General features: G+C 70.4%; 102 protein-coding genes, 7 tRNA genes and 1 pseudogene (1 of these 110 only partly in view). 29 read left to right on the top strand and 81 right to left on the bottom strand.

The window, feature by feature from the left end:
* The 3 genes from ACFY0T_RS14545 to pyrR all read right to left on the bottom strand — a co-directional run.
* On the bottom strand, nt 1–316 hold the 5' portion of the coding sequence (locus ACFY0T_RS14545) for a dihydroorotase (RefSeq protein WP_388869090.1). 971 nt of this gene lie to the left of the window's left edge; only the first 316 of its 1,287 coding nucleotides appear in the window; the start codon lies at nt 314–316; the stop codon falls past the left edge of the window.
* 4 nt (nt 317–320) lie between these two features.
* Nucleotides 321–1,355, bottom strand: coding sequence for an aspartate carbamoyltransferase catalytic subunit (locus tag ACFY0T_RS14540; RefSeq protein WP_388869088.1), 1,035 nt, complete (start codon nt 1,353–1,355; stop codon nt 321–323).
* Between the two features lie 88 nt (nt 1,356–1,443).
* On the bottom strand, nt 1,444–2,034 hold the full coding sequence (gene pyrR, locus ACFY0T_RS14535) for a bifunctional pyr operon transcriptional regulator/uracil phosphoribosyltransferase PyrR (protein ID WP_388869085.1): 591 nt from the start codon (nt 2,032–2,034) through the stop codon (nt 1,444–1,446).
* Between the two features lie 253 nt (nt 2,035–2,287).
* On the opposite strand from pyrR, the gene bldD reads away from it, so the two are divergent.
* Nucleotides 2,288–2,788 carry a transcriptional regulator BldD gene (gene bldD / locus ACFY0T_RS14530; protein WP_067366005.1) on the top strand — a complete coding sequence of 167 codons (501 nt, stop codon included), beginning with the start codon at nt 2,288–2,290 and terminating at the stop codon, nt 2,786–2,788.
* A gap of 182 nt (nt 2,789–2,970) precedes the next feature.
* Here bldD and nusB read toward each other — a convergent pair whose 3' ends face one another.
* The 15 genes from nusB to ACFY0T_RS14455 all read right to left on the bottom strand — a co-directional run bounded on the left by nusB (nt 2,971) and on the right by ACFY0T_RS14455 (nt 18,971).
* On the bottom strand, nt 2,971–3,405 hold the full coding sequence (nusB, locus tag ACFY0T_RS14525) for a transcription antitermination factor NusB (RefSeq protein WP_388869083.1): 435 nt from the start codon (nt 3,403–3,405) through the stop codon (nt 2,971–2,973).
* A 2-nt stretch (nt 3,406–3,407) separates the two neighbouring features.
* Nucleotides 3,408–3,974, bottom strand: coding sequence for an elongation factor P (efp, locus tag ACFY0T_RS14520; RefSeq protein WP_369245219.1), 567 nt, complete (start codon nt 3,972–3,974; stop codon nt 3,408–3,410).
* A gap of 61 nt (nt 3,975–4,035) precedes the next feature.
* A complete protein-coding gene (locus ACFY0T_RS14515; RefSeq protein WP_388869079.1) occupies nt 4,036–5,142 on the bottom strand; it encodes an aminopeptidase P family protein in 1,107 nt (368 codons plus the stop codon).
* 117 nt (nt 5,143–5,259) lie between these two features.
* Nucleotides 5,260–6,162, bottom strand: coding sequence for a Pro-rich N-terminal domain-containing protein (locus ACFY0T_RS14510; RefSeq protein WP_388869076.1), 903 nt, complete (start codon nt 6,160–6,162; stop codon nt 5,260–5,262).
* 317 nt (nt 6,163–6,479) lie between these two features.
* Nucleotides 6,480–7,571 carry a 3-dehydroquinate synthase gene (gene aroB / locus ACFY0T_RS14505; protein WP_388869073.1) on the bottom strand — a complete coding sequence of 364 codons (1,092 nt, stop codon included), beginning with the start codon at nt 7,569–7,571 and terminating at the stop codon, nt 6,480–6,482.
* On the bottom strand, nt 7,568–8,050 hold the full coding sequence (locus tag ACFY0T_RS14500) for a shikimate kinase (RefSeq protein WP_388869407.1): 483 nt from the start codon (nt 8,048–8,050) through the stop codon (nt 7,568–7,570). Before ACFY0T_RS14500 ends, aroB begins: the two co-directional genes overlap by 4 nt.
* A 29-nt stretch (nt 8,051–8,079) precedes the next feature.
* A complete protein-coding gene (gene aroC, locus ACFY0T_RS14495) occupies nt 8,080–9,264 on the bottom strand; it encodes a chorismate synthase (protein WP_388869070.1) in 1,185 nt (394 codons plus the stop codon).
* Nucleotides 9,265–9,478: 214 nt separating this feature from the next.
* Nucleotides 9,479–9,937 (bottom strand): (2Fe-2S)-binding protein, encoded by a 459-nt coding sequence (locus ACFY0T_RS14490; protein ID WP_388869067.1) that lies wholly within the window; start codon nt 9,935–9,937, stop codon nt 9,479–9,481.
* A gap of 14 nt (nt 9,938–9,951) precedes the next feature.
* Nucleotides 9,952–12,159: a molybdopterin cofactor-binding domain-containing protein gene (locus ACFY0T_RS14485; RefSeq protein WP_388869064.1), complete on the bottom strand. Its 2,208-nt coding sequence runs from the start codon at nt 12,157–12,159 to the stop codon at nt 9,952–9,954.
* Between the two features lie 173 nt (nt 12,160–12,332).
* Nucleotides 12,333–13,172, bottom strand: coding sequence for a shikimate dehydrogenase (locus ACFY0T_RS14480; protein WP_388869061.1), 840 nt, complete (start codon nt 13,170–13,172; stop codon nt 12,333–12,335).
* Entirely contained in the window at nt 13,153–14,925 is a 1,773-nt protein-coding gene (gene mltG / locus ACFY0T_RS14475; protein WP_388869058.1) for an endolytic transglycosylase MltG, read from the bottom strand. The genes ACFY0T_RS14480 and mltG overlap by 20 nt, the downstream gene beginning before the upstream one ends.
* A 122-nt stretch (nt 14,926–15,047) precedes the next feature.
* Nucleotides 15,048–15,512 carry a Holliday junction resolvase RuvX gene (gene ruvX / locus ACFY0T_RS14470; RefSeq protein ID WP_388869055.1) on the bottom strand — a complete coding sequence of 155 codons (465 nt, stop codon included), beginning with the start codon at nt 15,510–15,512 and terminating at the stop codon, nt 15,048–15,050.
* 12 nt (nt 15,513–15,524) lie between these two features.
* Nucleotides 15,525–18,197, bottom strand: a complete 2,673-nt coding sequence (gene alaS / locus ACFY0T_RS14465; protein WP_388869052.1) for an alanine--tRNA ligase — start codon at nt 18,195–18,197, stop codon at nt 15,525–15,527.
* Complete coding sequence (locus ACFY0T_RS14460) at nt 18,197–18,529, bottom strand: DUF6167 family protein (RefSeq protein ID WP_388869049.1); 333 nt, start codon at nt 18,527–18,529, stop codon at nt 18,197–18,199. The genes alaS and ACFY0T_RS14460 overlap by 1 nt, the downstream gene beginning before the upstream one ends.
* 7 nt (nt 18,530–18,536) lie before the next feature.
* Entirely contained in the window at nt 18,537–18,971 is a 435-nt protein-coding gene (locus tag ACFY0T_RS14455) for a DUF948 domain-containing protein (RefSeq protein WP_388869046.1), read from the bottom strand.
* Nucleotides 18,972–19,131: 160 nt separating this feature from the next.
* Between ACFY0T_RS14455 and ACFY0T_RS14450 the strand changes: the two genes are divergently transcribed.
* The gene (locus ACFY0T_RS14450; protein ID WP_388869043.1) at nt 19,132–21,291 is read left to right on the top strand and encodes an ATP-binding protein; all 2,160 of its coding nucleotides are present in this window, start codon (nt 19,132–19,134) and stop codon (nt 21,289–21,291) included.
* 30 nt (nt 21,292–21,321) lie between these two features.
* Here the strand turns inward: ACFY0T_RS14450 and rpsD are convergent, their stop codons facing one another.
* The 3 genes from rpsD to ACFY0T_RS14435 form a co-directional block, all read right to left on the bottom strand.
* Complete coding sequence (gene rpsD / locus ACFY0T_RS14445) at nt 21,322–21,936, bottom strand: 30S ribosomal protein S4 (protein ID WP_369245232.1); 615 nt, start codon at nt 21,934–21,936, stop codon at nt 21,322–21,324.
* Between the two features lie 370 nt (nt 21,937–22,306).
* The gene (locus ACFY0T_RS14440; RefSeq protein ID WP_388869039.1) at nt 22,307–23,662 is read right to left on the bottom strand and encodes a replication-associated recombination protein A; all 1,356 of its coding nucleotides are present in this window, start codon (nt 23,660–23,662) and stop codon (nt 22,307–22,309) included.
* 59 nt (nt 23,663–23,721) lie between these two features.
* Nucleotides 23,722–24,357: a vitamin K epoxide reductase family protein gene (locus ACFY0T_RS14435; protein WP_388869036.1), complete on the bottom strand. Its 636-nt coding sequence runs from the start codon at nt 24,355–24,357 to the stop codon at nt 23,722–23,724.
* Between the two features lie 138 nt (nt 24,358–24,495).
* On the opposite strand from ACFY0T_RS14435, the pseudogene ACFY0T_RS14430 reads away from it, so the two are divergent.
* Nucleotides 24,496–25,295 (top strand): annotated as a pseudogene (locus ACFY0T_RS14430) (LuxR C-terminal-related transcriptional regulator).
* A 219-nt stretch (nt 25,296–25,514) separates the two neighbouring features.
* Here ACFY0T_RS14430 and hisS read toward each other — a convergent pair.
* Together hisS and ACFY0T_RS14420 are read right to left on the bottom strand one after the other, a co-directional pair.
* Nucleotides 25,515–26,777, bottom strand: a complete 1,263-nt coding sequence (hisS, locus tag ACFY0T_RS14425) for a histidine--tRNA ligase (RefSeq protein ID WP_388869033.1) — start codon at nt 26,775–26,777, stop codon at nt 25,515–25,517.
* 12 nt (nt 26,778–26,789) lie between these two features.
* On the bottom strand, nt 26,790–27,497 hold the full coding sequence (locus tag ACFY0T_RS14420) for an MBL fold metallo-hydrolase (protein WP_388869030.1): 708 nt from the start codon (nt 27,495–27,497) through the stop codon (nt 26,790–26,792).
* Nucleotides 27,498–27,678: 181 nt separating this feature from the next.
* Here ACFY0T_RS14420 and ACFY0T_RS14415 point away from each other — a divergent pair, with 181 nt between their 5' ends.
* Both ACFY0T_RS14415 and ACFY0T_RS14410 read left to right on the top strand, forming a co-directional pair.
* Nucleotides 27,679–28,500, top strand: coding sequence for a peptidylprolyl isomerase (locus tag ACFY0T_RS14415; protein WP_388869027.1), 822 nt, complete (start codon nt 27,679–27,681; stop codon nt 28,498–28,500).
* A gap of 135 nt (nt 28,501–28,635) precedes the next feature.
* A complete protein-coding gene (locus ACFY0T_RS14410) occupies nt 28,636–29,865 on the top strand; it encodes a DUF349 domain-containing protein (RefSeq protein ID WP_388869025.1) in 1,230 nt (409 codons plus the stop codon).
* Nucleotides 29,866–30,006: 141 nt separating this feature from the next.
* On the opposite strand, the gene ACFY0T_RS14405 is transcribed toward ACFY0T_RS14410, so the two are convergent.
* The 16 genes from ACFY0T_RS14405 to pgsA form a co-directional block, all read right to left on the bottom strand.
* Nucleotides 30,007–32,520 carry a RelA/SpoT family protein gene (locus ACFY0T_RS14405; protein WP_388869023.1) on the bottom strand — a complete coding sequence of 838 codons (2,514 nt, stop codon included), beginning with the start codon at nt 32,518–32,520 and terminating at the stop codon, nt 30,007–30,009.
* Between the two features lie 229 nt (nt 32,521–32,749).
* A complete protein-coding gene (locus ACFY0T_RS14400; RefSeq protein WP_388869020.1) occupies nt 32,750–33,289 on the bottom strand; it encodes an adenine phosphoribosyltransferase in 540 nt (179 codons plus the stop codon).
* Nucleotides 33,286–34,401, bottom strand: coding sequence for a protein translocase subunit SecF (gene secF, locus ACFY0T_RS14395; protein WP_388869017.1), 1,116 nt, complete (start codon nt 34,399–34,401; stop codon nt 33,286–33,288). Before secF ends, ACFY0T_RS14400 begins: the two co-directional genes overlap by 4 nt.
* Before the next feature lies 1 nt (nt 34,402).
* Entirely contained in the window at nt 34,403–36,172 is a 1,770-nt protein-coding gene (secD, locus tag ACFY0T_RS14390) for a protein translocase subunit SecD (RefSeq protein WP_388869014.1), read from the bottom strand.
* Nucleotides 36,173–36,313: 141 nt separating this feature from the next.
* Nucleotides 36,314–36,826, bottom strand: coding sequence for a preprotein translocase subunit YajC (yajC, locus tag ACFY0T_RS14385; RefSeq protein ID WP_388869011.1), 513 nt, complete (start codon nt 36,824–36,826; stop codon nt 36,314–36,316).
* A gap of 164 nt (nt 36,827–36,990) precedes the next feature.
* The gene (gene ruvB / locus ACFY0T_RS14380; RefSeq protein ID WP_388869008.1) at nt 36,991–38,061 is read right to left on the bottom strand and encodes a Holliday junction branch migration DNA helicase RuvB; all 1,071 of its coding nucleotides are present in this window, start codon (nt 38,059–38,061) and stop codon (nt 36,991–36,993) included.
* A 117-nt stretch (nt 38,062–38,178) separates the two neighbouring features.
* On the bottom strand, nt 38,179–38,790 hold the full coding sequence (gene ruvA, locus ACFY0T_RS14375; protein WP_388869005.1) for a Holliday junction branch migration protein RuvA: 612 nt from the start codon (nt 38,788–38,790) through the stop codon (nt 38,179–38,181).
* Nucleotides 38,787–39,356 carry a crossover junction endodeoxyribonuclease RuvC gene (gene ruvC, locus ACFY0T_RS14370; protein ID WP_388869002.1) on the bottom strand — a complete coding sequence of 190 codons (570 nt, stop codon included), beginning with the start codon at nt 39,354–39,356 and terminating at the stop codon, nt 38,787–38,789. The genes ruvA and ruvC overlap by 4 nt, the downstream gene beginning before the upstream one ends.
* Nucleotides 39,357–39,560: 204 nt before the next feature.
* The gene (locus tag ACFY0T_RS14365) at nt 39,561–40,313 is read right to left on the bottom strand and encodes a YebC/PmpR family DNA-binding transcriptional regulator (protein ID WP_388868999.1); all 753 of its coding nucleotides are present in this window, start codon (nt 40,311–40,313) and stop codon (nt 39,561–39,563) included.
* 75 nt (nt 40,314–40,388) lie between these two features.
* Entirely contained in the window at nt 40,389–40,994 is a 606-nt protein-coding gene (pdxT, locus tag ACFY0T_RS14360) for a pyridoxal 5'-phosphate synthase glutaminase subunit PdxT (protein ID WP_388868996.1), read from the bottom strand.
* Nucleotides 40,995–41,000: 6 nt separating this feature from the next.
* Nucleotides 41,001–41,915: a pyridoxal 5'-phosphate synthase lyase subunit PdxS gene (pdxS, locus tag ACFY0T_RS14355; protein WP_388868993.1), complete on the bottom strand. Its 915-nt coding sequence runs from the start codon at nt 41,913–41,915 to the stop codon at nt 41,001–41,003.
* Between the two features lie 138 nt (nt 41,916–42,053).
* Nucleotides 42,054–42,599: a hypothetical protein gene (locus ACFY0T_RS14350; protein WP_388868990.1), complete on the bottom strand. Its 546-nt coding sequence runs from the start codon at nt 42,597–42,599 to the stop codon at nt 42,054–42,056.
* A 25-nt stretch (nt 42,600–42,624) separates the two neighbouring features.
* Nucleotides 42,625–43,506 (bottom strand): formylglycine-generating enzyme family protein, encoded by an 882-nt coding sequence (locus tag ACFY0T_RS14345; protein ID WP_388869404.1) that lies wholly within the window; start codon nt 43,504–43,506, stop codon nt 42,625–42,627.
* A 74-nt stretch (nt 43,507–43,580) separates the two neighbouring features.
* A complete protein-coding gene (locus tag ACFY0T_RS14340; protein WP_388868987.1) occupies nt 43,581–44,741 on the bottom strand; it encodes a glycosyltransferase family 4 protein in 1,161 nt (386 codons plus the stop codon).
* Nucleotides 44,738–45,649: a phosphatidylinositol mannoside acyltransferase gene (locus tag ACFY0T_RS14335; protein ID WP_388868984.1), complete on the bottom strand. Its 912-nt coding sequence runs from the start codon at nt 45,647–45,649 to the stop codon at nt 44,738–44,740. Before ACFY0T_RS14335 ends, ACFY0T_RS14340 begins: the two co-directional genes overlap by 4 nt.
* Nucleotides 45,646–46,368 (bottom strand): phosphatidylinositol phosphate synthase, encoded by a 723-nt coding sequence (gene pgsA / locus ACFY0T_RS14330; protein ID WP_388869402.1) that lies wholly within the window; start codon nt 46,366–46,368, stop codon nt 45,646–45,648. The genes ACFY0T_RS14335 and pgsA overlap by 4 nt, the downstream gene beginning before the upstream one ends.
* Before the next feature lie 218 nt (nt 46,369–46,586).
* On the opposite strand from pgsA, the gene ACFY0T_RS14325 reads away from it, so the two are divergent.
* Nucleotides 46,587–48,782, top strand: coding sequence for an elongation factor G-like protein EF-G2 (locus ACFY0T_RS14325; protein WP_388868981.1), 2,196 nt, complete (start codon nt 46,587–46,589; stop codon nt 48,780–48,782).
* A 213-nt stretch (nt 48,783–48,995) separates the two neighbouring features.
* On the top strand, nt 48,996–50,663 hold the full coding sequence (locus tag ACFY0T_RS14320) for a hypothetical protein (protein ID WP_388868978.1): 1,668 nt from the start codon (nt 48,996–48,998) through the stop codon (nt 50,661–50,663).
* Nucleotides 50,664–51,211: 548 nt separating this feature from the next.
* Here the strand turns inward: ACFY0T_RS14320 and ACFY0T_RS14315 are convergent.
* On the bottom strand, nt 51,212–51,772 hold the full coding sequence (locus ACFY0T_RS14315; RefSeq protein WP_388868975.1) for an HIT family protein: 561 nt from the start codon (nt 51,770–51,772) through the stop codon (nt 51,212–51,214).
* A 67-nt stretch (nt 51,773–51,839) separates the two neighbouring features.
* Between ACFY0T_RS14315 and ACFY0T_RS14310 the strand changes: the two genes are divergently transcribed.
* The gene (locus ACFY0T_RS14310) at nt 51,840–52,496 is read left to right on the top strand and encodes a potassium channel family protein (protein ID WP_388868973.1); all 657 of its coding nucleotides are present in this window, start codon (nt 51,840–51,842) and stop codon (nt 52,494–52,496) included.
* Nucleotides 52,497–52,561: 65 nt separating this feature from the next.
* On the opposite strand, the gene thrS is transcribed toward ACFY0T_RS14310, so the two are convergent.
* From thrS to ACFY0T_RS14295, 3 genes are all read right to left on the bottom strand, one after another.
* Nucleotides 52,562–54,541, bottom strand: coding sequence for a threonine--tRNA ligase (gene thrS, locus ACFY0T_RS14305; RefSeq protein WP_388868970.1), 1,980 nt, complete (start codon nt 54,539–54,541; stop codon nt 52,562–52,564).
* A 109-nt stretch (nt 54,542–54,650) separates the two neighbouring features.
* Nucleotides 54,651–55,868 (bottom strand): hypothetical protein, encoded by a 1,218-nt coding sequence (locus tag ACFY0T_RS14300; RefSeq protein WP_388868968.1) that lies wholly within the window; start codon nt 55,866–55,868, stop codon nt 54,651–54,653.
* Nucleotides 55,865–56,431, bottom strand: a complete 567-nt coding sequence (locus ACFY0T_RS14295; RefSeq protein ID WP_388868966.1) for a DUF4365 domain-containing protein — start codon at nt 56,429–56,431, stop codon at nt 55,865–55,867. The genes ACFY0T_RS14300 and ACFY0T_RS14295 overlap by 4 nt, the downstream gene beginning before the upstream one ends.
* 170 nt (nt 56,432–56,601) lie before the next feature.
* On the opposite strand from ACFY0T_RS14295, the gene ACFY0T_RS14290 reads away from it, so the two are divergent.
* Entirely contained in the window at nt 56,602–57,327 is a 726-nt protein-coding gene (locus ACFY0T_RS14290; RefSeq protein WP_388868963.1) for a 3'-5' exonuclease, read from the top strand.
* A gap of 59 nt (nt 57,328–57,386) precedes the next feature.
* On the opposite strand, the gene ACFY0T_RS14285 is transcribed toward ACFY0T_RS14290, so the two are convergent.
* Nucleotides 57,387–57,458, bottom strand: a tRNA-Val gene (locus ACFY0T_RS14285).
* 39 nt (nt 57,459–57,497) lie between these two features.
* Entirely contained in the window at nt 57,498–57,944 is a 447-nt protein-coding gene (locus tag ACFY0T_RS14280; protein WP_388868960.1) for an SRPBCC family protein, read from the bottom strand.
* A gap of 88 nt (nt 57,945–58,032) precedes the next feature.
* Between ACFY0T_RS14280 and ACFY0T_RS14275 the strand changes: the two genes are divergently transcribed.
* Nucleotides 58,033–60,483 (top strand): SCO7613 C-terminal domain-containing membrane protein, encoded by a 2,451-nt coding sequence (locus ACFY0T_RS14275; RefSeq protein WP_388868957.1) that lies wholly within the window; start codon nt 58,033–58,035, stop codon nt 60,481–60,483.
* Between the two features lie 64 nt (nt 60,484–60,547).
* Here ACFY0T_RS14275 and ACFY0T_RS14270 read toward each other — a convergent pair whose 3' ends face one another.
* The 7 genes from ACFY0T_RS14270 to ACFY0T_RS14240 form a co-directional block, all read right to left on the bottom strand.
* On the bottom strand, nt 60,548–63,283 hold the full coding sequence (locus tag ACFY0T_RS14270) for a Tat pathway signal sequence domain protein (protein ID WP_388868954.1): 2,736 nt from the start codon (nt 63,281–63,283) through the stop codon (nt 60,548–60,550).
* A gap of 87 nt (nt 63,284–63,370) precedes the next feature.
* The gene (locus ACFY0T_RS14265) at nt 63,371–64,009 is read right to left on the bottom strand and encodes a hypothetical protein (protein WP_388868951.1); all 639 of its coding nucleotides are present in this window, start codon (nt 64,007–64,009) and stop codon (nt 63,371–63,373) included.
* An 8-nt stretch (nt 64,010–64,017) separates the two neighbouring features.
* Nucleotides 64,018–64,917, bottom strand: coding sequence for a carbohydrate ABC transporter permease (locus tag ACFY0T_RS14260; protein WP_388868948.1), 900 nt, complete (start codon nt 64,915–64,917; stop codon nt 64,018–64,020).
* Nucleotides 64,914–65,915, bottom strand: coding sequence for a carbohydrate ABC transporter permease (locus ACFY0T_RS14255; RefSeq protein ID WP_388868945.1), 1,002 nt, complete (start codon nt 65,913–65,915; stop codon nt 64,914–64,916). The genes ACFY0T_RS14260 and ACFY0T_RS14255 overlap by 4 nt, the downstream gene beginning before the upstream one ends.
* Nucleotides 65,915–67,237: an ABC transporter substrate-binding protein gene (locus ACFY0T_RS14250; protein ID WP_388869399.1), complete on the bottom strand. Its 1,323-nt coding sequence runs from the start codon at nt 67,235–67,237 to the stop codon at nt 65,915–65,917. Before ACFY0T_RS14250 ends, ACFY0T_RS14255 begins: the two co-directional genes overlap by 1 nt.
* A gap of 839 nt (nt 67,238–68,076) precedes the next feature.
* Nucleotides 68,077–68,148, bottom strand: a tRNA-Val gene (locus ACFY0T_RS14245).
* 83 nt (nt 68,149–68,231) lie between these two features.
* Complete coding sequence (locus ACFY0T_RS14240; RefSeq protein ID WP_388868942.1) at nt 68,232–68,666, bottom strand: TIGR02611 family protein; 435 nt, start codon at nt 68,664–68,666, stop codon at nt 68,232–68,234.
* Nucleotides 68,667–68,857: 191 nt separating this feature from the next.
* On the opposite strand from ACFY0T_RS14240, the gene ACFY0T_RS14235 reads away from it, so the two are divergent.
* Nucleotides 68,858–69,271: an SsgA family sporulation/cell division regulator gene (locus tag ACFY0T_RS14235; protein WP_003959770.1), complete on the top strand. Its 414-nt coding sequence runs from the start codon at nt 68,858–68,860 to the stop codon at nt 69,269–69,271.
* Nucleotides 69,272–69,613: 342 nt separating this feature from the next.
* A complete protein-coding gene (locus tag ACFY0T_RS14230) occupies nt 69,614–70,171 on the top strand; it encodes a CGNR zinc finger domain-containing protein (protein ID WP_388868939.1) in 558 nt (185 codons plus the stop codon).
* Nucleotides 70,172–70,257: 86 nt separating this feature from the next.
* Here ACFY0T_RS14230 and ACFY0T_RS14225 read toward each other — a convergent pair whose 3' ends face one another.
* On the bottom strand, nt 70,258–70,410 hold the full coding sequence (locus ACFY0T_RS14225) for a hypothetical protein (RefSeq protein ID WP_388868936.1): 153 nt from the start codon (nt 70,408–70,410) through the stop codon (nt 70,258–70,260).
* Nucleotides 70,411–70,576: 166 nt separating this feature from the next.
* Complete coding sequence (locus ACFY0T_RS14220) at nt 70,577–71,020, bottom strand: hypothetical protein (RefSeq protein ID WP_388868933.1); 444 nt, start codon at nt 71,018–71,020, stop codon at nt 70,577–70,579.
* A gap of 203 nt (nt 71,021–71,223) precedes the next feature.
* Here ACFY0T_RS14220 and ACFY0T_RS14215 point away from each other — a divergent pair, with 203 nt between their 5' ends.
* Nucleotides 71,224–71,748, top strand: coding sequence for a DsbA family protein (locus tag ACFY0T_RS14215; RefSeq protein WP_388868930.1), 525 nt, complete (start codon nt 71,224–71,226; stop codon nt 71,746–71,748).
* A gap of 3 nt (nt 71,749–71,751) precedes the next feature.
* On the opposite strand, the gene ACFY0T_RS14210 is transcribed toward ACFY0T_RS14215, so the two are convergent.
* The 3 genes from ACFY0T_RS14210 to ACFY0T_RS14200 are packed head-to-tail and all read right to left on the bottom strand — an operon-like array spanning nt 71,752 to nt 74,498.
* The gene (locus ACFY0T_RS14210) at nt 71,752–72,576 is read right to left on the bottom strand and encodes a GNAT family N-acetyltransferase (protein WP_388868927.1); all 825 of its coding nucleotides are present in this window, start codon (nt 72,574–72,576) and stop codon (nt 71,752–71,754) included.
* Nucleotides 72,577–72,636: 60 nt separating this feature from the next.
* Nucleotides 72,637–73,458, bottom strand: a complete 822-nt coding sequence (locus ACFY0T_RS14205; protein WP_388868924.1) for an aminotransferase class IV — start codon at nt 73,456–73,458, stop codon at nt 72,637–72,639.
* Complete coding sequence (locus tag ACFY0T_RS14200) at nt 73,455–74,498, bottom strand: chorismate-binding protein (protein WP_388868921.1); 1,044 nt, start codon at nt 74,496–74,498, stop codon at nt 73,455–73,457. The genes ACFY0T_RS14205 and ACFY0T_RS14200 overlap by 4 nt, the downstream gene beginning before the upstream one ends.
* Before the next feature lie 156 nt (nt 74,499–74,654).
* On the opposite strand from ACFY0T_RS14200, the gene ACFY0T_RS14195 reads away from it, so the two are divergent.
* From ACFY0T_RS14195 to ACFY0T_RS14175, 5 genes are all read left to right on the top strand, one after another.
* Nucleotides 74,655–74,727 (top strand) — tRNA-Gly (locus ACFY0T_RS14195).
* A 39-nt stretch (nt 74,728–74,766) separates the two neighbouring features.
* A tRNA-Cys gene (locus ACFY0T_RS14190) sits at nt 74,767–74,840 on the top strand.
* Between the two features lies 1 nt (nt 74,841).
* A tRNA-Val gene (locus ACFY0T_RS14185) sits at nt 74,842–74,913 on the top strand.
* 37 nt (nt 74,914–74,950) lie between these two features.
* A tRNA-Val gene (locus ACFY0T_RS14180) sits at nt 74,951–75,022 on the top strand.
* A gap of 52 nt (nt 75,023–75,074) precedes the next feature.
* Nucleotides 75,075–75,149 (top strand) — tRNA-Val (locus ACFY0T_RS14175).
* A 128-nt stretch (nt 75,150–75,277) separates the two neighbouring features.
* On the opposite strand, the gene ACFY0T_RS14170 is transcribed toward ACFY0T_RS14175, so the two are convergent.
* From ACFY0T_RS14170 to ACFY0T_RS14155, 4 genes are all read right to left on the bottom strand, one after another.
* Nucleotides 75,278–75,568 (bottom strand): zf-TFIIB domain-containing protein, encoded by a 291-nt coding sequence (locus ACFY0T_RS14170; protein ID WP_388868918.1) that lies wholly within the window; start codon nt 75,566–75,568, stop codon nt 75,278–75,280.
* A 74-nt stretch (nt 75,569–75,642) separates the two neighbouring features.
* On the bottom strand, nt 75,643–76,584 hold the full coding sequence (locus ACFY0T_RS14165; protein ID WP_388868915.1) for a phosphotransferase family protein: 942 nt from the start codon (nt 76,582–76,584) through the stop codon (nt 75,643–75,645).
* A gap of 474 nt (nt 76,585–77,058) precedes the next feature.
* Nucleotides 77,059–77,268, bottom strand: coding sequence for a hypothetical protein (locus ACFY0T_RS14160; protein ID WP_388868913.1), 210 nt, complete (start codon nt 77,266–77,268; stop codon nt 77,059–77,061).
* 199 nt (nt 77,269–77,467) lie between these two features.
* Nucleotides 77,468–77,743: a hypothetical protein gene (locus ACFY0T_RS14155; protein WP_060902353.1), complete on the bottom strand. Its 276-nt coding sequence runs from the start codon at nt 77,741–77,743 to the stop codon at nt 77,468–77,470.
* A gap of 196 nt (nt 77,744–77,939) precedes the next feature.
* Between ACFY0T_RS14155 and ACFY0T_RS14150 the strand changes: the two genes are divergently transcribed.
* Entirely contained in the window at nt 77,940–79,253 is a 1,314-nt protein-coding gene (locus ACFY0T_RS14150) for a serine/threonine-protein kinase (RefSeq protein WP_388869397.1), read from the top strand.
* Here ACFY0T_RS14150 and ACFY0T_RS14145 read toward each other — a convergent pair.
* The 9 genes from ACFY0T_RS14145 to ACFY0T_RS14105 form a co-directional block, all read right to left on the bottom strand.
* Complete coding sequence (locus ACFY0T_RS14145; RefSeq protein ID WP_388868910.1) at nt 79,250–80,068, bottom strand: TrmH family RNA methyltransferase; 819 nt, start codon at nt 80,066–80,068, stop codon at nt 79,250–79,252. The genes ACFY0T_RS14150 and ACFY0T_RS14145 overlap by 4 nt on opposite strands.
* Nucleotides 80,069–80,132: 64 nt before the next feature.
* Entirely contained in the window at nt 80,133–81,377 is a 1,245-nt protein-coding gene (gene cobA / locus ACFY0T_RS14140) for a uroporphyrinogen-III C-methyltransferase (RefSeq protein WP_388868907.1), read from the bottom strand.
* Between the two features lie 304 nt (nt 81,378–81,681).
* Complete coding sequence (gene cobT, locus ACFY0T_RS14135; protein ID WP_388868904.1) at nt 81,682–85,509, bottom strand: nicotinate-nucleotide--dimethylbenzimidazole phosphoribosyltransferase; 3,828 nt, start codon at nt 85,507–85,509, stop codon at nt 81,682–81,684.
* Nucleotides 85,510–85,853: 344 nt separating this feature from the next.
* On the bottom strand, nt 85,854–87,065 hold the full coding sequence (cbiE, locus tag ACFY0T_RS14130) for a precorrin-6y C5,15-methyltransferase (decarboxylating) subunit CbiE (RefSeq protein WP_388868901.1): 1,212 nt from the start codon (nt 87,063–87,065) through the stop codon (nt 85,854–85,856).
* A gap of 172 nt (nt 87,066–87,237) precedes the next feature.
* Complete coding sequence (locus ACFY0T_RS14125) at nt 87,238–87,876, bottom strand: GNAT family N-acetyltransferase (protein WP_388868898.1); 639 nt, start codon at nt 87,874–87,876, stop codon at nt 87,238–87,240.
* 248 nt (nt 87,877–88,124) lie between these two features.
* Nucleotides 88,125–88,955 (bottom strand): MetQ/NlpA family ABC transporter substrate-binding protein, encoded by an 831-nt coding sequence (locus tag ACFY0T_RS14120; protein WP_388868895.1) that lies wholly within the window; start codon nt 88,953–88,955, stop codon nt 88,125–88,127.
* Between the two features lie 75 nt (nt 88,956–89,030).
* Complete coding sequence (locus ACFY0T_RS14115) at nt 89,031–89,756, bottom strand: methionine ABC transporter permease (protein WP_388868892.1); 726 nt, start codon at nt 89,754–89,756, stop codon at nt 89,031–89,033.
* Complete coding sequence (locus ACFY0T_RS14110; RefSeq protein WP_388868889.1) at nt 89,753–90,796, bottom strand: methionine ABC transporter ATP-binding protein; 1,044 nt, start codon at nt 90,794–90,796, stop codon at nt 89,753–89,755. The genes ACFY0T_RS14115 and ACFY0T_RS14110 overlap by 4 nt, the downstream gene beginning before the upstream one ends.
* Nucleotides 90,797–91,162: 366 nt before the next feature.
* Nucleotides 91,163–91,810, bottom strand: a complete 648-nt coding sequence (locus tag ACFY0T_RS14105; protein WP_388868886.1) for an HAD family hydrolase — start codon at nt 91,808–91,810, stop codon at nt 91,163–91,165.
* A gap of 69 nt (nt 91,811–91,879) precedes the next feature.
* Here ACFY0T_RS14105 and ACFY0T_RS14100 point away from each other — a divergent pair, with 69 nt between their 5' ends.
* Together ACFY0T_RS14100 and ACFY0T_RS14095 are read left to right on the top strand one after the other, a co-directional pair.
* On the top strand, nt 91,880–92,239 hold the full coding sequence (locus tag ACFY0T_RS14100; protein ID WP_388868883.1) for a hypothetical protein: 360 nt from the start codon (nt 91,880–91,882) through the stop codon (nt 92,237–92,239).
* A gap of 1 nt (nt 92,240) precedes the next feature.
* Nucleotides 92,241–92,696 (top strand): hypothetical protein, encoded by a 456-nt coding sequence (locus tag ACFY0T_RS14095; protein ID WP_388868881.1) that lies wholly within the window; start codon nt 92,241–92,243, stop codon nt 92,694–92,696.
* A 77-nt stretch (nt 92,697–92,773) separates the two neighbouring features.
* Here the strand turns inward: ACFY0T_RS14095 and ACFY0T_RS14090 are convergent, their stop codons facing one another.
* The 3 genes from ACFY0T_RS14090 to ACFY0T_RS14080 form a co-directional block, all read right to left on the bottom strand.
* On the bottom strand, nt 92,774–93,277 hold the full coding sequence (locus ACFY0T_RS14090; protein ID WP_388868878.1) for a GNAT family N-acetyltransferase: 504 nt from the start codon (nt 93,275–93,277) through the stop codon (nt 92,774–92,776).
* Nucleotides 93,278–93,335: 58 nt separating this feature from the next.
* Entirely contained in the window at nt 93,336–93,830 is a 495-nt protein-coding gene (locus ACFY0T_RS14085; RefSeq protein WP_388868875.1) for a sigma-70 family RNA polymerase sigma factor, read from the bottom strand.
* 158 nt (nt 93,831–93,988) lie between these two features.
* Entirely contained in the window at nt 93,989–95,155 is a 1,167-nt protein-coding gene (locus ACFY0T_RS14080) for a glycerophosphodiester phosphodiesterase (RefSeq protein ID WP_388868872.1), read from the bottom strand.
* Nucleotides 95,156–95,505: 350 nt separating this feature from the next.
* On the opposite strand from ACFY0T_RS14080, the gene ACFY0T_RS14075 reads away from it, so the two are divergent.
* The gene (locus ACFY0T_RS14075) at nt 95,506–96,195 is read left to right on the top strand and encodes a lysophospholipid acyltransferase family protein (RefSeq protein ID WP_388868869.1); all 690 of its coding nucleotides are present in this window, start codon (nt 95,506–95,508) and stop codon (nt 96,193–96,195) included.
* A 108-nt stretch (nt 96,196–96,303) separates the two neighbouring features.
* Here ACFY0T_RS14075 and ACFY0T_RS14070 read toward each other — a convergent pair whose 3' ends face one another.
* From ACFY0T_RS14070 to ACFY0T_RS14050, 5 genes are all read right to left on the bottom strand, one after another.
* Nucleotides 96,304–97,827, bottom strand: a complete 1,524-nt coding sequence (locus ACFY0T_RS14070) for an MFS transporter (protein ID WP_388868866.1) — start codon at nt 97,825–97,827, stop codon at nt 96,304–96,306.
* The gene (locus ACFY0T_RS14065) at nt 97,824–98,375 is read right to left on the bottom strand and encodes a TetR/AcrR family transcriptional regulator (protein WP_388868863.1); all 552 of its coding nucleotides are present in this window, start codon (nt 98,373–98,375) and stop codon (nt 97,824–97,826) included. The genes ACFY0T_RS14070 and ACFY0T_RS14065 overlap by 4 nt, the downstream gene beginning before the upstream one ends.
* 79 nt (nt 98,376–98,454) lie before the next feature.
* Nucleotides 98,455–99,426: an aldo/keto reductase gene (locus tag ACFY0T_RS14060; protein WP_388868859.1), complete on the bottom strand. Its 972-nt coding sequence runs from the start codon at nt 99,424–99,426 to the stop codon at nt 98,455–98,457.
* 97 nt (nt 99,427–99,523) lie between these two features.
* On the bottom strand, nt 99,524–100,954 hold the full coding sequence (argH, locus tag ACFY0T_RS14055) for an argininosuccinate lyase (protein WP_388868856.1): 1,431 nt from the start codon (nt 100,952–100,954) through the stop codon (nt 99,524–99,526).
* A gap of 87 nt (nt 100,955–101,041) precedes the next feature.
* Nucleotides 101,042–102,235, bottom strand: a complete 1,194-nt coding sequence (locus ACFY0T_RS14050; protein ID WP_388868853.1) for an argininosuccinate synthase — start codon at nt 102,233–102,235, stop codon at nt 101,042–101,044.
* A 204-nt stretch (nt 102,236–102,439) separates the two neighbouring features.
* On the opposite strand from ACFY0T_RS14050, the gene ACFY0T_RS14045 reads away from it, so the two are divergent.
* Complete coding sequence (locus tag ACFY0T_RS14045) at nt 102,440–103,342, top strand: hypothetical protein (protein WP_388868851.1); 903 nt, start codon at nt 102,440–102,442, stop codon at nt 103,340–103,342.
* A 135-nt stretch (nt 103,343–103,477) separates the two neighbouring features.
* Nucleotides 103,478–104,089 (top strand): pyridoxamine 5'-phosphate oxidase family protein, encoded by a 612-nt coding sequence (locus tag ACFY0T_RS14040; RefSeq protein WP_388868848.1) that lies wholly within the window; start codon nt 103,478–103,480, stop codon nt 104,087–104,089.
* Between the two features lie 86 nt (nt 104,090–104,175).
* Here ACFY0T_RS14040 and ACFY0T_RS14035 read toward each other — a convergent pair whose 3' ends face one another.
* Complete coding sequence (locus ACFY0T_RS14035; RefSeq protein WP_388868846.1) at nt 104,176–105,720, bottom strand: ATP-binding protein; 1,545 nt, start codon at nt 105,718–105,720, stop codon at nt 104,176–104,178.
* Nucleotides 105,717–106,469 carry a response regulator transcription factor gene (locus tag ACFY0T_RS14030; RefSeq protein ID WP_388868843.1) on the bottom strand — a complete coding sequence of 251 codons (753 nt, stop codon included), beginning with the start codon at nt 106,467–106,469 and terminating at the stop codon, nt 105,717–105,719. The genes ACFY0T_RS14035 and ACFY0T_RS14030 overlap by 4 nt, the downstream gene beginning before the upstream one ends.
* A gap of 259 nt (nt 106,470–106,728) precedes the next feature.
* Here ACFY0T_RS14030 and ACFY0T_RS14025 point away from each other — a divergent pair, with 259 nt between their 5' ends.
* From ACFY0T_RS14025 to ACFY0T_RS14005, 5 genes are all read left to right on the top strand, one after another.
* On the top strand, nt 106,729–108,090 hold the full coding sequence (locus ACFY0T_RS14025; RefSeq protein ID WP_388868840.1) for a ferric reductase-like transmembrane domain-containing protein: 1,362 nt from the start codon (nt 106,729–106,731) through the stop codon (nt 108,088–108,090).
* A gap of 7 nt (nt 108,091–108,097) precedes the next feature.
* Complete coding sequence (locus ACFY0T_RS14020; protein ID WP_388868837.1) at nt 108,098–108,589, top strand: FMN-binding protein; 492 nt, start codon at nt 108,098–108,100, stop codon at nt 108,587–108,589.
* A gap of 124 nt (nt 108,590–108,713) precedes the next feature.
* Nucleotides 108,714–110,051 (top strand): ferric reductase-like transmembrane domain-containing protein, encoded by a 1,338-nt coding sequence (locus ACFY0T_RS14015; RefSeq protein ID WP_388869394.1) that lies wholly within the window; start codon nt 108,714–108,716, stop codon nt 110,049–110,051.
* Between the two features lie 19 nt (nt 110,052–110,070).
* Nucleotides 110,071–110,904 carry an FMN-binding protein gene (locus ACFY0T_RS14010; protein ID WP_388868834.1) on the top strand — a complete coding sequence of 278 codons (834 nt, stop codon included), beginning with the start codon at nt 110,071–110,073 and terminating at the stop codon, nt 110,902–110,904.
* Nucleotides 110,897–111,685, top strand: coding sequence for an FAD:protein FMN transferase (locus ACFY0T_RS14005; protein WP_388868831.1), 789 nt, complete (start codon nt 110,897–110,899; stop codon nt 111,683–111,685). Before ACFY0T_RS14010 ends, ACFY0T_RS14005 begins: the two co-directional genes overlap by 8 nt.
* Nucleotides 111,686–111,784: 99 nt before the next feature.
* Here ACFY0T_RS14005 and ACFY0T_RS14000 read toward each other — a convergent pair whose 3' ends face one another.
* Nucleotides 111,785–112,321: an arginine repressor gene (locus ACFY0T_RS14000; protein ID WP_388868828.1), complete on the bottom strand. Its 537-nt coding sequence runs from the start codon at nt 112,319–112,321 to the stop codon at nt 111,785–111,787.

Below are 112,321 nucleotides of genomic sequence, written 5' to 3'. Positions count from 1 at the left end.
GGTAGACCTGCTCGACCACACCGGCGGTGTCGGCGACCGGGAAGGTGTTGGCCATGGCGAACACGGCCGTGTAGCCACCACTGGCCGCCGCCCGCGTACCGGTCAGCACGGTCTCGGAGTCCTCACGGCCGGGCTCGCGCAGATGGGTGTGCAGGTCGACGAGCCCCGGCAGGAGCACCTTGCCCTCGGCCTCGACGACCTCGGCGCCCTCCGCGCTGAGGCCGACACCGACCTGGGCGATCGTCTGACCGTCGATCAGGACGTCCTGCGGCTCGCCCCCGAGCACCTTCGCACCACGGATCAGGATCTTGCTCATGTTCTTACTTCTCCTCGTCCGCGGAAACGGTGTGCGCGGAGCGCTCGTTGGAAGGCTGGTGGTGGGAGACGGGCGGTCGGGTGTGGGTGACGGCGGGCTCGTTGCCGCCGAGAAGCAGGTAGAGGACCGCCATGCGAATGGAGACACCATTCGCCACCTGCTCGACGACGGTGCAGCGCTCGGAGTCGGCGACCTCGGCGGTGATCTCCATGCCGCGGACCATCGGGCCGGGGTGCATCACGATGGCGTGCTCGGGCATCTTCGCCATGCGGTCGCCGTCGAGGCCGTAGCGCCGCGAGTACTCGCGCTCGGTCGGGAAGAACGCCGCGTTCATCCGCTCGCGCTGCACGCGCAGCATCATCACCGCGTCGGACTTGGAGAGCGTGCTGTCGAGGTCGTACGAGATCTCGCAGGGCCAGGACCCGACGCCGACCGGCACCAGGGTCGGCGGAGCGACGAGGGTGACCTCGGCGCCGAGGGTGTGCAGCAGGTCGACGTTGGAGCGGGCGACCCGGCTGTGCAGGACGTCGCCGACGATCGTGATGCGCTTGCCGGACAGGTCCTGGCCGATCCCGGCGTCCCGGCCGACCAGGCGGCGGCGCATGGTGAAGGCGTCGAGCAGGGCCTGCGTGGGGTGCTGGTGGGTGCCGTCGCCGGCGTTGATGACGGCCGCGTCGATCCAGCCGGAGGTGGCGAGCCGGTACGGGGCTCCGGAGGCGCCGTGCCGGATGACGACGGCGTCGACGCCCATGGCTTCGAGGGTCTGGGCGGTGTCCTTGAGGGACTCGCCCTTGGAGACGCTCGATCCCTTGGCGGTGAAGTTGATGACGTCCGCGGAGAGGCGCTTCTCGGCGGCCTCGAAGGAGATCCGGGTACGGGTCGAGTCCTCGAAGAAGAGGTTGACCACGGTGCGGCCGCGCAGGGTCGGCAGCTTCTTGATCGGCCGGTCGGCGACCCGGGCCATCTCCTCGGCGGTGTCGAGGATCAGGACGGCGTCGTCGCGGGTGAGGTCGGCGGCCGAGATGAGATGACGCTGCATCTGTCAGGCTCCGTAAGGCAGTTCAGGTGGGGAGATTTCGGGCGCGCGGGCGCGCGGAGGGCGTACGACAGTGACGTACGCAGGCGTGCTACTGCTGCGCGCCCGGAGAGGTCCGCTTCGCGCCGAGCAGCACGGTGTCGCGACCGTCCTCCTCGGCGAGCTGGACCTTGACCGTCTCCCGCAACGACGTGGGGAGGTTCTTGCCGACGTAGTCGGCGCGGATGGGCAGTTCGCGGTGGCCGCGGTCGACGAGGACCGCGAGCTGCACGGCGCGCGGGCGGCCCATGTCGTTCAGCGCGTCGAGCGCCGCGCGGATGGTGCGGCCGGAGAAGAGCACGTCGTCGATGAGGACGACCAGGCGGCCGTCGATGCCGTCACCGGGAATCTCGGTGCGGGCCAGCGCACGCGGCGGGTGCATGCGCAGGTCATCGCGGTACATGGTGATGTCGAGGGAGCCGACCGGGATCTTGCGGTCGGTGATCTCTTCGAGCTTGTCGGCCAGTCTGCGGGCCAGGAAGACGCCCCGGGTCGGAATGCCGAGGAGCACCACGTCGTCCGCGCCCTTGGCACGCTCGACGATCTCGTGGGCGATGCGGGTCAGCACCCGCGCGATGTCGGGGGCCTCCAGAACGGGCCGCGCATCGGCTTCGTACTGCTGCTTGTCCTGCTCTGTGTCCATACGAAACGGACCTCCTTCTCCGCCTCACGGGACGGATCATTAAAGGACGTCGGAATTGCGCCATCCACGGTACCAGCCCGGCAACGCGCCTGATCACATCCCTTTGAGCCACCGCCGGTGACTCCCACGGAAGGGTCGGTCAGGACCATTCGGCTTGACGGGGAAGAGTAACGCTGCGTAACCTCACAGTGAGTCACCAGAGTCACCAGCCGCGCGGCGGAGCCGCACGTTGATACAGCGTCCGGGGAGCTATATGTCCAGCGAATACGCCAAACAGCTCGGGGCCAAGCTCCGGGCCATCCGCACCCAGCAGGGCCTTTCCCTCCACGGCGTCGAGGAGAAGTCCCAGGGACGCTGGAAGGCGGTCGTGGTCGGTTCGTACGAGCGCGGCGACCGCGCCGTCACCGTACAGCGCCTCGCGGAGCTGGCGGACTTCTACGGGGTTCCGGTACAGGAGCTGCTGCCGGGCACCACGCCGGGCGGGGCCGCCGAGCCGCCGCCGAAGCTGGTCCTGGACCTGGAGCGGCTGGCCCACGTGCCGGCCGAGAAGGCGGGTCCCCTCCAGCGTTACGCGGCGACGATCCAGTCGCAGCGCGGTGACTACAACGGCAAGGTGCTGTCGATCCGCCAGGACGACCTGCGCACCCTCGCCGTCATCTACGACCAGTCGCCCTCGGTCCTCACCGAGCAGCTGATCAGCTGGGGCGTCCTGGACGCGGACGCGCGCCGCGCCGTCTCCCACGACGAGGGCTGATCCCTTAGGACAGCTGAGCAGAAACGTGCCGCCGGGGTGGCCGGAACCGAGTGGTTCCGGCCACCCCGGCGGCTTTCTGCGGGCCTCGGGAGCCTCCTGGGTACGGGAACGCCGGAGGGCCCGCAGCGGACGTGCTGCGGGCCCTCCGGCGTTCTCGTACGTCGTCTTCGGGCGTCGTACGACTAGGCCTCGTCCCGGCGGAGCGACGGCTTCAGGTCCTTCAGCCGGCCCAGCAGGCCGTTCACGAACGAGGGCGACTCGTCCGTGGAGAACTCCTTCGCCAGCTGCACCGCCTCGTCGAGCACCACGGCGTCCGGGACCTCGTCGACCCAGATCAGCTCGTAGGCGCCGAGGCGCAGGATGTTGCGGTCGACGACCGGCATCCTGTCCAGCGTCCAGCCGACGGCGTACTGCGCGAGCAGCTCGTCGATCCGGGGCGCCTTCTTGGCGTAGCCCTCGACCAGCTGCATCGTGTACTCGCTCACCGGCGGCTGCCGGGTGTCGGTCCGGGAGTGCCGGATCCAGTCCGCGAGGACTGTCAGGACGTCCGCGCCGCGCTGGTCGCCCTCGAAGAGGATCTGGAAGGCGCGCTTGCGGGCCGTGTTGCGGGCAGCCACGGTTAGCTGTTCACCCGGCCGAGGTAGTCGCTGGTGCGGGTGTCGACCTTGATCTTCTCACCGGTGGTGATGAAGAGCGGGACGTTGATCTGGTGACCGGTCTCCAGGATGGCGGGCTTGGTGCCACCGGTGGAGCGGTCGCCCTGGACGCCGGGCTCGGTCTCCTGGACGACCAGCTCGACGGCGGCCGGCAGCTCGACGAAGAGCACCTCGCCCTCGTGCTGCGCGACCGTGGCGGTGAAGCCCTCGATCAGGAAGTTGGCGGCGTCGCCGACGGCCTTGCGGTCGACCATCAGCTGGTCGTAGGTCTCCATGTCCATGAAGACGAAGTACTCGCCGTCCATGTACGAGAACTGCATGTCGCGCTTGTCGACAGTGGCCGTCTCGACCTTGACACCGGCGTTGAACGTCTTGTCGACGACCTTGCCGGAGAGCACGTTCTTGAGCTTGGTGCGCACGAAGGCAGGGCCCTTGCCGGGCTTGACGTGCTGGAACTCGACGACGGACCAGAGCTGGCCGCCTTCGAGCTTGAGCACCAGGCCGTTCTTGAGGTCGTTCGTGGAAGCCACGGTTGCGGAATCTCCTGGACTGACGTGGACGACCCCGGCGCACGCGCGTAGCTCGAGAAAGCTAGAGCGCGAGCAGCTCCTTGGTCGTGATGGTGAGTAGCTCGGGTCCGCCGTCCGCCTCAGGGCGTACGACGAGCGTGTCATCGATCCGGACACCGCCCCGGCCCGGGAGGTGGACCCCCGGTTCGACGGTGACCGGCACACAAGCGTCCAGTTTACCCATGGTCGCGGGGGCCAGCTGCGGGTCCTCGTCGATTTCGAGCCCCACACCGTGCCCGGTCAGCGGTGGAAGACCTTCCGCATATCCCGCGGAGTCCAGCACCTGGCGGGCCGCGCGGTCCACGTCACGGTAGGCGGCGCCGGGTGCCAGCGCCTCCCGTCCGGCACGCTGGGCGGCGAAGACCAGGTCGTACAGCTCGATCTGCCAGTCGGCGGGCGAAGTGCCGATCACGAAGGTACGGCCGATCTCGCAGCGGTAGCCGCGGTAGGTCGCGCCCAGGCAGACGGAGAGGAAGTCGCCCTCCTCGACGCGCCGGTCGGTGGGCCGGTGGCCGCGCCGCCCCGAGTTCGGGCCGGTGCCGACCGAGGTCACGAAGGCCGGGCCGTCGGCGCCGTGGTCGACGAGGCGGCGCTCCAGCTCCAGGGCGAGATGGCGTTCCGTACGGCCGACCAGGATGGATTCGAGGAGCTCGCCCAGGGCCTGGTCGGCGATCTCGGCGCCGATCCGCAGACAGGAGATCTCCTCCTCGTCCTTGATCACCCGCAGCTGTTCCACCGCACCGCCCAGGTCGGCGAGGCGCAGCCGTGGGGCCACCGAACCGATGGCGCGGTGCCGGGCCACGGTCAGGTGGTGCTCCTCGACCGCGAGGGACTCGGCGCCCTGGCCGGCGGCGACATCGGCGGCGGCGACGGCCGGATCACCGCCGGCGCGCGGCAGCACCTGCACGCGCAGCGCGTCGTCGGGGCGCCCTTCGTCGGCCTCGCCGCTCGGCGGGCCGACGCACAGCAGGAGATCCTCGCCCCTGCCGAGCAGGAGCACGGCGTGGCGCGGGGCCGCGCCGGCGAGATACCTCACGTTGGCCGGGCGGGTGACGAGCGCCGTCGCGCTGCCGGCCGCCGTACAGCGCTCCCGGAGCCGCTCTCTGCGGGCTGCGTACACCTCTGACATGAACCGAGCGTACGAGCGGTGGCCGGATGTCGCCGGTTCAGAGGGGCCGGACGTGTGGGCGAGGGGCCGTACAGGCGGAGCGGGGGACGTACTGAAGGTGCACGGCTGCGGCAGGGGTCACCACTGCGGCGGGCTCGCGATCGACCTGGCCAGCACGTCGTCGAGGACGCGGGCCGTGGCCGGTACGTCGAGCTGTGAGTTGTCGATGATGGGCAGCCCCGAGCCGTACCAGCCGGCCATCCGGCCGTGGATGCGGGCGACTTCCTCGTCGGTGAGGCGGCGGTTTCCGGAGCGCTCGGCGTTGCGCTCCAGGACTATCTCCAGGCCGGGGAGGAGGACGACCGGCAGCAGGCCGGGGCCGACATGGCGCTTCCAGCCGCCGAGGCCGACGACCGGGCGGTCCGGGAAGACGGCGTCGTCGAGGATGCAGGAGATGCCGTTGGCCAGGAAGTTCCGTGCGGCGAAGCCGCAGGTGCGGCGGGCGAGACGATACTGCGCCTCCGAATGGTCGTTCCACCCCGACTGCGGGTCCGCGAAGCCCGAGCGCACCCATTCGCGTACGTCGTCGAGGCTGATGTGGGCGGTGGGGACCCGGCGGTGGTCCGCCCAGTACTTGGCGACGCTGGTCTTTCCGGCTCCGGCGGGGCCGATGAGCAGCACCGCGAGCGTGGTGGCCGTGGGGTCGGTCGCGCCCGCGGCGGGCGGCGGCGACGGCATGGCCACGGGGCCGCCCGGGGGCAGCTGCACATGCCCGGTCGTATCCGGTGTGGGCGGGACGGGGGCGTGGTGCGCGGGCTGCGCGGGGGCATGATGCGGAGGCTGCTGCGGAGCGTGGTGCTGGGGCGCGTGATGCGGGACCTGCGTGGGAGGGACCCCGGGAGGCACGGGCGCTCCGGTGAAACCGGGAGCGGGTGCGGGACCCGGGTGTCCCGGGTGCTGTCCGGCCGGTGACCAGTCGGCGGCCGGTCCGTGCCCCGGCTGGTGGGGCGGCGGCAGCGGAGCCCCCACTGCGTGCTGCATCCGGTGCCACTCCATCTCGTGTCTTCTGGCTCATTCGCCTCCGGGACGCCTCAGCCGGTGTCGCGAGCCCGACCGTGCTCAGCCCTTCGGGCCTCCGCGCGCTCGGCCTCTCGGCACCGACGCGTCCCTTCAGCTCACTCGCGGCAGGCAACTGGCGCTGGCGAGCAGGGCCTGGGTCCCGCTCGCTACCGAACGGTACCTTCCCCGGCCGCCGTTGTGTGAACGGCCGGGGAACGAGCGAAGTGCCCGTGAGTGAGAGGCAAAACGGGTCAAGTATGGGCCCGTTGGGTGTTACCCGCCCAGCACGCCGGGGGCCGTCACTCCCCGACTTCGCCGTACGCGGCGAGGAGCACGGCCGGGTCCGGGCCCTCCAGGACCGTCGGCTTGGCGAGCCCGTCGAGAACGATGAAGCGCAGCAGGTCGCCGCGGGACTTCTTGTCGACCTTCATGTTCTCCAGGAGCTTGGGCCACTGGTCGTAGCGGTAGCTCAGCGGGAGACCCACGGATTCGAGGATCGTGCGGTGGCGGTCGGCGGTCGCGTCGTCCAACCGGCCCGCCAGACGGCCGAGTTCGGCGGCGAAGTGCATGCCGACGGAGACGGCCGCGCCGTGCCGCCACTTGTAGCGCTCGTTCTTCTCGATGGCGTGCGCGAGGGTGTGCCCGTAGTTGAGGATCTCGCGCAGCCCCGACTCCTTGAGGTCGCCGGAGACGACCTCGGCCTTGACCTTGATGGAGCGCTCGATGAGCTCGGCGGTGTGCGGGCCGGCCGGGGTGCGGGCTGCCTGCGGGTCCTCCTCGATCAGCTCCAGGATCACCGGGTCGGCGATGAATCCGGCCTTGATGATCTCCGCGAGCCCGGAGACGAAGTCGTTGACCGGCAGCGAGTCGAGCGCGACCAGGTCGCACAGGACGCCGGCGGGCGGATGGAAGGAGCCCACCAGGTTCTTGCCCTCGGCGGTGTTGATCCCGGTCTTGCCGCCGACCGCCGCATCCACCATGGCGAGCACGGTGGTGGGGACGGCGATCCAGCGCACCCCGCGCAGCCAGGTCGCCGCGACGAAACCGGCCAGATCGGTGGTGGCGCCGCCGCCGACCCCGACGATGACGTCGGTGCGGGTGAAGCCGGACTGACCGAGCGCCTTCCAGCAGTAGGCGGCGACCTCGACGGTCTTGGCCTCCTCCGCGTTGGGCACCTGGATGGCGACGGCCTCGTAGCCCTGTCCGGCCAGGTCGGCGCGGAGCGCCTCGCCGGTCTCGGCGAGCGCCTCGGGGTGGACGACCGCGACGCGCTTGGCCTTGTCGCCGATCAACCCGCCGAGCTCACCGAGGAGTTGACGGCCGACCAGGACCTCGTAGGGGTCGGTGCCCGCGGTGCCGCCGACCTGGATACGGGTCACTGCCTCGCTCATGCTTCCTTCAACTCCAGTGCGTCAAGGACCGCCTGGGCGACCTCTTCGGGGGTACGGCCGTCGGTGGGTACCACCGCGCGGGCGACTTCGGTGTACAGGTGGCGGCGCGCCTCCATCAGGTCGCGCCACTGCCGGCGCGGGTTGACGGCGAGCAGCGGCCGGGCCGCGTTGAGGCCGGTGCGCTTGACCGCCTCCTCGACGTCCATCGAGAGGTAGACGACCCGGTGCCCGGCGAGCAGCGCGCGGGTGCCCTCGTCGAGGATCGCGCCGCCGCCGAGCGCCAGGACGCCGTCGTGCTCGGCGAGCGCCTTGTGCACGGCCCTCTTCTCGATCGCGCGGAAGACCGGTTCGCCCTCGTCGACGAAGATGTCGGCGATGGTGCGGCCCTGCTCGGCCACGATGTCGTCGTCCGTGTCCCGGTAGGCGCAGCCGAGCCGCTCCGCGACGAGCGCGCCCACCGTGGATTTGCCGACCCCCATCGGGCCGACGAGGACGACGTGCGGAGCGGTCACCGCACGACCAGGTTGTCGAGGTACGACTGGACGTTGCGGTGGGTCTCCGGGACGCTGTCGCCGCCGAACTTCTCGGCCACCGCGTCCGCCAGGACGAGGGCGACCATGGCCTCGGCGACGATTCCGGCGGCCGGGACCGCGCACACGTCGGAGCGCTGGTGGTGCGCCTTGGCGGCCTCGCCGGTGGCGACGTCGATGGTCGCGAGGGCGCGCGGCACGGTCGCGATCGGCTTCATCGCGGCGCGAACGCGCAGCAGCTCACCGGTGGTCAGACCGCCCTCGGTGCCGCCGGAGCGGCCGGTGGTGCGCCGGATGCCGTCCGCGGTGTGGACGATCTCGTCGTGCGCCTTGGAGCCCGGCACCCGCGCGAGCTCGAAGCCGTCGCCGACCTCGACACCCTTGATGGCCTGGATGCCCATGAGCGCGGCCGCGAGCCGGGCGTCGAGCCGCCGGTCCCAGTGCACATGCGAGCCGAGGCCCACCGGCACGCCGTACGCGAGCACCTCGACCACGCCGCCGAGGGTGTCGCCGTCCTTGTGGGCCTGGTCGATCTCCGCGACCATCGCCTTCGACGCGTCGGCGTCCAGGCAGCGCACCGGGTCGGCGTCGAGCTTCTCGACGTCCGAGGGCTTCGGGTAGACGCCGTAGGGCGCCTTCGCCGCGGCCAGCTCGACGACGTGCGAGACGATCTCGATCCCGGCCGTCTCCTTCAGGTACGAGCGGGCCACCGCGCCGAGCGCCACACGGGCCGCGGTCTCACGGGCGGAGGCGCGCTCCAGGATCGGCCGGGCCTCGTCGAAGCCGTACTTCTGCATGCCGGCGAGGTCGGCGTGGCCGGGCCGGGGCCGGGTCAGCGGGGCGTTACGGGCGAGGTCGGCGAGGATCTCCGGGTCGACCGGGTCGGCCGCCATGACCTGCTCCCACTTGGGCCACTCGGTGTTGCCGACCATGATGGCCACCGGCGAGCCGAGGGTGAGGCCGTGCCGTACGCCGCCGAGGAAGGTGACCTCGTCGCGCTCGAACTTCATCCGGGCACCGCGTCCATAGCCCAGGCGCCGCCGGGCGAGGTGGTCCGCCACCATCTCCGTGGTGATCGGCACGCCGGCGGGAAGGCCCTCCAGCGTCGCGACAAGTGCGGGACCGTGGGACTCCCCCGCGGTCAGCCAGCGCAACCTGCTCAACGGTGCTCCTCATGCTCGCGCCCTCGTACTGCCCTGCGTACGCGCGTCCTCGCGTACGGCGACGGCGCGACCGGGTGCGCGGCCCTGGCCCGCCACCTCCGATCCTCCCACGTCTCGGCCCGGGATCCGGTCGCAGGTCCATCAGGCGGACGGACCTCGTCAGGTAGTACGACGCCGCGTGAGCCCCGGCATCACCTCGTCCGCGCCGCCGCCCTCACGCCATCCGTTCCGCCGCGCTCTTGATCGCCTCGCGGATGCGGAAGTACGTGCCGCAGCGGCAGACGTTCGCGATCTCGTCGATGTCGGCGTCGGTGGGGTTCTTGGTGCGCTTGAGCAGGGCGACGGCGGCCATGATCTGTCCGGGCTGGCAGTAGCCGCACTGGGCCACGTCCTGCTCCAGCCAGGCCTCCTGGACGGGGTGCAGCCTGTCCCCGTCAGCGAGCCCCTCGATGGTGGTGACCTCGCGGCCCGCGGCCTCGGCGACCGGGACCACGCAGGGGCGTACGGCCTCGCCGTCGAGGTGGCTGGTGCAGGCCTTGCAGACGTCGATGCCGCAGCCGTACTTGGGGCCGCGGACGCCGAGCAGATCGCGCAGCGCCCAGAGCAGGGGCAGGTCGTCGGGTGCGTCGACGGTGACGGTCTGCCCGTTGACGGTGAAGGTGTGGGAGGGCATGGGCGCTCGTGCTCCTAGCGCGGGAAGGGGGTGAAGTCGACGTCGAAGTTCACGGGGAAGCTGCGCGGCCTGGTACCGGTGGCCCGCGCGTAGGCGTTGGCGATGGCGCCGACGGCCGCCGGAACGCCCAGCTCACCCGCGCCGCCCGGCTCGTGGTCCGTCGGCAGGACAAAGATCCGTACGTCCTTCGGGGAGTCCTTCTGGCGTGCGTAGTGGAACTGCGAGTAGCTGCCTTCCAGCGGCAGCCCCTTGTCGATGTGGAGTCCTGCCCGCAGCGTGGTGGAGATCGCGTCCGTGAGTCCGCCGAGCAGCTGTGCCTCCAGTCCGCGCGGATTGATCGGCCGCCCCACGTCCGCCGCGATGACGGCCTTGGTCACCCGCGGCTTCCGGGGATCGGTGGCGTCGATCTCGACGAGACAGGCGGTGCAGGACGTGTACTCGTCGTGGAAGCCGATGCCCTGGGCCCAGCCGGACGGCAGGGTCCGCCCCCAGTCGCCTTCGCCTGCGACCTTGTCGAGGACGGCGCGCTGCCGGTCGGTCTTGAGGAAGGAGCGGCGGAACGCGACCGGATCCTGGCCGAGCTTCGCCGCCAGCTCGTCGACGACGATCTCCTCGGCGCCCCGTGTGTTGGCGGAGTACACCGAACGCCAGGAACCGGTGTGCATCTTCACCGGCACCTCGGTGAGCGCCTGGGTCGTGACACCGAAGTTGTACGGGGACTTCACCGTGGTCAGGAACAGGGTCTGCGCGAAGGTCGCGTTGCCGAGGCCGGTGGGCAGCGAGGCCGCGGCGGCGGTGATCGCGTCCCCGAGGCCGTGCCGGAAGTCGGTCTCCACCGCCGCGACCTGGTGGACGAAGGTGAGCACCTGGCCTGCCGCGTAGGTGGCGCGGATCCTGTGATGGGTCGCGGGCCGCATCCGCCCGTGCCGCGTGTCGTCGATCCGCGACCACATCAGCCGCACCGGGCGGCCGCTCTTCTTGGACACCACGGCGGCCTCCAGCGCCGCGTCGTAGAACAGCCGGCGCCCGAAGGAGCCGCCCGACTGCACCACATGGACCTTGACCTTGCTCACCGGCAGTCCGACGGCCTGCGCGATGGCCGCCTGGGCGATGATCGGCGACTTCATGCCCGACCAGATCTCGGCCCGATCGGTTCGTACGTCGGCCACGGCGGAGTTGGTCTCCATCGGCGCGTGGCTGACGAACGAGAAGTCGAACTCGGCGTCGACCTTCTGGACCAGCAGCCCGAGCAGATCCAGGGACGGCGTCGCCGCCTTCAGCTTCGCGCGGATGTCGTCGTCCGAGAGCGCGTCGACCGTGCCGCCGCCCCAGGTGACGTCCAGGGCGTTCTTGCCGTCGAGGGCCTGGCCGAAGGTCTCGGCGACCACGGCGACGCCGGTGTCGATGGTGACCACGTCGAGGACGCCGGGCATGGCGCGTACGGCCGTCTCGTTGTTGACCGACTTCACCGTGCCGTTGATGGTCGGCGGGCGGCGCACCATGCAGGGCTTGGCGCCGGGGACGTCGAGGTCGAGTGTGTACGGGTGCTTGCCGGTGACGAGTGCCCTGGCGTCGATACGGGAGGTGGGGGTGCCGACGAGGGTGTGCTCCGACTCCTTCTTGGGCGTGACGGTCAGCGAGCCCAGGTCGAAGGAGGCGGCCGCGGCCGAGAGGGAGCTGTAGGAGGCGGTGTGGCCGTCCGATGCGGTGACGATTCCCTGACGTACCGTCACGTCACCTGCGCTCAGGCCCCATTGCTTTGCGGCCGCGCCCACCATACGGGCCCGCGCGGCGGCCGCCGTGTGCCGTACGGGGTCGTACAGGGACCGTATGGAGTTGGAGCTCCCGGTCAGCTGGTTGAACAGCAACTCGGGCCGGGCGTCCTCCAGTTGGACATGTATGCGGTCGAGGGGTGTGTCCAGCTCCTCCGCCACCAACATGGCCACCGCGGTGGTCAGGCCCTGCCCGACCTCCTCCCGCGGCAGCCGGAAGTGGACGATGCCGTCCTCGTCGACAGTCAGGACGAGCATGCCCGCGGTGGGCTTGCCCGCCAGGATGAGCAGATCACCGAGGTCGACCAGATCGGCCGGTGCGGGCGGCGTGGGTATCGCCGCCTCCGCGGTGCCGGGTTCGTACGCGTCGAGACCGATCCTGGTCGCCACGGCCAAGGTGGGCGCGGCCACCAGGTAGGTGAGAAACCTGCGCCTGGCATGTCCGGTCATGGGGGGCTCCGTTCACGCGCCCGCCGCCGTCGCCGGGCCGTCCGGAGATCATTACCGAAGGTAAGCCCCCCGTTCAATAGGCGTGCGGCACCGTCCGCCCGCAGAACAGCTCAGCAAGCGGCTAGGGAACGGCGCCCACAGAGCGCCCGTCATCGTCAGGACCGAGGTGATGGCTAGCGAGCCGCCAGCGCGTGCTCGCCCGCCTTGCGCATGGCGTCGAGCGGCGCGGGCGAACGCCCCGTCATCTGCTCGACCTGGAGCACTGCCTGGTGCACGAGCAGGTCGAGACCGCTGACCACGGCACCGCCGTACGCCGACCAGCGCGCCGCGAGAGCGGTCGGCCACGGGTCGTACAGCACGTCGAAGAGCGTGGCGGGCCGCTCCGGGACGGCGCCGGCCAGCGCGTCCGTCGTGCCCGCCGGGGTCGTGGCGATCACCAGCGGCGCCCGCAACGCCTGCTCCGCGTCCGCCCAGTCCGCCGTCCGCACCTCGACGTCGAGCCGCTCACCCCACTGCCGCATCTCGGCGGCGCGCGCCTCGCTGCGGACGTACGCGACGACCTCGCCGGTGCAGACCCGCGCCAGCGCGGCCAGCGCGGAGGACGCGGTGGCGCCCGCACCGAGGATGGCGGCGGAGTCGACCTCCTCGATCCCCCGCTCCCGCAGGGCGGCGACCATTCCGGGGATGTCCGTGTTGTCGCCGAGGCGTCGGCCGTCCTCGGTGAACACCACCGTGTTGACCGCCTCGACCGAGGCCGCCGTGTCGGTGATCTCGTCCAGCAGCGGAATCACCGCGCGCTTGAGCGGCATGGTCAACGACAGCCCCGCCCACTCCGGCCCGAGTTCCCCGAAGAACCCGGGCAGCGCCTCCTCGTCGACCTCGAAACGGTCGTACGACCAGTCACTGAGGCCGAGCTCCCGGTACGCGGCACGGTGCAGCACCGGGGAGAGGGAGTGGGCGATCGGGGAACCGAGTACGGCGGCTCGGCGGGCGTCAGTTGCCCGAGCTGTCATTGAATTTTTCCTTGAGCGTCTGGAATTCGGCGTACGTCTTGGCGAATTCGGTGTTTTCCTGACCGTCCGTCGCCACGAAGTAGATCCAGCCGTCGTCCGTCGGGTTGAGGGCGGCCCTCAACGCGTCATCACCCGGGTTGCCGATCGGACCGGGAGGCAGGCCCTTTCGCGTGTACGTGTTGTACGGGTCCTTGTTGCTGTTGATCTCGGACTCGCTGATGTGGATCTTGCTCTGGCCCTTCAAGTAGTTGAAGGTCGAGTCGAACTGGAGCAGCTGGTTCGTCTCGGTGTTGGTGGACTTCAGCCGGTTGTAGACGACCTCGGCCATCTTGCGGAAGTCATCATGCGTCTTCCCTTCGGCCTGGACGAGGCTCGCGACCGTGACGAGCTGCAGCGGGTTGTCCAGGTTGAGCGCCTTGGCCTTTGTCTTGAGGTCCAACGCGTTGTACTTCTGCGTGGCCTGGGACACCATTTTCTTCAGGACGTCCTCGGGCTTCATACCCTTGGCGGCGGGATATGTGGCCGGGTAGAGGAAACCTTCCAGCGGGTCCTTGATAGAGCTGTCGCTGTTCGCCCAGGACGGAAGTCCCAGACTCTTGTATTCCTTCTTCGCGACGCCTGCGGTGGTGCCCTTGGGAAGTTCGAGTTTTTCGTCGATCTTCGTATAGACGGTCGCGTTTCGCCACCCCGGGGCGACGACCACGTTGGCCTGGCTCTTCGGATCGAGCATCAACTTGACGGCACTCGCCGCCGACATCTGTTCCCTCAGCAGATAGGCGCCCGCCTGGATCATCTGCCCGTTGGGGTTGTTCTGCTGCGCGGACACGAAGGCGTCGACGCTCTTGATGACGTCGGCATCCTTCAGCGCCTTGCCGATCGCGTAGCCGCTGGCGCCCTCGGGAATCTGGACGGTCACCTGGCCGGTGCCGTCCCCCGCGTAGTCCGGCGCTGGGCCGTAACGCTTTTGGTAGAACTGGTACCCGAAATATCCGACTCCGCCGATCCCGCCGCCGAAGACCAGCACGACCACCAGGCAGGCGCAGCCGCTGCGGCGCTTCTTGCCCTTGCTTCCGCCCTTGCCGCGGCGGTCGCCGCGGCGGGCCTTCGGGTCGTCGTCATCGAAGTCGTCGTCATCGTCGCCACCGGCGAAGAAGGCGTGTTCGCCCTGGTCGGGACCGGGATCCCAGTCCGTCTGCGGCTCGGGTTCGGCGCGCCGACGAGCGGGCGGCTCCGGCGGCGGATAGGCGTCGGGAGTGCCGTAGTAGTCGGGCTGCTCACCGTTGTACTGGCCCGCGTACGGGTCGACCGGGTCGGCCGGGTACGGGACATGCGGATGCGTCCCGGTGTTCCAGCTGCCGTCGTTGTACTGCTGCTGCCCCTGGCCGCCGTACTGCTGACCCTGGTCGTGATACTGCTGGTGACCCTGCCCCTGACCCTGACCTTGGCCCTGGCCCTGGCCCTGGTACTGGTGCTGTTCCTGGTCCGCGTACTGCGGGTGCCCCTGACCGGGGAACTGCTGCTGGCCCTGGCCGTGATACTGCTGCTGACCCTGGTCGTACCCGCCCTGCGGGCCCGTGGCCCAGTCGCCGTACTGCGCCTGCTGCTGTTGCTGCGGCTGCTGCGGATAGTGCTGCGGCTGGCCGCCGTAGGGGGACTGGCCGTCGGCGGCCTGCCCTCCCCATCCGACGTCCCCGTACAACGGGTCCTCCGGATGCCACGGTTCGGAGCCTGGGCCCCGGCCATACTCAGTCATCGATCCCCTAGAGCCGCGAGGCGGTGGCTGCTGGCGCTTGTGGCACGCCTCCCGTCCGCCTCTTTGCTGTGCGGCGACTGTTCGAACACCACCGCATCGCGCGGAACGTTACCGTATCGCGATCAGATGACCACTTCGACGCCCTCGCCGGGAGCTTTACCTGACACCCGTTCGGATTCCAAAGCCTGCTGCAGAATGATGACGGCGGCCGCCTGATCGATGACGGACCTGCCCTTTTTGGACTTCACGCCCGAGGCCCGCAGCCCCTGACTGGCCGTCACTGTGGTCATCCTCTCGTCCACAAGTCTCACCGGAACGGGGGCGATCCCCCGGGCGAGCTCCTGGGCGAAGGCGCGGACCTTGACCGCGGCCGGGCCCTCGCCCCCCTTGAGGGAGCGAGGGAGTCCGACGACGACCTCGATCGGCTCGTACTCCTCGACGAGTTGCTTGAGCCGGCGGTGGGCGGCCGGGATGTCACGCCCCGGGACCGTCTCCACCGGGGTCGCGAGGATCCCGTCGGGGTCGCACGAGGCGACCCCGATGCGGGCGTCCCCGACGTCGATGGCGAGACGACGTCCTCTGCGCATGTTCCCGGGGCCTTACTTGGCCGTCTCGGTGACCAGGCGCTCGACCGCGTCGATGGCCTCGCCGATGGCGGCCGGGTTCTGGCCGCCGCCCTGAGCGACGTCCGGCTTGCCGCCACCGCCGCCGCCGAGGGTCTTGGCGGCCGTACGGACCAGGTCACCGGCCTTGAGACCGCGCTCGCGGGCGGCCTCATTGGTGGCGATGACCGTGAGGGGCTTGCCGCCGGCCACGGCGAAGAGGGCGACCACGGCGGCCCGTCCGCCCTGGATACGGCCGCGCACGTCGAGGACCAGCTTGCGCAGGTCGTCGGCGGTGGTGCCGTCCGGGACCTGGCCGGTGACCAGGGCGACCCCGCGGACGTCCTTGGCGGACTCGGCGAGACCGCCGGCGGCCTGCAGGACCTTCTCCGCGCGGAACTTCTCGATCTCCTTCTCGGCGTCCTTCAGCTTGCCGAGCATGGCGGAGACCTTCTCCGGGAGCTCCTCCGGGCGGCCCTTGACCAGCTCCTGGAGCTGGGCGACGACCGTGTGCTCGCGGGCCAGGAAGTTGTACGCGTCGACGCCGACCAGGGCCTCGATACGCCGTACGCCGGAGCCGATCGACGACTCGCCGAGCAGCTTGACCAGGCCGAGCTGGGCGGTGTTGTGAACGTGCGTGCCGCCGCACAGCTCCTTGGAGAAGTCCCCGATCGTCACGACGCGGACGCGCTCGCCGTACTTCTCGCCGAACTCGGCGATGGCGCCCTGCTTCTTGGCCTCGTCGATGCTCATGATCTCGGCCTGGACGTCCAGGTCGCGGGCGAGCACCTCGTTGATCTGCTGCTCGACGTCGGTCATCACGGCCGTGGGCACGGCCGACGGGGAGCCGAAGTCGAAGCGGAAGCGACCGGGCTGGTTCTCGGAACCGGCCTGGGCGGCCGTCGGGCCGAGGGCGTCGCGCAGGGCCTGGTGCGTGAGGTGCGTGGCCGAGTGGGCGCGGGCGATGGCCTTGCGACGCAGGACGTCGATGGAGGCCTGGGCCTTGGCGCCGACGGTGACCTCGCCGACCTGGACGACGCCCTTGTGGACGTACACACCCGGGACCGGCTTCTGGCAGTCGCGGACCTCGATGACGGCACCGGTGTCCACCTTGATGCGCCCGGTGTCGCCGATCTGGCCGCCGCCCTCGGCGTAGAACGGGGTGCGGTCGAGGACGATCTCGACCTCGTCGCCCTCGGTGGCGGCGGGCGACGACACACCGTCGACGAGGATGCCGACGATCGTCGACTCGCCCTCGGTCCGGTCGTAGCCGACGAAGTCGGTCTCACCGGCGGCGTCGGCGATCTGGCGGTAGGCGCCGAGGTCGGCGTGGCCGGTCTTCTTGGCCCGGGCGTCGGCCTTGGCCTTGTCCCGCTGCTCCTTCATCAGGCGGCGGAAGCCGTCCTCGTCCACGGAAAGGCCCTGCTCGGCGGCCATTTCGAGGGTGAGGTCGATCGGGAAGCCCCAGGTGTCGTGGAGCAGGAAGGCCTTGTCGCCGGCGAGGACGCTGCCGCCGGACTCCTTGGTCTCGGTGATGGCCGTGTCGAGGATGTTCGTGCCGGCCTTCAGCGTCTTGAGGAAGGCGGCCTCCTCGGCGAGGGCCACGGTCTCGATGCGCCGGCGGTCGGTGACGAGCTCCGGGTACTGCTGGCCCATCATCTCGATCACGACGTCGATGAGGTCCTTGACGACCGGACCGGTGGCGCCGAGCAGCCGCATGTTGCGGATGGCGCGGCGCATGATGCGGCGCAGCACATAGCCGCGGCCCTCGTTGCCCGGGGTCACGCCGTCGCCGATGAGCATCACGGAGGTGCGCATGTGGTCGGTGACCACGCGCAGCGAGACGTCGGAGTCGTGGGCGGCGCCGTACTCGACGCCCGTCAGCTCGGTGGCCTTGTTGATGACGGCCATGGAGGTGTCGATCTCGTACATGTTCTGCACGCCCTGCAGAATCATGGCGAGGCGTTCCATGCCGAGGCCGGTGTCGATGTTCTTGCTGGGCAGCTCGCCGAGGATCTCGAAGTCGTCCTTCGAGGTGCCCTCGCCGCGCTCGTACTGCATGAAGACCAGGTTCCAGATCTCCACGTACCGCTCGTCGTTGACGGCCGGGCCGCCCTCGACGCCGAACTCGGGGCCGCGGTCGTAGTTGATCTCGGAACACGGGCCGCAGGGGCCGGGGACGCCCATGGACCAGTAGTTGTCCTTCTTGCCCAGGCGCTGGATGCGCTCGGCCGGGACGCCGATCTTGTCGCGCCAGATGGCCTCGGCCTCGTCGTCCTCCAGGTAGACCGTGATCCACAGGCGCTCGGGGTCAAGCCCGTAACCACCCTTGTCCTGGGGCGAGGTGAGCAGCTCCCAGGCGTGGGTGATGGCGCCTTCCTTGAAGTAGTCGCCGAAGGAGAAGTTGCCGCACATCTGGAAGAACGTGCCGTGCCGGGTGGTCTTGCCGACCTCTTCGATGTCGGGTGTGCGCACGCACTTCTGCACGCTGGTGGCGCGGGCGTACGGCGGCTTGACCTCACCCAGGAAGTAGGGCTTGAAGGGCACCATGCCGGCCGGGACGAGGAGCAGAGTCGGGTCGTCCGCGATGAGCGACGCCGAAGGGACGACGGTGTGACCGCGCTCCTCGAAGAAGCTCAACCAGCGGCGGCGAATCTCGGCCGACTCCATTAGTGGTCCTCATTCCGGTTGTACGAGTACGTCGACCTCTCGACGTACTTCGGGTTGTTGCGGTTCTCGATGGCGGCGAAGCGCCGGGGGCCGGGCACTTCGGGGCGGGCGCCCAGCCCGAGCGCCTCGTCGAGTTCGGCCTCCCGCTGGGCCATGCCGTCGCGGACGTCGAGCGCGAAGTCCTTGAGCCGGTGGCCCGCCTCGATCGCCTTGTTCGCGGCCTGTGCCGCGAGGCTCTCGGGGGTCAGCTGCTTGAGCTTGCGGTTGACCTTGGTGGTGGCCCACACGCCCGCGGCTGCGCCGGCGGTGAACCAGAACGTACGGCGGAACATCGCTGCGTCAGTCCTTCTTCCGCTTTCCCCGTCGCGCGGACGGGACGGTGCGGCCCACGATCACGGTACGCCGGGACGCCTTGTCGGGCACATTCTCACGACGGCCTCCGATGGCCCGGCGCACGCCGTAGCCGAACGCCGCGACCTTGACCAGGGGGCCGCCGAAGGTGGAGGCGACGGTGGACGACAGCGCCGACGCGTTCGACGTGACCTCCTGGACGTCCGACGCGATGGCATCGACCCGGTCGATCTGCGTCTGTGCGGAGCGCACCGCCGCGGAGGCGTCGGCGAGGAGCGGGACGGCCTGGTCGGTCACGTCCGCGACGAGCTTGGTGGTCGCCCTGAGCGTCTGGGCCAGCCTCGCCAGCGCGACGGCGAGGAAGGAGACCAGGATCGCCCAGAAGACGGCCACCAGAATCCCGGCCACCTCTCCACCGGACACTGTTGCACCCGCTCCCTGATACCTGCGTGAACATCGAAAAGTCGTCCCCCGAGCCTATCGCGCCGGGGCCGCCGCTCCGTACCGCATTAACGGCCCCCCACAGCGGAGTTGCGCGAAGCGATTGTACGGACCGCATACGGGTCAGTACGCTCCGTATCCCATGCGAGGTTCTCAGCGCTCCGCCCCTGCGGCATCCGGCAATCTGCCTCTGGAACTCGACGCGTTCGTGGGGCGCGCGGCCGAACTCGGGCGGCTGGCCGAGGCGCTGGAGACGGCCCGTCTGGTGACCGTGACGGGCATGGGCGGTGTCGGCAAGTCGCGACTGGCCGCGCATGCCGCGGCGCGGACGCACGCGCGGGACGGCGCGTGGCGGGTGGAACTGTCCGCGGTGCGTGATCCGAACGTCGTCGAGCACGCGATCGTCGAGGCCCTCGGCCTGACGGATCAGACGCCCAGAACCCCGCGCCAGGTGCTGCTCGACCATCTCGCGGAGCGCCAACTCCTCCTCGTTCTCGACGGGTTCGAGCATCTGGTGCAGGTGTGCGCCTCGCTGGTGGGCGAACTGCTGCGGCGCGCGCCGGGGCTGCGGGTGCTGGCCGTGGGGCGCAGACCGCTGGGCATCGGGGGCGAGCGGCTGTTCCCGCTGTCGCCGCTGACCGAGCCGGAGGCGGCGGAGCTGTTCGCGGACCGGGCGGCGGCCCAGGTCCCCGGCTTCGCGCTGGACGACAGCGACCGGTCGGTCGTACGGGAGCTGTGCCGGCGCCTGGACGGGATCCCGCTCGCGGTCGAGCTGGCGGCGGGGCGGCTGAGCGCCCTCTCCCCCGCGCAGCTGCTCTCCCGGCTGGAGGACCGCTTCCGGCTGCTGACCGGCGGATCACGCGACGCCCTGCCCCGGCACCAGACGCTGCGTACGGCGATCGGCTGGAGCCATGAGCTGTGCACGCCCGAGGAGCGACTGCTGTGGTCGCGCCTGTCGGTGTTCGCCGGGCCGTTCGACCTGGAGGCCGCCGAGTACGTGTGCAGCGGCGACGGGCTGCACTCCGACGACGTCCTCGACGTGCTCGGCGCGCTGCTCGCCCAGTCGGTGCTGTCCCGCGAGGAGACGGCGGCGGGCGTGCGCTACCGGATGCTGGACACGGTCCGGGCGTACGGCGCGGACTGGCTGGCGGCGATGGGCGACGCGGACCGGCTGCGCCGCCGGCACCGGGACTGGTACATGGGCCTGGCCACCTGGTGCGAACTGGACTGGTTCTCACCGCGCCAGGGCGAGGTCGCCACGCGCGTCGACACGGAGCTGCCGAATCTGCGCCGCGCCCTGGAGCACTGCCTGACCGAGCCCGGCGCGGCGCATCTGGGCCGGTACCTGGCGGGCACTCTGTGGTTCTACTGGGTCGGCTGCGGCCGGCTGTCGGAGGGCCGGCACTGGCTGGAACGCAGTCTGGATCTCGACGGTGATCGTGATCAGTCGCGGCTGAAGGCCTTGTGGGTGCTCGGCTATGTGGCGGTCCTCCAGGGCGACACGGTGCCCGCGCTGTCCGCACTCCAGGAGTGCCGCGAGGATGCGGACCGTACCGGCAACGCCACCGCGGTGGCGTACGCCGAGCACCTCACCGGCTGTCTGGCGCTGGTCACCGACAACATGGCGCGCGCGGAAACCTTGCTGCGCTCGGCGCTGGACCGCTATCACGAGATCGGTGAGCTCAACAGCAATGTGCTGATGGGCCAGGTCGAGCTGGCGATGGCGCTCGCGTTCCAGGGCGATCTGCCGGGCGCGGTGCGGCTGTGCGAGGACGTCCGCCGGGTCTGCGAGGACCACGGGGAGCGCTGGGCGCTGGCGTACGCGCTGTACGTCCTGGCGTACGAGGCCCTGACCGGGGGCGATGCGGCACGCGCCCGGGGCCTGCTGGTGGAGTGCCTCGGCATCGCGCACACCTTCCACGATCTGCTCGGCACGGTCCTCGCGATCGAGCTGCTCGCGCTGGTCACGGCGGTGGAGGGCGATCCGGCCGAGGCCGCCGTGCTCCAGGGAGCGGCGGCCCGGATGTGGCCGTCGGTGGGTCTGCCGCTGTTCGGCTCTGCCTACTACAACGCACCGCACGAGCGATGCGAGGCCCTGGCCCGGGAGCGGCTGGGCGACGAGCGGTACGCGGAGTGCGTACGGGCAGGGGCGCGGCTCGGGCAGCAGGAGGCGGTCGCCCGGGCGCTGGGGCGCGTCGGTGCCCGGCCCCTCGGGGCGGTGCCGTCGCCGCGCAGGCTGCCCCCGGACATGCGGAAGCCCGCCGTCTCGCCCACCTCGAAGGGCGGGGAGACGACGGGCTGACGCGCGGGTGGTGCTACGTCCGCCGGTGGATCAGCGGGCGTAGTACTCGACGACGAGCTGCTCGTCGCAGATCACCGGGATCTCCTTGCGGTTCGGCTCACGGTCCAGGCGGAAGGCCAGGGCGCGGAGGTTCACCTGGAGGTAGCGCGGGGTCTCGCCGTCGGGGGCGAAGCCGCCCTCGCGGGAAACCTGGAACAGGGTCTTCTCGCGGCTGCGCTCGCGGACCATCACGACGTCGTCGGGCTTGACGCGGAAGGACGGCTTGTCGACCTTCTGACCGTTGACCTCGATGTGGCCGTGAACGACCATCTGGCGGGCCTGGTAGATCGTGCGGGCGATGCCCGAACGCAGGACCAGCGCGTCGAGACGACGCTCCAGCTCGATGATCAGGGCCTCACCGGTCTTGCCCTGAACCTTGGAGGCACGCTCGTAGGCGCGGACGAGCTGACGCTCGGACACGTCGTACTGCGCACGCAGACGCTGCTTCTCGAGCAGACGGACCTTGTAGTCCGAGTTCTGCTTGCGGCCACGGCCGTGCTCACCCGGCGGGTAGGGGCGGGCCTCGAAGTACTTGACGGCCTTCGGGGTCAGCGCGATACCGAGGGCACGCGACTTCTTGACCTTGGGGCGGGACTGGTTCGCCATGAACCAAACACCTCATGTTTCTGATGTGAATACGGCTTCACCAGGGTTAGGGGAGGTCGCAATCCGCAGCCCGGGAAACCCTCCTCGTCCTGACGAACGGGGCGGGCAGCCGCTCCTGGGTCTGGGCACATACGTGCAGCACGCGAGTGGCCCACCGACCGTGCCCGGAAGTGCGGGTGGGTGGTGGGCTGCCCGCGACACCTTCGACGGTGCGCGACGCTCCTGGATCCCCTCGCCTTTCGGTTTCGGGGTTCCGGCTGGATGTCCCGTTCTGGTGGTGCCGACCGGAGCCGGACACGGGACGCAGCGCTGTGGGTCATCTTACAGGGGGATCAGGAGCACTTTCGACCAGAGGTCTCGCACGGTGGCATCAGGACCTTCCTCGGCCCAGGTGCTTCCTGGTCCACTCCACCGCGTCCGCGTACCGCGCCTCGGCGCCGTGCCGGGTCGGCGTGTAGTACTCGCGGTCCTTGAGCTCCTCCGGGGCGTACTGCTGGGCGGCGATGCCCTCGGGCAGGTCGTGCGGATACACGTACCCCTGGGCGTGCCCCAGCTTGGCCGCGCCCTTGTAGTGCCCGTCGCGCAGGTGGAGCGGCACAGGTCCCGCGTGCCCCTTGCGCACGTCCTCCATGGCGGCGCCGATCGCCATCGTCGCGGAGTTGGACTTGGGGGCCAGGGCGAGGGCGATGGTGGCGTGGCTGAGGGTGAGCGCGGCCTCGGGGAAGCCGATCATCGCGACGGCCTGGGCGGCCGCGACGGCTATGGGCAGCGCGTTCGGATCGGCGAGGCCGATGTCCTCGCTGGCGGAGATCATCAGGCGGCGGGCGATGAAGCGGGGGTCCTCACCGGCCTCGATCATCCGGGCCAGGTAGTGCAGCGCGGCGTCCACGTCGGAGCCGCGGATGGACTTGATCAGGGCGCTCGCCACGTCGTAGTGCTGGTCGCCGTCGCGGTCGTACTTCACGGCGGCGCGGTCGACGGTCTCCTCCAGGGTCGTCAGGCCGATCTCCGCCTCGCCCTTGTCGAGCGCGGCGCCGGCCGCGGCCTCCAGGGCGGTCAGCGCGCGGCGGGCGTCACCGCCGGCGATCCGCAGCAGGTGTTCCTCGGTGTCCTCGGGAAGCGTGACGGCGCCCTTGAGGCCGCGCTCGTCGGTGAGCGCGCGCTGGATGAGGCCGCGCAGGTCGTCGTCCGTGAGCGGTTCGAGGGTCAGCAGGAGCGAGCGGGAGAGCAGCGGGGAGATCACCGAGAAGTACGGGTTCTCGGTGGTCGCGGCGATCAGTGTCACCCAGCGGTTCTCGACGGCCGGGAGCAGGGAGTCCTGCTGGGCCTTGCTGAAGCGGTGGATCTCGTCCAGGAAGAGGACGGTCTCCTTGCCGAAGCCGCCGGTGGCGCGGCGGGCGCCGTCGATGACCGCGCGTACTTCCTTGACGCCCGCGGTGATCGCGGAGAGCTCCACGAAGCGCTTGTTGGTGGCCTTGGAGACGACATAGGCGAGGGTCGTCTTGCCGGTGCCGGGCGGGCCCCAGAGGATCACCGAGGACGGTCCGGCCGGGCCGCCGTTGCCCTCGCCGACGAGCCTGCGCAGGGGCGAGCCCGGCTTCAGCAGATGCCGCTGGCCCACGACTTCGTCGAGGGTGCGCGGGCGCATCCGTACGGCCAGGGGACTGCCGGTCGGGTCCTTCTCCTGGCGTTCTTCTGCTGCGGCGGTGAACAGGTCGGGCTCCACGTGGAAAACCCTATGTCACGCCACTGACAACGCTGCCGGGCCTTGGAGATCCGCCCGGCTCAGCTGGTCCAGAAGTCCCACCAGCGGGTCAGGATCAGCATCCCGATGATGCCGATGTGCAGCACCGGCAGGACCCAGGTGAACTCGCCGAAGAACGTCTTCAGCCAGCGCGGCGCGGGCAGGAAGCTGTTGCGGACGTTCAAGGAGGTCACGTACCAGAACATGATGATGGTGGCGACCCAGGCGAGGGAGCACCACAGGCACAGCGAGTTGATCCTGTACAGCGACTGAAACTGCAGCCAGGTGCAGAATCCGACGCCGAAGAGCGTGCCGGCGTTGAAGGTCAGCCAGTACCACCGCGGGAAGGTGGCCCGGGCGAGCAGGCTCACGCCGACGCAGATCACGATGCCGTACGCGACGAGACCCAGCATGGGGTTCGGGAAGCCGAAGGCCGAGGCCTGGTCGCTCTTCATGATGTTGCCGCAGGAGACGACCGGGTTCAGGCTGCACCCGGGCACGAAGTTCGGGTTCTCCAGCAGCTTGAACTTGTCGATCGTGATGACCCACGCGGCGAGGAGACCGGCCGCACCGGTGATCACCAGCATCAGGGCGAAGGCCCGGCTGCCGCCGACCGTCCGGGGAGCGGCGGGGCGTTCCTGGTCGGTGGGGACGTCCTTGACTCTCGTCTTGCTCATCACGCCGTTTCCGTAGCTTCGAAGGGGCCTGCGGGCAGGGCCATTGTGCCGCACGCGCCCCATGTCCACCGTTCGATGGACATAAGGAAGTACGCATGGTCGTCCCGGAGCGTTCGGTTCGGCGGGAGGCTCGTCGGCATGACAGCACACGCGAACCAACTCGCGGTGGACGTACGGGGGCTGCGCAAGCAGTACGGGGACGTGACCGCCGTCGACGGCATCGATCTCGGCATCCAGCAGGGCGAGGTGTTCGGCCTGCTCGGACCCAACGGCGCGGGCAAGAGCACCACGGTGGAGATCCTCCAGGCCAACCGCGCCCGGGACGCCGGCGAGGTCTCCGTACTCGGCGCCGACCCGGCGACGGGCACGCGCGCGTGGCGCCCACGAGTCGGCATCGTCTGGCAGGACGAATCCGCGCCCGCCGAGTTGACGGTGCGCGAGACCGTGCGGCATTTCACCGTTATTACCCGAAACCGCGTGGGAACTGATCCGGAAGCTGGCCGACGAGGGTACGACGATCCTGCTCACCACCCCCTACCTGGAGGAGGCGCAGGCGCTCGCACACCGCCTCGCGGTCATCGCGCGGGGCCAGGTCGTCGCCGAGGGCGCGGGCTATCTGCTGAAGGATCTGCCGCGGGCGGAACTCGCGGACGCGGTGCGGGCCGCTGCGCGGGGTGAGACGGTGTTGGCGCCGTCCGTGGCCGCGCGGCTTGTGGAGCAGTTGCGGACGAAGCCGGAGCGGCCACGGCTCTCCGAGCGCGAGACCGCCGTGCTGCGGCTGGTCGCCGAGGGGTGCACCAAACGCCGAGATCGGTCGTCGGCTCTTCATCGGCGAGTCCACCGTGAAGACCCATCTGCTGCGGGTCTTGGGGAAGTTGGGGGTGGATGACCGGACGGCGGCGGTGACCAGCGCGATGCGCTTCGGGTTGCTGGAGTGAGGTTTCTCGCCTGGGGGCTCCGCCCCCCCAGACCCCCCGTATCGCGCTGACGCGCTCGTCCTCAAACGCCGGACGGGCTGAAAATCTCCAGCCCCGGCCAGCAAAAATTTAGCCCCTCCGGCGTTTGAGGAGCGGGGGGGTTTGGGGGCGGAGCCCCCAAGGGACGGGAATGGGTAGGGGCGGAGGGGGCGAATAAACTCCCCCCGCCCGCCCCCGACCTCAGCCCAGCCTCGAGCCGAGTTCCGCCACGATCCCGTCGACGCGCACCGCGACCTGCTCGCCGGACTCCATGTCCTTGAGCTGGACGACGCCCTCGGCGAGGTCGCGCTCGCCGGCGACGATGGTGTAGCGGGCGCCCGAACGGTTCGCGTTCTTCATCGCGCCCTTGAGCCCCTTGCCGCCGTAGGAGAAGTCCGCCGCGACGCCCGCCTTGCGCAGCTCGGTGACCACACCGAAGAGCACCCGTCGGGCCTCCTCCCCGAGCGGCACCGCGAACACACTGGTGGACGCGGGCAGTTCGAGCGAGACGCCCTCCGCCTCCAGCGCCAGCACCGTCCGGTCGACACCCAGCGCCCAGCCCACCGACGGCAGCGCGGGACCGCCGATCATCTCGGAGAGGCCGTCGTAGCGCCCGCCGCCGCCCACCGCGGACTGGGAACCCAGACCGTCGTGGATGAACTCGAAGGTCGTGCGGGTGTAGTAGTCGAGCCCGCGCACGAGCTTCGGGTCGTCCTCGAAGGAGACACCCGCGGCCGTGATCAGCTCGCGCACCTCCTCGTGGTACGCCTTGCACGCGTCGCACAGGTAGTCGCGGAGCAGAGGCACGCCCACCAACTGCTTCTGGACGTCGTCCCGCTTGTCGTCGAGGATCCGGAGCGGGTTGATCTCCGCACGGCGGAGGGTGTCCTCGTCGAGGTCCAGGCCGCGCAGGAAGTCCTGGAGCGCGGCCCGGTACACGGGACGGCACTCCTTGTCGCCCAGCGAGTTCAGCAGGATGCGGAAGTCGCTGAGGCCCAGCGACCGGTACGCCTGGTCCGCCAGGATGATCAGCTCGGCGTCCAGCGCCGGGTCCTCGGCTCCGATCGCCTCGGCGCCCACCTGGGAGAAGTGCCGGTAACGGCCCTTCTGGGGACGCTCGTAGCGGTAGTACGAGCCCGAGTACCAGAGCTTGACGGGGAGGTTGCCCGCCTTGTGCAGGTTGGCCTCCAGCGCCGCGCGCAGGACGGAGGCCGTGCCCTCGGGACGCAGGGCCAGCTTGTCGCCGCCCTTGGTCTCGAAGGCGTACATCTCCTTGGTCACGATGTCGGTGGACTCACCGACCCCGCGCGCGAACAGCTCGACGTTCTCGAAGCCGGGCGTCTCGATGTAGCCGTAGCCGGAGTTCCGCAGCGGCGCGGCGATCGCCTCGCGCACCGCGAGGTACTTCGCGCTCTCCGGCGGGATCAGGTCGTACGTGCCCTTGGGGGCCTTGAAGGTGCTCACGGAAGTCTCTCGTCACATTCCTCGTCGGGGAGCGGGCGAAGCTCCCTGGCCGGCGGCCACCTGCCGCAGATACGGGTTGGTGGCGCGCTCCTGGCCGATGGTCGTCTGGGGGCCGTGGCCGGACAACACCACGGTCGAGTCGTCGAGCGGCAGGCACACGCGGGCCAGCGAGTCGAGGATCTCGGCGTGGGAGCCGCCGGGCAGGTCGGTGCGTCCGATGGAGCCGGCGAAGAGCAGATCCCCGGAGAAGAACACGGACGGGATGTCCGCGGCCTCGGGCATCTGGAAGGTCACCGACCCCTTGGTATGGCCGGGCGCATGGGCGACGGTCAGGTCGAGGCCCGCCAGCTTCAGCTGCGCGCCGTCGCTCAGCTCCTTCACGTCGTCCGGCTCCCCCACGGTCAGCTCGCCCATCAGCGGCATGCCGAAGGACCGGCCGAGCGCCTTCTCCGGGTCGCTCATCATGTACCGGTCCTCGGGGTGGATCCACGCCGGTACGTCGTGCGCTCCGCACACCGGGACGACCGAGGCGACATGGTCGATGTGGCCGTGGGTGAGGATGACCGCGACGGGCTTGAGCCGATGCTTCTTGAGCGCGTCCTCGACTCCCTGGGCGGCCTGATGGCCCGGGTCGATGATCACGCACTCCTCACCCGCGGCGGGGGCGACCAGGTAACAGTTGGTCCCCCAGGCCCCGGCGGGGAACCCGGCAATGAGCACGATCGTCCTTCGTGGTGGCGTACGCGAATGTCTCGTACGAGGTGGGTGGCTGTGGATCAGAGCCTACCGGCGCTGCCGATTCCTCAGCGAACCCATATACGGTACGGGGCACACGCAGGCGGTCGGCTCACAAGACGCACGCGTCCCACTTGACGTACGAGACGCATGAGGAGAAAACCCGGTGGTCAGCCAGGAACAGCGGCGGCGTCAGCTCGCCCGGGAGAAGTTCTTGCGACAGCAGCAGCGGCGCACGGCCGCGCGACGCAAGACACACGCACGCAACGCGGTGGTCGCCTCGGTCCTCGGCGTCGTCGTGGTGGGCAGTGTCGTGTCGTACGCGACCGGGGTCTTCAAGAACGACGACAAGAAGGCCAACGCGGGCGCGGAGGTGACCCCGAGCGCCACGCCGACGAGCAAGGCGCCGGATCCGTGCGAGAAGGCCGCCGAGGGCAAGGTGAAGTCGCTGAGTTGGAAGACGGAGCCGGCGGTCACCATCGACAAGTCCGCGGACTACACGATGAAGATGGCGACGACGTGCGGTGACATCGACGTCGCGCTGAAGACGGCCGAGGCCCCGCACACGGTGAACTCGTTCAACTTCCTCGCGGCCAAGGGATTCTTCGACCACACCAAGTGCCACCGGCTCACCACGAACGGCATCTACGTGCTGCAGTGCGGTGACCCGACGGCCGCCGGCTCCGGCGGTCCCGGCTACACGATCCCGGACGAGAACCTGAAGGACAAAACCCTGAAGGGCGGCGTGTATCCGGCGGGCACGGTCGCGATGGCCAACACCGGCCAGAAGCACACCGGCGGCAGCCAGTTCTTCCTCGTGTACCAGGACAGTCAGCTGCCGGCCAGTTACACACCGTTCGGAACTATTTCCAAGTCCGGCATGACGGTCCTGAAGAAGATCGCCGCGGCCGGCGAGAGCACGGGCCAGGGCGACGGCGCCCCCAACGCGACCGTCGTGATCAACAAGATGACCGTGACGAAATCCTGACCGCCAGCTGCGAAATTTCGGTCGCGCGGGATGCGGACAGCCGCCCCGCCGGTCGCCTATGTTGGCCGTGACGAAACTGTGGACGATGCCAGGGGGCGCTGACGCCCCTCACAGGCATCATGTGGAGGAGGCGCTGTGAGCAGCGACCCGTGGGGCCGCGTCGACGAGACGGGGACCGTGTACGTGCGTACGGCCGACGGCGAGCAGGTCGTCGGTTCCTGGCAGGCCGGCTCCCCTGATGAGGCGCTGGCCTACTTCGAGCGCAAGTACGAGGGCCTGGTTGTCGAGATCGGCCTCCTCGAAAAGCGAGTGAAGACCACCGACCTGTCGGCGAAGGACGCCCAAGCCGCCATCGACCACATCCGCGAGCAGGTGGACGCCCACCACGCGGTCGGTGATCTGGACGCGCTGCGCAAGCGGCTGGACAAGCTCGTCGAGACGGTCGACGCGCGCCGTGAGGAGCGCAAGGCCCAGCGGGCCAAGCAGTCCGACGAGGCGCGGCACGCCAAGGAGGCGCTGGTCGTCGAGGCCGAGGAGCTGGCGCAGAGCGACCAGTGGCGGGCGGCCGGTGAGCGGCTGCGCGCCCTTGTGGACACCTGGAAGGGGCTGCCGCGGCTCGACCGCAAGTCGGACGACGAGCTCTGGCACCGCTTCTCGCACGCGCGCTCGGCGTTCTCCAAGCGCCGCAAGGCGCACTTCGCCTCGCTGGACGCACAGCGTGAGGAGGCCCGCAAGACCAAGGAGAAACTGGTCGCCGAGGCCGAGTCGCTGTCCGGCTCGACGGACTGGGGTCCGACGGCGGCGCGCTACCGCGAGCTGATGGCCGAATGGAAGGCAGCGGGCCGCGCCCAGCGCGAGCACGAGGACGACCTGTGGAACCGCTTCCGCGGCGCCCAGGACGTGTTCTTCGCGGCGCGCAGCTCCGTCTTCGCCGAGCGCGACGCGGAGCAGGCGGAGAACCTGAAGCTCAAGGAGGAGCTGGCCGGGGAGGCCGAGAAGCTCGTCCCGGTGCACGACCTGAAGGCGGCCCGCGCGGCCTTCCGCTCGATCAACGAGCGCTGGGAGGCCATCGGCCATGTGCCGCGCGACGCCCGTCCCAAGGTCGAGGGCCGGATGCACGCGGTGGAGCGGGCCCTCCAGGAGTCGGAGGAGGCCGAGTGGCGCCGGACCAACCCGGAGGCACGCGCGCGTGCCGAGGGTCTGACCGGTCAGCTCCAGGCCGCCGTGGACAAGCTCAAGGGCCAGATCGAGGCGGCTCGCTCCGCGGGCAACACCGCGAAGGCCGACAAGCTCCAGAAGGAGCTGGACGGTCGTCAGGCGCTGCTCGACCAGGCGCTGAAGGGTCTGCAGGAGTTCGGCGGCTGAGACCCCTTTTTGCGGCTGAACCGCCGCCGCTCTCGCGGACCTGGTTGCTCGCCGCTGGGGTTCCTCAATTGATGGCTGATGTGCTCGTCACGAAAGGCGGCTCCGGTACTCAGGTACCGGAGCCGCCTTTCGCATGCCGTGCTACGGCCTGCGCGCCGACGTCACGCGGTACACGTCGTACACGCCCTCCACGCCCCGTACCGCCTTCAGGACGTGTCCCAGGTGCTTGGGGTCGCCCATCTCGAAGGTGAAGCGGGAGGTGGCGACGCGATCGCGGGAGGTCTGTACGGCGGCGGACAGGATGTTCACGTGCTGGTCCGACAGGACGCGGGTGACGTCCGACAGGAGCCGGGAGCGGTCCAGAGCCTCGACCTGGATGGCGACCAGGAAGACCGAGGACTGAGTGGGCGCCCACTCGACGTCGAGGATGCGCTCGGGCTCGCGGGACAGCGACTCGATGTTGACGCAGTCGTTGCGGTGAACCGATACGCCGCTGCCGCGAGTGACGAAGCCGATGATGGGGTCGCCGGGTACGGGCGTACAACAGCGGGCGAGCTTGACCCACACGTCGTCGACGCCCTTGACGACCACACCGGGGTCGTTGCTGCTGCGGCGCTTGCGGCCGCGGCCCCGCGCGGACGGAACGGCCTCGTCGATCTCCTCGGTGGCCGCTTCCTCGCCGCCGAGGGCCTGCACCAGCTTCTGCACGACGCTCTGCGCGGCGACATGACCCTCGCCGATCGCCGCGTACAGGGACGAGATGTCGGGGTAGCGCATCTCGTGCGCGAGGGTGACCAGGGAGTCGCCGGTGAGGATGCGCTGGATCGGCAGGTTCTGTTTGCGCATCGCGCGGGCGATGGCGTCCTTGCCCTGCTCGATCGCCTCGTCGCGGCGCTCCTTGGAGAACCAGGCGCGGATCTTGTTGCGGGCGCGCGGGGACTTCACGAAGCCGAGCCAGTCGCGGGAGGGGCCCGCGCCGGCCGCCTTGGAGGTGAACACCTCCACCAAGTCGCCGTTGTCCAGGGTGGATTCGAGCGGGACGAGGCGTCCGTTGACCCGTGCGCCTATCGTCCGGTGGCCGACCTCCGTGTGGACCGCGTACGCGAAGTCCACCGGGGTCGCACCCGCCGGGAGCGCTATGACGTCGCCCTTGGGCGTGAAGACGAAGACCTCGTTGCGGGACAGGTCGAAGCGCAGGGACTCCAGGAACTCGCTGGGGTCCTCGGTCTCCTTCTGCCAGTCGAGCAACTGGCGCAGCCACGCCATGTCGTTGACGGTGTCCTGGCCGGCGCTGCCCTTGGCCGCCCGGGGCACGTCCGTACGGATCTTGGAGGAACCGGCGACGGTCTCCTGCTTGTACTTCCAGTGCGCGGCGATGCCGTACTCGGCGCGACGGTGCATGTCGAACGTGCGGATCTGCAGCTCGACGGGCTTGCCGTTGGGGCCGATGACCGTCGTGTGCAGCGACTGGTACATGTTGAACTTGGGCATCGCGATGTAGTCCTTGAACCGGCCGGGGACCGGGTTCCATCGCGCGTGCACGGTGCCGAGAGCGGCGTAGCAGTCGCGGACGGTGTCGACGAGGACGCGGATGCCCACCAGGTCGTAGATCTCCGCGAAGTCACGGCCGCGGACGATCATCTTCTGGTAGACGCTGTAGTAGTGCTTCGGGCGGCCGGTGACGGTCGCCTTGATGCGGGCGGCGCGCAGGTCGGACTGGACCTCGTCGGTCACTATGGCCAGGTACTCGTCGCGCTTGGGGGCGCGCTCGGCGACCAGGCGCACGATCTCGTCGTACATCTTGGGATAGAGGATCGCGAAGGCGAGGTCCTCCAGCTCCCACTTGATGGTGTTCATGCCCAGGCGGTGGGCGAGCGGCGCGTAGATCTCCAGGGTCTCGCGCGCCTTCTTCTCCTGCTTCTCGCGCTTGAGGTAGCGCATGGTGCGCATGTTGTGCAGGCGGTCGGCGAGCTTGATCACCAGGACGCGGGGGTCCTTGGCCATCGCGACGACCATCTTGCGGACGGTCTCGGCCTGCGCGGCCTCACCGAACTTGACCTTGTCGAGCTTGGTGACGCCGTCGACCAGGAGGGCGACCTGGTCGCCGAAGTCGCGGCGCAGGGTGTCGAGGCCGTACTCGGTGTCCTCGACGGTGTCGTGCAGCAGGCCCGCCATCAGCGTGGCCGGGTCCATGCCCAGCTCGGCCAGGATCGTGGTGACGGCGAGCGGATGCGTGATGTACGGGTCGCCGCTCTTGCGCTTCTGGCCACGGTGCCAGCGCTCGGCGACCTGGTACGCCTTCTCGATCTGCCGCAGCGTCGCCGTCTCGATCTTGGGGTCGTTGCTGCGCACTATCCGCAGCAGCGGCTCCAGGACCGGGTTGTACGGGTTGGAGCGCTGCACGCCGAGCCGGGCCAGGCGGGCGCGTACGCGGTTGGAGGAGCCGCCGGTGCGGGCGGGCTGGCCCGTGGCCGGGCGGACCGCGGGGCGCTGGGGAGTGGCCGGCTTGGGGCGTGGCTGCTCGGCCGCCTTGTTGTCCGGCGCGGACTGGGCGTGCTCGACCGGCCCGCTCGTGGCGTTCCTGGCAGGCTTGTCCGCGGGGGCCGAGGCGGGCTCGGGCTTGGCGGCGGTGAGTGGCTGGGCCTCGTCTGGCAAGAGGGCTCCTCGTGCGCGTTCCGGGTCCCCCGGTCAGGCTCCGGAGACCCCATGGTAGCGATCCTGGACGTCGGACTCGCTTTCGGCCGCTGAGACGGCCTTGTACAGAAGGAACGCCAGAGGCGGGCGCCGGATTCCTCCGGGCCCGCCTCCGCGGTGTCCTACGGGTGTCTCAGGGCTTTCTCGGGCCTTTCCCGAGGCTTTCCCCCAGGTGCTACGGCCTCGGGGCTCAGACCCTGAGGAGCGCCTCCAGGGGGGCGCCCGCGAGGGCCGGCTCCAGCCGGCCGCGGCCGCCCAGGAAGCCGAGCTCCATCAGCACGGCGACGCCCGCGACCTCGGCGCCCGCCCGGCGGATGAGCTGGAGCGAGGCCTCGGCGGTGCCGCCGGTGGCGAGGACGTCGTCGACGACCAGGACGCGGTCGCCCGCCGCCAGGTCCTCGGCGTGCACCTCGATCTCGGCGGAGCCGTACTCCAGGTCGTACGCCTGCGCCAGGGTCGCTCCGGGGAGCTTGCCCGCCTTGCGTACGGGGATGAAGCCGAGCCCGGCGCGGACGGCGACCGGGGCGCCGAGGATGAACCCGCGGGCCTCCAGGCCGACGATCTTCGTGGCTTCGCTGCGCTGGGCGATGTCCGCCAGCGCGTCGGTGAGCGCCATGAACGCCGCCGGGTCCGCCAGGAGCGGGGTGATGTCCTTGAACATCACGCCCGGCTCCGGGTAGTCGGCCACGTCGCGGATCCGGCTGAGCAGCAGCTCCTGTATGTCGATCATCGGCGCTTCCCCGAGGGGCGGCCCCGGCCGCGGTTGCGGGACGCGGGCTGGTTGCGCGGGCCGACGACCGCGGGCGCGGCGTCGTCCGGCTCGTCGTCCAGCGGCTCGGCGGCGAGCTGGGGCTCCAGGGACTCGCCCTTCGCGGCGGCCTGGGCCCGCTTGGCGAGCACACGCTTGCGCAGGGCCTTCATCTGCGGCTCGCGCTCCTTGAGGTCGGCGACGAGCGGCGTGGCGATGAAGATCGAGGAGTACGCACCGGCCGCGAGGCCGACGAACAGCGACAGCGAGATGTCGTTGAGCATGCCCGCGCCGAGCACACCGCCACCGATGAACAGCAGGCCCGCGACCGGCAGCAGCGCGACCACCGTGGTGTTGATGGAGCGGACCAGGGTGCCGTTGATCGAGCGGTCGGCGACCTCGCTGTAGGTGTAGCGGGTCTGCTTGGTGATGTCCTTCGTCTGCTCCTTGAGGCTGTCGAAGACGACGACCGTGTCGTAGAGCGAGTAACCGAGGATCGTGAGCAGACCGATCACGGTGCCCGGGGTGACCTCGAAGCCGACCAGAGCGTAGATGCCGACCGTGATGGTGATGTCGTGGATCAGCGCGACGAGCGCGGCCAGAGCCATACGCCACTCGAAGGCGATCGCCAGGTAGATCACGACGAGGACCATGAAGATCGCCAGGCCCTCCCAGGCCTTGTTGGCGATCTGGTCACCCCAGCTGGGGCCGACCAGGTCGGCGTTGATCTTCTCCGAGTCGACGTTCAGGTCCTTGGAGAGATCGTCCTTGATCTGGTCCGACTTGTCGGTGTCGATGCCGGCGATCTGGATGCGCAGCCCGCCGTTGCCGAGCTTCTGGACGATGGCGTCGTGGCCGGAGGCCTCTTCCGCGTACGTCTCCGCCTGGGACACCGAGACGCTGGTCTTCTCGGTGGTGAAGACGGCTCCGCCCTGGAACTCGATGCCCATGTTCAGGCCGCGCACCGTCAGGCCGAGGATGGCCGTGATGGTGATCAGGATCGAGATGCCGTACCAGATCTTGCGCTTGCCGACGAAGTCGTAGCCGATCTCGCCGCGGTGGAGCCGGGCGCCGAGGGTGCCGAGTTTCGACATCTCACGCCTCCTTCGTGTCGACGGGGGCGGACGCGCGACGGGTGCGGCGCAGCGGCGGCTTGGCGCCCAGTCGCTTCGGGTCGAGGCCGGACCAGGTGTGGCCGCTCGCGAAGAACTTCCTGCGGGCGAGGATCGTCATCAGCGGCTTGGTGAAGAGGAAGACGACGACCACGTCGAGCAGGGTGGTCAGACCGAGCGTGAACGCGAAGCCCTGAACCTTGCCGACGGTGACGATGAAGAGCACCGCGGCGGCGAGGAACGACACGAAGTCGGAGACCAGGATGGTGCGCCGGGCGCGCGGCCAGGCACGCTCGACGGCCGGCCGCAGGGAGCGGCCCTCGCGGATCTCGTCCCGGATGCGTTCGAAGAACACGATGAACGAGTCCGCTGTGATACCGATCGCCACGATCGCACCGCAGACGGCCGGCAGGTTCAGCGCGAAGCCGATGGTGGGACCGAGCAGCGACATGATCACGTAGGTGAGGATGCCGGAGACCAGCAGCGAGGCGATGGCGATGATCGACAGGCCCCGGTAGTAGACGACCAGGTAGATGACGACCAGACCCAGGCCGATCGCGCCCGCGATCAGGCCGGCGTGCAGCTGCTCGCCACCAAGGGCGGCGGTCACGGTGGTGACGCTCGCCTCCTTGAAGGTGAGCGGCAGGGCGCCGTACTTCAGCATGTTGGCCAGGTCCTGCGCCTCGGTCTGGCTGAAGTTGCCGGAGATCTCCGCGTTGCCGCCGGTCAGCGCCTCGCGGACGAACGGGTCGGAGACGACCTCACCGTCGAGGACGATGGCGAACTGGTTCTGCGGTTGCTGCTTCTGCGCGAGCTTGCCGGTGATGCTGGCGAACTTCTTGGAGCCACTGGACGTGAAGTCCATGGTGACCTTCCAGCCCGCGGCGCTCTGGGTGTCGAAGACGGCCGCGGCCTTCTTGACGTCCGTGCCGGAGACCTCGGCCGGGCCGAGGATGTACTTCTGCCACTGGCCGGAGGAGTTCTGGCCGCAGGCCACGGTGTTGTCGCTGGGCTTGACGCCCTTGCCGGCCTCGGCACGCTGCGCCTTGTCGCTGCAGTCGAGCGCGGTGTACTCGGCCTGGAGCTTGGCGGCCGCGGCGCTGGCGCTGCTGCTCGCGGACGGCGAGGCACTGGGGGAGGCCGAAGAGCCGGCCGAGCTGCTCGCCGACGGCGTGGAGTCGGCCTTCAGCGCGTCGGTGACGGCGCGGCCCTGGGAGGTGGCGGTGGCCGACGGGGTCGCGGAGCTCGACGCCGACGGGGACGAAGACGAGGTCGCCTTGTCGGTGGCCTTGCTGGAAGAGCTGCTGGAAGCGCTCGGCGAGGGGCTGGCCGTCGCGCCGGTTCCGGAGACCTCGGTGGTCAGGACCGGGCGGAAGTAAAGCTTGGCGGTGGTGCCGACCTGCTCCCGGGCCTGCTTGGAGTTCGTGCCCTTGGGGATGTTGACGATGATGTTCTTGTCGCCCTGGGTCTGGACCTCCGCCTCGGAGACTCCGAGACCGTTGACACGGCGGTTCATGATGTCGACCGCGGTGTCCATGTTGGTCTTGTTGATCGCGTTCGGCTGACCCGGCTCGTTCTTCGCCTCAAGCGTGATGCTCGTGCCGCCGGCGAGGTCGATGCCGAGACGCGGGGTGGGGTGCCCGGAGACGAACATCCCCCCGGTGAGCGCCGCGATGGCGATCAGGATCAGGGCCAGTGAGCGCCCCGGCCTGCTCTGGGCGCTCGCGCTCCGGCCCTTCTTCGGTGCTGCCACCTTCTCGTACTCCCTCTCGGGCCGCCCTGCGCCGGGTGAGCGCGCGGGCGGCCATGACATGGTGTCGGGACTCCGTGCGAGAACAGCACGTCCCGGGAAGCACAGGGCGCTGGCGGGTCGCGCCGTGCTCCCGGGTCGTGACTACTTCGCGTCGGCCTCGCCGTCGGTCTTCTTCGGCTCTGCTTCGTCGACCTCGTCGGCCTTCGCCTCGGCGGGCTCGTCGGCCGGCTCGTCCGCCGCGTCCTTCTTGCCGAGGTCGATGGGCTTGTCGTCGGAGGCTTCGGAAGAGGCGTCGGCGGCGGGCTCGTCGGTCTCGGTGAGGGAGGAGGCGTCGTCCGGAACGACCGTGCCGTCGGACTTCAGGTCGTGCTCGATGCCGTGGACGATGCGGTTGTACTCGTCGTCGGTCAGGACGGCGCCGATCGCGTTCTTCGCGAAGAGCAGGTCCACGCCCGGGGCAGCGTCAAGGAGGACCGTGTCCTCGTTGACCTCCTTCACCGTCGCGTACATGCCCCCGATCGTGCGGACGCCGGCGCCGGGCTGCATCTCGTTGCGCATCTGTGCGGCCTGCGTCTGCTTGCGCTTGGCGGAGCGGGTCATCAGGAACATGGCCCCGATGAGCACGATGAACGGGAGGAGGGTCACGATATTCACGGGACGGAGTTTCCTTCGCACGACCGCGGGATGAGCGGCCTGGTGGATGGGGGTGGTCGGCGCCGCCCACAAGGGCGGCATCGGCGGAGTCTAAGCGAGTCCGCACTGATGGAACAACGCTCAGCATGGCACCGGGGTTCCTGCCCCGGCACGTACCCGCGCCGTCACGCCCCGAACAGGTCCTGTTGTCCGTTTCCACCAGTTGACTGGCGGGGCGGGGTGAGGCCGAGATGCGCCCATGCCGCCGGCGTCGCGACCCGGCCGCGCGGAGTACGGGCGAGCAGTCCTTCCCGTACGAGGAAGGGCTCGGCGACCTCCTCCACGGTCTCGCGCTCCTCCCCCACCGCGACGGCGAGCGTGGACAGGCCGACCGGACCGCCGCCGAAGAGCTTGAGCAAGGCTTCGAGGACACCGCGATCGAGGCGGTCGAGGCCGCGGGCGTCGACTTCGTAGACCTTCAGCGCGGCCGCCGCGATCTCGCGGGTGATGATCCCGTCGGCCTTGACCTGCGCGTAGTCCCGCACGCGGCGCAGCAGACGGTTGGCGATACGGGGCGTGCCGCGGGAGCGCCCCGCGATCTCGGCGGCGCCGGCCGCGCCGATCTCGACGTCGAGCAGGTTGGCGGAGCGGTGAATGACGCGCTCCAGCTCGGCGGGCTCGTAGAACTCCATGTGCGCGGTGAAGCCGAAGCGGTCGCGCAGCGGGGGTGGCAGCAGGCCCGCGCGCGTGGTGGCGCCGACCAGCGTGAACGGCGGCAGTTCGAGGGGGATGGCGGTGGCGCCGGGGCCCTTGCCGACGATGACGTCGACGCGGAAGTCCTCCATCGCCATGTACAGCATCTCCTCGGCGGGCCGGGACATGCGGTGGATCTCGTCGAGGAACAGCACCTCCCCCTCCTGGAGGGAGGAGAGGATCGCGGCGAGATCTCCGGCGTGCTGGATGGCGGGGCCGCTGGTGATGCGGATCGGGGCGCCCATCTCGGCCGCGATGATCATCGAAAGCGTGGTCTTGCCGAGTCCGGGGGCACCCGAGAGGAGCACGTGGTCGGCGGTGGCTCCCCGCGCGCGTGCGGCCCGCAGGACGAGGTCGAGCTGCTCGCGGACCTTTTCCTGGCCGATGAACTCGTCCAGGTCCTTGGGGCGCAGGGCGGCCTCGACGGCCTGGTCCTCACGGTCGGCGGACGCGCCGACGAGCCGCTCGGCGGCGGTCTCGTCGGTCGTGTCGTCCCAGTTCACTGAAGTTCTCCTTGCGGGGGTGTGCCGGGCACATCATCCGGCCGGGGGTCCGGGGGTTTTCCTCCGGCAAGACGCAACATGGCGTGTACCTCGTGGCGTCTTGGTGGGAGCGGTGGTTCAGCGGGCTCGGTTCAGGGTCTGCAGCGCGGCCTTGAGGAGCTGGCCCACCTGGGGTGTGCCCGCGGCGGCCTCGGCCTGCGGGGCGACCGCGGAGACCGCCTCGTCGGCCTCGCGCGTCGCGTACCCGAGGCCGATGAGCGCGGCGTGCAACTGCTCGCGCCAGCCGGTGGTGACCGCCCTGCCGATGGCCGGGCCACCGGTGCCGAGGGGTTCGCCGAGCCGGTCCTTGAGCTCCAGGAGAAGCTTCTGGGCGCCCTTCTTGCCGATGCCGGGGACGGCGGTGAGCGCCTTCTCGTCTGCGGTGGACACCGCGCGGCGCAGGGCGTCGGGCGTGTGCACGGCGAGCATCGCCTGCGCCAGGCGCGGGCCGACACCGCTCGCGGTCTGCAGCAGCTCGAAGGTCTGCCGCTCGTCGTCGTCCGCGAAGCCGTACAGGGTCAGCGAGTCCTCGCGGACCACGAGGGAGGTGGCGAGCTTGGCCTGCTGTCCCATACGGAGCCCGGAGAGCGTGTTGGGCGTGCACTGGACGGCGATGCCCATGCCGCCGACCTCGACCACCGCGGAGTCGGGGGCGAGGGCGGCGACCGGGCCGCTGACGAAGGCGATCATGCGGTACGGCCTTTCGGTGCGAGTTTCGATGCGTGCAGGGCGGCGGCCTGCTGGAGCCGGTTCTGCGCGACCGCCTGCTGGAGTCTGTGCTGGGCGGGGGCGCGCCAGATGTGGCAGATGGCGAGCGCGAGGGCGTCGGCGGCGTCGGCGGGCTTGGGGGGCGCGTCGAGGCGGAGCAGGCGCGTGACCATGGTGCCGACCTGAGCCTTGTCCGCGCGTCCGTTGCCGGTGACGGCGGCCTTGACCTCGCTCGGGGTGTGCAGGGCGACGGGGATGCCGCGCCGGGCGGCGCAGAGCATGGCGACGGCGCTGGCCTGGGCCGTGCCCATCACCGTACGGACGTTGTGCTGGCTGAACACCCGCTCCACGGCGACGAATTCGGGCCGGTGCTCGTCCAGCCACTGCTCGATGCCCTGCTCGATGGCGACGAGGCGCAGGCCCAACTCGGCGTCCACCGGCGTCCGTACGACACCGACGCCGAGCATCGTGAGCGGCCGGCCCGCGACCCCCTCGACGACGCCGACACCGCACCGCGTCAGTCCGGGGTCCACCCCGAGTACACGCACGCGCCCCTCCCCTCTGTGCGGCTGAACCGCCGCCGCTCTCGCGGACCTGGCTGAGCACCATCGGGGTTCCTCAATTGATGGCCGCGGTCCGTGGGCGGTGATCTTTGACTCCCGCCAGGCTATCCGCTGCCACCGACAACGGCGGCGGGCCGGTGGGGACGTGTCCCACCGGCCCGCCGACATCGCGCCCCGCTCGCGGCAGCGTTACGCGTCGACCTTCTCCATGACCTCGTCGCTGACGTCGAAGTTGGCGAAGACGTTCTGCACGTCGTCGCTGTCCTCGAGCGCGTCGATCAGCTTGAAGATCTTCTTCGCGCCCTCCTCGTCCAGCTCGACCTGCATGGTCGGGACGAAGTTGGCGTCGGCGGAGTCGTAGTCGATTCCGGCCTCCTGGAGCGCGGTGCGCACCGCGACCAGGTCGGTGGCCTCGGAGATGACCTCGAAGGACTCACCGAGGTCGTTGACCTCCTCGGCACCCGCGTCGAGCACGGCACCCAGGACGTCGTCCTCGGTCAGCTCGCCCTTGGGGACGATCACGACGCCCTTGCGGTTGAAGAGGTACGACACGGAGCCCGGGTCGGCCATCGAGCCGCCGTTGCGGGTCATGGCGACGCGGACGTCCGAGGCGGCGCGGTTGCGGTTGTCGGTGAGGCACTCGATGAGCACGGCGACACCGTTCGGGCCGTAACCCTCGTACATGATCGTCTCGTAGTCGGCGCCACCGGCCTCGAGACCGCCGCCACGCTTGATCGCGGAGTCGATGTTCTTGTTGGGAACCGACGACTTCTTCGCCTTCTGGACAGCGTCGTAGAGCGTCGGGTTGCCGTCCAGGTCGACGCCGCCCATGCGCGCCGCGACCTCGATGTTCTTGATCAGCTTCGCGAAGAGCTTGCCGCGCTTGGCGTCGATCACGGCCTTCTTGTGCTTCGTCGTGGCCCATTTAGAGTGGCCGGACATCTGCCTGTCTCCTTCGCGTAACCCATCCTGTACGAACTCCCCCAGACCTTAAGGCTCTGGGGGGACCCCCAGATCCTACAAGGACTCCGGTGTCCGGTTGGCGCGCACCATGTCGACGAAGAGGCCGTGCACGCGGTGGTCGCCGGTCAGTTCGGGGTGGAACGACGTGGCGAGCGCATTGCCCTGGCGTACGGCGACGATGTGACCGTCATGCTCGGCGAGCACCTCGGCCTCGGCACCCACGGACTCGACCCAGGGGGCGCGGATGAAGACGCCCTCTACAGGATCGCCCTCGACACCCTTGACGTCGACCGCCGCCTCGAAGGACTCGTTCTGACGTCCGAAGGCGTTGCGGCGCACGATCATGTCGATGCCGCCGATGGTCTCCTGGCCCGAGCGCGGGTCGAGGATCTTGTCGGCGAGCATGATCATGCCCGCGCAGGTGCCGTAGACGGGCATGCCGTCCCGCACGCGCGCGCGGAGGGGTTCCATCACTCCGAAGAGGACGGCCAGCTTGGAGATGGTGGTGGACTCACCGCCGGGGATGATCAGGCCATCCACCTCGGCGAGCTCCTCGGGGCGCCTCACCGGCCTGGCCACGGCATCGGCCGCGGCCAGGGCGATCAGGTGCTCCCGTACGTCGCCCTGGAGGGCCAGGACGCCTATGACAGGAGTGTTCATGGGTGATTACCAGCCGCGGTTGGCGTAGCGCTCGGCCTCGGGGAGCGTGTCGCAGTTGATGCCGACCATGGCCTCGCCCAGGTTGCGGGACGCGTCCGCGATGATCTTGGGGTCGTCGTAGAAGGTGGTGGCCTTCACGATGGCCGCGGCGCGCTTGGCCGGGTCGCCCGACTTGAAGATGCCGGAGCCGACGAAGACGCCCTCGGCGCCGAGCTGGCGCATGAGCGCGGCGTCGGCCGGGGTGGCCACACCACCGGCGGAGAACAGCACGACCGGGAGCTTGCCGAGCTCGGCGACTTCCTTGACCAGCTCGTACGGGGCGCGCAGCTCCTTGGCGGCGGCGTACAGCTCGTTGTTGTCGTAGCCGCGCAGGCGGGCGATCTCGTTCTTGATCTGGCGCAGGTGGCGGACCGCCTCGACGACGTTGCCAGTGCCGGCCTCGCCCTTCGAGCGGATCATGGCGGCGCCCTCGGCGATGCGGCGCAGGGCCTCACCCAGGTTGGTGGCACCACAGACGAAGGGGGTCGTGAACGCCCACTTGTCGGAGTGGTTGACCTCGTCTGCCGGAGTGAGGACCTCGGACTCGTCGATGTAGTCGACGCCGAGGGACTGCAGGACCTGGGCCTCGACGAAGTGGCCGATACGCGACTTGGCCATGACCGGGATCGAGACGGCGTCGATGATCCCCTCGATCATGTCCGGGTCGGACATGCGGGCCACTCCGCCGTCCTTGCGGATGTCGGCCGGGACCCGCTCCAGGGCCATGACGGCGACGGCGCCCGCGTCCTCGGCGATCTTCGCCTGCTCCGGCGTGACGACATCCATGATCACGCCGCCCTTGAGCTGCTCGGCCATGCCGCGCTTGACGCGGGCGGTGCCGATCTCAGGGGTCTGGGCGGAGTTGGCGGGGGTGCTGGACACGGGTTGACCTCGCTCGGTGAAAGAGGGTTTGTGCTGGACCGAGGAAACGCGACGGAACCAGGCCACAGCAAGGGCCAATGGGGACCCGGTGGATTTTTTTCGCCCCCGCCGCCCCTGCCCGACCCCCGTCCCTGGGGCTCAGCTCGTCGGGCGGTCCGCCAGTGCCGTCGGGGGCTCGTCGTCCATCTCGAAGGCCAGGGGAAACGGCGCGTGCCCGGCGAGGCGGAACCAGCGGACCTTGCGGTGACGGCGGAGCGCACGGGCGGCACGCACGGCGTCGTTGTGGAAGCGCCGAGCCATCGGCACCCGCCGCACCGCCTGCGCCAGCTCACTGGCGGCCTCCTCACCGCCCGGAGCCTCCCGCACCGCCTCGACCTGCGCCACCTCCCCGAACACCGCCCGCAACGCCTGGCTCAGCTCACTCTCGGCCACCTCACGCTGCTCCTCCTCGGCCTGCCGAGCCGCGTGCGCCGCCTCGTACAGCACGATCGAGGCGGCCGGATCAAGCACACCGGACGTGGCCAACTCCTGTGCCACGGAAGCGCGGCGCAGCAACTGCGCGTCGAGTGCGGCCCGGGCGGCGTCGATACGGGCGTGCAGCCGGTCCAGACGCCCGGCCGTCCAGCTCAGGTAGAGGCCGATCGCGACGAGGCCGACGAGGATCCAGATGAGGGTTGCGGTCACGGGCGGCAAGGCTACCCGGGTACGGTCACCGCGCTTGCAGGTCCCAGGCGCAACGGAAACCGCCGTGCCCGGTCGAGGAGTCGGGCGTGTTCTTGGAGCGCGCGGCGACCCGGTAGCGGTTGCAGTACGACGCGTGGCAGAGGTACGAGCCGCCTCGGATCACGCGCTGGCCGACGTCCCCGGCCGAGAGCGCGTCCCCATCGGAGAAGGAGTCCGCGCACCACTCCCACACGTTGCCCGAAGTGTTGTACAGCCCGAAGCCGTTGGGCTCGTACGCGTCCACGGGTACGGTCCCGGTGGCACCGCCCGGACGCATGCTGACCCGGGGAAAGTCCCCCTGCCAGGTGTTCGTCCGCTCCCGGCCGCCCGGCGCGAACTCGTCGCCCCAGGGATAGCGGCGCCCTTCGAGGCCACCCCGGGCCGCGTACTCCCACTCGGCCTCGGTCAGCAGCCGGGCGCCCGCCCACGCGCAGTACGCGAGCGCGTCGTGGTACGAGACGTGCACGACGGGGTGATCGGCGCGGCCTTCGAGATCCGAGCCGGGCCCCTCGGGCGCACTCCAGGAGGCGCCCTCGACACCGAGCCACCAGGGTGCCGCGGCGACCGCCCCCATCACGGCGTCCCGCGCGCGGGGGTGCAGCAACAGGTGGAACACGAACGAACTGCCGTAACTCTCCGCCTCCGTCCGGTAGCCGCTCGCGCGCACGAACTCGGCGAACCGGGCGTTGGTGACGGCGGTCGCGTCGATCAGGAACGGCGCGACAGTGACAGTCCTGACGGGCCCCTCGGCGTCCTCCGGATACCCCTCACCGAACGCGTCGCCCATGCGGAACTCGCCACCCGGCAGGGCGATGGCAGAGACGTCATGTCCGGATCCGTCACCCCTTCGTGGTCCAGGCACGGCCAGTTGGAAAAGTGAACCGGCCTCCCCGCGCGCGGGTGCGCAGCACGATGCTCCCCCACCCGACAGGTCCGGCACGTTCAGTCCCGCGCCAGCCCGAACCGCGCCCGCAACCCGGTCCGTTCGTCGGCGGCCACCGCCGCCGCCCCGTCCGTCACCGTCTCGTACACGGAGAGGATGTCCGCCCCGACCGTCGACCAGTCGAAGCGCCGCACATGGGCGCTCCCCCGCTCGCGCAGTTCGGCCCGGCGCGCCGGGTCGCCGAGAAGCCGCAGAGCTGCAGCGGCCAGCGCGTCGGCGTCCTCGTTGGCGAAGAGTTCGCCGGCCGCCCCGTGATCGAGCACCTGCGCGAAAGCATCAAGGTCCGAGGCGAGAACCGGCGCCCCGGCCGACATCGCCTCCACAAGGATGATGCCGAAGCTCTCGCCGCCGGTGTTGGGCGCGACGTACACGTCGACGCTGCGCAGGAACCGGGCCTTGTCCTCGTCGCTGACCATGCCGAGGAACTCGACACGCGAGCGCATCTCGGCCGGCAGCGACTCCACGGCCTCCTCGGCGTCGCCGCGCCCGGCGACCAGGAGCCGGGTCTGCGGGCGCTCGGCAAGGATCTTCGGCAGGGCCCTCATGAGCACCGGCAGGCCCTTGCGGGGCTCGTCGATGCGGCCGATGAAGCCGAGGGTGTCGCCCTGCCACTCGGGCTTGGGCTTGGCGCGGGCGAAGAAGTCGACGTCGACACCGTTCGGGATGACGACGGCGTCGCCGCCCAGGTGTTCCACGAGGGTGCGGCGCGCGTACTCGCTCACCGCGATCCGCGCGCTGATCTTCTCCAGGGCCGCCTGGAGGATCGCGTACGCGGCGACCATCGCCCGGGAGCGCGGGTTCGAGGTGTGGAAGGTCGCGACGATCGGGCCCTGCGCGGCCCAGCAGGTCAGCAGGCCCAGCGACGGTGAGGACGGCTCGTGGATGTGGACCACGTCGAACGTGCCGTCGTGCAGCCAGCGCCGCACCCGGGCCGCCGAAAGGAAGCCGAAGTTCAGCCGCGCCACGGAGCCGTTGTACGGCACCGGGACCGCACGGCCCGCCGAGACGACGTACGGCGGCAGCGGCGTCTCGTCGTCCGCGGGGGCGAGGACGGAGACCTCGTGCCCGAGTCGGATGAGGTGTTCGGCCAGGTCGCGGATGTGGAACTGGACGCCGCCCGGCACGTCCCAGGAGTACGGGCAGACGATGCCGATCCTCACGAGGGCCCCTTCGTGGGATCGAGGTCAGCGAGCCACAAACGCTGCAGCATGTGCCAGTCCTCCGGATGCTCGGCGATCCCCGTGGCGAAGGCGTCGGCCAGCGCCTGTGTCATGACAGACGTCTTTTCGGCCCGGGTACCTGTCTCGGGTACCTCGACCGGGGGATGCACACGCCCCCGCATCACGGGCGAGTCGTCGTACCAGAGCGTCACCGGGAGAAGAATGGCTCCCGTCTGCTGCGCCAGCAGCGCCGGTCCCGCCGGCATTCGGGTCGCCTCGCCGAAGAACTTCACCTCGACGCCGGACGCGGACAGGTCGCGCTCGGCGACCAGGCAGATCAGGCCGCCGTCGCGCAGCCGCCGGGCCAGCGTGCCGAACGCGGTGCCGCCGCTGTGCGGCAGGACCTCCATGCCGAGGCCCTCGCGGTAGGCGACGAAACGGTCGTACAGCGATTCGGGCTTGAGGCGCTCGGCGACCGTCGTGAACGGCGTCTTGAGCTTCGTGGTGACCCAGGCACCCGCGAGATCCCAGTTGCCCATGTGCGGGAGGGCCAGGATCACGCCCCTGTCGGAGGCGAGCGCGTCGGTGAGGTGGTGCACGTCCTTCGGGTCGAAGCCCGTCTTCACGCGCTCCTCGCTCCAGGCGGGGAGCCGGAAGGACTCCATCCAGTAGCGCAGATACGAACGCATGCCCGCCCGGGAGAGCTCGGCGAGCCGCTCGGGAGTCGCGTCGGGCACCACGCGCGCGTAGTTGCTCTCCAGGCGCCGTACGCCCTTGCCACGCCTCTTCCAGGCGAGGTCGGCGATGGTGTGGCCGAGCCGTACGGCGACCGGCTCGGGGAGCTTCTTGACGGTGCTCCAGCCAGCCGCGTACGCCCCGTCCACGAGCCGCTCCCGGAGGCTGGTCACGACGTCGCCTCGCTGTTCTGGGCCGCGGCAGCGGCGTCCGCCTCCGCGGATTCCCGGCGCACCGTGACGACGCGCTGGATGAGCGTGACGAGGCTGCCGACGGCGACGATCCACAGCGCGATGGGCAGCAGCACCTGGATGCCGGGCACCCCGAACTTGTGCAGGCCCGCGAAGCCGGCGGCGACCAAGGAGATCACCAGGCGCTCGGCGCGCTCGATGAGACCGTTGACCGCGACCGGCAGGCCGATCGATTCACCGCGGGCCTTGGTGTACGAGACCACCTGGCCGCTGGCCAGACAGAAGATCGAGACCGCGCACAGGACGTTGTCGTTGCCGCTGCCCGCGTACCAGAGCGCGAAGCCGCCGAAGATCGCGCCGTCGGCGACTCGGTCGAGCGTCGAGTCGAGGAAGGCGCCCCAGCGGCTGGAGCGGCCGAGCTGGCGCGCCATATTGCCGTCGACGAGGTCCGAGAACACGAAGAGCGTGATGACGACCGTGCCCCAGAAGAACTCCCCCCGGGGGTAGAAGACCAGCGCGCCCGCCACGACTCCGGCCGTGCCCAGGAGGGTGACCGTGTCGGGGCTCACCCCCCGGCGGATGAGAAACGCGGCGAACGGTGTGAGGACACGCGTGAAGAATGCACGCGCGTACTTGTTCAGCATGGCCTTCCCGAGGGTCGGTGTCGCCGTGCGGCCCCTGTTGGCCCCCGGCTGGCCCATCGTAGCCACGCGCGCGCGTGTGCGACGGTCGGGCACCCGCACCCCTGTGTCACGGCGGGATGCCATCGGTGTCACGGCACGATCGCGTCCTCCGTATGGACGCAACCTGACGCGAGTGCAAAGCTCGAAAACACCGCGGGCGTCATCGGAGCCGCACCGCACGCGGATCCGGCACGCCCGCGCCCACAGTGACCTCACCGTGCACGGGAGGCAAGGCCATGGGCGACAAGGCGAACGCACACCCCGGCGCCGCCGGCAGGGCTACGGCGGCCGACCACCCCGCGTCCGTACGGAATGTGGTGCTGGTCGGCCACAGCGGATCGGGCAAGACGACTCTGGTGGAAGCTCTCGCGCTGACAGCGGGAGCGGTGAACCGGGCGGGCCGCGTGGAGGACGGCGGCACCGTCTCCGACTACGACGAGATCGAGCACCGGCAGCAACGCTCGGTGCAGCTCTCCCTGGTACCCGTCGAATGGGACGGATACAAGATCAATCTGCTGGACACCCCCGGATACGCCGACTTCGTCGGGGAGCTGCGGGCCGGTCTGCGAGCGGCGGACGCGGCCCTTTTCGTCGTCTCGGCCTCGGACGGCGTGGACGGCTCGACCCGGATGGTGTGGGAGGAGTGCGCGGCGGTCGGCATGCCGCGCGCCATCGTGATCACCCACCTCGAGGCCGCCAGAGCGGACTTCGAGGAGATGACACGGATCTGCGCGGAGGCCTTCGGCGCGGACGACCCCGACGCCGTACTGCCGCTGTACCTACCGCTGCACGGCGCGGAGGGTCCCGACGGGCACGCGCCCGTGACGGGCCTGATCGGGCTGTTGACCCAGCGGCTGTTCGACTACTCCTCCGGGGAACGCAAGGAGGCGGAACCAGGACCTGACCAGCTGCCGCTCATCGAGGAGGCCCGCAACCGGCTGATCGAGGGGATCATCGCCGAGAGCGAGGACGAGACCCTCATGGACCGCTACCTCGGCGGCGAGGAGATCGACCTCAAGACCCTCGTGCAGGACCTGGAGCGGGCCGTGGCGCGCGGGACCTTCTTCCCGGTGCTGGCCGCCGCTCCGGCCGCCGAGGGCGCCCGTCAGGGCCTCGGTACGGTCGAACTCCTCGAGCTCGTCACGGGCGGCTTCCCGACCCCGCTGGAGCGCGAGGCGCCCACGGTGACCACGCCGGACGGCAAGGCGCGCGAGGTGAAGGCCTGCGACCCGAACGGGCCGCTGGTCGCGGAGGTCGTGAAGACCGCCTCCGACCCGTACGTGGGCCGGGTCTCGCTCGTACGGGTCTTCTCGGGCACCCTGCGCCCCGACCAGACGGTGCACGTGTCCGGGCACGGGCTGACCGACCGCGGCCACGAGGACCACGACGTCGACGAGCGCGTCGGCGCCCTGTCCACGCCGTTCGGCAAGCAACAGCGCGCCCTCACGCACTGCATCGCGGGCGACCTGGCGTGCGTGGCGAAGCTGAACCGCGCAGAGACCGGGGACACCCTCTCGGCCAAGGACGATCCGCTGCTCATGGAGCCGTGGCAGATGCCCGACCCGCTGCTGCCGCTCGCCATCCAGGCGCACAGCAAGCCCGACGAGGACAAACTCTCGCAGGGCCTCGGCCGGCTGGTCGCCGAGGACCCCACCATGCGCCTGGAGCAGAACCAGAACACCCACCAGGTCGTCCTGTGGTGCCTGGGCGAGGCCCACGCGGACGTGGCCCTGGAGCGGCTGCGCAACCGCTACGGCGTCCAGGTCGACGTGGTCCCGCACAAGGTCTCCCTACGGGAGACGTTCGCGGACAGGTCCGCCGCGCGCGGCCGCCATGTGAAGCAGTCGGGCGGGCACGGCCAGTACGCGATCTGCGAGATCGAGGTCGAACCGCTGCCGAACGGCTCGGGCATCGAGTTCGTCGACAAGGTCGTCGGCGGCGCCGTGCCCCGGCAGTTCATCCCCTCCGTCGAGAAGGGCGTCCGTGCCCAGGCCGCCAAGGGCGTGGCCGCGGGCTATCCCCTCATCGACGTACGGATCACGCTGCTCGACGGCAAGGCGCACTCCGTCGACTCCTCCGACGCCGCGTTCCAGACGGCGGGCGCGCTCGCGCTGCGCGAGGCGGCGGCCGACGCCAAGATCCATCTCCTGGAGCCGGTGGCCGAGGTGACGGTCCTGGTCGGCGACGACTACGTGGGCGCCGTGATGAGCGACCTGTCGGGGCGGCGCGGCCGGGTCGTCGGCACCGAGCAGGCGGGCGGCGGGCGCACCCTCGTGCGGGCCGAGGTCCCGGAGATCGAGATCGGGCGGTACGCCGTCGATCTGCGCTCCCTCTCGCACGGCACCGCACGCTTCAACCGCAGTTACGCGCGGCACGAACCGATGCCGCCTCAGATCGCCGAAAGGATCCGCGAACAGGCCAAGGACGCCTGACGGTTCGGCCTTCAGACGTCTGACGGTTCAGCCTTCGGACGCCTGACGGTTCGGTCTTCATTCGTCCTTCACTCGTGGGCGGGCGGCTTCGGTCGTCCGCCGACGAATGTCGGTCGCGGCCGATACTCTGAGAACCTGATCAAGACGATGACCTGATCAACAGGTGTGCGGGGCAGGGAAGTCGGGAAAGCCGCAGGAGCGGGTGCGGCGGCGATGGGGGCGGAAGTGGCGTTCGACGGTTTCGATTTCACTCCCGGGGCACAGGTGCCGCTGTCGGGCTCCGCGGGGCAGACTGCGGCGACCTTCGCGCTGGCCTCGGCGGCGTACCGGGACAACGGGGTCGAGGAGATCCTCAAGGCCGACAACGAGTGGCACCAGTCGACCGTCAAGGCCGGGAAGATAAAGCTGTTCGCGCCGAACCTGGGCGAGGCGTTCGCGCGGGCCGTGACGGACCGCATGCTGGGTGCCGGCCGCAAGCCGCTCATCCAGTCCTTCGGCACCGAGCCGCAGGTCATCGTGGAGCACTGCCTGGCGGCGAACCGCATCCGCAGGGAGCGCGACAACTGGCTGTCGGCCGTGATGGTGCTGTGCGGGCTGCTGTTCCTGCCCGGGCTCCTGGTCTGGCTGCTGGTCTTCCAGATCCGTACCCAGATCGCCAAGCGTGAGGACAAGCGAGCCTCCGCCCTCGCCACCGCGCTCCTCGTCGCCGTCGGCGCCCTCGCCGTGATCTTCCTCATCCGCATGCCGTTCACGGGCTTCTATGCCTGGTACGCGCGCGCGGCGATCGTCATCCCCGTCGTCGGCTGGCTCTGGGCCAAGCAGATCTGCGAGCGTACCGCGAAGGACCTGCGCGACCGCTGGGACAGCCTGCTGTCCGGCGGCGGCATCGGCGCCAAGATCCCCGAGGCGGTGCCCGGCAGCCCTGGTGAGACGGCCGCCGAGCGGCTGCGCCAGTCCCTCGCCCGGCTCACCGCCGAGCAGCAGTCCAACTCGGTCTTCTACGCCGGCCCCAAGGGCATACTCGGCATGGGCACCCGCTGGGGCAGCTGGCAGCTCGCGGAGGACCTGGTGCCGCGCGACGCGGACAAGGAGATCCACCCCTTCCGCAGCTGGGACGTCATACGGTCCATCCACGACCAGCTGCGCATGCTGGAGCGCGGTCCGCTCAACACCGGTGGTTTTCCGGCCCCTTCGATCAAGCACTGGATCGTCACGCCGATCGGTGAGAACGCGAAGGCGGTGTCCCGGCCGGGCGGTACGGACGTGGACGCGTACACGGTCAAGACCCACGCCATACAGGACATCTGCAACAAGCAGCAGTTCGGCAGCGGGGACCGGCACTATCTCGGGGTCCAGTGGACGCTCTGGGACGGCCAGTTGATCATCACCATGCTGATCACCGTGACCGTGCTGCACGAGACGCTGCGCATCGAGGTCACCGGGCATGCTCTCGGCCCGGTGAACCCGCTCTTCACCACCAAGCCGGAGGCCCCGACGAAGGAGGTCGCCAAGGCGGTGAAGTTCTGGGAGACCCGCAAGGTGAGTCTGCCGCTGGTCACCACGGACGAGGTCGTGCGTCTCACGGCGCGCGCTCCCTTCACCTGGTATCCGCCGTTCCTCAACTGGCTCGGCGGGACCCTGGCGCTCCCCGAGCCCTTCGGGCTGCGGCACGCCTGGGCCGATCAGCCGTGGCGGCACCGTTTCATGGCGGACGACGCGCTGCGCGCCGCGACGCCCGTCCTGCGCGTGGTGCACGCCGCGGCGATCAGGGTGCTGGAGGAGAACGGCGTCGACACCGAGAAGTTCGGCAACCGCTCGGCGTTCCTCAGCACGGCGGTCCAGGACCCGATGCCCCGGAAGGCGGACCTGTACGACGCGTAGCGCCTTGCCGGCGGGGGCGCGGTCGCCTGCCGGTGGGGGGTGGGGCGGGGCCGTGCCGGTACATCCGCCCGTCGCGCGGTGGCGCGTCTGCAGGGTTACATGCTCAGCACGGTGGTTGCGACGTCTGCGACGGGCCGATGTACCGGCGCGGCCCCTTCCGTGCGTGCACGGCTGCAGGTGCGTTTGCGGCGCGGCCCCTTCCGTGCGTCCACGGCTGCGGGTGCGTTTGCGGCGCGGCCCCTTCCATGCGTCCACGGCTGCAGGTGCGTTTGCGGCGCGGCCCCTTCCATGCGTCCACGGCTGCAGGTGCGTTTGCGGCGCGGCCCCTTCCGTGCGTGCACGGCTGCAGGTGCGTTTGCGGCGCGGCCCCCTCCGTGCGTCCACGACTGCGGGTACGTGGGGCCTGGAGCGTGCGTTGGCGGGTGCGGGTTGCGCATCCGCCCGCTCTGCGACGGGCGGATGCGGCACGGCCCCCTCCGTGCGTCCACGGCTGCGGGTGCGTTTGCGGCGTGGGGCGTGCGTCGGTGGTGGGGGTGCGACCCGACGTCTCAGGTCGTTGGCCAGGCCTCTGCCAGCATCTTGCGGGTGTCCGCCAGGAGCTGGGGCAGGACCTTGGTGTGGCCCACGACCGGCATGAAGTTCGTGTCGCCGCCCCAGCGGGGGACGATGTGCTGGTGGAGGTGGGCGGCGATGCCGGCGCCCGCTACCGTGCCCTGGTTCATGCCGATGTTGAAGCCGTGCGCGCCCGAGGCGGTCCGGAGCGCGGTCATGGCCTGCTTGGTCAGCTCGCCGAGTTCGGCGGTCTCCGGGTCGGTCAGGTCGGTGTAGTCGGCGACGTGGCGGTAGGGCACGACCATGAGGTGGCCGCCGTTGTACGGGTAGAGGTTGAGCACCGCGTACACCTGCTCGCCGCGCCTCACGATCAGCCCGTCCTCGTCGGACTTGGCCGGGATCGCGCAGAAGGGACAGCCGTCGTCGGCCCCCGGGCCGGTGGGCTTGTTCTCGCCCTGGATGTAAGCCATCCGATGGGGCGTCCACAAGCGCTGGAACGCGTCCTGCGTTCCCACTCCGATCTGCTGCTCCGGCTCACTCGTCATGATGTGCAGCATATGGCTTCGCCCGTTCGCGGCGTGTCGGCGGGTGTCGCACAAAAGGGGCCGCGGCCAAGCTGGGGCGATGGACGACGACAGCCCACAGGCCCGCTGGGAACGGCGCACCGAGATGCTGCTCGCCGTGGCCTCCCTGGTGTTTCTCGCCTCGTACGCGGTCCTGGTCCTGGGCCAGGGTCTGGCCGCCTCCTGGCGGGACGCCTGCGTGACGGCGATGCTGGGCGCCTGGGCGATCTTCGCCATCGACTACGCGGCGCGCTGGCGGCTGAGCGGACAGGGCCCCCGGTTCGTAAGGACACACTTGGTGGACACTCTGGTGCTCGCCCTGCCCCTGCTGCGCCCGCTGCGCGTCGTCAGGCTCTACGAGGCCGTACTGCGCCGCCGTGGGGAGCCGCGGCTCACCCTGCAGGCGCGTGTGATCTCCTACGCAGGGCTGTCGGCCCTGCTGCTCGGCTTCTCCGGCGCCCTCGCCGTCTACCAGCAGGAACGTGCGGCGCCGGGCGCATCGATTCGCACCTTCGGGGACGCGGTCTGGTGGGCGTGCGCCACGCTCGCGACGGTCGGATACGGGGATGTCGTGCCGGTGACGCCCTGGGGGCGCACTATCGCGGTGGGAATGATGGCCTGCGGGCTCGCGCTCCTCGGCGCGGTGACGGGGTCGTTCTCGTCGTGGCTGCTTCAGGTGTTCTCGCGGGAGGGCGACGAAAGGCCCCCGGGGAGCTGAGCTCTCCAGGGGCCTTCGGTAACGTACGTGTCAGAAAATCGCCGTACGCGTCGGAACTATCCGCTTCAGACCTGCGCCCGCTCCTGGACGATCTTCACGATCTTGTCGATCGCCTCGTCGACCGGGATGCCGTTCTCCTGCGAGCCGTCGCGGTAGCGGAAGGAGACGGCGCCGGCCGTCATGTCCTCGTCGCCCGCGATGACCATGAAGGGCACCTTCTGCTTCTGCGCGTTACGGATCTTCTTCTGCATGCGGTCGGAGGACGCGTCGACCTCGACGCGCAGACCGGCCGCCTTGGCCTTCTTCGCGAACTCGGCCAGGTACGGCACGTGCGCGTCGCCGATCGGAATGCCGATCGCCTGGACGGGCGCCAGCCAGGCCGGGAACGCGCCCGCGTAGTGCTCCAGGAGCACGGCGAAGAATCGCTCGATGGAGCCGAACAGCGCGCGGTGGATCATGACCGGCTGCTGCTTGGAGCCGTCCGCGGCCGTGTACTCCAGGTTGAACCGCTTGGGCTGCTGGAAGTCGACCTGGATGGTGGACATCTGCCAGGAGCGGCCGATGGCGTCCTTGGCCTGGACGGAGATCTTCGGGCCGTAGTACGCGGCGCCGCCCGGGTCGGGAACCAGCGGGAGGCCCTGCTTCTCGGCCGCCTGGCGCAGCGCGTCGGTGGCCTCCTCCCACTCCGCGTGCTCACCGATGAACTTCGGGGATTCGTCGCGGGTGGACAGCTCCAGCTCGAAGTCGTTCAGGCCGTAGTCGCGCAGCAGGTCCAGGACGAAGGTGAGCAGCGAGTCCAGCTCGCTCGCCATCTGGTCCTTGGTGCAGTAGATGTGCGAGTCGTCCTGCGTGAAGCCGCGGGCGCGGGTGAGGCCGTGCACGACGCCCGACTTCTCGTAGCGGTACACCGTGCCGAACTCGAAGAGCCGCAGCGGCAGTTCACGGTAGGAACGACCGCGCGCCTTGAAGATCAGGTTGTGCATGGGGCAGTTCATCGCCTTGAGGCGGTAGTTCTGCCCGTCGAACTCCAGCGGCGGGAACATCGCGTCCGCGTAGTTCGGCAGGTGCCCCGAGGTCACGAAGAGGTTTTCCTTCGAGATGTGCGGGGTGTTCACGAACTCGTAGGCCGCGTCCTCGTGGCGCTTGCGCGAGTACGTCTCCATCTCGCGGCGGACGATGCCGCCCTTGGGGTGGAAGACCGCGAGGCCGGAGCCCAGCTCCTCCGGGATGGAGAAGAGATCCAGCTCGGCGCCGAGCTTGCGGTGGTCGCGCTTCTCCGCCTCGATAAGGAAGTCCAGGTACGCCTTCAGCTCGTCCTTGGTCGGCCAGGCGGTGCCGTAGATGCGCTGGAGCTGCGGGTTCTTCTCACTGCCCCGCCAGTACGCGGCGGCCGAGCGCATCAGCTTGAACGCCGGGATGTTCCGGGTGGTGGGCAGGTGGGGACCGCGGCAGAGGTCCTTCCAGCACAGCTCGCCGGTCTTGGCGTCGAGGTTGTCGTAGATCGTCAGCTCGCCGCCGCCGACCTCGGCGTCGGCGCCCTCGGCGGCCTGCGCGGCGTTGCCCTTGAGGCCGATGAGCTCCAGCTTGTACGGCTCGTCGGCCAGCTCCTCGCGGGCGGCCTCGTCGGTGGTGACCCGGCGCGCGAACTTCTGCCCGCGCTTCTGGATCTCCTGCATCTTCTTCTCGATGCGCTTGATGTCGTCGGGCGTGAACGGCTCGGCGACATCGAAGTCGTAGTAGAAGCCGTCCTTGACCGGCGGGCCGATGCCCAGCTTGGCCTCGGGGAAGAGCTCCTGCACGGCCTGGGCCATGACGTGCGCGGTGGAGTGGCGCAGGATGTTCAGGCCGTCCTCGGAGGAGATCTCCACGCCCTCGACGGACTCGCCGTCCTTCACCTCGTACGCGAGGTCCTTCAGCTCGCCGCCCACACGGGCCGCGACGATGGTGCGCTCACCGGCGAAAAGGTCGGCGGCCGTAGTGCCCGTCGTCACCACGCGCTCTTCCCGCTCGGAATCGCGTTGGATGATCACACGGACGTCTGACACCGGACTCTCCTGACTGAAGGGGACGCGCGCATCTTCTCTTGCGTACGTAATAGACGCGATCGTACCGAGCCCGGGGTCCCCTTCGCGAAACGGATAACCACCACCCGTCTCAGTCGCCGCTGCATGCCTCCTCGAAGAAGTCCAGGTTCTCCTGGAGCGACTTCATCAGCCGGTCCCGCTCGGCCTCGTCCACCTGCACGGGTACGACCCCGGAGGCGTCGGTGAGGCGACGGAAACCCCCTCGGCTCTCCAGCCGTCCGTGCACCCGGACCGGCAGTCCGACGAGGTGGGCATGGCCCGCTATCCGGTACGCCTCCTCGTCGAGCGTCATGCGGACGTGCGGGACCTCGGCGCCCGCGATGACCCGCAGCCGTACGGTGCCCTCGCCGCGCGGCCCCGACCTGCGCATCCGCACCACAGCACCCGTGATCCGGACCGGCACGGACGGCTCCTCGCGCAGATAGCGGGCCCCGGCCTCGCGCAGGACGGGCAGGTCGCCGGGTGAGAACTCGACGGGCTCGGCGGGCGTGGCACAGCCCTCGGGGACCCCGGCGGCGGGCGCCCACTCGACGGCGATCCGAGCACCCTCGGTGCCGCGCACGAGGGCCACCACGGCCTCCAGGAGCTCATGGCTGACGCCCGCCTCGACGGCCGCGTCGAAGGCGTCCATGCCGCCGGTGGCCCGCTGGTAGTCGATGGCCTCGCGGGCGGCGTACAAGGCCTGGTGCAGGCGGATGGCGAGCGGCCGCCCGGTGTCGACGGGTACGAAGGCGGTGAGCCGGCGTCCGCCGGGTTCGGCGCCGACCAGCACGTTTTCCAGGGAGGCGGCGGCGGACCTGCGGTGCCGGGCGCCGTAATAGCCGGCACGCGCGCGCGTGGCCAGCGCGCCCGCGAGCAGCATCTGGCGGGCGGCGGCGCGCAGCTGCTCCTCGACGGTCCAGGGCGCGGCGCCCACGGGACCGGTCGGGACGTCCCGCCACCAGCGGATCTCGTCGCTGGGCACGGCGAGCGCGACCAGCACGTCGCGCGCGGACGGCGAGGCGCTGCGGGAGAGCGCCACGAGGGCCTCGCCGAGGAGGTCGTCGCTGTCGGGGAAGGCCCGGTTCTCCGGCACCAGCAGGCTGGTGCCGCCGCCACCGGGCCCGGGTGGGGTCCACCGGCCGTACCGTCCCGCGGCTCCGCCGCGCCGCTGCCAGCCGTGCCGGTGCAGCAGGGCGCTGAGCACGGCGGGGTCGACTTGGCCAGGCTCGGGCGGCCGGCTCCACAGCGCCTCGGCCGGATGCGGCCGCACCGGCCGCAGGACTTCGTCGATCGGGCGGTGCGTCATGGTCTGCCTCCCGTCCCGACCCGCGTCATGATCTCGCAGAGCGCCCGGTCGTCGAAGATCCGGGCTGTCGGTATGCGCACGGTGGTCCTGCGCCGGCCGGTGATGGCGTGCCCGGCGAGGTTGATCCAGTAGCAGCAGTGCCGCAGGTCGAGCCGGTCGTGGCTGGCGCGCAGCCAGTCGTCCTGGGACCTGGGCACGAGCATCACGACCAGGATCTTGTGCACCGAGACCGGGGTGCGGGCGAGCTTCGCCAGGTGCTCGTTGTCGAGCGTGAAGGAGAAGGCGGGCCCCGGCGGGTTGGGCGGGATCTGGTACGTGCACTTGAGCTGCACCTTGATGGTGACTTCGTCGTCGACCGTGTGCCCGGGGGCGCTGTGGCTGACGTGCCAGTCGATGCCGTTGTCGGGAAAGGGCTGGGACAGCGAGCAGCCGGCGGCTGCCGCGACGGCGTGCAGATAGCCGACCTGCAAGGTCTCCATGCAGGCGGTGGTGGCGAGTGTGCCGCGATGGGGTGCCGTCCGCTGGGGCAGCAGCCCGCCCCGTTCGGGCTGCGCGAGTGCCATGAGTCCAACAGCCTTCCAAACCAAGTGAATCCCCGCGACGGGCCGCTGAACTGCAAAGACCCGTACCTCTGTTGTCTCCTGTCGGCGTACGGCGCAAACAGCCCGGGTATCACCAAACGGGCAGAAGACGGTACGTCAGCTGCCGTGGGTGAACGAGGAGTTGTGTACGTATGACCTGCTGGTACGAGGGCCCCTTGGCCGCGTTCGACACGGAGACCACGGGCGTGGACGTCGAGACCGACCGGATCGTGTCGGCCGCCGTCGTCGTCCAGGACGCCCCGGGCTCCCGTCCGCGGGTGACCCGATGGCTGGTGAACCCGGGAGTGCCGGTGCCCGAAGGGGCGACGGCGGTGCACGGGCTGACGGAGGAGCATCTGCAGCGCAACGGCCGCTGGCCGTCGCCGGTGATGGAGGAGATAGCCCGGGAGCTGCACGAACAGGCCGCGGCGGGCCGCCCGCTCGTCGTGATGAACGCGCCGTTCGATCTGACCCTCCTGGACCGGGAGTTGCGCCGTCACCGCGCCTCCTCGCTGGACCACTGGTTCGAGTCGACGCCGCTGCGCGTGCTCGATCCCCGGGTCCTCGACAAGCATCTGGACCGCTACCGCAAGGGCCGCCGCACCCTCACCGATCTGTGCGCGCACTACGACGTGGTCCTGGAGGGCGCGCACGACGCGGCGGCCGACGCGCTGGCCGCGATGGATGTCGTACGCGCGGTGGGGCGCCGTTTCGCGGCCCGCCTGGAGCGGCTCTCCCCGGCCGAGCTGCACACACTGCAGGCGGTGTGGCACGCGGCACAGGCGCGCGGTCTGCAGGCGTGGTTCGCACGCAGCGGCTCGGAGGAGGCGGTGGATCCGGCGTGGCCGCTGCGGCCGGACCTGCCGGCCGCGGCCTGAGCACAGGCCTTCGTACACAGAAAAACCGGTCCGTCTGTGACGGACCGGCTTTCTCCGGGTGGGCGATACTGGGTTCGAACCAGTGACCTCTTCGGTGTGAACGAAGCGCTCTCCCACTGAGCTAATCGCCCGGGAACGCACTGAACCATACAGGTCTCGGCGGGTCTCGTTCAAACCGCTTCCAGGTAGGCCCTGAGTCCGCGCCGCCCCGCTCGCATCATCAGGGCGTGGTTGGCACGGAAGACGGGCCGTCCCGGGACCGCGAGGCGCCGCAGTAGCGGCTTGCCGACGTCGACCTCCTGGTCGTACTGGGCGCGGGTGCCCGGCCCGTCCGCGGTGAGTGTCCAGCGGGCCCAGCCGTCGATGTCGCCGGACATCGCGATCTCCAGGACGCCACCCGCCGGGTCGCGGCGCACCTCCCGGCCCGTGAACGTCATGTCGTACGGAAGGACCGAGCGGATCCGGAAGACGCCGCTGCGTTCGTCGATCCGGGTGACCTCGCGCACCTGGGGCCACCACAGGGGGTAGTTCTCGGCCTGCTCCAGCACGACGTACACGTCGGCGGGCGGGGCGGGCAGATCCCACACGCTGCGGAAGCGGTAATGGCTCCAGTCCATGTACCGAGTGTGCCCGTCCGCGGATCTGAGTACGGCATGAGTACGCGCACTCATGCCGACGAACGTGACCGGGACCACACTCCGGAGCATGACCCACATTCCGCCCCCGGCCGAGGAGTTGCGGCTCCTCGACGCCGAGCTGCGGCAACTCGACGCGCGCCGGGCCATATTGCTGGCCCGCCGCGCCTGGCTGATCACCACCCTCCAGCCGCCGCCCGGGCCGCACGGCCCGCAGGCCGCCCCCGCGCGCCGGCCCGAGACCACGGCACCCGGCGTGCAGAACGTACTCCTGCTGCTCGGCGGCATCCTGCTGACCGTGGCCGCCGTCGCGTTCACGGTCGTCAGCTGGGGGCACCTGGGGATCGCCGGGCGGGCCCTGGTCCTCGGCGCGGTGACGCTGGCCGCGCTCGGCACGCCCGCGCTCCTCCTCGGGCGGGGGCTGCGCTCGACCGCCGAGTCGGTGGCGGGGCTCGGCCTCGCGCTGACGGTGCTGGATGTCTACGCGCTGCACGAGGTCGCGCTGCCGGACACCGACGGCCTCGGGTACGCGGCGATCGCGTCGGCGGTGCTGGCCGTGGTGTGGACGGCGTACGGCCTCGCGCTGGGCGGACTGCCCAGTCCCCTCGCCACCACGGGCCTACGGCTGCGCCGCCCGGCCACCACCACGGGTCTGCGGCTGCCCCGCCCGGCCACCGCCACTGCCAACGGCCTGCGGCTCCCGCTCCCCGCCGCCCTGGCCACGGCCCAGCTCCCGCTGCTCCTCATGGCGGTGGCGGCGGACGCGGGTGCCCGCACCGTCACGGCCGCGCTGCTGGTGACGGCCGCTTTCGACACGCTGGTCGCGCTCCGAATGCCCGTGAAGTCCCTCCGTGTGGTCGCCGCCGTCGGCGCGTACGGCATGGGCGGCTGGGGCACCTTTGCCGCCGGTTGGCTGTCCTGGACGGCCTCCGGCCCGAGCGCCGCCGCCCGTGCGGCGGCGCTCCTCCTCCTTGCCGCGGCGATCGCCCTGGCGGCGGCGTGGCACACCCCGAGGCCGAACGTCGCGACCGGCACGGCCGTCGCGGGCGGTCTCATCACCGTCGTCGGACTCGGCGGCGTCCTGCGCGCGTCGCTGCCCGACGACTGGACGGTTCCGGGCTATCTGGTGTGCGGTGTCGCCCTGTTGGCCGTCGTGCGCACCGGCTTTCCGGAGCCGCTGCGGCGCGGCCTCGCGTGGGCCTCCGGCTCCGTGCAGGCCCTGGCGGTGATGTGGGCACTGCCGCTGGTCGCCGTCGCTCTGCTGGGCCCGGTCGGCTGGGCGGAGAAGATCTGGTCCGGCGCCCCGGCGACCGCCCGGGACGCGGTGACGATCGACGTGCCCTGGCCCGCCGACGCGGCCACGGCACCTCTTGTCCTCGCGCTCGTCGCCGGAGTCCTGGTGGTGGCGGTCCGCGCCACGGACTGGCGCCCACAGGCTCTGACCTGCGCGCTGACGCTGATCTGGGCGACGGTGCTCGTCCTCCCGGCAATCCTCGAACTCCCCTATGCCGTAGGGCTGTTGGTGCAGGGCTGCACGACCGTGGCAGCCCTGGCGTACGCCCGCCCGTCGCGTCCTCAGACGGCCCCGCTCCTGCTGGCCCTCCTCACCTCCCTCAGCCTGGCGTTCCTCTCGCTGGCCTCCGAGGGCGCGACGCTCACCGTCCTCGCCGTACTGGCCGCCCTGTTCGCGGCCGCCGCCTGGCGACCCGGCCTCGGCCCGGTCGCGGCGCCCGCCTCCCTGGCGTACGCCACCGCGCTGGCCTGCGCCGCTGGAGGGTCCCTCGGCTGGCAGCCGCAGCAGACCGCGCTGCTCGTCCTCGTGGTGCCGGTCGGCGCGGCCCTCCTCGCGGCGCGTCTGGGCGGCTCGTCCATGACCGTGCCGGTGGAGATCACCGGAGCCGCCGCGGGTCTGCTCGCCATCGGGCTCACGGTCACCGATCCGCCGATGCTGGCCCTGCTGATGGCCCTCTGCGGAGTGATCGCCGCGGGCACGGCCGTACGGGAGGACCGGCGGTCCGTCGGATACGCGGCCGCCGCCCTGTTCTTGCTGGCCACCTGGGTGCGACTGGCGGTCTGGGGGGTCGGCTCCCCGGAGGCGTACACGCTTCCGGTGACCGTCCCGGCGCTGCTCGTGGGGGCGCTCAGGCGCCGCAAGGACCCGGCGGTCTCGTCGTGGACGGCGTACGGGCCGGGCCTGTCGATCACCCTCGTGCCGAGCCTCGTCGCGGCGTGGGGCGACGCCCACTGGCTTCGCCCGCTGCTGCTCGGCGCGGCGGCACTCCTGGTCACCCTGGCGGGCGCCCGGCACCGCCTCCAGGCGCCGCTCGTGCTGGGCGGCACGGTGCTCACGCTGGACGCGCTGCACGAACTCGCCCCGTACCTCGTGCAGGTGGTCGACGCGCTCCCCCGTTGGGTGCCTCCCGCACTCGCCGGTCTGCTGCTGCTCGCGCTGGGTGCGACGTACGAGCAGCGGATCCGCGACGCGCGGCGAGTGCGGGAGGTGCTGGGGAGGATGAGCTGAGCGGCCCCGGGCAGTGAGGGTGCGTGCCGGGCGTGCCCGCACTTCCCCGGGGCCGCTTGGGCGCCTACGGCATCTTGTCGCCCAATAGCGCCAGGTTCTCGATGGCGGCCAGGCCGTACAACGCGGTGTCGTTCGTGTAGACCCAGTTGGCCTCGCTGCCGGGCACCAGCGTGACCGGGCCGCTCAGCTTCTCCGTCTTCCAGGGCGAGGACTCCGAGTAGCCGTCGGAGTTGTAGAACTTGCTCCACGCGCGCGTGGCGAGCTTCGCGTCGCCGGTCTGCACGGCGGCGTACGCGTCGAGGCGCGAGTGGCCCTGGAAGAGCAGCAGGGTGCCGAAGTTGGAGCCGTAGCGGGCCGCCTGTTCGGCCTTGGTGGCGTTGAAGTAGCGGCAGTAGTCGAGGTACGCGTCCTTGAACTTCGGCATGTCGACGAGGTCGATGAGCTCGGCGCACAGTTCGTTCAGGCCGAAGACCGCGGACAGGTGCGAGACGCCGACCACGGGTGTCGTGGCGATCGCGAACTTGCCGGTGTCCAGGTCGTAGAGCCCACTGCCCTGCACGAAGCCGTTGGGCTGAGCGGCGATGGTCTCCATCGTCGACAGCACGCGCGCCTTGGCCTTCTCCCACTTCGGGCCCTTGCGCTCCCACTCGGTGAGCCACGCCGACACGAGCCCGCTCCAGTCGGTGCCGAAGCCGATCGACAGTGCGTGCCGGTCGGGCGTGTACGGCTCGGTGCGGATCTTGCGGATCGGGTCGAGGACCAGGAACGTCTCGTCGGAGTCGACATTGGCGTGCATGAGGTCGCCGACGCGCTCGTCCGCGGTGAGGAAGTAGTAGTAGCGGCGGTACGTGGTGTTGGCGATGCGCTGCTGCTTGGCGCTGTCGGCGTAGTGCTGGACGCCGTGCCGGGTGCCGAGGCCCGCCCACTGGCCGAGGTGGTAGACGTCGACCTCGCCGGTGTGCCGGGTCATCGCCTCGGCGAAGCGGAAGATGTCCGCGCGGCCACTGCGGATGTACGCGAACCACAGCCAAAGGTCGGGCGACAGCTCGGAGTTGTCCCAGGCGTAGCCGCCCACGTCGTAGCGCCACTGGTGCCTGACCGGGTCGTACGAGTGCATGATGTCGCCGTAGTCCCAGAAGCCGTACCAACGACGCATCTCCACCTGGTCCTTGTAGTAGGTGAAGAGGAAGTCGAGGTGGTCCTCGATCCTGGCCTTGGCGGGCGTCGAGCGGTCGGGCTCGGAGTAGAGGCCGGGGCCGAAGACCTTCGCCTTGATGAGCTGCTGGGGCGGAGCGGCGAGCTGCGGCAACACCCTGACGGCTTCAACCTGTTCGGCGAGCTTCTCCGGTGTGGGCGTCGACTCGTTGGCCCAGAAGAGCAGTTCGGAGGTGCGGGCGATGCCGTACGGGGTGCCGAAGCCCGGTTCGTAGTCCTCGTAGGTGATGTTGAGGCCTTCGAGCTGTTCGGCGTACGTGTCCTGGCCCATGCCGTCGTGGTAGAAGCGCAGGTCCATGGGCTGTGCCTCGGGTGACCAGAGCCAGAGGGTGACCTCGGCCTCGTCGGTGTGGGCGTCGCGGATGTCGAGCTGCGCGGGGAACTTCTCCCAGAAGTCCCGGAGCCCGAAGGAGAATCCGCCGCTCGGCCCGCCGACGTAACCGAAGCCCGACGCGCGCCGTCCGCCGCCCGCGCCGATCCAGCCGTACCCCTTCTTCGTCCGCTTGCGCAGCGTGAAGCCGTCGGCGGAGAGCTGGGCGAGGGTGTAGTCGCCCCACTCGGGGATGTACTGCAGGCGTGTCGTCACCCGCTGGTCCCAGGTGGACGGGTCGGGCAGTTTCTCCCCCGCGAACTGCGCCGCCTGCACGGCCGCGCCCGGGTCACGGCGCAGTCCGGTGATGCCCTTGACCGCCTCCCGCAGCAGACCGGTCCCGTCGCCGCCGATGCGGATGTGCCGGTCGTACGCGGCATCCCGCATCGGCACGGCGAAGCGGACGCCCAGGCCGCGGATGAAGTCGCCGCTCGCCTTTCCCGGGTCCTGCGTCCCATCGAAGGTGATGGTGTGCACCATGCGGAAGGAGTCGGCGCCCGCGTAGAAGTACAGCCGGATCGAGAAGGGCAGCCAGCTCCGGTCGCCCCTGCGGTGCTTGCCGTCGATGCGGACGACGGCGCGGACCGGTCCGTCCTGCTCGACCTCGACCTCGGAGATCGCGCTCTCGAAGCGCTCGTACTTCTCCGCGCCCTGGTCCTCGTCCTCGATCTCCGGCTGGCGGATCAGGACGAGGCGTCCGTTCTTGGCGATCTCGGTGGAACCGCGGGTGACGGACTTGACCAGCGTCGAGCCGGACTTGCCGATCTTCGCGGTGATGACCCCGGTCGATATGTCGATGGTGCCGCCGCTCTTGTCGACGGTGACCTTCTTGTCGGGTGCGGCGGGATCCCCGGCGGTGAGCGTGAGCTTGCCCGCGTCCGAACTCACCGCGTGCGCGGTCCACTTGAGGGAGCCGTCCGGCCAGTACGCGATCGGCCAGGACTGCACGGGCACGGCCTTGCCGTCGGCGTCCGTCAGCGCGAAGGTCTGGTCCTCCTGGTACGCGCCCTTGGGCCAGGGCACGCCGACGGTGGAGCCGGGGGCGGCGCCGAGGCCGCCGTCCTCCAGCCAGTCGAGGGTCACCGGGGCCGCGTCCGCGGCCTCGGCTCTGGGTGCGGCCTGCGCGTTCGTGCTGCCCAGCGCCCAGCTGAACTGCGCGGCGGCTCCGGCGACGGCGGCCGCCTTGAGAAGGGACCTGCGGGGGATGGGAGACATGGCCTTTCCTTTCCGTGCGGGGAAGTCAGGGGCATGACAGAGAGGGGTACGACGCCGGTGGCGCCGACCTGTGCGTGGCGGGGTGGGTCAGCGGCGCCGGTACCGCTCCTCCACGGCGACGGCCGCCGCCGCGACGGCCCCCAGGACGGGGACCGCCAGCGGCGCGCTGAACCATGCGGAGGAGGCGACCACGGCCAGGCCGCCGACGAGCAGGAAGGACCCGGCGGGGTCGAGGACGGTGCGGCGCCCGGCGTTCGCGAGCAGCGCGCGCCAGGACGCACCCGGCTCCCAGACCGCCGCCGCGCGCAGTCCGGCGACGGCGAGGCCGATCAGCGCGAAGAGGCCGACGGCCCCGACGAGCGGCCCGCCCGGGATTCCGGCACGTACGGCCTGGACATCCACCCAGACCGCGGCCGCCGCGGCCCATCCGGCGAGCCCCGCGATCCAGCCGCCCCGGACAGCCGCCCGGAAGTCCGCGACGAACTCACGCCAGCCGCCGCCCTCATGGGCCGTGCAGCGCCGAAGATGCCGCGCGCCGGCGGCGAACGCGGCGGGATACGTGACGAGCGGCAGCGCGGCGACCGCGATCCACACGCCCGTCAGCAGGCACTCCGCGAACAGCGCGAACCTTCCCCAAGCTCTCGACTCCGCTCGAGCGGGGGAGGCCCCATTCGCGAGCACGGACTCCCGCGGCGTACCGCGTTCCTTGACACGTACCTGGCTCATCCCGCTCCTCAGCCCTTCAGGCCGGACGTGGCCATGCCGTCGATCAGGTAGCGCTGGAAGGCCAGGAAGAAGGCGAGTACAGGCAGGAGGGCGACGAGCGACATGGCGATCATGCCCCCGTAGTCAGCCACGCCTTCCTGGTCGACGAACATCTTCAGGCCGAGCGAGACCGTGTACTTGTCGGGCTCATTGAGGTAGATCAGCGGGCCCATGAAGTCGTTCCAGGAGTTGATGAAGGTGAAGATCGCGCTGGTGATCAGGGCCGGGCGGCACAGCGGGAGCACGATCGACCAGTAGATGCGCAGGTGTCCGCAGCCGTCGAGGCGCGCCGCCTCGTCGAGCTCCTTGGGCAGGTTGCGCATGAACTGCATCATCAGGAAGACGAAGAACGCCTCCGTGGCGAGGTACTTGCCGAGCAGCAGCGGCGTGTACGTGTTGATCATGTTCATGTTGCGGAACAGCACGTACTGCGGGATGAGCAGCACGTGGTACGGCAGCAGGAGCGTGCCGATCATCAGCGTGAAGAGCAGATTGCGGCCCGCGAATTTGATCTTGGAGAAGGCGTACGCCGTCAGCGAGCAGGACAGCAGGATCCCGATCACCGAACCGACGGCGAGGAAGAGCGAGTTGAGGAAGAACGTGGAGATCGAGATGTCCGCGATGCCCTCGGTCAGGCGCGTGTAGTTGGAGGTAATCGGGGAGCCGGGGAAGAGGTCCAGGCTGCCGACGATGTCTTCGCTCTTCTTGAAGGAGCCGCCGACGACCCAGAGCACGGGGTAGAGGATGACCGCGAGGATCGCGAGGGACCCGAGATGCCAGGCGAGCGAACCGGGCAGCCTGCGGCGGAAGTTGCCCGCCTTGGTCGACTGGGCCTGAACCGGCGTGACGTCCGTGACCTGCGCGCTCATCCGGCGCCCTCCTCGTAGTGCACCCAGCGCTTCTGGGACCAGAACAGCACCGCCGTCACCAGGGCGACCGCGACCAGCAGCATCCAGGCCATGGCGGACGCCAGGCCCATCCGGCTGTTCTCGAAGCCCTGGACGTAGAGGTAGCAGGTGTAGACCATCGAACCGTCCGCGGGCCCACAAGCATTGCCTCCGGCGCCGCCGCCGACGATGTACGCCGAGCTGAAGATCTGGAAGGAGTGGATGGTTTCCAGCAGGACGTTGAAGAAGAGGACCGGGGAGATCATTGGCAGGGTGATGTTCCAGAACCGGCGCAGCTTGCCCGCCCCGTCGACCTCGGCCGCCTCGTACAGCTCGCGCGGGACCTGCTTGAGGCCGGCGAGGAAGATGACCATGGGGGCGCCGAACTGCCAGACGGTCAGCGCCACCAGACTGTAGATGATCATGTCCGGGTCGCCGGTCCAACCGCCGGCGTGCACCCCGAAGAGCTTCTGCGTACGGTCGACGATCGCGTCGTCCGAAAAGATCGCCTTCCACACGATGGCGACAGAGACGCTCGCCCCGATCAGAGAGGGCGCGTAGAACGCGGCCCGGTAGAAAGCCTGTCCGCGCCGCTTCTGGGCGAGGAGCAGCGCCACACCGAGGGCCGCGAGCAGCTTGAGTGGCGTACCGACGACGACGTACCACATCGTCACCTGCACCGAGTGGCGCCAGCGCGGGTCGGCGAACATCTCGGAGAAGTTGTCGAGGCCGATCCACTTGGGGGCGTCGAACAGGTTGTAGTCGGTGAACGCGAAGTAGAGCGACGCGATCATCGGGCCCGCTGTGAGCAGCAGGAACCCGGCGATCCAGGGGGACATGAAGAGATAGCCGGCCAGGTTCTCCCGGCGGCCCCGCCGCTTGAGGGCAGCGGGGCGCCCGGGGTCCACCGGACCGTGCCGCGGCTCGGAGTCCTTGGCCAGGACGTCCGTCGCAGAGGCGTGTGTCACGGTGGTTCCCATCAGCTGCCGAGAGCCGTCTTCGACTCGGTGAAGAACTGCTTGACGGCGTCGTCCACCGACCGCTTGCCCAGGCCGAGTTCCTCGGCGATGCGCAGGAACGCGGACTCACAGATGTCCGCACCGTTCGGGTGCGGGGTGATCGGCTCCAGAACGCCCGCCGCGACGAGGGACTCCTCGTAGGCGGCGATGTCCTTGCCGACCGTGTCGGTCGGCTTGTACGCGTCGTACTGCGCCTGTGTCGCGGGCACCCCACGGTCGTAGCCCATGATCTTGGCGACCTCGGGGTCGCGCACCATGAAGTCGATGAACTGGGCGACTTCCTTGGGGTGCTGGGTGCGCCTGGAGGCGCTGAGCATCAGGGAGCCGAGGTACTGGCCCGTGTGCTTCCCGTCCGTGGTGGGGATCGGGGCGAGGCCGTACTCGCTCTTTCCCTCGGCTGAATAGCGGACCGTGAAGTTGTCCCAGGTGAACTCGCCGCCCGCGAGCTCTGCGGAGACGGCGGACTTGGGCTTGATCTGGGCGACCTTCTTCGGGTCGGCGTAGACGCCCGACTCCACACCCTTCTTGGCCTTGGTCCACCACTCCTTGAGGTCCGCCTCGGTGAAGCCGAGGCCGTCCTCGGTGAAGAATGCCTTGCCGTTCTGACGCAGGTACAGGTCGTAGAGGTACATGACGCCGTACATGCCGCTGTCACCGGCACGTCCCGTCTTGTCGCGGATCTTCTTCATCGCCGCGTCGAAGTCGTCCCAGGTCCAGCCCTGCTTGGGCGTCACTCCCGCCTTGGTGTAAACGGGCTTGTCGATAACCAGGGCCATCGAGTTGGAACCAACCGGAACCCCGAGGAGCTTGCCGTCGACCACGCCGAATTTCTCCAGGCCGGCCCGGAAGCCGTCCATGGAGAGATTGCCCGCCTTCACCTGCTCATTGAGATCGAGCAGCACATTCTTCGCGTCATACTTGCGCAGGAATCCGATGGCATTCTGGAAAACATCCGGCGGATTGCCGCCGGAAGCCTGGGTGTTGAACTTCTTCCAGAAGTCGAGGTAAGGCTGGAAGTCCGTTTTCACCTTGATCTTCGGGTACTTCTTCTCAAAGAGTGCGATGGTCTGGTTGATCCGCTTGGCGCGGTCGTCGGCACCCCACCAGGCGTAACGGATCGTCACCGTCCCGTCCCCCGGGCCGCTGTCGCCTCCGCAGCCCGTCGTCGCGGCCAGCCCCAGCGTGGCCAGCGATGCTCCGGCTGCCTTGAGGACCGTCCGCCTCTCAACACTCCCGTTGTTTCCCACAGTCGGGCCTCCCCGCCACGTCGTCGCCGCCTGCATGAATCGTTTCAAGTAAGCGCTTGCTGGCACAAGGTACGGAGGGCTTTGGGGCGCGTCAATGATTCGGACAGGAATTGATGTGATGCGGTTCGGCTGCGCGACAGGGAGGGCGAGGGTGCGGTTCACTCGCGGGGGCGCGACCGTGCAGGTCCGGCGGGTGTGGTCGACCTGCCGAACAGGATGCGGCGAGTCGGGGCGATGGCGAGCGGGGCCGAAAACGACTGCGATTCAGGGGGGTTCGCGGTGGTGGGGTGGGGCTGGAGGGAGGCGGGGGGAACTGAGGGTGAGGGGTGAGGGTCCTCGGGCGGGAGCCCTGGCGCCGCGAACGGCTCGACGCGGGCAGGAGCCCAGGGGCCACGAACAGCTCGGCTTGGACGGGAGCCCAGGGGCCACGAACAGCTCGACTCGGACGCGAGCCCAGGGGCCACGAACAGCTCGACTCGGACGCGAGCCCAGAGGCCGCGAAGGGCATCGCTCGGGCTCAACGGTGGTGCCCAGGTGGGCCGTTCACGGGTTCCGAAACCGCGTACCGGAGTGCAGTTGACCAGCGACCGGGCACCTGGATCAGTGCAGGTCAGAAGGCCGGCGGCTCAGCAACCGTCCCTGGGCGCAGGGCACAGGCCGCGGCACTCCAGCGGTCAGGGGAACGCCTTGGGCGCGTCCCCAACGTCAACTCCAGCGCTTCCAGTGGACCGACGCCCCTACCCGCTCCCAGTGGACTCAACACCCCCAGGAGGTGTGGGTGGCGAAGCCCCCGCCGCGCGCGGCGAAGCCGCGCAGAAACGACGAAGGCGACCCGGTCCACGCATTCCGTGGATCTGGGTCGCCTATCGCGTTCGTGGGCGATACTGGGATCGAACCAGTGACCTCTTCGGTGTGAACGAAGCGCTCTCCCGCTGAGCTAATCGCCCGGGCGCAGGAAGAACATTACCCCATGTCAGGCGGTGGCTTCGACCAGCCGAGGGGCCTCAGGACGGCACCTGAGCGGACTCCGTCACTCCTTGATGTGCCAGGGCATCTCGAGGCCGAACTTCCAGACGTAGACGCCGACAAGGGCCGCGACGATCACGACGCCGATGGTCGTGAGGATGATGTTGCGACGCCGCACCTTGGGGTCGAGCGCCCGCTGGGTCGCCTCCGTGACCTTGCGCTTCGTCCAGCGGAGCACCAGCTGCGCCCAGACGAACTCGGTCGCCCAGATCGCCATGCCGCCGAAGATCACCAGCCAGCCCGGCCCCGGCAGCGGAAGCATGATCACGCCCGCGACGACCACCGCGAGCCCCACGATGAAAACGCCCACCTGCCAGCTCAGGTGCAGCGCCCGGCGCGCCTTGATGAATTCCGGCGCCCGCGACCCGAGCGCACGCTCGATCTTCGTCTGGTCCTCAGCCATGGCGACCTCGCCCGGCTCGTCACTCCCCGTATTCATACGGCCAAACCCTACCCGAGGGAAACCAGTCACCGGAATGGCCCTATCCGGCGAACGCGCTCTCGGCCGGATGAGTTACGTAAAGGCACGCAAAACACTCAGAGGGGTTTACAACGGCACCGTAGGTGGCATGTCGATTTCGCCGACGTGCGAATCCCCGAGCGCACACTGAGCGAAAGGCCCTGGCGCTTATGAACACCACGGTCAGCTGCGAGCTGCACCTGCGCCTCGTTGTGTCGAGCGAGTCCTCACTGCCTGTTCCCGCAGGACTGCGGTATGACACGGCCGATCCCTACGCCGTGCACGCCACCTTCCACACCGGAGCCGAGGAAACCGTCGAGTGGGTGTTCGCCCGCGACCTCCTCGCCGAGGGCCTGCACCGGCCCACCGGTACTGGCGACGTCCGAGTCTGGCCGTCCCGTAGCCATGGCCAGGGCGTCGTGTGCATCGCCCTGAGCTCCCCGGAGGGCGAGGCCCTGCTCGAGGCCCCGGCGCGGGCCCTGGAGTCCTTCCTCAAGCGAACAGACGCCGCCGTGCCCCCCGGCACGGAACACCGGCACTTCGATCTCGACACGGAGCTCTCACACATCCTGGCCGAGAGTTAGCGAGACACCACAGAGCCGCCCGGCGCCGTCCACTCGGGGAGACGGCTCGGGCCTAGACAACCGCATAGGGCACAACCGCATAAGGCACAACCGCATAAGGCACAACCGCACAAGGCACAAACACTGGCGCCGTCGCCGCGGACTTCCGTGGCGACGGCGCCAGTGTGCGCGCCCCGCACACCCGAACTCCCGACCCTCGCTCCCGCACACCCGATCCCCCATCCCTCGCTCCTCGGCGCCACGTCCCCACTCCCCGCGACCCGCTCTCCGCGCCGGGAAACCACTACCATCGGCCAGCATCGGGGCGGGCGCCCGCCCGACCCCCAGGCCAGGGAGCGAAACGTGCTGATCACCCACGACACCCGGTGCGCCCTCGACACCGTGGTGGATCTGGTGAACACCGCGCCGGAGGACGAGACGACCGACGGGCTCGCGGATGTCCCGTCCCTCGCCGATTTCGTACGAAAGCACGAGATCAGCGATGTCGGCGTGCTGTCGGAGCACGATCTCGCGGCCGTGCGCAAGGTGCGCGGCCGGTTCGCCGGGATCTTCGCCGCCGACGACCCGCGGACCGCCGCCGCGCTCATCAACGAACTGGTCGCCGCGGCGGGCACCACCCCCCGGCTCACCGACCACGACGGCTACGACTGGCATGTGCACTACTTCGCGCCGGGTGCCTCCGTCGCCGACCACCTCGCGGCCGACTGCGGAATGGCGCTGGCCTTCTTCGTGGTCGCCGGAGAGCAGGAGCGGCTGCGCCGCTGCGAGGCCCCGGACTGCCGGCGCGCCTTCGTCGACCTCTCCCGCAATCGCTCCCGCCGCTACTGCGACAGCCGCACCTGCGGGAACCGCCTCCACGTGGCCGCGTACCGGGCACGGCGGAAGGAAGCGGCGGGCTGACGGACGTATCGGCTGCATCGTCGACGCGAGGATGCGGCGGGCTGACGGAGCCCTCAGCGGGTGACGCCAGGGGCTCCGTGTACGGCTCAGAGCAGCAGCAGGTCGTGCAGCGAAGCCATGAGCAGCAGACAGCCGATCACCGCAAGGAAGATCATCAGCGGCGGCTGGGAGAGCGCGAAGAGACAACCACGCCGCTCCTTGGAGGGGGCGGCGGTGTCGCTCTGGGTTGTGTCCAGCATCTCGCGGCGATGATGGCGCAGCCGACGCCCCTTGCGCGATCAACACGCCCAGAAAATGCGGGAGTTCGCCGGATCATGCTAAGGGCGCGCTCGAACCTGAACGCTTCCGCGCACTCCACGGAACCCCCCGTGAAGCCTTGTGTCGTTTCAGTCGGTCATGTGCCGGTCATATGCCGTGCTTCTTCAGGATGGCTTCGATGTCACTGAAGTCGTCCCCGGAGCCGGTGGCACGGGGCGTCGCCGCGGGCCGGACGGCCGGGCGGGAGCCCTGGCCCAGCGAGGGCGCCGAGGCCGCGGGGGACACCGCCTCGCGCTGGGCGGCCTTCGCCGCCTTGCGCTCCTTCCGCGTCCCGCCACTGCGTCGCTCCACGGCCCGCGTGGTCATGAACAGCAGCCAGGCACCGCCGAGCACCACGAAGCCGGCCCACGCGGTCGGGCTGAACGCGGTGTCGGCCAGCCAGCCGACGACCCCGGTCATCACCAGGCCGACCGGCACCAGCGAGTAGGCGGCGATGCGGGTGGCCGCCAGGAAGCGCTTGCGGTAAGCCGTGACCGCGGCAATGCCCAGGCCGGCCGCGGAGACGGCGGAACAGACGGTCTCGGCAATCATCCGGTCCTCCAGGCAGGGCTCGGTCGGGCAGGGTCGGTTCGTCCCTTCCATCCTGCACCGCCCGACGCCCGGTGTGCCATGGTCCGGGCGGACCTCAGGGACATCTCCGGGTCGGCGTCCTCCCCAGGTCCCGGTCGCAGCACGGAAGGGGCGTCCCCGGTCCCGGTTGGGCCGCCCCCGCCGGGGCTGGGAGACTGGTCTCCATGAACGACTCCTCCTCCGCACGCCCGGCCGCCGCCGTCCTGGACGTCTGGTGCGAACTCCAGTGCCCCGACTGTCGTAGCGCCCTCGCCGACCTGCGCACGCTGCGCGCCCGCTACGGCGACCGTCTGGAGCTGCGGCTGCGGCACTTCCCCCTGGAGAAGCACAAGCACGCCTTCGCCGCCGCGCAGGCCGCCGAGGAGGCCGCGGAGCAGGGCCAGTCCTGGCCGTACGTCGAGGCGGTGCTCGGCCGCGTCGAGGAGCTGGACCGTAAGGGAGAACCCTTCCTGGTCGAGGTCGCCCGTGAACTCGGCCTGGACGCCGAGGAGTTCGACACGGCCCTGATCGACGGCCGGCACATCCTGATCGTCGACGCCGACCAGGCCGAGGGCAAGGCCATCGGCGTGACCGGCACCCCGACGTACGTCATCGGCGACGAACGCCTCGACGGCGGCAAGAGCCAGGAGGGCCTGCGCGAGCGCATCGAGGAGATCGCGGACCGGCTGCTGGCCGAGCAGGAGGCGTAGCGCCTACAGCAAGTTCTTGTAGAGGTGGTACATCGTCGTCTCGTAGCCGAGTGACTCATAGAGCCGCTCGGCCGGGGTGTTCCCCACGAAGACGTTGAGGGCGATACGGCTTCTCCCCGCGGCAACCGCCTGCGCTTCGGCCAGCAGCATGAGCGTACGGCCGTGCCCTTGACCGATGTGCGCATCGTCGACCCTGACGTCGTAGACGAATGCGGCCCCCTCGCGCTCGCCCAACCACAGGGTGCCCACCCGGTTCCCTTCGTGCTCCAGGACGCTGAACACCATGTTCTCGGTGGCCGGTCCTTGAGGCAGAAGCTGCCTGTGGGAGCGTTCCGACTTGGCGTACGCCTCGGTTTCCGGAACACCGCGACGGATCCAGTCCTGCGCGTAACTCTCCCTGCTGTGCCCGTCCCAGGTCCGGTACTCGTCCTCCGTCATGGGGCGGCCGTGGCTGCCGGTGCGCAACTCGGGCGGCGTGTCCGCGAGCGGCTTCTCCATCCAGCGGTTGCGGACGACGTACCCGAGCGCCTTGGTCAACCTGAAGGCGGCCTCGGCGCCGGCGGGAACCGAGACCTGCATCTGCCTGCAGCCCCAGCCACGCGCAACCTCCTCCGCGGCGAGCGCCGCCACGGTGCCCCGCCCGCGCCCACGGTCCGGCTCATCGATGCGGAGCTCGCGGATCAGGGCGACGAACGCCCCGAAGTTGGGGTCGGTCGCGAGGTGTACGGCACCGACAGGACGGCTGTTCACGCACACTTGGTAGCGGCGCGAACGCGTCCCGTCGGCGGCGTGCTGAAGCGGCTCGGTCGGCCGCAGGGTGGTGGTCATCACGGGTGTTCTACCCGCTGCGGACGCCGAGGTCAGCCGAAATAATTCGGGATGAAGCGCTCAGGGATCGAGGTCGTCCCCGGCTCGCTCGTCGAAGATCCGCATCGCCTTGGCGGTCACCGGGCCGGGCGCGCCCGGGAGTTCACGGGCGTCGACCCGGTGCGCGGCCTGCACATCGCGCAGCGTGGAGGTCAAAAAGACCTCCTCGGCGCGCTCCAGGACGTCCAGCGGCAGGTCGGTCTCCTTGGCGCCGGTCCACTCGACGGTGAGCGCGCGGGTGATGCCGGCGAGGCAGCCGGAGGCGATGGGCGGGGTGTGGATCTCGCCGTCGAGGACGACGAAGACGTTGGACCCCGTGCCCTCGCAGAGCTGACCGACCGTGTTGGCGAACAGCGCCTCGGACGCGCCCTGTTCGTGCGCGCGGGCGAGGGCGACGACGTTCTCCGCGTACGAGGTGGTCTTGAGGCCGGTCAGGGCGCCGCGCTCGTTGCGGGTCCAGGGGACGGTGATGACGGCCGTGGAGTCGGGGCGCCGGGTGGTCTCGCCGAGGGCGACGACGAGGGTCGGGCCGTGCTCGCCGCGGTCGGAGCCGAGCGGGCCGTGGCCACCGGTGTACGTGATGCGGAGCCGGCCGAGCGGCATCGGGTTGGCGTCCATGACCGCGGCGCAGGCGCGGCGCACCTCGTCGAGGTCGGGGTCGGGAAGGCCCAGGCCGCGGGCCGAGCGGGTCAGCCGGTCGAGGTGGCGGGTCAGCGCGAACGGCCGCCCGTCGACCGCCTTCACGGTCTCGAAGATGCCGTCGCCCACGGTCAGTCCGTGGTCGAAGACGGAGACGCGGGCGGTCTCGATGTCCTGCAGCCCGCCGTCGAGCCAGATCTTCACGTAAAAGTCCCTCCGCTTGCCTCGTACGTTCCCGACGCTACCGCGAGCAGTCGGGAGGCCTTCAGCTCGGTCTCCCGCCACTCCCCCTCGGGGTCCGAACCCCAGGTGATGCCCGCGCCCGTGCCGAACCGCAGGACCCCTTCCGCCCGGTCGATCCAGAAGGTGCGGATGCCGACGGCGAGCTGTCCGGTGCCACGGTCGGCGTCGACCCAGCCGATGCCTCCGCAGTACGGGCCGCGGGGCGCGGTCTCCAAGGCCTCGATGATCCGCAGGGCGCTGGACTTGGGCGCGCCGGTGACGGAGCCGGGCGGGAAGGCGGCGGCGAGGAGTTCGGGCCAGCCGGCGTCCTCGCGCAGCTCGCCGTGGACGGTGGAGACGAGATGGACCAGGCCTGGGTGCTTCTCGACGACGCACAGGTCGGGGACGGTCACGGTGCCGGTGGCGCAGACCCGGCCGATGTCGTTGCGGACGAGGTCCACGATCATCACGTTCTCGGCGTAGTCCTTCTCCAGGAGGTCCGCCTCGGTGCGCCCGGTGCCCTTGATCGGGCCCGACTCGACGATCCGGCCGTCGCGGCGCAGGAAGAGTTCGGGAGAGGCCGTGGCTATCTCGACGCCGTGCGCGGGCAGCCGGATCGTTCCTGCGTACGGTGCCGGATTGCCGCGGGCCAGCAGGGCCGTCAGCGCGTCCACGTCGGCGTCGGGCGCGACGGGCGCGGAGAGCACCCGGCAGAGGTTCGCCTGGTAGACCTCGCCGGCCGCGATGTGCTCGCGGATCCGCCGTACACCCGCGGTGTACGCGGCCCGGTCGAGGGACGAGTTCCAGTCATCGGCCGCCGGGCCCTGCCACCTCCCCGGCACCGGCGCGGGCACAGGCTCCTGCCGTACGTCCTGGAAGCGGGCGCAGATCAAACGCCCTTCGAAGTCGGCCGACACGGCCCAGAAGCCGGTCGAGTCCAGGGCCGCGGGGTCGCTGGTGACGTCGAGGAGACCGGTCGCGACGAGGCCACCGAAGCGGGCGAGAGGAGAGAGGTCGAGCACGCAGCCGAGTCTAGGGTGGGTGACCTGCGGGTGCCCTGACCATGTCCTTGAGCGGACAGAGCGCAGCACGCTGCACAAACGCGTTTTTGTGCTGGCCCCGGAATCCGCTAGAGTTCAACACGTCGCCGGGACGCGCAAGCGCAACGGAAACGACAAGCGGACGTAGCTCAGTTGGTAGAGCGCAACCTTGCCAAGGTTGAGGTCGCCAGTTCGAACCTGGTCGTCCGCTCGCAGGAAGTGGGGGATCTTCCCGAACCCCTACACTCCTGGTGGAGTGGCCGAGAGGCGAGGCAACGGCCTGCAAAGCCGTCTACACGGGTTCAAATCCCGTCTCCACCTCCAAGGACGATTAGCTCAGCGGGAGAGCGCTTCCCTGACACGGAAGAGGTCACTGGTTCAATCCCAGTATCGTCCACTGGATCTTCCCAGCACGTACGGCAAGATCCGAACCCGCGCGATTAGCTCAGCGGGAGAGCGCTTCCCTGACACGGAAGAGGTCACTGGTTCAATCCCAGTATCGCGCACGCAGTACTACACGCGTTACCGGCAGTACGCGTGGCTCTGGCCGCGTGACCTGCGCGATTAGCTCAGCGGGAGAGCGCTTCCCTGACACGGAAGAGGTCACTGGTTCAATCCCAGTATCGCGCACCAGCCGAAGCCCCGGCCGTCTCGTACGGTCGGGGCTTCGCCGTATCCATGACCGTCCGTACGTGCATGGCTGTATCCGTACGTACGCCGAAGGGGCCCCTCCGCTCAGGAAGAGGGGCCCCTTCGCTCGTTCAGGACGAGAAGAGCATGTGGCCGAAGCTCTTCTGGCGGTGGTGGCCGCCGTAGTGACCGCCGTGGCCTCCGTGCTGCGGGGCGCCCCAGGCGGGCGCGGGAGCGGACGGGTACGCCTGCGGGGCGGCCGGGGGCGGCGGCGCGGGCTGCGACCACTGGGACTCCAGGCGGGTCAGCGCCTCCAGCTCGCCGTAGTCGAGAAATATCCCGCGGCAGCCGCTGCACTGCTCGATCTGGACGCCATTGCGGTTGTACGTGTGCATCGGCGCATGGCACTTCGGACACTGCATGCTCGGCTCAACTCCTCGCCGGTCGGTACTGCTTCCGCCAGGACAGACTCCGCCCGGCTTCGGTCGGTTGCACCCTACGTCGCGAATCCGTGAGCCAACTCGGGCGGGACGGCGCCCATTCGGTCACAGGCGTCGATCACGGCCTGCTGCACCTCGTCCAACGGGTGCCCGGCGGCGACGGATTTGGCGATCGCCAGCGCCGCCGTCTGCACGGTGAGGGTGCGGGCCGCGACGTCCAGGGCGGGCCAGGGGTCGTCTTCGGCGGGGACGGCCGGGCCGCCCGCGCGTCGGTAGGCGGTCAGGAAGCGCAGCCACTCGTCGGGCGGGAGCAGGCCGCAGGCGTACCAGGCGGCGGGGCGGGCCAGGTCCCAGGCCGGGGTTCCGACGCCCAGGTCGTCGACGTCGATGAGGAGCCAGGGGCCGGTCCGGGCGGGGTGGCGGACGAGCTGGCCCAGGTGGAGGTCTCCGTGGCACAGGGTCGTGGCGTCCGGCATGGGGGCCTCGGCGCGGGCCCAGGCCGGGAGGCCGGCCCAGGCGCGCAGGACGGGGGCGGCGGCGGGGTGCGGGCCGGCCGCCCTGAGCCGGGCGATCGCGCGGGCCGCCTTGGCGGGGCCGCGCATGGGGGGCAGGCCGGGCGGCGCGGGGGTCCGGTGGAGGCGGGCCAGGAGGGTGGCGGCGGCCTCCCAGGGGGCCGCCTCGGGGTTCTCCGGGTCTACGGGGCTGCCGTACGGCCAGAAGGACACCAGGCGGCCATGGAGGTCGACGGGGGTGGGGGTCAGCGGAGGCAGGAGGATGCCGGGGAGCTCGGCGGCGACGGAGAGGCGGAGGGAGAGGTCCGCGGGGGTGCTGTCGGGGGCGTGGGCCTTGGCGACGGTGTCGCCGTGGCGGACGACGGTGCCGTCGTCGCGGTCGGCGAGGACCGCGTCCTTGACGCCGCAGGGGCAGGGGCCGGGTGCCGGGTGCACCGTGCCGCGCACCTTGGCGGTGAGTGCGGGCAGCAGGGTGTCTGCGGTCACGGGGCCCCCTGGGTGTGTACGACGTCTGGGGGTGAGCGTACGCAGGTGGGAGCCGCGGGGGGGCAGGGGCCTGGCGGGGTGGGGGCCCCGCGCGGGTGCGGGGTGCCCGGCGCGGGTGCGGGGTGCCCGGCGCGGGTGCGGGGTGCCCGGCGCGGGTGAGGTACCCGGCGCGGGTGCTGAGCTCGAGGGTGGTGTGCTTGCCGGCGCTTGCAGGGTGCCGCTGCGCCCACCCGTGCCGCCCCAGCGGCACGATTGCCCGCAGCTAGGGCGGGAGGGGTGGGGCCGCCGCCCCCAGGACGACGGCGAGCAACCAGGTTCGCGAGAGCGGCGCCGGTTTAGGCGCAAAAAGACGTAAATGCCCGCGCAGCTCCCCAGCTGCGCGGGCATTTGTGCCGTCCGCCGCACCCCCGTCCCCACGGGGTTTCATGGCCGGATGTCCCCGCCCGGACCGCTCTTCCGGGCCTGGGGCGCCGCTCAGCGCCCCAGCATCACGCCCACGGACGACGCTTGTGTGACCACTGCTTCCCAGCCGCCGAAGACGACTACGAGCAAGGCCGCCAAGGGAAGGACCATCGCTGTCGCCACCAACGGGTGGCGCTGACCCTGGCGGCGGGTGCCGAACGCGGCGCTGTACGCCCTGCGTCCCTGCGTGCGGAGCGCTGTCCGCGGTGCCGTGTGGGCCATGGTCCCTCTCCTGACCGAGCTTCTGTTGTGGTTGGCAGCGGCGGGTGTCTGACCTCGGGGGACGAGTGCTGCACCCGCCGCTTGACCTCAAATCTAGGCGCGCGGCGGAGGTGGGTCGTCATGCCCTCGTACCGATTGGCGGGCCTCCCGGAGGATGAGCGATGACCTGCGATGTACTCCCCTGGGTGGAGATGAGGACCTAGGTCTCAGGGTCTTCCCGGAGGGGGCGTCCGGTGTGCCCCGACTGTTCCGAGCTGTCCTCCCTGGGCACCGGCTGCTCCACCAGCGCGAGCACCCGCGTCGCCATGAAGCGGGCGGTGCGCACCACCGATCCGCTTCGGGTGACTTCGCTCACTTCCACGACACCTCGGCGTACCGCCGTCTCCACCCGGCGGCCCGCCCTGCTCGCCACCACCTCGTACGTCCGCGTCGTGTCCCCGGCGTCCACGACTATCTCCACACGGTCACCCTTCACGGGCCCAATCCCCCTTCTGCGACGGATGGTTGGGATCACAGGCCGCCCAAAGCGGTCCTGTTCACAAGCTCCCTGACCACCTTTCAAGTTTCCCACCCGGCACTGACAATCGATCGGGCCGAGAGGGCGCGGCCTCTGCGCGCACCCGGCCGCGGAAACGTAAGCTGTGGCTCGTCAAACGGACCGGGCAGCGGGGATGGACATGGCGATGATGCGCCTGAGGCGCGAGGACCCGCGTGTCGTCGGCTCGTTCAGGCTTCACAGACGGCTCGGCGCGGGCGGGATGGGCGTTGTCTACCTGGGCTCCGACCGGCGTGGCCAGCGGGTCGCGCTGAAGGTGATCCGACCGGATCTGGCGGAGGATCAGGAGTTCCGGTCGCGGTTCGCCCGCGAGGTCTCGGCGGCCCGACGCATCAGGGGCGGCTGCACGGCGCGGCTCGTCGCCGCCGATCTGGAGGCGGACCGGCCGTGGTTCGCCACGCAGTACGTGCCCGGGCCCTCCCTGCACGACAAGGTCGCCGAGGAGGGACCGCTGTCGGCCGCCGATGTCGCCTCCGTCGGTGCCGCCCTCTCCGAGGGGCTCGTCGCCGTGCACGAGGCCGGTGTCGTCCACCGTGATCTCAAGCCGTCCAACATCCTGCTGTCCCCGAAGGGGCCGCGGATCATCGACTTCGGCATCGCCTGGGCGACGGGGGCCTCGACACTCACGCATGTCGGTACGGCCGTCGGCTCGCCCGGCTTCCTCGCCCCCGAGCAGGTGCGCGGGGCCGCTGTCACGCCGGCCACGGATGTGTTCGCGCTCGGGGCCACGCTCGCGTACGCGGCGACGCAGGACTCGCCCTTCGGGCAAGGCAGTTCCGAAGTGATGCTCTACAGGGTGGTGCACGAGGAGCCCCAACTGCACGGCGTTCCGGACGCCCTGGCTCCGCTCGTACGCGCGTGTCTGGCGAAGGACCCCGAGGAGCGGCCCAGCACGCTCCAACTCTCCCTGCGGCTCAAGGAGATCGCGGCCCGCGAGGCACACGGCATGGCGGATGTACGGCCGCCCGCGCAGCGCACGGATCCCGACCGGCCGACGGGGCGGCTGGCCGAGCAGTACGCCGAGCAGCGCACCCAGCGGCGCCCGCAGGGCACTCCCCCGCCGCGCACGGGCGGGACGAACGGCGGCACGCGGTCGGGTTCGCGCCCGACGCCCGCCCGGAACACCGGCCGTTCCGGCAACCGGCCCGCGCCCCGCAGTGGTGCGGGGCGGCCGGGGCCGCGCACCACCGGCACGGGCCGGCGGCCCGCCAACCCGCGGCTGCTGCGCCAGCGGCTCTTCGTGTTCGTCGTGGTGACGCTCCTCGTCGCGCTCGGCATCGCGGCGGCGCAGGGGTGCCAGGGGCCGGCGCGCGGGCTGGACGACGGGGGCACGCGGAAGGACGTACGACAGGAGCAGTCGTACGAGCCGCTGCCGACCGGGGATCTGATGAGTCAGCAGTACCGGAGTGAGATGCGGCGCGACGGTTAGGGCTGTGGGCGGCCTGTCGCCACCGCGTAGAAGGCGACCGCGGCCGCCGCGCCCACGTTGAGCGAGTCGACGCCGTGGGCCATGGGGATACGGACCCATTCGTCCGCCGCCATCAGGGCCTGCGTGGACAGGCCGTCGCCCTCCGCGCCGAGCATCAGCGCGACCCGGTCCATGCGGTGCGGGGCCGCCTCGTCGAGGGACTTGGCCTTCTCGTCCGGGGTGAGGGCGAGCAGGGTGAAGCCGGCGTCGCGGACCGACTCCAGGCCCTTGGGCCAGGAGTCGAGACGCGCGTACGGGACCGAGAAGACCGCGCCCATCGAGACCTTCACGGAGCGGCGGTAGAGCGGGTCCGCGCAGTCCGGGGAGAGCAGGACGGCGTCCATGCCGAGGGCGGCTGCGGAGCGGAAGATCGCGCCGATGTTGGTGTGGTCGTTGACCGACTCCATGACGACGACCCGGCGCGCGGACTGCAGGAGTTCCTCGGCCGTCGGCAGCGGCTTGCGCTGCATCGAGGCGAGCGCGCCGCGGTGCACGTGATAGCCCGTGACCTGTTCGGCGAGCTCCGGGCTGACCGCGTAGACCGGGGCCGGGAGTTCGTCGATGACGTCGCGCATGACGTCGACCCACTTGGCGGAGAGCAGCATCGAGCGCATCTCGTACCCGGCGTCCTTGGCCCGTCTGATGACCTTCTCGCCCTCGGCGATGAACAGGCCTTCGGCGGGTTCGCGCTTGCGGCGCAACTCCACGTCGGTCAGGCCCGTGTAGTCGCGCAGACGCGGGTCGTCGGGGTTCTCAACGGTGATGAGATCGGCCACAGGGTGATACTGCCTTGTCCTGGGTGCGGTGCCAACGGCTGGGAACGGGTTGGGTTACCCGGGGTTACTCGGAAGCCTTCGGCGCGCTGTGCACGCCCACGTTCACGACCTCGCCGATGACGATCACGGCCGGGGGCTTCACGTCCTGCGTACGCACGGTCTCGGCGACCGTCGCCAGGGTCGCGTCGACGCGGCGCTGCGCGGCGGTCGTGCCCTCCTGGACCAGGGCGACGGGGGTGTCGGCCGGCTTGCCGTGTGCGATGAGGGTTTCGGCGATCCTGCCGATCTTGTCGACGCCCATGAGGACGACGAGGGTGCCGGTCAGCTTGGCCAGCGACGGCCAGTCGACCAGCGAGCGCTCGTCGTCAGGGGCGACATGGCCGCTGACCACGGTGAACTCATGTGCGACACCCCGGTGGGTGACCGGGATGCCCGCCGCGCCCGGGACCGAGATCGAGCTGGAGATGCCCGGGACGACCGTGCAGGAGATGCCCGCCTCGGCGAGTGCCTGGGCCTCCTCCATGCCGCGTCCGAAGACGAACGGGTCGCCGCCCTTGAGTCGTACGACGGACTTGCCCTGCTTGGCGTGCTCGATCAGCGCGTTGTTGATGGCTTCCTGGGCCATGTACCGGCCGTACGGGATCTTCGCCGCATCGATCACCTCGACGTGCGGCGGGAGTTCGGCGAGCAGGTCGCGCGGGCCGAGGCGGTCGGCGATGACCACGTCGGCCTCGGCGAGCAGGCGCCGGCCGCGGACCGTGATCAGGTCCGGGTCGCCGGGGCCGCCGCCGACCAGGGCGACGCCGGGGGTGCGGGTGCGGTGGTGGGGGGCCACGAGGGTGCCGTCGCGGAGGCCCTCGACCACGGCGTCGCGGATCGCCGCGGTGTGGCGGGGGTCGCGGCCACGGGCGTCCGTCGTGAGGATCGCGACCGTCACGCCCTCGCTGTGGCCCGTCGCCGGGGTCCACGCCGTCGCCGCGTCGGCGTCGTCCGAGCGGACGCACCAGACGCGGTAGCGCTCCGCTTCGATGGAGGCCTGCCTGTTCGCCTCGTGGTCGCTGGTGGCGATCAGGGCGTACCAGGCGTCGGCGAGGTCGCCGTCCTCGTACGGACGCTTCGTCCAGGTGATTTCGCCCGCGTCCGCCATCGCCTCTACGGAGGGGGTGGCCTCGGGGGAGACCAGGTGGACGTCCGCGCCTGCCGCGATGAGCGCCGGGAGGCGGCGCTGCGCCACCTGGCCGCCGCCGAGGACGACTACGCGGCGGCCGGTGAGGCGGAGGCCTACGGGGTAGGCGGGGTGTTCGGCCATGGGGGTGCGGCTCCCTCGTGCGGGGCGGTGCGGGGTGGGCCTCTGCGGCTCTGGAGTGGCCCTGACGTGCGGATTTTAAGGTGCTGGGCCGTGGGGGGCTGGGGTGGGGTGGGGTTTCTTTCCCCAAGCCCGCCCCTTCCCGGCTGTATCAATCATGCGGCTCCGCCGCAGGGGGGTCTGCCCCCGGCCCCCCAGCGCGCAGGCCGGTGGGCGGCTGTGCCCACCCTCCCCCAAGCTCTCGGCTGCGCTCGAGCAGGGGTGACCCCCATCGCCCGAGCGGATCGACTGCCCACAGCCTTGACGTCTACTTTTCAGTTACCCCTGCTGAATCGAACGTCGCCACCTCGTGCATCGCCCTTGCTGCGCTCTGGACCACCGGGAGGGCCAGGAGGGCGCCCGTGCCCTCGCCCAGGCGGAGGTCGAGGTCGACCAGGGGGCGCAGGCCGAGCTTGTTCAGGGCGGCCACGTGGCCGGGTTCGGCGCTGCGGTGGCCCGCGATGCAGGCCGCGAGGACCTCGGGGGCGATGGCGCGGGCCACGAGGGCCGCGGCGCCGGCGCTGACGCCGTCCAGGATCACCGGCGTACGCAGGGAGGCGCCGCCGAGGAGGAGGCCGACCATGGCGGCGTGTTCGAGGCCGCCGATGGCCGCGAGGACGCCGATGGGGTCGGCGGGGTCCGGCTGGTGGAGTTCGATGGCGCGGCGGACGACCTCGGTCTTGCGGGCCAAGGTCTCGTCGTTGATGCCGGTGCCGCGGCCCGTCACCTCGGACGGGTCGGTGTCCGTGAAGACCGAGATCAGGGCGGCGGACGCGGTGGTGTTGGCGATGCCCATCTCGCCCGTCAGGAGCGCCTTGTTGCCGGCGGCCACCAGGTCGCGGGCCGTCTCGATGCCCACCTCGATCGCCGCGATGACCTCCTCGCGGGACAGCGCGGGGCCCGTCGTCATGTCGGCGGTGCCCGCGCGGACCTTGCGCGGGAGGAGGCCCGGGGTCGCGGGGAGGTCGGAGGCGACGCCCACGTCGATGACGCAGACCTCGGCGCCCACCTGGTTGGCGAACGCGTTGCAGACCGCGCCGCCGCCCAGGAAGTTGGCCACCATCTGGGCGGTGACCTCCTGGGGCCAGGGGGTGACGCCCTGGGCGTGCACGCCGTGGTCGCCCGCGAAGATCGCGACGGCGGCCGGCTCCGGGATCGGCGGCGGGCACATCCGGGACAGGCCCGACAACTGCGCGGAGATGATCTCCAGCATGCCGAGCGCGCCCGCTGGCTTCGTCATCCGCTTCTGGCGCTCCCATGCCTCGCCGAGCGCCTTGGCGTCCAGCGGGCGGATGTTGGAGACCGTCTCGGCGAGCAGGTCGTGCGGCTCCTCGCCGGGCAGCGCGCGACGGCCGTACGTCTCCTCGTGCACGACCCACGACAGCGGGCGGCGCTTGGACCAGCCGGCCTGCATCAGCTCCGGCTCCTCCGGGAACTCGTCGACGTACCCGACGCACAGGTAGGCGACGACCTCCAGGTGCTCGGGCAGACCTAGGGCGCGGACCATCTCGCGCTCGTCGAAGAAGCTGACCCAGCCGACGCCGATGCCCTCGGCGCGGGCCGCGAGCCACAGGTTCTCGACCGCGAGTGCGGAGGAATACGGGGCCATCTGCGGCTGCGTGTGGCGGCCCAGGGTGTGCCGGCCGCCGCGGGTCGGGTCGGCGGTGACCACGATGTTCACCGGGGTGTCGAGGATGGCCTCGATCTTCAGTTCCTTGAACTGCTTGGCGCGGCCCTTGGGCAGCGACTTGGCGTACGCCTCGCGCTGACGCTGGGCCAGTTCGTGCATCGCGCGGCGCGTGTCGGCCGAGCGGATGACGACGAAGTCCCACGGCTGGGAATGGCCCACGGACGGCGCCGTGTGGGCCGCCTCCAGGATGCGCAGCAGGACGTCGTGCGGGATCGGGTCGCTGCGGAAGCCGTTGCGGATGTCGCGACGCTCGCGCATCACGCGCAGGACGGCCTCGCGCTCGGCGTCGTCATAGCCGGGGGCCGCGGGGCCGGTGGACTCTCGTACGTCTTCCACTGCGGCCGTGCTCTCTTCCTGGTCGGCGACCCGGGTGTCCAGGTCCTCCGCTTGCTGTGCGACTACGGGTTCCGGTTCCACGGCGAGCGGCTCCGGTACGGGGGGTGCCTCGGCCTCGGGCCGGGACTCGGGCTGAAGCTGGGGCTGGGGCTGGATTTCGGCTTCGGCCCGGGGTTCGCGGGGGGCCGGGACGACTGCCTGAGCGATCGGTTCCGTTTCGGCGGCGGGGGGCTCCGAGGATTCCTCAGTGGGCTCCTCGGCGATCTCCTCGGCCGGGGCGGGCGCCACCACGATCGTCTCCTCCGCGGGCTCCTCGGCCGTGGGCTGCTCCTCCTCGGGGAGGGGCGGCACGGTCATGGCGTGCGGCGGGGTCGGGGCCAGGTGCGGGGTGGTCGGCACCGTGCCCTCCACGGGCACGAACTGGCCGAGGGGCTGGTCCGCGTGGGGCTCCAGGGGCGTACCCGGGAGTCCGGACGCGCCTGCCGCGTCACCGGCGCCGGCACCAGGACCAGCACCAGCACCGGGGAAGTGCTGCTCGCCGTAGGGCCGGCCCGCAGAGGACTGGGAGGCTTCCGCGTGGGCGGCCACGCCCACCGGGATGCCGTGCAACGCCTGGGCGGCTCCGGGCTCGGAGAATGCGGCCTGGTCCGCGAACTGCTGGGCCGGGAAGGCCTCGAGGCCGGGGACCGCCCGGCCGTGCGACCCGTCCGCCACGAGCGCGGCCTGAGCCGCCTGCGCGGTCTCGGGAGCGACGTGCGCGGTCTCGGCAGCGTGTGCCGCAGCTGCTTCAAGCGGGTGCGCGGCCTCCGCGGGGGATTCCGCGTCCGCGAACTGGGCGGCCGGTTCCGGGATGTGGACACCGGGGTCGGCGAACTGGGCGGGCTGGGCAGGGACCTGGGCCATGGGCTCGGCCGGGGCGGCGGGGTCGGCTCCGTATGCGGCCGGGTCGACGGCGGCCGGGGCGGCGATCTGCGGCGGGGCCGCGTGCTCTGCCTGCGGAGCCGGTGCGGCCTGCGGGGTCTGCGGGGTCTGCTGGACCTGCTCGGGTGCGGCGTCCGGAACGGGGGCGAGGTTCTGCCCGGGCGCGAACTGCTCGCCGTCCGCCGGGATCTGCGCCGGTGCGGCCTCGTGCGCGGATGCGTGGACGTCGGGCGCCTGTGCGGCGTGCCCGGTGTCGTCCATCGCCTGGAGGGCGTGCGGAACCTCCGGGGCCGCCGGGAACGGCGTCGCGTCCGGAGTCTGCGGGGCCTGCGGGTCCAGCGAGCCGTCCAGGGCGGGTACGGCCTCGGGAGCGTGCGCGCTTGCCGGCTCCTGGAGGGCGAGCGAACCCTCAACAGCCTCCGGGACCTGGATCTGAACCTGGGCCTGGGCAGTGTGCGCGAGGCCCGGGACCTGAGCGGCGGCCTCCGCGCCCTGCGGCGTGTCCGCGGCCTGGACGGCCTGCGCGACCGACTTGGCCTCGGGCGCCTGCCCCGTCTCCGGGACGACCGTTTCTGCGGCCCCCATCTCGGAGGCCAGGGGCGGAGCGCCCCACGGCACCGCGCCCTGCGGCGGAATCTCGCCGAGCTGCGGCACATCGAGGTACTCGGGCCCGACCGTCGGCGGACCCGCGTGGCGTACGGGAGTTACCGGAGCGGCGGACACGGGAGCGGCAGGAGGAACCGGCGCACCCGCAGGGCCACGGTCGGCCAGCGAGCGCACCGGGCTCGCGGAGCCGTCCGGCGTCGGCGGGCCGAGGTGCAGCGGGCGGCGCGGCGGCGTCGGCTGCGGGGCGGGCGCCGGGTTCGGCGCGCGGACGGCCCCGAGGTCGACCGCGCCGCTGTCGCGTCCGGCCATCTCGTGCGGGCCCGGCTCGTGCGGGAACGGCATCGGGGCCGGCGGCGGTACCTCGTTGCCCCACGCGCCCTGCGCCCCCGGAGCGCCCGGCATCAGGAGCAGGTCGTCGTCCTCGGCGGGGTTCTCGGAGGGGTCGAGGAAGGTGTACGCGCCCGGCGCGGTGACGCCCGGCTGCTCCACCATGCCTGCGTTCTCCGGCAGTCCCTCGCCCGGGACCTGGCCGGTGTCGGTCATGCGTACCCCTCGCCCATCGGTTAGTGCTTCCAAGTCCAGCTCGCCCGGAACGGCGCACCGACCGCCCCACAGTGAAGAACGAGCGTGCGTGCCCAGCGGCACGAACGACCGGCCACAAAGACGACAAAGCCATTAACTGGCATTGTCCCGGTCGTCCCGCCCTCGCGACAGCTTGATCCGCGAGGGTCCGCTGTGGACTGCGCCACGTTGCGCGTCCTCCGGTTCTGCCGTACCACACACACCTCAAAACGGGCGCGTTTTCCGGACATTGACCGACGAAAGGCCGATCACCCGGGAGCGGTACAACGATCGGCCAGCCTACCGCGCGCGGTACGACTACAGGATCACGGGGCGCGATCCGGCAAACGTCCGCTGAGCAGGAACGCGACGCTCCGTTCCTTCTCCGTCCAGGCCCTCGTATCGAGTTCGACGGACTGAATGAGCGCGCACTCGACCTGGTATCCGTGCTCCGTCAGGTCCCGGCCGATGAGTTCGGCCGCGTCGCGGGTGGCCGCGTGGGTGACGATGCGCTGCGGACGGCGGTCGGCGACGGCAGAGACCACGGCCGCTCCCCCACCTCCGACGCGTACGACATCGGGTTCGGGAAGGTCCTCCAGGATGTGCGGCGCGGCGCCGTGGACGATCTGCATCTGGACGCCGAAGCGGCGGGCGGAGTCCTCGGTGCGGGCGCAGGAGCCGGGGTTGCGGTCGACCGCGATGACGGCCGCGCCGGTGCGCGCGGCCTCGGTGGCGAAGGCGCCGCTGCCGGAGCCGATGTCCCACACGAGGTCGCCGACGCGCGGTCCCAGGCGGGCGAGTTGGGCGGCACGCAGCAGATCCGTTTCGCCTTCGCCGAGCGCACCGCCGTACGCCTCGGCGGGCAGGGCCCAGCCGCGCGGCCCGGTGCCCGGGTCGCGTCCGGCGATCCAGCCGCCGCCCTCGGCCGCGGCCACGAAGCCGCCGATGACGATGACGACGTTGGGGTCGCGCCAGGTGTGGTCGGCGGCCTTGTCGGAGGTGAGGATCGTGACCTGTTCGCGGGCGGTGCCGAGTTCCTCGCAGATGACGAAGGTGCGGTGGACGCCTTCGAGGAGCAGACCGAGTTCGGCGGGACCGGCGCCGGGTGAGGTGAGGACCGCGACCTTGGTGTGGGCGCGGCATACATTCACCGCGCGTCGCAGGGTGCGTCGGTGTGCTACGACCACTTGTGCGTCGTCCCAGGGCATGCCGGCGCGGGCGAAGGCTGCGGCCACCGAGGAGACGGCGGGCACCACTTCGACCTCCAGGCCGAACTCGGGGGCCCGCAGGGTGCGTACGACGCCGAAGAAGCCCGGGTCCCCGTCGGCGAGGACGACGGCGGTGCCCCGGTGGCCCGCGATCCGGCGGGCGGCGAGGGTGACGCTGCCGAGGCGGATGCGTTCGGCGGCCGCGGGCACCTCGGGGAGCGCGAGGTGGTGGGCCGCGCCGGCGACCAGCGTGGCGGCACCGAGTGCGGAGCGCGCCGCGGCGGTCAGTGGCGAGCCGTCCCAGCCGATCACCGTGACCCGGTCGGCCATCGTCGTCAGTCTCCAGAAGGTTTGCGCAGGTCGTCAGGGGCAGCCCGCAGGGCTGGCTCCGTGAGGGTACCTGGTGCGGCCGGGCGGCGCCGCGACGGCCGCGGCGCGTGGGAGCGGTCCCGCGGATTCAGGTATGCGGTTCCTGGGTCCCGGGGCGCGACTCCCGTGGTTCTCAGTTCCAGTCGGAGAACGACGTGAAACCACCGGTGTCCGCGAGCTGCTCGCCGACGCCTTCGAGGTCCTCGGGCAGCAGGCTCCACACGATGAAGTCGGTGCGCAGGTCGACCCACGCGCCGTCCTCGGTACGGGTGCGCGCTATGCAGGCGTTGCGCAGCACGCCCTCGCTGATACAGCCGATCTTCTGGGCGACCTGCTGCGAGGCGGTGTTGTCGGCCGCCGTCCGCAGTTCGATGCGCTCGAACTTCTGGTCACCGAAGAGCCATTGGGCGGTGGCGAGCGCCGCCTCGGAGGCGTAGCCCTCGCCGCGCGCCCAGGGGGCGATGATGTACGAGAGTTCGGTGGACCGCACATGCCAGTTCGTCTTGCCGAGTTGGATGATGCCGACCAGGCGCTGGGTGAGGAACTCGGTGACGGCGAGGTCGAGTCCGCGGCCCGCCGTGCGTTCCGTGGGCGCGTACTCGGTGATCCAGGTGCGGGCGCCGTCCTCGGTGAAGGGCTGCGGCACCGACGTCCAGGCCGCCACCATCTCGTCGTTCATCATCTCGGCCAGGGCGGGGATGTCGTCCTCGTCGAGCGCACGCAGGACCAACCGCTCCGTGCTGATGGAGATGTCGGGGAAGGTGCTCGTCATGCGCCGCTCCGTAACCGTCGGGGACTTCGGACCGTGGGAAACCGTGGGGCCCGCTGAACTGCCCAGCATGCAGCATGAAGGCACTGAACGGCACCACGGGGTCCACTCCAGGTAGTGGAGTGGACCCCGTGCGGTGACGAGGGGCCGCGTCAGCCGGATCGCATCCACCGCGCGGCTCCGTAAAGCCGTACGGCGCGGGACCGTTGACAGGGAACGTGCTTGCGCATCGTGTTCGCGCCTGGAGTCGACTAGAACGACGGGATGACGGAGCCGGCGTACTTGTCCTCGATGAACTTCTTGACCTCGGGCGAGGTGAGGAGCTTGGCGAGCTTCTTGACGCGCGGGTCGTCCTCGTTGCCCTTCTTGACGGCGAGGAAGTTGCCGTACGGGTTGTTCTGCGCGGACTCCAGGACGAGCGCGTCCTTGGCGGGCTTGAGGTCGGCCTCGATGGCGTAGTTGCCATTGATCACCGCGGCGTCGACGTCGTCCAGGGAGCGCGGGGTCTGGGCCGCCTCCAGCTCCTTGAACTTGAGGTTCTTCGGGTTCTTCGCGATGTCCTTGGGGGTCGCGTCGTTGCCCGCGCCGTCCTTGAGCGTGATGAGGCCGTTGGCGGCGAGCAGCTTGAGCGCGCGCGCCTCGTTGACCGTGTCGTTCGGGACGGCGATCGTCGCACCGCTCTTCAGGGCGTCGGCGCTCTTCACCTTGTGGGAGTAGAGGCCGAGCGGCTCCAGGTGCACCGTGACGACGGGCACGATGTGCGTGCCGTTCTTCTTGTTGAAGTCGTCGAGGTACGGCTGGTTCTGGAAGTAGTTGGCGCCCACGGAGCCGTCCTCGGTCGCCGTGTTCGGCGTCACGTAGTCGGTGAACTCCTTGACCTCCAGGTCGAGGCCCGCCTTCTTCGCCAGGTTGTCCTTGACGTAGTCGAGGATCTCGGCGTGCGGGGTCGGGCTCGCGGCGACGATCAGCGGAGCGCTGGTGTCGGAGGAGGCGGAGTCCTTGTCCGAGCCGCAGGCGGTGAGCCCGAAGGTGAGGGCTCCGGCGGCGAGGACGGCGGTGGTGATCTTGGCGGTGTTACGCACGAAAAGTGCCTTTCCTTATGGGTGGAGCGACCCCGTGTGGGGTGTACGGGGAAATCAGGGGAAACAGGGGGAGGGTCAGACGGTCTTGCTGGTCGCGGTCGCGGCCTTCAGGAGCCGGAGCTTCGGCGTGGCCCCGGACTGGCCACCGCGCCGGTGCAGCCCGCGCGCGGCGTAGTCGCCGGCGAACTGGATGACCGAGATGACGACCGCGAGGATGGCGACCGTGATCCACATCAGTCCGGTCTCGAAGCGCTGGTAGCCGTAGCGGATCGCGATGTCGCCGAGGCCGCCGGCGCCGACCGTGCCGGCCATCGCCGAGTAGCCGATGAGCGCGACGACCGTGGTGGTCGCGGAGGAGATCAGCGAGGGCAGCGACTCCGGTACGAGGACCTTGCGGACGACGGTCCAGGTGTTGCCGCCCATCGACTGCACGGCCTCGACGAGCCCGCCGTCCACTTCGCGGACAGCCGTCTCAACAAGGCGCGCGAAGAACGGAATCGCACCGATGGCGAGCGGCACGATCGCTGCCTCGCGCCCGATCGTCGTCCCCGTGATGGTGCGGGTGAAGCTCATCAGGGCGACCATCAGGATGATGAACGGCATCGAGCGGGCGATGTTCACGACCTGTCCGATGACCTTGTTCGCGACGACGTTCTGGAGGAGTCCGCCGCGGTCGGTGAGGACGAGCAGGATGCCGAGCGGGAGACCGCCGACGATCGCGATGAGGGTGGACCAGCCGACCATGTAGAGCGTGTCCCAACACGCCTGGGACAGCAGCGGCTGCATCTCGGACCAGGTCACTTGGCACCTTCCTTCACCAGTACGGGCTCCTGGGCTGCTTTTTCGACGAGGTCGATCTGCAGGCCCTGCTCGCGGAGGAATCCGATCGGCACGACGTTGTCCTCGTAGCGGCCGGGCAGTTCGATGCGCATCCGGCCGACCTGCTTGCCGGCGACGGTGTCCATCGCGGCGCCGAGGATCGAGATGTCGATGTTGTACGTGCGCGAGAGCTGCGAGATGACGGGCTGGGTCGCCGCCTCGCCGTGGAAGGTGACGTCGATGACGGTGCGGTCGTCGCCGGTGGCGTCGCCGCTGACCGGGAAGAGCGCCGAGGCGAGTTCCGAGCCGGGCGTCGCGAGGAGTTCGCTGACGGTGCCGGACTCGACGATCCTGCCGTTCGCCATGAGGGCGGCCGAGTCGCAGACCGTCTTGACGACGTCCATCTCGTGGGTGATGAGCAGGACGGTCAGGCCCAGTTGCCGGTTCAGATCGCGCAGCAGCTGGAGGATGGAGCGGGTGGTCTCCGGGTCGAGGGCGCTGGTCGCCTCGTCGGAGAGCAGCACCTTGGGGTCGCCGGCGAGGGCGCGGGCGATGCCGACGCGCTGCTTCTGGCCGCCGGAGAGCTGGGCCGGGTAGGCCTTGGCCTTGTCGGAGAGGCCGACCAGGTCGAGCAGTCCGAGTGCCTTGCGGGAACGTTCCTTCCCTGACGTGCCAAGGATTTCCAGCGGCAGCTCGACGTTGTCCTGGACGGTGCGCGAGGACAGCAGGTTGAAGTGCTGGAAGACCATCCCGATGTGGCTGCGCGCCCTGCGGAGTTCCTTGCCCGCGCGGGGGCCGCGGCCGGCGAGGGCGGTGAGGTCCTGTCCGGCGACGGTGACCGTGCCGGAGGTGGGACGCTCCAGGAGGTTGACGCAGCGGATGAGCGAGGACTTGCCGGCGCCGGACTGGCCGATGACGCCGTACACCTCGCCTTCGCGAACGTGCAGATCGACGCCGTCGAGGGCGGTCACTTCACGGCCGCGCGAGCGGTAGACCTTGGTGAGGCCCGTTGTCGTGATCACTGGGGTTTCCGTCACTGTCGAGTGCAGGGCGTGGGTGTGCGCCGGGCACGGGTGCATGCGATGGGGAACGCGGCACGGTTCTCGCGATGGCGATGGAACCGGAAGGAGAACGTGTGCGCGGGGCAGCCCAAGTCACGTACGCGGTACGGACAGGGGGCGGCGGTCTCGCTTCGGGGCGCGAGACCAGGCGGTGGTGCGGGGGCCCTCTAGAAGGCGCACATTCGACACATACAACGAGCACCGGGCGTCATGGTCGCCTCGGTCGCAAGGGTGCGGCTGCTCGTCGTGGTCATGGGATGAAGTAAAGCAGACCCACAGGCGGGGCCTGCCACCGCTGTCCGAATAGCGGACAGCGGTGGACACCGTTCAGCCTCGGACGGAGATCTCCACTCCGTGGGCCGTGACCAGGACGGACAGGGCCGAGAGGTCCTTGACCACGAGGTCGGCGTCGAGCTCGTGGGCCTGGTGGGTTGTGGCCAACGCCACGGTGGTCATGCCGGCGGCGCGGCCCGCCTGGAGACCGGCGGGGGCGTCCTCGAAGACGACGCAGCGGGCCGGATCGACGCCCAGATCGCGGGCGGCGAGGAGGTAGGGCTCGGGGTCGGGCTTGCCGCGGGTGATGTCGTCGGCGGCGATGAGCATCTTGGGGCGGATGCCGACCTCGCCGAGCCGGGCCTCGGCCAGGCGCCGGGTCGCGGAGGTGACGACCGCCCAGCGGTCGGCCGGGAGCAAGTCGAGCAGTGCGAGGGTGCCGGGCAGCGCCACGACTCCGCCGGGTACGTCCTCGACCTCCAACTGCTCGATGCGTGCCAGGGCCTCGGGGACGATGTCGGCGGGCAGCAGGTCGGCGGCTATCTCCACGGCGGGACGGCCGTGCAGTTCGATCCGGGCGAAGTCCTCTGCCGTGATGCCGTACTCCTGCGCCCATCGGGTCCAGCACCGGTTCACCGACTCAAGGGATGAGACGAGCGTTCCATCGTTGTCGAACAGCAGGGCTTCAGCGTGGATCTTCATGCCCTCGACCCTACGGGGCACCCCGGGGGCGAGGGCATCGGGTCTTTTGGCCCGTAATAGGGTCACGGCATGCTTGATGCCCTGACGGTCGCCACCGCCGTCGCCGCGCTCGTGCTCGCCGCCTGGTGCGGCTGGGCCGCCTACCGTGATCAGCCCACGAAGGACTGGCACTTCATCGGCATGGCCGTGGTGTCGCTGCTCGCCGTGGTCCAACTGGTGATCGGCATCGTCCAGCTGGCGCGCGGCGAGAAGCCGGAGCAGGGCACGACGATCTTCGTGGCGTATCTGCTCGGCGCCTTCGCCTGCATTCCGGCGGCGGGCTTCATGTCGCTGGCGGAGCGCACCCGATGGGGTTCGGTCACGGTGGCGGCCGGCGGCATCGTTCTCGCCGTCCTCGAGGTGCGGCTCTATGACATCTGGGGAGGCTGAGATGACGGCCACGGAGGAGAACGGAACCGTGCCTCGGGAAGAGAAGCCGACGCAGAAGAAGCGGACGCGGCTCATCAGCGGGCCGGGAATGCTGCTGCTCTGGCTGTACGGCGTGATGGTCGTCGGCGCCGTCTCGCGGTCCGCCGTGCAGATCTCGACGGAGTTCGACAAGGCCCCGCTCGCTTACTCGCTGTCCGCGGTCGCGGGCGTCGTCTACGGCTTCATCACGTATTCGCTCGTCCGCGGCGGAGAGACGGCCCGCAAGGCGGCGCTGGTGTGCTGCGCCGCCGAGCTCGCGGGTGTGCTGACCGTCGGGACCTGGACGCTGGTGGAGCCGTCCGCCTTCCCCGACGCCACGGTGTGGTCGGACTACGGGATGGGCTATCTGTTCATCCCCGTGCTGCTGCCGCTGTCGGCGATGTACTGGCTGCGCAAGGCGCGTACCGCAGCCCAGTAGCGGTCACGCACGGCCACCCAATAGCGGTCACGCACGGCCGCCCGGTAGCGGGTTCGGCGCCAACAGCGCAGTAGCCGCTAGGCGCTTGCGGCGTACGCTCCCTCGTCGGCGCCCTTCGCCAGGGTCACGAGCGTGAGCCGCTCGTCGACGCGCTCCTGGGAGACCGGGGCGTAGCCGTGCTTGCGGTAGAGGTGGAGGTTGCGCTCGCTGCGGTGGCCCGTGAAGAGCTGGAAGGACTTGGCCGCGCCGTCCTCGCCGAGCCGTGCCTCGATCGCGGCGAGCAGGCGTCCGCCGAGGCCGTGGCGCTGCATACGCGGGTGGACGATGAGCTTGTTGATGCGGGCCGTGCCGTCGGCGTCGACGGCGCCGCGGACCGAGGCCACCACCTCTTCTCCGAGCCGGGCCACCAGGACGGTGCCCCCCGCCAGCTCCGCCCTGAGGGAGTCGAGCGGCTGCGTGAGCGGCTCGATGCCGTAGTCGCCGTACAGCTCGGCCTCGCTCTGGTAGCAGAGGTACTGCAGCTTGAGGATCTGCTCTGCGTCCTGCTCGGTCGCCGCCGAGATGGTCACGCTCATGCCCATGTGTGCATGCCTCCCGCTCACCTGTTCCACCGGTCGTCCCTCACTCCTATCCCCGCCGTCAGCGGGCCGCAACCTCCACGGTGAGCAATCGACGCAGACATCCCAGGCATCTGGAACGTTCCGGACCCAGACTGCCCTGTGAGATACCCAACTCCCCTGCGATCTCCCGGTAGGTGAGGTCCTCCGGGGAGAGCAGCGCCGCCATCAGGCTGGGGCAGCGGCCGGGCAGGCGGCGCACGGCGGCGTGCAGCGCGCGACGGCGGTCGGCGGTCATCGCCTCCTGTTCGGGACCGGACCCGCGGTCGTCGGCGGGTTCGGAGGCGTACGGCTGTTCAATCCGGGCCGTACGGCGGCTGCGGCGCGCCTCGGAGCGCACGGCGCGGCGCAGCCAGCCCTGCGGATCGACGGGCGGGCCGGCACTGTCGAGTCGCTCCAGGAGGCGCAGCCAGACGGCCTGTTCCAGGTCGCTCTGCTCGGCGCCGGACGCATATGCCTCGGCCGAGGCCTCGGCCGCGAGGAGTGGGCGCAGCGTGGCAACCAAGTCGTGTGTCATATGCGGCACGACGCGGCCGCCCCGCGGGAGGTTGCCGGGGCGGCCGACTGTCACCCCAATCGGGGTGTCGCGGTCATGCGTTGACGCGGGTCATCCGTGAACACGGGCCATCCGGCGAGACGGGCCGTCCATCGACACGGCTCACGCGTCGACCCGGATCATCCGTCGACGAAGTCCGCGCGGGCGAGCAGCGCGGTGTCCGCGTTGTCGGAGAAGACGCCGTCGATGCCCGTCGCGAAGTACGTCTTGAACGCGCCGAAGACGTCGCCGTAGGCGGTCGGGTCGGTGCCCTTCCGGAAGTTCGCGGGCAGGAAGGGGTTCTCGTTGCGCATGGTGTACGGGTGCAGGATCAGGCCCGCGTCGTGCGCGTCGTCGACGAGCGTGGTCGGCGTGGTGAGGTTGCCGCTCGCGTCCTTCGGGATGACCAGGTCGAGGGTCGGCCCGATGCCCTGCGCGTACGAGGCGATCCACTCCAGGCCCTCGGGCGTGACGAGGTCGGCGACGGTGCGCGGGTCGCCCGCCTCGACGAAGTCCCAGGGGCGGCTGCTCGCGCCGGACAGCAGCACCACGAGCGGGTTGTCGACCAGCTTGTCCAGGCGCTGGATGCTGCTCGGTTCGAAGGACTGCAGGATGACCGGCGAGTTCGTCTTGTCCTTGCCGTACTTGCGCAGCAGCTTGGCGACCCGCTCCTCCAGGCCGAGGCCCAGCTTGCGGAAGTAGGTGGGGTGCTTGGTCTCGGGGTAGATCCAGACCTGCTTGCCGCGCTTGCGGGTCTGCTCGTCCTGCCAGCGGAGCACCTCTTCGAAGGTGGGGATCTCCCAGCGGCCGTTGTAGAGGGTGTTGTGCGGGCGGTTGGCCGGGATGCGCTCGACGGCGCGCAGGGTCTTCAGCTCGGCGAGCGTGAAGTCCTCGGTGAACCAGCCCGTCGTGGCGACCCCGTCGAGCGTCTTGGTGGTCTTGCGGTCGGCGAACTCGGGGTGCGCCGAGACATCCGTGGTCCCGCCGATCTCCGGCTCGTGACGGCAGACGAGGTGGCCGTCCTTGGTGGGCACCAGGTCGCCCGCCTCGACGACGTCCGCGCCCATGTCGAGGGCCAGCTGGTACGAGCCGAAGGTGTGCTCCGGCCGGTAGCCACTGGCCCCGCGGTGTCCGATGATCGTCGGCACGGGCAGGCTCTTCAGGCCGCCGCCCCCGTGCCGCGCGTCGGCGGCTCTCGCCGTGCCCGCCGCCCCGAGTGCCGCCGCGCCCGCGCCGAGCACCGCCGCGCCGAGCAGTGCCCGCCGTCCGGTCCCGTGTGTCCGCTCGTCCGACTCCTGCGTTCCCATGAGCGCCTCCGTCGTCCTGTCATCGCCAGTGCGGGCCGATCGTAGGTGCGCGTGCGTGACGGACGGGAGACGTCGGCCGGAACACGGGGGTGACGCTGGATGTCGTACGAGGGCGGAGATCTGACGATCCGTCGGCTTGGCCAGGACCGTATGGGGTACGCGCCCGATAGGCCCCTCGGGCGATGTGCGTCACATCGTGGCGGTCGCGTTACGCCCGGCCGCCGGCGCGACACCGCAGGTAAACGTGCGTCAACAATGCGTAAGACCTCGGTGAACCCGATGCGCCCGATGTGCAATACCCCGGTGGGCGCGAGTATCGTCCTCACCTGCACAGACTCATACCGAATCCCTTGACACCGGAGGGCCCGTTGTCCCGCTTCGCGCTCATCAAGGCAGTGCTCGGACCGATCATGCGCCTGATGTTCCGCCCACGGGTGGAGGGCGTGGAGCACATCCCGGGCGACGGCCCCGTGATCCTGGCCGGCAACCACCTCACGTTCATCGACTCGATGATCCTTCCGCTGGTCTGCGACCGGCAGGTGTTCTTCATCGGCAAGGACGAGTACGTCACCGGCAAGGGCTTCAAGGGCCGCCTGATGGCCTGGTTCTTCACCGGCGTCGGCATGATCCCGGTGGACCGGGATGGTGCGAACGGCGGTGTCGCGGCGCTGATGACCGGCCGCCGCGTCCTGGAGGAGGGCAAGATCTTCGGGATCTACCCCGAGGGCACCCGCTCCCCCGACGGCCGCCTGTACCGCGGCCGCACCGGCATCGCCCGCCTCACCCTGATGACCGGCGCCCCGGTCGTCCCGTTCGCCATGATCGGCACCGACAAGCTGCAGCCGGGTGGTGCGGGGATGCCGCGGCCTGGCCGCGTCACGGTTCGCTTCGGTGAAGCGATGGAGTTCTCTCGGTACGAGGGGATGGACCGCGACCGCTACGTCCTGCGGGCCGTGACCGACTCCGTGATGACCGAGGTCATGCTGCTGTCGGGGCAGGAGTACGTGGACATGTACGCCACGAAGGCAAAAGCCGCGTAGCGCCCCCGGCGGTCTGCCGTATTTCGGATGCGGGTGAACTGTGCTGATCGCGCCCACGCGGCGGAGCCGCACAATGTCACAGCCCCGCGCCCCTAGAGGGCTCCTCCACTACGGGGCGGTTTCCAGGCGCTGTCCGCGCAGCAGGAACCACGCCGCCACCGCCGTGGCGAGCAGTACCATCGCGCCGCCGCCCGCCGCGAGCGTGAGGCCGTCGACGAAGGACTCGCGGGCCGCGGTCAGTAGTGCCTCGGCGGTGTGCGCGGGCAGGCCGTGCGCCGCCTCCACCGCGCCGCCCAGCGACTCGTGCGCCTCGGCGGGTGTGCCCGTGGGGCCCGTGAAGCCCGCGTAGACGCTGGTCACGATGGAGCCGAGCAGGGCGATGCCGAGGGCGGCGCCGAGTTCGTACGCCGTTTCGGAGACGGCGGACGCGGCGCCCGCCTGTTCCTTGGGCACGCTGGAGAGGATCACGTCGGCGGTGACGGTGAACGAGAAGCCCGCACCGATGCCGACGACCAGCAGGGCGGCGCCGAGCAGCGGATAGCCGGTGGACTGGCTCAGCAGGGTGAGCGCACCGAGCGCGAGACCCACCGCGGCGAGACCGCCGGAGACCACGGCGCGCACCGAGAAGCGCCGCGCGAACGTGCCCGCGACCAGACCCGCCGCCACCGCGCCCACGGCGGCGGGGATTTCGGCAAGCCCGGCCTCGAACGGCCCCCTGCCCTGCACGAGTTGCAGGTACTGCGAGAGGAAGAAGACGAGCCCGGAAAGCCCGAGGACGGTGAGCAGGTCGGCGAGGACGGCTCCGGAGAAGCCCCGGTTGCGGAACAGTCTTACGTCCAACAGTGGTGTGGGCAGCGTGAGTTGGCGGCGTACGAACCAGTACAGGGCGGCGGCGCCGAGCAGTCCGGCGGCCGTGGGCTGCGCGGTGAGACCGTGCGCGGCGGCCTCCTTCACCGCGTACACGACGCCGATCACGCCGACGAGCGAGAGGGCGACGCTGGGCAGGTCCCAGGGCCCGGGGTTCGGGTTCTTCGACTCGGGCAGCAGCCTGCTGCCGACGAGGACGAGGACGACCATCACCGGGAGGTTGATGAGGAAGACGGAACCCCACCAGAAGTGTTCGAGCAGGAAGCCGCCCGCGACCGGACCAACTGCCGTACCGGCGGAGGCGGTTGCGCCCCAGATGCCGATGGCGAGGCTGCGCTCGCGCGGGTCGTGGAAGAGGTTGCGGATCAGGGCGAGGGTGGCGGGCATCAGGGTCGCGCCCGCGACACCGAGCAGCGCCCGCGCCAGGATCATCAACTCCGCTGTCGTGGCATAGGCGTTGAGCACCGATATCAGGCCGAACGCGGTGGCGCCGACGAGCAGCAGCTTCTTGCGCCCGATGCGGTCGCCGAGGCTGCCCATGGAGACGAGCAGGCCGGCGATGACGAACGAGTAGACGTCACCGATCCACAGGAGCTGGGTGCCGGACGGCTTCAGGTCCTCGCTGATGTACGGGGTTGCCAGGCCGAGGACGGTCGCGTCGACGGCCACCAGCAGCACGGCGAGGACGAGGACGCAGAGCGCGAGCCAACGGCCCGGGCGCTTCTCCATCTCCGCCTTGACGGCCGGCTGCAGGGTGCTGGTCATGATTCCTCTCTCCGTAGTGCGCCGCCGAGCAGCAGCTCGACGATCATGTAGTGAAAGTCCTTGGCGGCGACGCGGCCTTCGGTCACGGCCCACGCCCCCGAGGCCATCAGCCCGTAGAGCGCCTCGGTGAGCCAGGCCGGGGTGAGGTCGATGCGGAACTCGCCGCTCTCCTGACCGCGTCGGAACACAGCGGCCATCCGTGCGTCGAGCCGGGCCCAGCCCTCGTTCTGCTCCTCGCCCTCGAACAGCTGGTTCTCGGTGTAGAGGAAGGCGAGCAGACCGGCGGCTCTTTCGAGCTCCTTCACCAGGCGGCGCACGGCTTCCTGAGCGGTGCCCTCGTCGAGGCGGGCGGCCTCCAGAGCGGCCTCGCACTCCTGGATGCCGAGCGACTCCAGTGCCCGTACGAGCGCGTCGCGCCCCGCGAACTGGCGGTGCAGCGTGGCTCGGCTGATCCCGGCCGCCTTGGCGACCTCGTCCATGGTGGCGGTGGATTTGCGGGTGAGCAGGGCGGCTGCGCTGCGCAGCACGTGGTCACGGTCGACGGCCATGAGACGACCATAGACCATGTGAGACATTCTTGTCTCATTAGAAGCGCGCACGTCTCACCACGCTCTGCTCAGAGAGTGCTCAGTGCCAGGGCAGCTGTCCGCGCCGCTCCCAGTACGCCTGTGGGTCCTCCACGAGCGCGGCGAGCCGGGACAGCTGGTCGTCGTCGAGGTCGACGACCGCGGCGTGCAGGTTCGAGACGAGCTGGTTGGCGGTGGCCGCCCCGGAGAGCACGACGCCGGCCCAGGGCTGCCGCAGGATCACCGCGAGGGCCACCGCGTCACAGCCCAGCGAGGTCTCCGCGGCGACGGCCTTCAGCGCGTCCGGCGCATACGGCTCGGCGAGCCGGCCGTTGGCCATGGCCTCCTTGACGATCACTGTGAGACCGGCGTCGTGGGCCTCGGCGAGCGCGGGCGCGGCCGAAGTCTCCAGGATGTTGTACGTGGACTGCACCGTGCGGAAGAGCGGTTCGTCGTCGACCGTCACGGCCAGTGCAGCGCGGATGGCCTCTGCCTGGGCGGGCCCGCTGGTGGAGAAGCCGATCGAGAGACCCTGCGCGGCCGCTTCGGCCAGCTTGGCGTGGAGCTCCTTGTCGGTGAGGGCGGGGCTGTCCGGGGTCACCGAGTGGATCTGGTAGAGGTCGAGCCGGTCGCCGAGCAGCTCCGCCGTCTCGGCGCGCTGCCGCTCGTACGTGGCGAGGCTGTGGTCCTTGACCTCGTGTGCCTCGGCGTCGGTGCGCCAGTCCGCCGTGTAGGTGTAGCCCCACTTGCTGCCGATCACGATGTCGTCGATGTCGGGCCGGTGGTTGAGCCAGTCGGCGAGGAACTCCTCGGAACGGCCGTAGGAGCGGGCGACGTCGAAGTAGCGGACGCCCTGGGCGTAGGCGGCTTCGAGGAGTTCGTGGGTGCGCTCGCGCAGGGCGTCGACGCTGCGGTCGGCCGGGAGGTCCTGTTCTCGGCCGAGGTTGATGTAGCCAGGTCGGCCGACGGCGGCCAGACCGAGGCCGATGTGGCAGGTGGGAGTCGTCGCTGAGGCGAGGCGGGCGAAGGGCATCGCGGGCTCCGTTCGGTCGGCTCCATACGGCTCCGGACCAACGTAACCCGCGATGCCCTCCTTCGTACGACTCACCGCTCCCGTACGGGACCCGCCGCTACTTCTGCTTCGCGGTGGCCCACGCGTGCTGGGCCGCCACGTCCGCCTTGACCTCGGCGAGCTGGACGGCGACCGCGCTGGGCGCCGTACCGCCACGGCCGTTGCGGGAGGCCAGGGCGCCGGGGACGTTGAGGACGGACCGGACCTCGGGGGTCAGGTGCGCGGAGATCTTCGCGAACTGCTCGTCCGTCAGACCGTCCAGCTCCTTGCCCTCCCCCTCGGCGACCTTCACGCACTCGCCCGCGACCTCGTGGGCGACGCGGAACGGCACGCCCTGCTTGACCAGCCATTCGGCGATGTCGGTGGCGAGCGAGAAGCCGGCCGGAGCCAGCTCCTCCATGCGCTCGCGGTTGACGGTGAGGGTCGCCATCATGCCGGTGAAGGCGGGCAGCAGGACCTCCAGCTGGTCGCAGGAGTCGAAGACCGGCTCCTTGTCCTCCTGGAGGTCGCGGTTGTAGGCGAGCGGGAGGGCCTTGAGCGTGGCCATCAGACCGGTCAGGTTGCCGATGAGACGGCCCGACTTGCCGCGCGCCAGCTCCGCGATGTCCGGGTTCTTCTTCTGCGGCATGATCGACGAGCCGGTGGAGAAGGCGTCGTGGAGGGTGACGAAGGAGAACTCCTTCGTGTTCCAGATGATGACCTCTTCGGCGATCCGGGAGAGGTTGACCCCGATCATCGCGGTGATGAAGGCGAACTCGGCGACGAAGTCACGGGAGGCCGTGCCGTCGATGGAGTTGCCGACGCTGCCGTGCTCGAAGCCGAGGTCCTTCGCCACCGCCTCCGGGTCCAGGCCGAGGCTGCTGCCCGCGAGCGCGCCCGAGCCGTACGGCGACACGGCCGTCCGCTCGTCCCACTGGCGCAGCCGCTCGGCATCCCGGGACAGGGACTGCACATGGGCCAGGACATGGTGGGCGAAGAGGACCGGCTGGGCGTGCTGGAGGTGGGTGCGGCCGGGCATCGCCACGTCCGGGTGGGCCTCCGCGAGGCCGATCAGCGCGTCCTGGAGTTCGGCGATCAGGCCGCCGATGATGCGGGCGTGGTCGCGCAGATACATCCGGAAGAGGGTCGCGACCTGGTCGTTCCTCGACCGTCCGGCACGCAGCTTGCCGCCGAGGTCGGGGCCGAGGCGCTCCAGCAGGCCGCGCTCCAGGGCCGTGTGGACGTCCTCGTCGGCGATGGTGCCGACGAAGTCGCCCGATGCCACGTCCGCTTCGAGCTGGTCCAGGCCCGCGAGCATCCGCGTCAGCTCGTCGTCCGTGAGCAGGCCCGCCTTGTGCAGGACGCGCGCGTGGGCGCGGGAACCGGCGATGTCGTACGGCGCGAGGCGCCAGTCGAAGTGGACCGACGCGGACAGCTTGGCCAGGGCCTCGGCGGGACCGTCGGCGAAACGGCCGCCCCAGAGCCGTACGTCACCGCTGTTGCTGCTCACTGCACTTGCTCCTTGGAGGTGGTGATGTGCGACCGCCTCCCCACCCATGAGGAGGGGGAGGCGGTCTCACGCTAGCGCGTCTTGCGTTCAGGCCAGGTCGCGCTTGGCGGCGATCTTCGACGACAGGCTGTAGATGTCGATGAAGCCCTTGGCCGCGGCCTGGTCGAAAGTGTCGCCCGTGTCGTACGTCGCGAGGTTGAAGTCGTAGAGCGACGTCTCGGAGCGCCGGCCCGTGACGACCGCGCGGCCGCCGTGCAGGGTCATCCGGATGTCGCCGTTGACGTGCTGGTTGGCCTCGTTGATGAAGCCGTCCAGGGCGCGCTTGAGCGGGGAGAACCACTGGCCGTCGTAGACCAGTTCGCCCCAGCGCTGCTCGACCTGCCGCTTGTAGCGGGCGAGTTCGCGCTCGACGGTGACGTTCTCCAGCTCCTGGTGGGCGGTGATCAGGGCGATCGCGCCCGGAGCCTCGTACACCTCACGCGACTTGATGCCCACCAGCCGGTCCTCGACCATGTCGATCCGGCCGATGCCCTGGGCGCCGGCGCGCTCGTTGAGCTGCTGGATGGCCTGCAGGACGGTGACGGGCTTGCCGTCGATGGCGACCGGGACGCCCTGCTGGAAGGAGATGATCACCTCGTCGGCCTCGCGCGGCTCGGCCGGGTTGGAGGTGTACTCGTAGATGTCCTCGATCGGTGCGTTCCAGATGTCCTCCAGGAAGCCCGTCTCGACGGCGCGTCCGAAGACGTTCTGGTCGATGGAGTACGGGGACTTCTTGGTGGTGGCGATCGGGAGCTGCTTCTCCTCGCAGAAGGCGATCGCCTTGTCCCGGGTCATCGCGTAGTCACGGACCGGGGCGATGCACTTGAGGTCGGGGGCGAGGGCGACAATGCCGGCCTCGAAGCGGACCTGGTCGTTGCCCTTGCCGGTGCAGCCGTGGGCGACCGTGGTGGCGCCGTGCTTCTGGGCGGCGGCGACGAGGTGCTTGACGATCGTCGGCCGGGAGAGGGCGGAGACCAGCGGGTAGCGGTCCATGTAGAGGGCGTTGGCCTTGATCGCCGGGAGGCAGTACTCCTCGGCGAACTCGTCCTTGGCGTCCGCGACCTCAGCCTCGACGGCGCCGCAGGCGAGCGCGCGCTTGCGAATGACGTCCAGGTCCTCGCCGCCCTGGCCGACGTCGACCGCTACGGCGATGACCTCAGCACCCGTCTCCTCGGCGATCCAGCCGATGGCGACGGAGGTGTCCAGGCCGCCCGAGTAGGCGAGTACGACGCGCTCGGTCACGGGTTTCTCCTCACAGTGCATTCGCTGACATGCATGAGTATGCAGGGCTCTGCATGATTCGTCAATCCGAAGCTCGCCGAACTCGGGCCGTGAGGGATTTTTGACGAGCCTTTGAACGCGGGAAACCGCTTACCCGTACCCCTCGGCGAACGCAGGCGCCGCGTTGTAAACGACGAACACCCCCGACCCGAGTGAGGCTTCCGCATGTCCAGGGCTCTTCCGAAGTACAACAAGCGCCGCGTCGTGATGATCGGCGGCGCCGCCGCGGTGGTGCTGTCCGGAGCGGTGATCGCCGGCTCCGCCTTGGCCGGGGAGACGTCCAAGAGCAGCGGTCAGAACGCCACGACGAAGGCCGCGGCCTCCCCGGGCACGGTGAACTGCCCGGCCGTCGCGCCGAGCCTGCCCGCGATCCCCGCCTCCGCCAAGGCCGAGGTCGACCGCAACCTCACGCTGCTGAACACCCAGATCTCCGAGGCCAACAAGCGGCTCGTCGACACGGTGGGCCAGGGCGGCCCGAACTTCGTCCAGAACGCGATCCTCGGTCCACTCAAGGACAAGCGGGTCGCCACCATCAACCGCATCGCGACGGCCATCAGGCGTACGGCGGCCAAGCCGCAGGGGCTGGACGCGCTGGCCCCGTGCACGCTCAACGCGAGCGGCGCCGGAAACACCGCCACGGCGGCCCCGAGCGCGACGGCCACCCAGCAGGCGGGCGGCAACACAGGCAACACAGGCAACACAGGCAACAACAATGGCAACAATGGCAACACCGGAAATACGGGAAACACTGGGAATGCGGGCAACACCAACGCCGCGGGCACCATCTCGTGCCCCGACGTCGCCTCGAAGCTGCCCGCGATCCCCGCCTCAGCCAAGGCCGAGGTCGACCGCAACCTCGCGCTGCTGAACACCCAGATCTCCGAGGCGAACACGCGGCTGGCGAACACCGTCGGCCAGGGCGGACCCAACTTCGTCCAGAACGCGATCCTCGGCCCCCTGAAGGACAAGCGCGTCTCCACCATCGACCGCATCGCGATCTCCATCGGCCGCACCGCCGCCAAGCCGCAGGGCCTGGACTCCCTCGCGGCCTGCACGCTCACCAAGTGATGTGACAGGCACTGTGGCCGCCCCGCCGAGCGCCGGCCGGGGCGGCCACAGTTCCGCCGGAACGACCACCGGAAGAACTGCCGGAACGCACAATTCCTTAGACAGACGAAGGACTTTCCTCAATAATCGTTAGACATGGGAAAGATCTATGAGCGCATAGACGGCCGCCTGCGTACGTTCATCGAGGCGCAGCCCCTCTTCTTCACCGCGACCGCGCCCTTGTCCGGGGACGGCACGGTCAACCTCTCCCCCAAGGGACTCACCGGCTCGTTCGCCGTACTGGACGAACTGACCGTGGCGTACCTGGACTTCGCGGGAAGCAACGCCGAGACGATCGCGCACCTGCGCGAGAACGGCCGGATCACCCTGATGTGGTGCGCCTTCCAGGGCCCGCCGAACATCGTCCGGGTGCACGGCCGGGGGGAGCCGGTCTTCCGCGACGACCCGCGCTTCAAGGAACTGCTCGCCCGTTTCCCGGGCATCGACCCCAACCCGCACGGTCTGCGCGCGGTCATCGTGGTGACGGCCGAACTCATCCGCGACTCCTGCGGCTACGCGGTGCCCTACATGTCGTACGACGAGGACCGCGAACTGCACGGCAAGCGTTTCGCGCGCGAGGACGACGCCTCGCTCAGCGAGTACTTCGCCAAGAAGGAGCACATCGCTACGAGCCTGGACGGCCTGCCTGGGCTGCCGCTTCCGCTGCCGCCGAGTACGACTGCGCCATCGAGTACGACTGCGCCGTAGGGGTGTAGGCGGTCTCGTGGCTACCGGCCGTTTGCGGCTGGTCGCGCCCACGCGGCGGAGCCGCATATGTCACCGACCCGCGCCCCTTATGCGCCCACTGGAAGTCGCACCGTGAACGTCGTCGCCCCCGGGCGGCTTTCCAACCGCACGCTTCCCCCATGCGCCTCCACCACCGCCGCCACGATCGACAAGCCCAGCCCCGCGCCGCCGCCCGTGCCCTCGGTGCGGCGGCGGTCGGCTCGGGTGAAGCGTTCGAAGACGCCGGGCTGGACGTCCTGAGGAACTCCTGGGCCGTCGTCATGGACGGTGAGGACGGCCGTCGTGTCGTTGACCGCCAGCGACACCGTGTCGTCGACCGCCAATGACACCGTCACCTTGATGCCAACGGGTGTGTGCAAACGGGCGTTGGCCAACAGGTTGGCCAACACCTGTTGGAGCCGGTGCGCGTCGCCCGTCACCGTGACCGGCTCCTCCGCCAGCTCCAGCGTCCAGCGGTGGTCGGGGCCGGCGGCCCGGGCATCGGTGACCGCGTCGAGGACGAGGCGGGTGAGGTCGACGGGGACCTGCTCCAGGGGGCGACCGGCGTCGAGGCGGGCGAGGAGCAGCAGGTCGTCGACCATCTCGCCCATGCGGGCCGACTCGGCGGCGATGCGTTCCAGAGCGCGGGTCACCTTGGAGGGCACCGGGCCCGGGTGCAGCAGAGCCAGTTCCGCGTGGCCGCGGACCGAGGCGACCGGGGTGCGCAGCTCATGGCTGGCGTCGGCGGCGAAGCTGCGCAGCCGTTCCTCGCTCGCGTGCCGTTTGGTCAGCGCGTCCTCGACATGGCCGAGCATGCGGTTGAAGGCACCGGAGACACGGCCCACCTCGCTGCGCGGGTCGGACTCGGGGGCGCGCGGCGGCAGTGCCACCTCGCCGCTGGCGAGCGGGAGTTCGCTGACCCGGGTCGCGGTCGCGGCAACCCGGCTCAGCGGACGCAGCGACCAGCGCACCCACAGGGCCCCGGCCACTCCGGCGACCGCGAGGGCGACTCCGAAGACGCAGCCGGCGACCAGTTCCAGCCGGTGGACCGTGGCCGTGACCGGCTCCATCGGCAGTCCGGTGATCAGCACGTCACCGTCGATTCCGCGCGACGCCATCACCCGGTACTCGCCCACCGCCGACAGGCAGATGGTGTGTCCCCTGCCGTCGATCGGGACTCCGGCAAGGGCCTTCTTGTCGGCGGGTGTCACGGACACGTTCTGGCCGGTCGCGTTGTCTCCCGAGGGCACGACCGCCGCGTTGGTGACGTCCGGGCCCACCAGCCGGGCGCCGAAAGTGCCGGTGCTCTGCTTGCGTGTGTCGCCGTGTTCGTCGCCGTCGTGGTCCGACTTCGGCAGGTCGTTCCCGTGCTCCAGGCTCGCGGGATAGCGCACTCCCACGTCGTGCAGCTGCTGGTCGACGCGGCCGGTGAGGAAGCCGTTCAGCTCGTACACAGCGGCCACCCCGACCGCGGCGCAGCTGACGGCGAGCAGCACCACGAGCCCGGCGGTGAGCCGCGCCCGCATCGTGCGCGGGCGCGGCAGCCCGCGCACGCCCGCTGCCAGCCGGGACCACCACCGCGGTCGCGCCCGGGACCACCGCGGCCGCCTCATCGACCCGCCACCGGCTTGATCACGTATCCGGCGCCCCGCACCGTGTGGATCATGGGCTCGCGGCCCGCGTCCACCTTCTTGCGCAGATACGAGATGTAGAGCTCGACGACATGGGCCTGGCCGCCGAAGTCGTAGGACCAGACGCGGTCGAGGATCTGCGCCTTGCTGAGTACGCGGCGCGGGTTGCGCATCAAGAAGCGCAGGAGTTCGAACTCGGTCGGCGAGAGCTCGATCAGCTCGCCGCCGCGGGTCACCTCGCGGGCCTCCTCGTCCATGACGAGGTCGCCGACGACGAGCCGGGGTCCCTCTTCCAGCTGCCGGGCCATGCCCGCGCGGCGCAGCAGCCCGCGCAGCCGGGCGACGACCTCCTCCAGGCTGAACGGTTTCGTGACGTAGTCGTCGCCGCCCGCGGTGATGCCGGCGATCCGGTCCTCGACGGCGTCCCGCGCGGTGAGGAAGAGGACGCAGACGTCGGGTTTCACGGTGTGCAGCTCGCGCAGCACGGCGAAGCCGTCGGTGTCCGGGAGCATGACGTCGAGGACGACCGCGTCGGGCAGCAGCTCCCGCGCCCCGGTGACGGCCGAGGCCCCGTCGCCCGCCGTGCGCACCTCCCAGCCCTCGTAGCGCAGGGCCCCGGAGAGGACCTCGGCCAGGTCCGGGTCGTCGTCGACGACGAGGACGCGTACGGCGGTGCCGTCGGGGCGGGTGAGTGCGGGCCGGCCGTTGCCTCGGGAGCGGGGAGTGTTCATGTCCCTTCCAGCATCTCCCCTCGCGGAGGCCGCACCCCCCACCTGCCACCTCTGAGTTTCCTCTGAGTCACCCGTCCTCCCGGCTCTCGGTTTCCTCTGAGTCACCCCTCCTCCCGGCTCCCGGCTCCCGGTTTCCGCTGAGCCGCCCCAGCCCTCCCCTCTCAGTTCTCTGTGAGTCCCCGCTGAACGCCCCCGTTCAGAGCTTCCTCAGAAGTTACGGCCGCACAGTTTCCTCCCGGACAGCCGGAAGGACGGACATATGACCACCGTGTACGAGCGGGCGGCCACCCCGCGCCCGACACGAGGGCGCGGGCGCCCCCGACCCTCGCCCGCCGGGCCACTGCTGGCCCTGCTCTGGGCCGGAGCCGCCGCCGCCGTCGCCCTGTGGTGGTACGACACACGGTCGGTGGTCGGCCTCGCCGGCTGGCTGACCGACGCCGGGCGGATCACCGGGCTGCTGTGCGGCTACGGCTGCGCGGTGCTGGTGGCGCTGATGGCCCGGGTCCCGCTTCTGGAGCGGCGCATAGGCTCCGACCGGGTGGCCCGCTGGCACGCCATGGCCGGCCGGTACACGATCTGCCTGCTCGTCGCGCACGTCACGCTGATCCTCTTCGGGTACGCCGCCCAGGACGGGTCGGGCATCGTGCACGAGACGCTGAGCGTCGTCCTCGACTATCCGGACATGCTCAAGGCCACGATCGGCACGCTCATCCTGTTCGCCGTCGGGATCACCTCGGCACGTGCGGCCCGCCGTCGGATCAGCCACGAGTTCTGGTACTACGTGCACCTGCTCACGTACGTGGCCATCTTCCTGGCCTTCTTCCACCAGCTCGCGCTGGGCTCCGACCTCGTCGGGAACACCGCCGCACAGGCCGCCTGGTACGTGCTCTACCTGGGTACGGCCGCGCTGGTCGTCTGGTTCCGGCTGCTCGTCCCGGTGCGGCTGAACCTGCGCCACAAGCTGCGCGTGGAGTCCGTGTACCGCGAGGCGCCCGGGGTCTTCTCCCTCGTCGTACGCGGGGAGCGGCTGGACGAACTGGGCGCCCGGGCCGGGCAGTTCTTCCGCTGGCGGTTCCTCTCGGTCGGCATGCGGTGGACGTCCACGCCGTACTCGCTGTCGGCGCCGCCCCGGCCCGACCGGATGCGGATCACCGTGAAGGCGCTCGGCGACCACAGTGCCGCCGTGGGGCTGCTGCGGCCCGGCACCCGGGTGTGGGCGGAGGGCCCGTACGGTTCGCTGACCGCCGAGCGGCGCACCGCACCCAAGGCGCTGCTGATCGCGGGCGGCGTCGGCATCACCCCGCTGCGCGCCCTGTTCGAGACGCTGCCCGGCCAGGTCACCCTGCTCTACCGGGCGCGTACGGCCGAAGACCTCGCGCTGGGCGCCGAGTTGGAGGCCATCGCGAAGTGGCGCGGGGCACGTGTCCTGTACGCGGTCAACGGCGCCGACGGCACGCGCCCGCGGTTCACCGCCGAGTCGCTGCGAGCGAGCGTGCCCGACCTCGCGGCGCACGACGTCTACCTGTGCGGCCCGCCCGCGATGGCGCGGGACCTGTACGGCGCGCTGCGCGCGGCGGGTGTCCCCGACCGCCGTATCCACCACGAGTCGTTCGAGCTGTGAGGCCGCCTTGCACGCCCTGAAGAAGCAACGTCCGCTGCGCCGTGTCGTCCTGGCCGCCGCCAGTACGGTCACCGGTGTCGTCCTGCTGCTGTCGCTGAAGCCGCACACCCCGCCGACCGTGGTCCAGGCATCCTCATCCGCCGGCCAGTCCCCGTCCCAGACCCAGACCCCGTCGCGGGAAAGCTCTTCCGGCAGCTCCTCCGGAAGCACGAAGAGCACGGGCACCAAGACGGTCACCGGTGAGACGGTCCAGACCCGTTGGGGCCCCGTCCAGGTGCGTGTCACGCTGAAGAACGGCAAGATCACCGACGTCACCGCGGTCACCTACCCCACGGAGAATCCGAAGGACCAAGAGATCAACAGTTACGCGATCCCCCAGCTCAGGCGGGAGGCGCTGGCCGCGCAGAGCGCCCAGATCGACTCCGTGTCCGGTGCCACGTACACCAGCGACGGTTACAAGCAGTCCCTCCAGTCGGCACTGGACTCGGCGGGCCTCTGAACGCACGGCCGTCGTGGACCGTATCTCTGGGCCAGGGGGCCACTCCCCTCGCCCCGTCCCCACGGACGAACACGGAGGAACCGTGTCCACGATCGCCGGTGGCCGCGCCGCGCGGCGCCAGACCATGCGCCGTATCCGCCCACGACGCTCGCCCGCCGTCCCGCTGCTGCTCGCCGTGTGGGCGGGCGCGGCCGGGGTCATCTGGCTGTGGTGGAACAACACCCCGTCCATCGCGGACGACAACAGCAAGATTCTCAACGCGGGCCGGATCACCGGGCTGCTCGCCGGCTATCTGATGGCGCTCGTGGTGCTGCAGATGGCGCGGGTGCCCGCCCTGGAACGCCGGGTGGGCTCCGACCGGGTCGCGCGCTGGCACGCCATGAGCGGCCGGTACACGATCTGTCTGGTCCTGGCCCACCTCTTCCTGACCATGTGGGGCTACGCCCTGCAGTCCGGAAAGGGCCTCGGCGGGATCGTGCAGCAGACGATCGACTCGGTCAACCAGCTGCCCGACATGGGCAAGGCCGCGATCGGCACGGGTCTGCTGCTGCTCATCGGGTTCCTCTCCATCGGCGGCATCCGCCGGCTGATCCCGTACGACACCTGGTACCACGTCCACCTGCTGACGTACGCGGCCGTGTTCCTGACGTTCTGGCACCAGCTGTCCACCGGCAACGACTTCGCCGTCGAGCCCACCGCGAAGACGGTCTGGTACGGGCTGTACGGGTCGGTGACCGCGTTGGTGATCTGGTACCGGATCCTCTCGCCGATCCGGCTCAACCTGAAGCACAGGATGCGGGTCGAGGCGGTGATCGAGGAGACGCCCGGGATCGTGTCCGTGCTGATCAGCGGCCAGAAGCTGCACCGGATGGGCGCGGAGGCCGGGCAGTTCTTCCGCTGGCGCTTCCTGGCGCCGGGGATGCGGCTCAGCTCCCACCCGTACTCGCTGTCGGCGGCGCCCCGCCCCCATATGCTGCGCATCACCGTGAAGGCGATCGGCGACCACAGCGCCGCCCTGCACGACCTGGAGCCGGGCACTCGGGTCTGGGCCGAAGGCCCGTACGGGGCGCTGACGGCGGGCAAGCGCAGCCGCGGCAAGGTGTTGCTGGTGGCGGGTGGCGTCGGCATCACGCCGATGCGGGCGCTGTTCGAGACGCTGCCCGGCGCGTCCGGCGACCTGACGCTGCTCTACCGGGCCAACAGCACCCAGGATCTGGCCCTGTGGGACGAGCTCGCCGCCATCGCCAAGGAGCGCGGGGCCCGCTTGATGTACGCGGTGAACAGCCCCGAAGGGGAGCGTCCGGACATCTCGGCGGAGTCGCTGCGACTCAAGCTGCCGGACATCGACCGCCACGACGTCTTCATGTGCGGGCCGCCCGGCTTCGCTCAGCAGGTGTACGAAGCACTGCGCGGCGCGGGGGTCCCCGCCCGCCGCATCCATCACGAGTCGTTCGAGATGTGAGCGACGGGAGTCAGGAGCGATGAAGAAGAGCCACCCCATTCGGCGCGTCGTGCTCGCCACCGCCGCCACCGTGTCCGGGATCGTCCTGCTGCTGTCGCTGAAGCCGTCCTCCGACCCGACGGCCGCGGCGGCGGGAGCGGCCCCGCAGCAGACGGCGGGCGTGCAGGAGTCGCCCCAGGGCGGCAGCTCGCAGCAGACGGGCTCGCAGACCGTCACCGGTGACGTGGTGAAGACCCAGTACGGGCCGGTCCAGGTACAGCTCACCCTGAGCGGCGGCAAGATCACCAAGGCCGAGGCGGTCCAGGCCCCCAAGGGCGGAACCAGCGACCAGAAGACCGCCCTGGCCGTACCCAAACTCAACCAGGAGGCCCTCGCCGCACAGAGCGCGGACATCGACGCGGTCTCGGGGGCGACCTACACGAGCGGCGGCTACAAGCAGTCGCTGCAATCCGCGCTGGACAAGGCCAAGGCCGCGGGAAACAGCGCTTCGTCCGGGTCCTCCGGATCAGGCTCCGCCGGGTCCGGGTCGTCCGGCTCCGGCTCGTCCGGCTCCAGTTCCTCCGGGTCGTCGTCCGCCCAGGCCAAGACCGTCACCGGCGACGTGGCCCAGACCCAGTACGGGCCGGTCCAGGTACGCATCACGGTGAGCGGCGGCAGGATCAGCAAGGCCGAGGCGGTCCAGGCGCCCAGCGGCGGAACCAGCGACCAGAAGACCGCCCTGGCCATTCCCAAGCTCAACCAGGAGGCGGTGGCGGCCGGGAGCGCCGACATCGACGCGGTGTCCGGTGCCACGTACACGAGCGGCGGCTACAAGCAGTCCCTGCAGTCGGCCCTGGACAAGGCCGGTGGCTGAGCCCGCGGAGGCGCCGCCCGCGCTGCGCCACGCCGAGGAGGTCATGGGCACGGTCTTCTCCTTCGACGTACGAGGAGGCGAACCGGCCGCCGTACAGGCGGCGTTGGAGCAGGCGATCGCCCAACTCCACCAGGTGGACGAGGTGTTCAGCACCTACCGCGAGGACAGCCAGATCTCGCGTCTCGTGCGCGGTGAGCTGACCGTCGAGGAGTGCGACCCCGAAGTCGCCGAGGTACTCGGTCTGGGCGCCGAGGCGGAAGGGCTGAGCGAGGGCTGGTTCAGCACGACGTACGAGGGACCGCTCGACCCGACGGGGATCGTGAAGGGCTGGGCGGCCGAGCGCGCGGCGCGGCTCGTCGCGGCGGCCGGGGCGAGCGGGGTGAGTGTGAACGGCGGCGGTGACGTCCAGCTCATCGGCGTGCCCGGGCCGCACCGGCCCTGGCGGGTCGGTGTGTCGGACCCGCTGCGGCCGGGTTCGCTCGCTGCCGTGGTCTCCGCGGCCGGCGTCGACGAGCTGGCCGTGGCCACCTCCGGCACCGCCGAGCGGGGCGCCCACATCGTCGACCCGCGCACCGGCAAGTCCGCGGTCACCGACCTGGTCGCCGTGACCGTCGTGGGCCCCCGCCTGACCTGGGTCGACGCCTGGGCGACGGCCGCCTTCGCGATGGGCTCGCGCCAGGCCCTGGACTGGCTGGAGTCCCTCCCCGACATCGAGGCCCTGCTGATCACGGCGGGAGACGAGGTGAGGTGCACGGGAGGGCTCGCTCAACGTCTGGGGTAGCCGAAGGGTGCGGGGAACCGCGCGGGCAACCACAGACGGCGCGCAGCCGAGCGCAGCGAAGCGCACCCCGATCGGGGTGCGCCTCCACTCCCGTACACCTCAGTGGTTGTTCTGAGCCAACCGCAGCAAGTGATCCGCGAGCGCCTGACCCCCGGTGGGGTTGCGGCTGATCAGCAGCAACGTGTCGTCCCCGGCAATCGTGCCCAGGATGTCGTGCAGCTCGGCCTGGTCGATGGCCGAGGCCAGGAACTGCGCGGCCCCCGGCGGGGTGCGCAGCACCACGAGATTCGCCGAGGCCTCCGCGGAGATCAGCAGCTCCGCGGACAGCCTCCGCATCCGCTCCTCCTTCGCCGACTCACCCAGCGGCGCGCGCGGCGTGCGGAAGCCGCCCTCGCTCGGTACCGCGTAGATGAGATCGCCGTCGTTGTTGCGGATCTTCACCGCGTTCAGCTCGTCCAGATCCCGGGAGAGCGTCGCCTGCGTGACACTCAGCCCGTCGTCGGCGAGGAGTTTCGCCAACTGGCTCTGCGAGCGCACCGGTTGCCGGTTGAGGATGTCCACGATCCGGCGGTGGCGTGCGGTGCGGGTCTGCGGCACGGCAGGCCCTGCGTGCTCGTGGTCCTGCGCCTGACTCAT

The sequence above is a fragment of the Streptomyces sp. NPDC001530 genome, assembly GCF_042894545.1.
GTDB lineage: Bacteria > Actinomycetota > Actinomycetes > Streptomycetales > Streptomycetaceae > Streptomyces.
This window is presented reverse-complemented; position numbering and strand designations above follow the sequence as displayed.

What these genes read in the sequence shown, in the direction of transcription:
- ACFY0T_RS14015 (WP_388869394.1), top strand. Translation starts at nt 108,714, where the DNA reads ATGCGCCGTATCCGCCCACGACGCTCGCCCGCCGTCCCGCTGCTGCTC.
- ACFY0T_RS14480 (WP_388869061.1), bottom strand. Translation starts at nt 13,172, where the DNA reads ATGACAGCTCGGGCAACTGACGCCCGCCGAGCCGCCGTACTCGGTTCC.
- ACFY0T_RS14225 (WP_388868936.1), bottom strand. Translation starts at nt 70,410, where the DNA reads ATGCTGGACACAACCCAGAGCGACACCGCCGCCCCCTCCAAGGAGCGG.
- alaS (WP_388869052.1), bottom strand. Translation starts at nt 18,197, where the DNA reads ATGGAGTCGGCCGAGATTCGCCGCCGCTGGTTGAGCTTCTTCGAGGAG.
- ACFY0T_RS14515 (WP_388869079.1), bottom strand. Translation starts at nt 5,142, where the DNA reads ATGTCAGAGGTGTACGCAGCCCGCAGAGAGCGGCTCCGGGAGCGCTGT.
- ACFY0T_RS14460 (WP_388869049.1), bottom strand. Translation starts at nt 18,529, where the DNA reads ATGTTCCGCCGTACGTTCTGGTTCACCGCCGGCGCAGCCGCGGGCGTG.
- ACFY0T_RS14320 (WP_388868978.1), top strand. Translation starts at nt 48,996, where the DNA reads ATGGGGGCGGAAGTGGCGTTCGACGGTTTCGATTTCACTCCCGGGGCA.
- ACFY0T_RS14085 (WP_388868875.1), bottom strand. Translation starts at nt 93,830, where the DNA reads ATGACACACGACTTGGTTGCCACGCTGCGCCCACTCCTCGCGGCCGAG.
- ACFY0T_RS14000 (WP_388868828.1), bottom strand. Translation starts at nt 112,321, where the DNA reads ATGAGTCAGGCGCAGGACCACGAGCACGCAGGGCCTGCCGTGCCGCAG.
- ACFY0T_RS14040 (WP_388868848.1), top strand. Translation starts at nt 103,478, where the DNA reads ATGGGAAAGATCTATGAGCGCATAGACGGCCGCCTGCGTACGTTCATC.
- ACFY0T_RS14010 (WP_388868834.1), top strand. Translation starts at nt 110,071, where the DNA reads ATGAAGAAGAGCCACCCCATTCGGCGCGTCGTGCTCGCCACCGCCGCC.
- ruvX (WP_388869055.1), bottom strand. Translation starts at nt 15,512, where the DNA reads ATGCGCAGAGGACGTCGTCTCGCCATCGACGTCGGGGACGCCCGCATC.
- cobA (WP_388868907.1), bottom strand. Translation starts at nt 81,377, where the DNA reads ATGGCCGAACACCCCGCCTACCCCGTAGGCCTCCGCCTCACCGGCCGC.
- ACFY0T_RS14295 (WP_388868966.1), bottom strand. Translation starts at nt 56,431, where the DNA reads ATGGCACTCGCGCAGCCCGAACGGGGCGGGCTGCTGCCCCAGCGGACG.
- ACFY0T_RS14240 (WP_388868942.1), bottom strand. Translation starts at nt 68,666, where the DNA reads ATGAATACGGGGAGTGACGAGCCGGGCGAGGTCGCCATGGCTGAGGAC.
- ACFY0T_RS14500 (WP_388869407.1), bottom strand. Translation starts at nt 8,050, where the DNA reads ATGGGGGTCGGCAAATCCACGGTGGGCGCGCTCGTCGCGGAGCGGCTC.
- bldD (WP_067366005.1), top strand. Translation starts at nt 2,288, where the DNA reads ATGTCCAGCGAATACGCCAAACAGCTCGGGGCCAAGCTCCGGGCCATC.
- ACFY0T_RS14255 (WP_388868945.1), bottom strand. Translation starts at nt 65,915, where the DNA reads ATGGGAACCACCGTGACACACGCCTCTGCGACGGACGTCCTGGCCAAG.
- ACFY0T_RS14265 (WP_388868951.1), bottom strand. Translation starts at nt 64,009, where the DNA reads ATGAGCCAGGTACGTGTCAAGGAACGCGGTACGCCGCGGGAGTCCGTG.
- ACFY0T_RS14290 (WP_388868963.1), top strand. Translation starts at nt 56,602, where the DNA reads ATGACCTGCTGGTACGAGGGCCCCTTGGCCGCGTTCGACACGGAGACC.
- ACFY0T_RS14275 (WP_388868957.1), top strand. Translation starts at nt 58,033, where the DNA reads ATGACCCACATTCCGCCCCCGGCCGAGGAGTTGCGGCTCCTCGACGCC.
- ACFY0T_RS14260 (WP_388868948.1), bottom strand. Translation starts at nt 64,917, where the DNA reads ATGAGCGCGCAGGTCACGGACGTCACGCCGGTTCAGGCCCAGTCGACC.
- ACFY0T_RS14160 (WP_388868913.1), bottom strand. Translation starts at nt 77,268, where the DNA reads ATGGCCCACACGGCACCGCGGACAGCGCTCCGCACGCAGGGACGCAGG.
- ACFY0T_RS14540 (WP_388869088.1), bottom strand. Translation starts at nt 1,355, where the DNA reads ATGCAGCGTCATCTCATCTCGGCCGCCGACCTCACCCGCGACGACGCC.
- ACFY0T_RS14365 (WP_388868999.1), bottom strand. Translation starts at nt 40,313, where the DNA reads ATGTCCGGCCACTCTAAATGGGCCACGACGAAGCACAAGAAGGCCGTG.
- ACFY0T_RS14270 (WP_388868954.1), bottom strand. Translation starts at nt 63,283, where the DNA reads ATGTCTCCCATCCCCCGCAGGTCCCTTCTCAAGGCGGCCGCCGTCGCC.
- ACFY0T_RS14100 (WP_388868883.1), top strand. Translation starts at nt 91,880, where the DNA reads ATGCTTGATGCCCTGACGGTCGCCACCGCCGTCGCCGCGCTCGTGCTC.
- ACFY0T_RS14095 (WP_388868881.1), top strand. Translation starts at nt 92,241, where the DNA reads ATGACGGCCACGGAGGAGAACGGAACCGTGCCTCGGGAAGAGAAGCCG.
- pyrR (WP_388869085.1), bottom strand. Translation starts at nt 2,034, where the DNA reads ATGGACACAGAGCAGGACAAGCAGCAGTACGAAGCCGATGCGCGGCCC.
- ACFY0T_RS14315 (WP_388868975.1), bottom strand. Translation starts at nt 51,772, where the DNA reads ATGCTGCACATCATGACGAGTGAGCCGGAGCAGCAGATCGGAGTGGGA.
- ACFY0T_RS14060 (WP_388868859.1), bottom strand. Translation starts at nt 99,426, where the DNA reads ATGCCCTTCGCCCGCCTCGCCTCAGCGACGACTCCCACCTGCCACATC.
- ACFY0T_RS14235 (WP_003959770.1), top strand. Translation starts at nt 68,858, where the DNA reads ATGAACACCACGGTCAGCTGCGAGCTGCACCTGCGCCTCGTTGTGTCG.
- ACFY0T_RS14210 (WP_388868927.1), bottom strand. Translation starts at nt 72,576, where the DNA reads ATGACCACCACCCTGCGGCCGACCGAGCCGCTTCAGCACGCCGCCGAC.
- ACFY0T_RS14220 (WP_388868933.1), bottom strand. Translation starts at nt 71,020, where the DNA reads ATGATTGCCGAGACCGTCTGTTCCGCCGTCTCCGCGGCCGGCCTGGGC.
- ACFY0T_RS14070 (WP_388868866.1), bottom strand. Translation starts at nt 97,827, where the DNA reads ATGACCAGCACCCTGCAGCCGGCCGTCAAGGCGGAGATGGAGAAGCGC.
- ACFY0T_RS14035 (WP_388868846.1), bottom strand. Translation starts at nt 105,720, where the DNA reads ATGAGGCGGCCGCGGTGGTCCCGGGCGCGACCGCGGTGGTGGTCCCGG.
- ACFY0T_RS14300 (WP_388868968.1), bottom strand. Translation starts at nt 55,868, where the DNA reads ATGACGCACCGCCCGATCGACGAAGTCCTGCGGCCGGTGCGGCCGCAT.
- ACFY0T_RS14090 (WP_388868878.1), bottom strand. Translation starts at nt 93,277, where the DNA reads ATGGGCATGAGCGTGACCATCTCGGCGGCGACCGAGCAGGACGCAGAG.
- aroB (WP_388869073.1), bottom strand. Translation starts at nt 7,571, where the DNA reads ATGAGCGAGGCAGTGACCCGTATCCAGGTCGGCGGCACCGCGGGCACC.
- mltG (WP_388869058.1), bottom strand. Translation starts at nt 14,925, where the DNA reads ATGACTGAGTATGGCCGGGGCCCAGGCTCCGAACCGTGGCATCCGGAG.
- ACFY0T_RS14510 (WP_388869076.1), bottom strand. Translation starts at nt 6,162, where the DNA reads ATGCAGCACGCAGTGGGGGCTCCGCTGCCGCCGCCCCACCAGCCGGGG.
- ACFY0T_RS14065 (WP_388868863.1), bottom strand. Translation starts at nt 98,375, where the DNA reads ATGGCCGTCGACCGTGACCACGTGCTGCGCAGCGCAGCCGCCCTGCTC.
- ACFY0T_RS14215 (WP_388868930.1), top strand. Translation starts at nt 71,224, where the DNA reads ATGAACGACTCCTCCTCCGCACGCCCGGCCGCCGCCGTCCTGGACGTC.
- ACFY0T_RS14025 (WP_388868840.1), top strand. Translation starts at nt 106,729, where the DNA reads ATGACCACCGTGTACGAGCGGGCGGCCACCCCGCGCCCGACACGAGGG.
- ACFY0T_RS14325 (WP_388868981.1), top strand. Translation starts at nt 46,587, where the DNA reads ATGGGCGACAAGGCGAACGCACACCCCGGCGCCGCCGGCAGGGCTACG.
- ACFY0T_RS14030 (WP_388868843.1), bottom strand. Translation starts at nt 106,469, where the DNA reads ATGAACACTCCCCGCTCCCGAGGCAACGGCCGGCCCGCACTCACCCGC.
- cobT (WP_388868904.1), bottom strand. Translation starts at nt 85,509, where the DNA reads ATGACCGACACCGGCCAGGTCCCGGGCGAGGGACTGCCGGAGAACGCA.
- ACFY0T_RS14400 (WP_388869020.1), bottom strand. Translation starts at nt 33,289, where the DNA reads ATGATCGACATACAGGAGCTGCTGCTCAGCCGGATCCGCGACGTGGCC.
- pdxT (WP_388868996.1), bottom strand. Translation starts at nt 40,994, where the DNA reads ATGAACACTCCTGTCATAGGCGTCCTGGCCCTCCAGGGCGACGTACGG.
- ACFY0T_RS14080 (WP_388868872.1), bottom strand. Translation starts at nt 95,155, where the DNA reads ATGGGAACGCAGGAGTCGGACGAGCGGACACACGGGACCGGACGGCGG.
- ACFY0T_RS14105 (WP_388868886.1), bottom strand. Translation starts at nt 91,810, where the DNA reads ATGAAGATCCACGCTGAAGCCCTGCTGTTCGACAACGATGGAACGCTC.
- ACFY0T_RS14150 (WP_388869397.1), top strand. Translation starts at nt 77,940, where the DNA reads ATGGACATGGCGATGATGCGCCTGAGGCGCGAGGACCCGCGTGTCGTC.
- ACFY0T_RS14125 (WP_388868898.1), bottom strand. Translation starts at nt 87,876, where the DNA reads ATGACGAGCACCTTCCCCGACATCTCCATCAGCACGGAGCGGTTGGTC.
- ACFY0T_RS14310 (WP_388868973.1), top strand. Translation starts at nt 51,840, where the DNA reads ATGGACGACGACAGCCCACAGGCCCGCTGGGAACGGCGCACCGAGATG.
- ACFY0T_RS14490 (WP_388869067.1), bottom strand. Translation starts at nt 9,937, where the DNA reads ATGCCCTCCCACACCTTCACCGTCAACGGGCAGACCGTCACCGTCGAC.
- ACFY0T_RS14280 (WP_388868960.1), bottom strand. Translation starts at nt 57,944, where the DNA reads ATGGACTGGAGCCATTACCGCTTCCGCAGCGTGTGGGATCTGCCCGCC.
- rpsD (WP_369245232.1), bottom strand. Translation starts at nt 21,936, where the DNA reads ATGGCGAACCAGTCCCGCCCCAAGGTCAAGAAGTCGCGTGCCCTCGGT.
- ACFY0T_RS14435 (WP_388869036.1), bottom strand. Translation starts at nt 24,357, where the DNA reads ATGAGCAAGACGAGAGTCAAGGACGTCCCCACCGACCAGGAACGCCCC.
- ACFY0T_RS14170 (WP_388868918.1), bottom strand. Translation starts at nt 75,568, where the DNA reads ATGCAGTGTCCGAAGTGCCATGCGCCGATGCACACGTACAACCGCAAT.
- ruvA (WP_388869005.1), bottom strand. Translation starts at nt 38,790, where the DNA reads ATGATCGCCTTCGTCAGCGGCCCGGTCGCCGCCCTCGCCCCCGACTCC.
- secF (WP_388869017.1), bottom strand. Translation starts at nt 34,401, where the DNA reads ATGTCGAAACTCGGCACCCTCGGCGCCCGGCTCCACCGCGGCGAGATC.
- pgsA (WP_388869402.1), bottom strand. Translation starts at nt 46,368, where the DNA reads ATGGGCCAGCCGGGGGCCAACAGGGGCCGCACGGCGACACCGACCCTC.
- ACFY0T_RS14045 (WP_388868851.1), top strand. Translation starts at nt 102,440, where the DNA reads ATGTCCAGGGCTCTTCCGAAGTACAACAAGCGCCGCGTCGTGATGATC.
- ACFY0T_RS14250 (WP_388869399.1), bottom strand. Translation starts at nt 67,237, where the DNA reads ATGCAGGCGGCGACGACGTGGCGGGGAGGCCCGACTGTGGGAAACAAC.
- ACFY0T_RS14485 (WP_388869064.1), bottom strand. Translation starts at nt 12,159, where the DNA reads ATGACCGGACATGCCAGGCGCAGGTTTCTCACCTACCTGGTGGCCGCG.
- ACFY0T_RS14450 (WP_388869043.1), top strand. Translation starts at nt 19,132, where the DNA reads ATGCGAGGTTCTCAGCGCTCCGCCCCTGCGGCATCCGGCAATCTGCCT.
- cbiE (WP_388868901.1), bottom strand. Translation starts at nt 87,065, where the DNA reads ATGGCCGACCGGGTCACGGTGATCGGCTGGGACGGCTCGCCACTGACC.